This window comes from Flavobacterium piscis, from assembly GCF_031457575.1.
Classification (GTDB): domain Bacteria; phylum Bacteroidota; class Bacteroidia; order Flavobacteriales; family Flavobacteriaceae; genus Flavobacterium; species Flavobacterium piscis_A.
The window spans coordinates 1-115343 of the sequence record NZ_JAVDWQ010000011.1; the positions used below are offsets into that span (position 1 = coordinate 1).

The window sequence follows — 115343 nt, forward strand, 5'->3', positions numbered from 1 at the left end:
TGTTTCCAGCCTGTACCAGAATATGACATGTACTTATCAGACAAAGTATTGGGTGATAAATTCAATAAAGTCTGACCTGACACCGGAGAGGACCAGTAGCTAAAATCGAAATTCTTCATGGGGGAAGAAATACGTTCCATTATAAACGAATTTGCTGCACCACTATAGGTCCCATTACTATCCTGTAAAAGCGAGCCATTATTTTTTATAACTAATTTGCCCTCTGCATTAACAACAATGTTTTCATTTACAGTCAATATAACATCTGCTGGTACTGTTAAAGTTTTTCCAGCATCAATATAACAAGAGCAAACCTCCAGATTGTTAGTTAAACTTGTATCCTGGTTCACTGTTATTGAACTTCCGGCCGGAGGGGCAGCAGAACCATCATAAACAAACGGAATTTCTATAAAATCAAAAGCAACATTAGCATCTCCTCCATCTTCTCTAAGTCGTATCTCAATTTCTGAATCTTTATTTAATGTATAATAAGTCCCATTATTAATTATGCCTCCTGCAAAAGTATAGGACTGGGTAAAAATTAAACTTCCATTTATATAAACCTGAACAACATCATCACAATCTACTAATTGAATTTGGTACCGACCGCAAGGAAATCCTTTACGCTTATAGGTAAGTGTGAAATTATCTGCCTGAATTGGGGCACCATTCCAGGCACCATTATTTACAGATGGTGATTGGCCTTTATTCCAAAAAGTTTGTGAATTGATATTTATATTTGGATCAATATAATAGCCTGCATAACTGTCTCTTAATTCGGTGTTATCAAAATCCAGATTTGATTTTGCAAACCCGTAAACATTCCAGACATTATCTCCAAAAGGCAAATTAGCATCTCCTTTTGGTAATCCGTAAGAAAAACTGACTCTGGCAGAGCCTCCGTTTTCATAATACTCTAATTTAAATTGATGACTTCCTGCGCTTAATGTTTGCTTAACAAAGGCAGAAGAGTAACCATGATCTCCCCAATCATTTAATCCATTAACTAAAACATTATCAATATACAGACGATACCCATCATCAGCACCAACAGTTATGTTATAATCTCCTGCTTCTGCAAGTGTAACATCCATTAAATATCTAACAAAAAAATAATCATCAGGGGCTGTACCACAAAAATCATTAGCCTCAACAGATGTGTCTCCTGTTATTGCTCCAGCATCTATATTTCTGTCAAAATTCGGCTTCTCTGCTACAGAACCTGCATACGTTGTAGCGGCTGGCGTTTCCGTATAAGTGTACACATAACCCTTCCAGTAATTATTGCCCGGTGTTTCAGTTGTCGTGCATGCAGCAACTTCATCAGCGCCCATGTACGGTTTTTCGCGATTTTCTCCGTCAATGTCAGTAGTAATTCCTGAAATTGAAACGCCTGATAAACTATTATTAGCTGTCACATTTTGTAAATGAAAATCGGTTGTTGAAACAAATGCTGGTAAAATAATTTGTGAATTAGAATCAGAAACAGCTATGTTCCAACCAGAAAATCCTGTTGTCCCTATGTATTCATCTGAACCATTTCTATTTGAAAATGTGTTAGTAGAGTTGGTAGCATAATAATTGTTATTACTTATTGATGCTATTGTTCCTCCATTATTAAATAAAGCATAATGTCTGTCAGGCTGCGAATTAATAAAAATATTGTTTTTAATATTTATGTTAGATCCGCCTGTCGTATATAAACAAGAAGAGTATGCAGTACCACTTGGAGAATCTTGCATGACAATAGTATTATAATAAATATTTATTGCACTGCCAGATGTAACAAATATACCATGTCCTTTATTCTGGTAATTGTAATTGTTTGGGTCAGCTGTTGTATTATAAACATTACTTATGATATTATTATTTATATTGGCAACACCCGTAGATTTAATTAAAATCCCTGCTGTAGATGTTCCATTATTGTAAATTGTATTAGCAATATTGTTAATAGTATTACCGGATATTGCACCAGAACTATTGCCCAGAAGAATAATCCCGGCTGCATCATTACCTTGATTTTCGGTATTTTTTATCCCAGATATTGTGTTGCCGGAAATTTCATAATTTAAAGCATTAGAAATATACATTCCTCTTATTGGCTTTTCAGCCTCAACATCGCTCCCAATTTTATTGCCTTCTATTTTCCAGTCTGCAGGCGATAAAGAGGAAGTGTTGCTACCATTGATATAAATTCCATCTTTAACATTAATCATCTCATTATTTGCAATGACTATATTAGAATTAGATGCCGTAGACTGCTGTACATTAATTGAATTATTACCTCCAATTTCGTTGGTGCCAGAGTAAACCCCTGAAAGCAAAGTTATTTGCTGATTACGATTTGAAAATTTCAAAATACTGTTTTTTACTGTAATATTTGTGGAAGCCGTTGTTCCATTACTTGCAACCCAAATTACAGATCTTGGAGTGTAACTAAGATTATCCGTATTTACCAATGTTAGGTTTTTTGTATTTGCTATAGAATTACTTCCGTCGATTATTACATTTCTAGCTCCGTTAAATAAAAAAACAGCCGGTAAACCAGTAGATGCATTTTGCATATTACTGTTTATAATAATGTTTTTGCCTGCATTAGGCTTTATAGTAACGGTGTTATTGTTAGCATTACTAAAAGCATTAATTGTAATTTGTGTAGTAGTAGTTTGATCATTATCTAATAAAAATCTAACATCTCCACCAATTCCATGTAAGTTTAAATAAGTGACAGCTGTTGTTAAATTCTTAAAATTCGGATAAGCATCTGTTGCATATGCACTAGAAATAACATAATCTCCTGCCGGCATAACCTGTGCTAATCCCAAAAAAGGCAATAAAAACAAAACAAGTAAAATTCTTTTCATAAAAATATTTGTTAATTGGGTGAATAGTTCAATTTGTTCATTTCAGTATTTTTAATAGTATTCCAATATCCTTAAAATCACCAAATCTGTTTTTTAGATTTTGTGTTTTTCTACCCTACGTAAAAACACCTGTTTAAGGTTTGAATTTTCATCAATTTTTCACTTGAAAGGTTTAGCAAAATTAGTTTGTAAACTCAGGTTTAATATGAAATTTCACAGGTTTTAGATGAAAAGCATTATTAGTCGATAAGTGGCATATTTCGAAATCAAAAATGTAAGAAAGAGAAACATTCTCCTACAATAAAAGAGGATTTTAAACCAATAAATGAATACAAATCAGAAGTTAAAACGATCAATTTTAATTACTCTGCCTTTTTATAAAAGAATTCAGAAGAGTTAATTTTTTTTAAGACTATTTTCAAAATTTCAGAAAAAGCTTTAGCTTTTTTTAACTTCCAAACCTTTTCCATTTGAAAAAGACCTTTGTATCTTTGGTTTTTATAATAGTCAAAGCTGAAAACTCAGAATCCTGGCTCTTCAGCATCTTAGAAACTTAAAAATGAAATACACTACTTTACCCAATACCGACATAAAAGTGAGTAAAATTTGTCTGGGCACTATGACTTTTGGAGAACAAAACTCAGAAGCAGAAGGTCACCAACAAATGGATTATGCACTTGAAAAAGGCGTCAACTTTTTTGATACTGCCGAAATGTATTCGGTTCCTGCGCGGGAAGAAACTTATGGAAGCACAGAGAAAATTATTGGAACCTGGTTCAAAAAATCGGGTAATCGGGACAAAGTAGTTCTGGCTTCAAAAATTGCAGGATCAAATCCAAATTTCACTTACATGCGTGAAAAAGGCGACTTCTCACCAGCCAGTGTAAAATATGCTTTAGAAAACAGCCTAAAACGCCTTCAGACAGACTATATCGATTTGTATCAGCTGCATTGGCCGGAACGCAAAACGAATAATTTCGGACAAAGGGCTTTTAATGGTTATGATGATGCCTGGGAAGATAATTTCAGAGAAGTTTTGGAAACTTTTGATGGGCTAATCAAGGAAGGAAAAATAAAACATCTTGGGGTTTCCAACGAAAATGCCTGGGGAATGATGCGTTTCCTTGAAGAAAGCAAATACCAGAATTTACCAAAAATTAAAACGGTTCAAAATCCGTATAATTTATTGAATCGCCTTTTTGAAGTAGGTTCTTCCGAGGTTTCGATTCATGAAAACGTGGGATTACTGGCGTATTCTCCTTTAGCCTTTGGCGTTTTAACCGGCAAGTTTTTAACCGGAGAGCCTCTTCCTAACGCCAGAATCAATCTTTTTCCGCAATACAAACGCTACAACAGCGATGAAAGCACAAAAGCGACTCGCTTATATCAGGAAATCGCTCATAAACATGGCTTAACTTTAACCGAATTGGCTTTAGGTTTTGTGTTGCAGCAGCCATTTGTAACAAGTGCTATTATTGGCGCAACATCAATGGAACAATTAAAAGAAAACATAGCCACAATAGACATCACACTTTCAAAAGAAATTTTAACCGAAATTGACGCCGTTCAGACTATTATTCCGGATCCTGCTCCGTAAATTAGAATTTGATTAAAACATAAAATCCCGATAACTAATGGTTATCGGGATTTTATGTTTTGTTTAATAGTAAATAACGAGAATTATTTTCTTTTTGGAGTTGTCCACTATTTTTTCAACTACGCCAAAAAATTTTTCATTGACCATTGGGCATCCATAGCTGTTACAAATTGGATTTTCCTGCTCTTCAAATGGAACATCTGTATATTTATGCAAAACTACATTTCTGTCAAAGGCATTACTGTTTGTTTTATCTAATCCATACAATTTATAAGCTTTTCCAAACATACCCACATAAGAGTTGCCAATAGCATATTTGCCTAATGAAGTAGAATGAGAATCCTTTACATTACTAAATTTTAGCTCTCCGGGAATTCCAGTTTCAGATCCGGTTCCGTGGCCCACCAAACCTTTGTTGATTAATTTATTGTGTTTTAAATCGTAAATAAAAAACCGGTTTTTTCCTGATTCTATCTTCATATCTAAAAAGAAGGCAACCTCTGAATTGTATTTCGGAAATTTCCCCAAAAATCTCCGAATCTCAGTTATCTCACTCTTTAATTTCTCGTCATAGGAATAAACCGGTTTTGAATTTATAACTGTTGATGGCTTTTCGTTTTTGTTTCTGCATGCAAAACTCACGCCAAAAATTCCAATCAAAAGCAGAATGAAAATATTCTTTTTCATGTTTTACAGATTTCAGGACACAATTTATTTTTCAACCGTATAGCCTTTCACCTTTGCAAAACTTACTATCGATGTATTGATAGCATTACCCAAATCATCCTGCTGTTTGCTCTTTTTTGTTTCATTATCAATAAATTCCTGACGCTTTTTGGCCAGTTCGCCAATTTCTTTTTGAATCTTTTCTCTCTCCTTTGATTTCTGAGCGACAATTGTTTTTAACTCTTCAGTTGATTTGTTCTGAAGTTCTGCAGGCAATTCTTCCTTTTTAATTTTCGAAATAGCTGTAGCGTCATCTTTTACTTTATCGATTAAATCCCAACTTTCATTTTTATAAACAGCTTTTGATTTACTCACGGCACGTTCAGCATAATTCGCAGCAGAAACACCCTGAGCATTTTTATCCTGCATTTCCTGATTCATTTTTTTAGCAGAACCTTTAGTGCCATAACCAATATAAGTCGTGTTTATTTTTTCGTTGCATTTTGTAATTTGATCATCATAAGGAGTTGCAACATATCTTACGGATTCATTAGAATCAATGTTAAAATATTTTCCTTTTCCGTAATCGGCTCCCTCTTTCCAATGCGTGTTGATCCCTTCGGTTTTATCTCCGCAAAAAATAGTATTTACATAAATATCATTCTTTAGTGCATCGCTGATTGCTTCTTTATAATTTATTCCGCCCTGATTAAAATCTTCATTTCCTGCAATGTAAATAAGTTTCATGTTACGGCTTTCTTTCGCCCATTTTAATTGTTTCGTGGCATCCTGAATTACAGCTCCGCAATATTCTTTACCACCGTTCGTACTTAAAGCAAATAGTTTTTCTGATATTAAATCCAAATCTGTAGAAAGCGGCGTTATTTGTCGAATGTAATTGGATTGTTTCGATAGTCCGTCATTTCCATATTCATACAAAGCAATTTCAATATCCGGAGTTTTTCCCTCATATTTTAATGTCGTTAATGTGTTGACAATGTTCCAAAGCCTTGATTTTGCCTGATCGATTAGTCCGTCCATACTGCTGGAAGTGTCCAATAAAAGAGCGACTTGTATTTTTGTATTTTCTGTTGCAAGTGGCTTTTCAATTTTAGTCTTCTTTTTTGGATTTGCATTGGATGAATTGCAGCTTGCAAAACTGATTGCAGTTGCCAAAAGTGCCGAGATAAATAAGTTTGATTTCATAACTATAAGTTTTAATTGGGTGATTACAGATCAAACTTATAAACTTAAAATCCTCGTTTTTTGAACAAATGGTGAAACGGTATTTTGACTTGGTAAAACATTCCTGTAAGATTAATAGGTTTGCCTGGCTGCATTCATATTCAGGGGTTTTAAGTCACCATTTGGAGTAACCAGAATAAATTCCTTATCTGCTTTTGAAACCTGTTTCTTTTCTCTGTTAATGGCTATTTTAACTTCATATTGTATTTGAATAACAGGTTCTGATACAGTCGGATTAATTACAAAATCAAACTCTTTTTTAAATACAGGCTGATAATAAAGTGTAGTAGATTTATTAAGCTGATTAATGTTTGCTGCTTTTTTTAAGTTTAAAGAAGAAGTATTATAAGCTTCATAAGATTTATACATTTCTACTGGTAAGTTTATGATATAATCATCCACAATTTTTTTTTCAGCATTCGTAAATGTCTCTCCAAGCAGAGCCTCATAGTTTTTTATTTTTTCCTGAATCAGAAGCTTTGCTTTGTTCATCATTTCTTTCTTAATTATTTCTAATGCATTCGAGAAATAATCAACCCTTACCAGATCGTATATTTCATTATTAGCTAAAATCGAAATAAATTCATTCAGCTGATTGGGATCAGAGTATTTTATATGAATGTTTTTCTTTACTTCAAATCCTGCTGGCACTTCATTATAAGTTTTACGATTAAAAACCTTTTTTTCTGCCTCATACTCATAAACAGGAACAAATGAAATCATGTCAACAAAAATCTCGACCCCTTTTTTAAGTTTGATTTCATTCAGTGACCGTGCAATTCTTTGGTCAGTTAATTCATTTACTTCCTTAGCAGTTTTACCTGTTTGAGTTGTGCTGAAAATTGCTGTGTAAGCATCTGCTTTTACATTTGCCAGCCCTTTTACATTTACAAGAATATCAGTATTTACAGGAAAGTTTATGTTGATAGTATTACTGATATAAGGCTGCTGATTCTGATAATTGACATTTCCTGAAACCTGTCCAATTATAAATTGACAAAATAGTAATATTAAAAATGTGAAGAATAGTTTTTTCATGATTATCATTTTAAGATTAGGCAGCAAATATATTGATCGAAAAAAAAGTATTTTTGACAGAATGGGTCAACAGGTCTTTTGACTTGGTGAAAAATATAGGATAGGAATTTGAAATTAGGTTACTTTACACTTTCAAAATAACTTATTTGTGAAGCGTCATTTGTCAATTAGTTTTAGTCTGCTTTTTTTAGTGCTATTGTTTCCACAGCGAATAATAGCCCAGGCAACTCCTGTACAGAAAATCGAAAAAAGTAATAAGGCCAAAATAAGCAAAGCAGCTGAAGATTTATCCAATTCATTTGATGAAAATGATGAATCAAAAATTGCTCTGAATTATGAAAAATTAGCCAATGAGTTCCTGAACAAAGGTGATAATGCAAAAGCAGAAGAATATTATAAAAAAGCACTGACCAGTTATACGAAACTTAAACTTACAGACGATAAAACCCGGGTTACGAGAAGCATTGCCAAAGTACAGGAAAATCAGAAAAACTTCGGCTCGGCGATTAAAAATTATGAAGCTGCAGGTTCAATAGCAGAAACGGCAGCCGATGAAAAAATTAATTTAAATGATGCCAATCGTTTACGTAATAACGCGAATCCTGCGAGTCAGTCTAATTATGTAGATTCGAATATTGAATTGCTTAAAAAAGAAAAAAAATCCGAAGAAGTTTCCGAGGCGTATGTTCAGAAAGCGCAAAATTCCTTACAACTAAAGGATAAAGATGTTGCAATTGAAAGCTATAAAAATGCCATTGCTTATGCAAAAGATAAACCGGAAGCCATCATCAAAATAAAGAATGAAATAGCCAACGTTTATGCATCAGACAATCAGTTTGAAAAAGCAATTAACATTAACGAAAAGCTTTTGGCGGAAGCTGTAACCAAACAGGATTTTAATACCCAGATAAAACAATTACAATCACTGGCCTCTCTTTATTTTAAAAAAGAAGAGCCTAATAAAGCACTTTTATCATTAAAAGAGGCGTACGGTTTGGCTTCCCGAAAAGGAAATTCAGCGGAAGCGAAAAAAACGTTATCAGAATTGGTAAAATATTATAAAGCCGAAGGTAATGACAAGGAAAGCATGGCGCTTTATGAAGAATTTCTACAAAATTTTGATCAGTTAATTCAATCTGACACGACCTTGATTAATACTAAGAAGTTCCAGATTACAGAAGGTAAAATTCGTCAGCTCGAAAAAGAAAAATCACTTAAAGACGAATTGATTACAAAGAAAAACACATTCAATTATTTTCTTATCGGATCGGTTATATTGCTTTTGCTTTTGTTTATTTTTATTGTAAAATCACTTTTTTCCATCAAAACAAAGAACAAGGAAATTGCTTTGCAGTCTTTGCGCCGTGAAATGAATCCGCATTTTATTTTTAATAGTTTAAATAGCGTCAATCAGTTTATTTCTGAGAACAAAGAACTCGAAGCCAATAAATATCTGACCTCCTATTCGACCCTGATGCGCGATATGATGGAAAATTCCAACAAGGATTTCATTATATTGGACAAGGAAGTGGAGCAATTAAAAAAATATCTGGACTTAGAACATTTGCGTTTTCAGGATAAATTTGATTTTGAAATTACGGTTGACAAAGATCTTGACACTGAAAGTGTTTTTGTACCCAATATGATTATTCAGCCACATCTGGAAAATGCGATTTGGCACGGCTTGCGTTATCTCGACAAAAAAGGATTATTACATCTTCAATTTCAGTTAAATAACGGAAAAGTAATTGTAATTATTGAAGATAACGGAATTGGTTTAACCAAAAGCCAGGAACTTAAAACAAGTAATCAGAAAGTACATGAATCCAGAGGAATGAATAATACAAAGGAACGAATTGGTTTGCTGAATGAATTGTATAAAAAGAATATTTCTTTTGCTATCACGGAGAAAGAATTGCCGGAATCAGGAACAATAGTTGAAATTATATTCCCTTTAATTGATACAATATGATGACTTTTCAAAAGATAAAAAGTGTAATTGTCGAAGATGAGCTGGCAGCGCGGGAAGTACTCAAAAATTATTTGAGTAAATATTGTCCGCAGGTTGAAGTTGTTGGGGAAGCACAAAATATAAAAGAAGCCGTCCCTTTGTTGCATGAATTACAGCCGCAATTGGTTTTTCTGGATGTGGAAATGCCTTTCGGAAATGCTTTTGATGTTTTGGAAGCCTGTAAAAATTTGCAATTCGAAACCATATTTGTAACTGCTTTTTCTGAATATTCCTTAAAAGCTTTAAATCAAAGTGCTGCCTATTATTTGCTGAAACCCATTTCTATCGAAGAGTTAATTGTTGCTGTAAACAAGGTTCATCATCAAATTATGAATCATGAAATCTTTAACAGAAATAAAATCATTGTCGAGAATTTCCATGAATCCAAACCTGAAAAACAACAGGTTATATTGCCAACGCTTGAAGGCTTTGAAGTCGTAAAGATGGAAGAAATCGTGCGCCTTCGCGGAAACGGAAATTTTACCGATTTATATTTAAGCAACGGGAAAAAGAAAATGGTTTGTCGATTTTTAAAACACTTTTCAGAAATTTTGCCATTACCTTTTATTCGTGTCCATAAATCGCATATCATCAATATGAATTGTGTAAAATCGTATAATAAAGGCGGAATTGTCACTTTAAACGACGGAGCCGAAATCGAAGTTTCTCCAACTTACAAAGAAGAATTTCTTAAGAATTTTAAATGATGTTGCTCCTTCAAGCAAAAACATCATTTTAAACGCAATATTGTCATTATGTTCGCTAAATTCTACAAATCAAATTCATCTTCCATCGATAATGAATCTAACGGAATCGCTGTTGAATCAGAAGCTTTAATTCGCAGTAACGAACGCGCATTTCCGGAAACATACACCGGAAACCTTCCAATAGTATCTTCAGAAACCAAAACGCCACGTCGTAACATTAAGTTGCTAAGGAATTTTTGGTTTTGTATAGCGTAATCCCTCAAATTACCCTGATCATTAAACTGATACATGAATTTTCTTGGCTTCGGAATAATCGTTGCCAGAAACAAACATTCATCCAAGCTCAGGTCTGATGGGCTTTTCTGGAAATAAAAACGACTCGCCTCACCTATTCCGTATACATTTGGTCCCCATTCAATGATGTTAAAATAAACCTCCAGCATTCTCTCTTTACTTGCCACACGGTTGTTTTCTAATATATAAACTAATAAAATTTCTTCCAGTTTACGTGAAAGTGTTTTTTCGCGTGTCAAAAAAACGTTTTTAATCAATTGCATGCTAATCGTACTGGCACCACGAGAGAATTTTTTGGTTTTGATATTCTTTAAAATAGATTGTTTAAAAGCTTCATTGATAAATCCGCGATGTGAGAAGAAAGACGGATCTTCAGTCGTTAAAACGGATTTTCGTAAATAAGGTGAAATCTGTTCTAAAGGTGCGTAATTTGGATTGGCATTTCCGACCAAAACCGGGCGCTGCAATACATTCTGAATAATGGCCCGATACACGAACTCACCATTTAGTTTATTTAAATTCGCTTCTCCGTATTTGGTGATTTTTAGGTTCTCTTTGTTCAGTTTACTATCAAAAACTAATGTATTTGGTCTGTTTTTATTGAATTTGAAATCCAGTTTATAATCGAAACTTCCTGTGGCTTCCATTCCCTGAAAATTCGTAAACAACCCATCAGGCAATGAAACGATAAAATCCTGTGCCTGCATTTTTGGAATATTAACTTTCAAAGTATAAACCGTATCCTTTTCCGCATTATACGAAACGTAAGGTTTCACTTTTATTTTGTTCAATTGCATAGTTGAAGTACTGTCAATTGAAATAAAATCGTTACCCAATAAAAATCGATAATCAAAACGGGCATTTTTAATCACAACATCTTTACTGGCTATCTTTGGATGGTTGATTTTTAAATTGGCAATAGAAGTGTAACCATCGATATGTAATTCGCTTCCGTCTTTGTCAATGTTTGCAACATTTAAACGAATTGAATCGAAACTTGCTTTTAAGTTATAGCGTTCGTCAAGATATGGAACACGAATAGCTCCGGTATCAAGATTAAAAAATCGAATATCGGCTTTTTTATTTCTTGGGTCAGCAAATCCTTTAATGTTCCACTTCTGGTCAAAATTCTTGCTTTGAACGTGAAGATTGGTTTCGAGTTGTTTGTTGTTCAAAACCAGTTTATTGATCGCAATTGTAGCTTTTTTGCCGTTATCGTCAATTTTGAATTTCAACTTTTCCAAATTCATATCAGTCGGAACCAAATTCAATAATTTTGAAATAATTCGATAGGCAAAAGTGGCGTATTTGCGCTTTTCATTTTTATCAGTATCAGCTTTGTCTTTTTTCAGGAAAGCATCAAAATTACGAACCTTTCCTTTTTTGACCAATTGAATATAGCCATTATCGATTTTTAATGTCCCAACCTGAACATCGCCAACTAATAAATTAGATAAACTAATACTGGTTTCTATTTGTTGAATGTGACAAAGGGTATCAGCGTTTTTAGGAACAAGTATAACATCAGTTAATTTAATACCTGACAATCCAACAAAAGAAGCTGATTTTACAGAAAATTTACTATTATATTCGGTATTCATTTTCAGGGTTACTTTTGCAATAGCCTGTTTTAAAAGCGAATCGCGAAAAAAGTAAAAACCTAAAAAAAGCACCATTAATACCAGGGCAAGTATTGTTAGTGCTTTGATTATTTTTTGTTTTGGAAATTTCATAAAGTAGGTTATAAAAATTAACCAAAAAGAATACTGGCTACATCTTCGATTTTTGCCACGAGTTCTATTTTGATTCCTGTATTTTTTAAAGCAATTTTGTTGTATTTAGACACAAAAATAGTATTGAATCCTAATTTTTCGGCTTCCTGAATACGCTGGTCTACACGATTTACAGGACGAATTTCGCCGGAAAGCCCGACTTCGCCCGCAAAACAAAATCCTTTAGTAACCGGAATATCTTCGTTGGATGATAAAATCGCAGCCACAACTGCCAAGTCAATCGCAGGATCATCGACAGAAATTCCGCCGGTAACATTTAGAAAAACATCTTTTGCACCCAAACGAAACCCCGCTCTTTTTTCTAAAACAGCTAAAATCATATTCAGTCTTTTAGCGTTGTAGCCAGTAGTGCTTCGTTGAGGCGTTCCGTAAACTGCAGTACTTACAAGCGACTGTATTTCGATCATCAGCGGACGCATACCTTCCATTGTTGTGGCAATCGCAGTACCTGACATTTCTTCGTCTTTGTGTGAAATCAAAATTTCTGACGGATTGCTAACTTCTCGTAAACCGCTTCCAAGCATTTCATAAATTCCTAATTCTGCTGTCGAGCCAAAACGGTTTTTTAGCGAACGTAAAATTCGGTATACATGATTTCGGTCGCCTTCAAATTGTAAAACGGTATCCACCATATGTTCCAGAATCTTTGGTCCGGCGATATTTCCATCTTTGGTAATATGCCCAATTAAAATAACGGGGATATTGGTTTCCTTGGCAAATTTTATCAGTTCTGCAGTCGTTTCCCTAATTTGAGAAATACTTCCTGCTGTTGATTCAATATAATCAGTATGTAAAGTCTGAATCGAGTCTATAATAACAATTTCAGGCTGAATAGCTTCAATCTGTTTAAAGATGTTCTGCGTTTTGGTTTCCGTCAGAATATAACAATTATCGCTGTTGGGCGTAATTCTTTCGGCACGCATTTTTATCTGTTTCTGGCTTTCTTCGCCGGAAACATATAGCGTTTTATAAGGTAGCTTTAATGAAATTTGAAGTAAAAGTGTGCTTTTTCCTATTCCGGGCTCTCCACCCAAAAGTGTTAAAGATCCCGGAACAATTCCTCCACCCAAAACACGATTTAATTCACCATCGGTCGTATCCATCCGAATTTCCTGAGCCGAATCAATTTCGTTTATTTTTAATGGGCGTGGTGCTTTGCTTGTTGAGGTTGGTTCACTTTTCCATGCCACTTTTTCCTGCTTCTGAATAATTTCTTCCGCAATAGTATTCCATTCTTTGCACGCATTGCATTGTCCCTGCCATTTGGCATATTGGGTTCCGCAATTCTGGCAAAAAAAAGAAGTTTTAACTTTTGACATTATTTACTTTGTTTGGCCAGCGTATTCATCTCATCTATTTTTTCATACATCATGTCCTTATCCAAATCACCTATTGGTTCCATTTGTGAAGCATTTTGATATTTTTTGGAAGCTCGTTTAGGATCTCCCATTTTTTCATACATTAATCCCAATTCATATTCGCCCAACATGGCTTTTGGATATTGTACATTGGCAATTTCAGCCATTTTGCCCAATTCATCGTAAGCTTTGTTTTTTAGTATCAGATTTTCTACAACCTTAAAATCACTCATTCGTACCGGAATCTGAACACCTAAAACCGTTGACATCATAGCATATTTATTTTCTAAATAATCAGCATAACCAGATTGAAGCACAGCAATTTTGTCTTTATATTCAACAGAATTAATGGGTCTGTAAGCTTCAAAAATATGGTATAATGCGCTTGGAACCGAATGTAAAACTTCTGTATAATGTGTAGTCCCTTTAAACAAATCATATTTATAATTCACTAGCGGGTTATTGGCGATTTTTATATTACTATCCAGCTTTTCAACAGGTTCCTTGATTTTTTTGATATCACCATCCGCAACCGACAGATAATAAAAAAAAGGTTCTTTTATTTTAGCGATCTGCTCTGGAATACGCACTTCCATTTTTGGGGCCAGTTCAGGACTTAAACAGATATATGCCTTAAAAAGAGGCTTTTCTTTATACAAATAAAAATTGATAAAGCTCGCTGTCGTATCGTGCCCGCCAATAATTCTAAAAGGAGTTGTACGGTATTTTTTTTCAATATACGGAATAAGTTCTGCCCCGATAAACTCAAAAAATTCTGCCCCTTTTTCAAATGGCAGCCCGGTGTTTTGATCAATTGTAGTATCCTCATAGCGTTCTCCGTCTTTGTTTTGATGAATGCCTATAATTATCATTTCAGGCAAATCATCCCAGTATGAACCATACTTCGCAGCTCCGGAAAAAGGATCAAAAAGATAATCCCCATCCAATAAATACAAAACAGGGTATTTTTTATTAGGATTCGCATCATAGGAATCAGGAAGCCCAATGGTTATTCTTCTTTCTTCACCCATTTTTTCTGACTGAATATTGTCGAATTTTTTTTGTGAAAAAGCAGAAAAAGAAATTAGAACAAATAAAAGGAAAACTTTTTTCATGGTTTTAGCGTTACAATAAATTAAAATAGTGTAGCAATATAATACTTTATTTGCTTTTTTGTGGAAATGAATTTGTAAAAAAGCAGTACAATTTAGATGTAAAAAGCGAGTTTAATTTTAGGCAAAAAAAACTGATTTGCTCAAAAAAATTGACCAATTGTAGATAAACTAAATGTAATATTGATTTTCTAAGTCAACGAATTATCGTTCTCATTTGGGAAAACTATCCATGGCTTGAAAGATTTTGCTTCTTCAAAATCAAGGGTAGCATAGGATATAATAATAATAATATCGTCTTTTTGAACTTTTCTGGCAGCGGGTCCATTCAGTGTAATTTCGCCCGAATTTTTCTCGCCTTTGATAGCATAAGTTTCAAAACGTTCTCCATTATTTATGTTAACAATAGATACTTTTTCACCTTCAATAATATTGGAGGCTTCCAGTAAAGTTTCGTCAATAGTAATACTGCCAATATAATTTAAATCGGCTCCGGTTACTTTAACACGGTGTATTTTTGATTTTATAACTTGAATTTGCATTTTGCAAAGGTAAATTAATTTAATGAAATCGTATCAATCAACCTTATAGAATTAACAAATACCGCTATAAACGCACGGTATTTTTTGTCTATACTTTTAAAATCGACAGGTAATAATGTGGATTCGTCAGCAATTACAAAATATTCCAGTTCAAATCTGTCGTTCCCCTTAAAAGAGTTCTCTACAAATTCAATTGTTTCTTCCGGGCTTTTTGTCTGAAATATTTCTTTTGCTTCGGTTAAGGTTTTATAAATAATAGCAGCTTCTTTTCGTTCTTCGATAGTTAAACGCTCATTTCTGGAGCTCATTGCCAATTGGTTATCTTCTCTAAAAATAGGACAACCCACAACATTTACAGGTAAATGATTTTTTTCGACCATTTTTTTAACAATCTGCAGCTGCTGAAAATCTTTTTCACCAAAATAAGCATTCGTTGGGCATACAATTTCAAATAAGCGTTTTACAATTGTACCAACACCATTAAAATGTCCAGGTCTGAACTTCCCTTCCATCTGATTTTCAAGTCCGTCAAAATCAAAGGACTGAGAAACAGTATTCCCTTCATAAATATCGTCAACACTTGGCGCATATAAAATAATCTTATCGCTTAGACCACGCATTTTTTTTACATCTTCTTCAAGGGTTCTTGGATATTTATCTAAATCTTCCGGATTGTTAAATTGGGTTGGATTGACAAAAATACTCACAACAGTATCGTCATTTTCTTTAATCGAACGTTGCATTAAAGCCAAATGACCTTTATGTAAAGCCCCCATAGTTGGCACAAACCCAATAGTTGAATTTGCAGTTTTGATAGTTTTTAAATATCCTATCAGAGCCACTTTACCGTAAAAAATATGCATGGTGGTATTATTAAAATTTAGTGCAAACATAATATATTAGTTAATAACTGCATAAATTTTTGTAATTTTGCAACGTTTTTATTACCAAAATTTAAGTAAATTACTATTATGAAAGATAAGAGGATATTATATGTATCATCTGAAGTCGTGCCTTATTTGGCTGAAAATGAGGTTTCTTTAATGTCTTATGATGTGCCTAAAATGATAAATGATCAGGGTGGACAGATAAGAATTTTCATGCCAAGGTATGGAAATATCAACGAAAGAAGACATCAATTACACGAGGTAATCAGACTTTCAGGGATGAATTTGGTAGTGAATGACTTAGATATGCCATTGATTATCAAGGTAGCATCTATTCCAAAAGAAAGAATTCAGGTATATTTTATCGATAACGACGAATACTTTAAAAGAAAAGCAACTTTTGCCGATGAAGAAGGAATTTTATATCCAGATAATGATGAAAGGGCTATTTTTTTTGCAAAAGGTGTTGTTGAAACAGTAAAAAAACTGAATTGGGTACCCGACATTATACATGTTCATGGCTGGTTGGCTTCTATGCTGCCAATTTACATGAAACATTATTATAAAAACGAAGCTTTATTTTCTGAAACTAAAATTGTAACTTCTGTTTACGGACAGTCTTTTGACGAAAATTTAGATTTAGAAATGATAAACAAAGTAAAATTTGATGGTGTTCCTCATGAAGCAATTACAGATTTAGAAACACCTAATTATGAAAACATACTTAAAGCCAGCATCTTACATTCTGATGCAGTAATCATTGCTTCAGAAAATGTATCTCCAAGTTTAACAAAATTTATAGAATCTTCAGGAAAACCTTTTTTACCTTTCGCCACGAAAGATGCATTCGCAGAAGCGTATACAAATTTCTACAAAAGTATGGGGCTTTAAATTAACTTTATTATTAAACATGTACAATACTTCTTTCATTAAGAAAACTCTATTAGTAGCAACGCTTGTTCTTTTATACTCTTGCGATAAAGATTTTAACACCATTGGCGATGATATAATTGGTGATAATCATTTTGGTTTAGAGCCGGAACTGTATGACGTAAAAGCATATAATCAGAAGGTTACCCCGGTAATTGCAAACAATTTGAGCATAAATGCACTAGGAATATATGATAATCCAGCCTTTGGTGTTACAACAGCAAATTTTAATACACAGGTTTCAATGACAACTTACAGTCCAGTATTTGGAGAAGGTGTCATTATCGACAGTATTACTTTACATATACCCTATTTCAGCACTATTAAAACTATAAATGGATTGACAACTTATGAATTAGATTCTATCTACGGCCCTCCTAATGGAAAAATCAAATTGAGTGTTTACGAATCGGGTATTTTCATGAACAACTATAAAGTTAATGATGTAAATGCAAGTAATTTTTATTATACGGATAAAAATGGTGAATTTCAGACACAATCTGAGTCTTTAGGAACAAGGCTAAACAATAGAACACTAAAAAAAAGAAAAAAACCAGATGGGACTTTTGAAGAATTTGCTGATGATTCTGAAAATGATGGTTTCTATTTCAATTCCAATGAAATAATAGAAACGACTAAAGAAACAGAAACTGCAGCTGAAGTCATTAAAAAAATAAAACCAGAAATGCGTTTGCATTTGGATACTATATTTTTTAGAGATAAAATCTTCAACGCTCCGGCATCAAAATTAGCTGCTGATGACGTTTTTAAGAATTATTTTAAGGGGCTGTATTTTAAAGTAGAAAATTCAGGAACCACACCAGGTACAATGGCTATGCTTAATTTTAGTGAAGGAAAAATAAATATTTTTTACAGGGCAAAAACCGCCATTACTACAGATGCCGAAACTGAAAGAGAATCAAAAACACTTGTAATTAACCTTCAGGGGAACACAACAAGCCTGCTTCAGGAAAGCAATCCTGTTGAAAAATATGCAACTGCAAGTTCAAATGCAACGGATCAAATTGAAGATGAAAAATTGTATATAAAAGGAGGTCAGGGCTCAATGGCAATTATTGAACTTTCTGATTTTGAAAACCAATTGACAGAAATCCGAAAAAATGTTGCTGATAAAAAATGGATCGTTAATGAAGCCAATTTGATTTTTTATGTAGATGAAAGTGAAATGAACAAGGAAGGAGTTGTCGCCCCAGAAAGAGTTTATTTGTACAATGCCACAAACAATACCCCTTTGCGGGACTATTTAACCGATGCAAGTACCTTTAGTGGTGTGCCTAAAAAAAACAGGTATATTTTTGATGGAATGATTCAAAAAATAACTGAAAACAATACTACTTCAAAAATATATAAAATCAGAATAACTGACCACATCCGTAATATTTTGAAAAACGATAGTGCAGAAAATGTAAAACTGGGGTTAGTGGTAACAGAAAGCATTGCTATTAGCACTTCTAATAAATTAGATCCTAAAAGTGTAAACAGCAATAGTTTTAAAGAAATCCCTACAGCATCTGTAATGAGCCCATTAGGAACAGTTTTATTTGGAGGAACAGCTGCATCAGGAGATAAAAGAGTTAAACTTCAAGTATATTACACGAAAATAAATTAATATAATATGTGTGGAATTGTTGGATATATTGGCTATAGAGAAGCTTATCCTATAGTAATAAAAGGATTAAAACGACTCGAATACAGAGGATACGATAGTGCTGGTGTAATGTTATACGACAGCAAATCAGGCATTAAACTTTGCAAAACAAAAGGCAAGGTTTCAGATCTGGAAGAAAAAGCAAAAACAAATTTTACCTCAAACGGTACTATAGGAATTGGGCATACCCGTTGGGCAACACATGGTGTCCCTAACGATGTAAACTCACATCCTCATCTTTCAAATTCAGGAGATTTGGCTATAATCCATAATGGTATTATAGAAAATTACGCTCCTTTGAAAGAAGAATTAAAAAAAAGAGGATATATTTTCCATTCAGATACTGATACAGAAGTTTTGGTAAACTTAATTGAAGAAATCCAGAAAAAAGAAAAAATAAAATTAGGAAAAGCAGTTCAAATTGCCCTTAATCAAGTGGTAGGAGCTTATGCTATTGCTGTTTTTGATAAAAAAAACCCTAATGAAATAGTAGCAGCAAGATTAGGCAGTCCATTGGCAATTGGTGTAGGAGAAGGAGAATATTTTATCGCTTCTGATGCATCCCCATTTATTGAATATACTTCAAATGCAATATATTTAGAAGATGGCGAAATGGCTAATATCCGATTACACAAGCCTCTTAAAATCAGAAAAATAAAAGATGATTCTTCGGTAGATCCCTACATACAAGAACTTCAAATGAATTTGGAGCAAATTGAAAAAGGGGGGTATGATCATTTCATGCTTAAAGAGATCTACGAGCAGCCAAACGTTATCAAAGATACTTACCGAGGCAGGCTTCATGCAAATCAAGGAATTGTTCAGATGGCCGGGATTGAAGATAATCTTGCGAAATTCCTAAATGCCAACAGAATTATTATTGTTGCCTGTGGAACCTCATGGCATGCAGGTTTAGTGGCTGAATACATTTTTGAAGAATTCACCCGTATTCCCGTAGAAGTTGAATATGCTTCTGAATTTAGATACAGAAATCCTATTATTAACAAAAATGATATCGTAATTGCAATTTCCCAGTCTGGCGAAACTGCTGATACTATGGCTGCTATAAAGTTGGCAAAAGAAAATGGCGCATTTGTTTTTGGCGTTTGCAATGTTGTTGGATCTTCTATTTCAAGAGAAAGTCACGCAGGAGCTTATACCCATGCAGGCCCGGAAATTGGAGTAGCATCAACTAAGGCCTTTACAACTCAGATTACTGTTTTGGCCATGATTGCGCTACGTTTAGGCAAAGCCAAAGGAACTTTATCCAATACTGACTTTCATACTTATTTACAAGAATTAGAAATAATTCCTGAAAAAGTCGCAGAAGCTTTAGAAACAAATGATAAAGCAAAAGAAATTGCTGCCGCTTTTAAAGATGCACCCAACTGCCTTTATTTAGGACGTGGTTATAACTTTCCTGTAGCATTGGAAGGAGCATTAAAGCTGAAAGAAATATCTTATATTCACGCTGAAGGCTATCCTGCCGCTGAAATGAAACATGGCCCTATTGCTCTAATTGATGAGCACATGCCTGTTATTGTGATTGCACCTAAGCAGGGGCATTATGATAAAATTGTAAGTAATATTCAGGAAATAAAATCCAGAAGTGGTAAAATTATTGCCGTTGTTACCAAAGGAGATACACAAGTACGTGATTTAGCAGATTATGTTATTGAAATTCCGGAAACTTCAGATGCATTATCACCTCTTATTACTACTATACCTTTACAGCTTTTATCCTACCATATTGCCGTAATGAGAGGATGTAATGTTGACCAGCCTCGTAACTTGGCCAAATCTGTTACAGTAGAATAAATACATAATTTTTATATTTCAAAGCGGGATTTTAGTCCCGCTTTTTCTATTTACAATAAATTTTAATTTTAGTAGTATTTTTATATTATCCTTAAAATTTTTCTTAAAATTTATATGTATGCATAGTATTTGTGTTTTTTAAACACCGTTTCTTGATGTTAATCCAATAAACTAACCTATTAAATAGTTAAAATAATCTATATATTTATATGAAATATTAAATTTATTTAACGTTTTTTTAATAATAACAAAAATATTTGTAATTTGGCTACATAAACTAACAAAACCAATTCCAATGAGAGTGTATTTGCTAATTATGTTGTTTTCCTGCGGAATTTCCTTTTCGCAAAATACAATTAGTGGTTCAGTTACTGACAGTAACAAAGAATCTATTCCTGGCGCTAACGTTACTATAGTAGGCGATCAATCCGGAACGTCAACTGATTTTGACGGTTCATTTAAATTAAATACTTCAGCCAAACTACCCTTTACAATAAAGGTTACTGCTGTAGGGTATGAATCTAAAACCATCAACATTACATCTGCAAATCAAAAAGTCGATGTAATATTAAAAGATGAAGAAAACAAACTGGAGGAAATAGTAGTCTCAGCTTCAAGGACACCAGAACGTGTTATAGAATCCCCTGTTACTATTGAGAGAATGGGAATTCAGGAAATTAAAAACACAACAGCTCCAACATTTTATGATGGTTTGGAGAACCTAAAAGAAGTAAACTTTAACACAAGCAGTATTTCATTTAAATCTATCAATACGCGTGGTTTTGCTACCGTAGCTAATACACGTTTTATGCAATTGGTTGACGGGATGGATAATTCATCGCCTGCTCTAAACTTTGTTTTAGGAAATTTAATTGGGATTTCTGATTTGGACGTTGCCAACGTAGAACTTTTACCGGGAGCTTCTTCTGCCCTTTATGGGGCAAATGCATTTAATGGTATTTTATTCATGAATAGCAAAAGTCCTTTCACAAATGAAGGAATCAGCGTTTATTACAAATACGGGCAAACAAGCCAGAATGCAGCAGGAACAAATGATTATAATGATTTTGGAATTAGAGCAGCCAAAGCGTTTACAAAACATTTTGCTTTTAAAGCAAACTTTACTTACATGGAAGCAACAGAATGGATTGCTGCCGACACCAGAAGCATGACAGGTGGCGCTATCGGACATGCAACAAACCAAAATTACGATGGACTAAATCTTTATGGAGACGAGGTTACTACATTTATTCCAAATGTTGGACAGGTAAGCAGAACAGGTTATCGTGAGCAGGATTTGACAGATAACAAAGTTAAAAATATCAAAACAGATTTTTCTGCACATATTAAACCCTGGGCAGATGAAACAGAAATCATTTTACAATATAAAATTGGCTTAGGAAGTACTATTTACCAGGGAGCAAACAGATATGCCTTAAAGGATTTCATGATGCAACAAGGAAAAATTGAGGTAAAAGGCAAGAACTTTTTTGCAAGATTTTATGCAACAGATGAAGATGCAGGAAATTCATACGATATGAGGTTTGCAGCCTGGAACATAAACAGAGCAGCCAAATCAGATACTGAATGGTTTACAAATTACGCAACAGCTTATCAGTTATCAGGAGCAGTTATGGGAACAAATGCAAATGAATCGGCTCTAATTGCCAGAAATTATGCTGACTATAACCAATTACCAGCTGCTTTGGCGCCGCTTCCTCAATTTACAACGGCACCAACTGGACAACCAAGATTCGAACCGGGCTCCGCGCAATTCAATCAAGCTCTTAAGACTGTAACTGCAAATCCTGATTTAACCCAGGGAGCCAAGTTTATTGATCAGTCAAAATTATATCATTCGGATGTTAATTATAACTTCAAAGACATTATAAAATTTGCTGAAATCCAGGTAGGCGGATCATGGAGAAAATATATAATGGATTCACAGGGAACTATTTTTACAGATTATGACGGACCAATTGACTACAAGGAATATGGAGCTTATGGTCAATTAACTAAAAAATTCATGGACGACAGATTGAAATTTACAGGATCTATGCGCTATGATAAAAGTCAAAATTTTGATGGCAATATTTCTCCTAGAGTTTCTTTTGTATACTCTGCCGGAGAGTCTAAAAGACATAACTTCAGATTGTCTTATCAAACAGGTTTCCGTAATCCAACAACTCAGGATCAATATATTGGCTTAGATTTAGGACCATTTGCATTAATTGGTTCTGCTCCTGAAAATTTAGACCGCTTTCAAGAGGTTGTAAATGTAAGTGCGGCAGGTCAAACTGTAGCAGGTCAGCCCGCTACTATAAATATGTCTGGCCAAAACGCATATGGCAATGCTTATACTCTAACCTCTGTTCAGGCATTCGCTGCTTCATCAAATCCGGGAGACCTTCAGGTAGCTAATATAGGACTGGTAAAACCAGAACAAGTTCAGGCTTTTGAAGCAGGATATCGTTCAGTAGTTCAAAATGACTTGTCAATTGATTTGAATGCTTATTATAATATTTATAACGATTTCATGAATACTGCCAGAGTAATATCTCCTTATTACGGAACAGTAGGAACAGATTCTTCTAATCCTGCAGTACAGCAAACCTATCAGGCACTAGCATTTGGAGACAGAAGAGTGTATCAGGTATACACAAACACTACAGCTCAGATTACCTCTCTAGGATTTGGAGCTGGCCTGAGTAAAAAAGTATATAAAAATTTTGAATTGGGAGTCAACTACAACTATGCTCAATTTGACTTTGATCAATCTGACGACCCAAGTTTTGTTGCAGGATTTAACACTCCAAAACACAGAATTAAAGGATCACTAGGAAATTCTAAACTAACAAAAAATTTAGGCTTTAATGTGAATGTAAGATGGAACACAGAATACATATGGCAATCTTCTTTTGGAGATGGTATGATTCCTGAAAACACCGTTTTGGATGCCCAGATAAATTATGCATTCCCAAAATTAAAATCAGTTCTTAAAATTGGTGCTACGAATCTTTTTGGAGATGATTACCTTCAGGTTATTGGAGCAGGAGCTATTGGTCAACAATGGTTTGCATCATTAACTATCAATCCATAATTTGTAGTTATCTCTATTGAACTATTAATTTCAAACTAAAAAATCATGAAAAAAAATATAAAATGGCTGTTATTGGTTTCCTTAACCTTTATGGCATGTAATAATGATGATAATGACAGTCCGGCTGAAGTTCCTGTTACCCCAGGATCGGCAGTGTTTACAAAGTATGTAGCACTTGGAGATTCTTTTGCTGCCGGATATAGTGATAATGCCCTTTTTAAAAGAGGTCAGGAAGGAGCCTATACAAATATTTTAGCACAGCAATTTGTTGCTGCAGGAGGAGGAACTTTTACAACTCCCCTTATGAATGATAATATTGGCGGTTTGCTTTTAGGAGGAAATGTCGTTGCTGGAACACGTTTATATTTCAATGGGGCAGGTCCCGTTAATGTGACCGGTACACCAACCACCGAAGTAACAACTCATCTTACAGGTTCATTTAACAACCTGGGTGTCCCTGGAGCCAAAAGTTTTCACTTGCTAGCTGCTGGTTATGGTAATGTTGCCGGAGTTGCATCAGGAGCTGCAAATCCTTATTTTGCCAGATTTGCAAGTACACCTTCAACGACAATTTTGGCTGATGCGGTTTCGCAGTCCCCTACTTTTTTCTCTTTATTCATTGGGGGAAATGATGTTTTAAGTTACGCAACTTCTGGTGGAATTGGAAAAGACCAAACCGGGAATATGAATCCTGCAACATACGGCAGTAATGACATTACAGATCCAACCGTTTTTGCAAGTGTATATTCAAACTTAGTAACAGCTTTAACGACTAATGGAGCAAAAGGAGTTGTCGCTAATTTGCCATACATTACCGCTTTGCCTTATTTCACAACTGTTCCTTACAATCCTGTTCCTCTTTCAGAGGCTTTGGCAACACAGTTAAATGCCGGTTATGCTGTTTATAATGGAGGTCTCGACCAATTAGTTGCAGCCCAAATGCTTTCAGCAGAGGAGGCGGCAAGAAGAAAAATCATATTTAAAGCTGGTAACAATGCAGTAGTAATTGTAGATAGCTATTTAACAAATCTTTCTGCTGTGGGACTTCCGTCTTACAGACAAGCTACCAAAGATGATTTAGTGATTTTATCTGCAAGAACATTTATTGGTACAACTGTAGGAGGAGACCCTACTAAAGTAAATGGGCTTTCAGTACCATTGGCAGATAATTGGGTGTTAACTAAAGACGAAGCTGCAGAAGTTAAAAAAGCAACAGATGCTTATAATGAAACAATTGCAGCCGTTGCAAAAGAAAAAGGTTTAGCTTTTGTTGATACAAGAGCAATAATGACTCAATTGTCAAGTGGAGGATATAGATTTGGGAATTATACAATGTCTTCTACTTATGTAACAGGTGGTGCGTTTTCATTAGATGGTGTTCATCCAAGCTCAAGGGGATATGGCTTAATTGCCAATATATTTATTGATGCAATTAATGAAAAATACGATTCAACCCTACGTCATGTGGATTTAGGTTCGTATCCAATTCAATATCCTGCATCATTATAAAAAAAACCATTTTTTCTAAGAAAGTCACTCGTTTCCAAAATGTAGTGGCTTTTTTATTTACACAAAAAAATACCACTTTGGATATTTATAGGCCAGGCTTTTATGAATCAAACAAAAACATAGTATTTTTTATAAAAAAAATATTGATTTTATATATTAAAAAATTATCTTTGCGCTCTGAAAAAAGAGGTATTTTCGTTAAACCTAAATAGCTATTTAATAAACACATAAGTAATGTCAAAAGTAATAGGAAAAGTTGCCCAAATCATTGGACCAGTAGTTGATGTCGTTTTTAACGGTAAAGATGTTGAACTTCCAAAAATTTATGATTCACTAGAAATCACTAAAAAAGACGGAACATTATTAGTTCTTGAAGTACAATCTCACATTGGTGAAAACACTGTTCGTACCATTTCTATGGACTCAACAGACGGATTATCGAGAGGATATGAAGTAGTTGGAACTGGTAATCCAATCCAAATGCCAATCGGTCCGGATGTATACGGAAGATTATTCAATGTAATTGGAGATGCAATTGACGGTTTAGGAAACTTGCCAAAAACAGGAGAAAACGGTTTATCTATTCACAGACAAGCACCCAGGTTTGAAGATTTATCAACTTCATCTGAAGTTTTATTCACAGGAATCAAAGTAATAGATTTAATTGAGCCTTATGCAAAAGGAGGTAAAATTGGATTGTTTGGTGGTGCCGGTGTTGGTAAAACAGTTTTGATTCAGGAGTTGATCAACAATATCGCAAAAGGTCACGGTGGACTTTCTGTATTCGCAGGAGTTGGAGAAAGAACACGTGAAGGAAATGACTTGCTTCGTGAGATGTTAGAGTCAGGAATTATTAAATATGGTGATGATTTCATGCACTCTATGGAAAATGGAGGATGGGATTTATCTAAAGTAGATATGCCAGGAATGAGAGAGTCTAAAGCTACTTTCGTTTTCGGACAAATGAATGAGCCTCCTGGAGCTCGTGCTCGTGTGGCACTTTCAGGATTATCTATTGCAGAGTATTTCCGTGATGGAGCAGGAACGGATCAGGGTAAAGACGTATTGTTCTTCGTTGATAACATCTTCCGTTTTACACAAGCAGGTTCTGAAGTATCAGCACTTTTAGGACGTATGCCTTCTGCTGTAGGGTACCAACCAACTTTGGCAACAGAGATGGGAGCTATGCAAGAGCGTATTACATCTACAAACAAAGGATCTATTACATCTGTACAAGCGGTTTACGTTCCTGCGGATGACTTAACTGACCCGGCACCGGCAACAACGTTTGCTCACTTAGATGCCACAACTGTATTGTCTCGTAAAATTGCTGAGCTGGGTATTTATCCAGCGGTTGACCCGTTAGATTCTACTTCAAGAATTTTAACTCCTCAAATTTTAGGAGATGAGCATTATGACTGTGCACAAAGAGTAAAAGAAATTCTTCAAAAATACAAACAATTGCAGGATATTATTGCGATCTTAGGTATGGAAGAATTATCTGAAGAAGATAAACTATCAGTATCAAGAGCACGTCGTGTTCAACGTTTCTTATCCCAACCTTTCCACGTAGCGGAACAATTTACGGGTATTCCAGGAGTATTGGTTGACATTAAAGATACTATCAAAGGATTCAACATGATTATTGACGGTGAATTAGATCACCTTCCGGAATCAGCTTTCAACTTGAAAGGTTCTATTCAGGATGCTATCGAAGCTGGAGAAAAAATGTTGGCTGAAGCATAATATATAAGTTAAAAGTTAGAGGTTAGAAGTTAAACGTTTGTTCGCAACTTCTAACCTTTAACAAATAACTTCTAACCCAAAAAAAGATGATTTTAGAAATAGTATCACCAGAAGCAAAATTATTTTCAGGAGAAGTAACTTCAGTTACATTACCAGGAGTTGATGGAAGCTTTCAAATATTGAACCACCACGCTCCTATTGTTTCTATTTTAGAAAAAGGAACCATAAAAATTACAGCCACAAGCTTTAATTTCTCAAAAGAAGTAGCGGGAAAATTCACAAAAGTAAATGACCAGACCTACACATTAGAAATTGAGTCAGGTACTATCGAAATGAAAGACAATAAAATAATTGTTTTAGCCGACTAAGGCAATTCAATAAATAATTATAAGCCAAGCAGCAATGTTTGGCTTTTTTTTTATTTTTGAAATATGAAAAACAGCAATAAATCTGAAATTTCAATATTAGAAAAAAAAAGAAGTTGGTATGAATTAGTATTAGCTGCTGTTTTTTTTAGTGTTTTTATCTATTTGTTTGGTATAATGATTTATGTGATTTATTTAGGCATATCTCTTGTACCTTGCATTAAGCTTATTGCTTCATTTATTTCTGTTGGAGGTTTCTGTTTTGTCTATGGATTAAACTTTTCTGCGACAAAAGATATCATTATAAATGTTAGTGAGTGTATTATCATAACAAGATTTGTTGTCGGACCATTTTCATATGATGTAAAATCAAAAGTAACAGAGTTTGAATATGTTTCTTTTTTTCAAAACAAATGGGGTGAATATGGAACTAATCTTTGGTATGTAAAAAACAGGCATTATAAAATGTGTGATTTTAAAAATAAAGAATCGGCTTATCAATTTTGTTTAAATCTTTCCAATAAACTAAATATTGACCTACTCGATGCAACTGAAAAAGGAAATTTTAAATGGATTGAGAAAGAAGACTTACAGATCAGTTAATGCCAACTTTAAAATTTGGCTTTTTGTTTTCAGAGCTAACTGCTTCGTCGATTCGCTTCACTCGTGTCAGTCAGTATCTATTTACCTGTCTAAAGAAGGTAACAAGGACCCTGTTTCCATTTGGGTTAAGGATCAGAATTAAAAGAAGTTTAATCTGAAATTCATAACTTTGTTTTATGCAATTACCGAAAAACCTTCTTCAGAAACTCGAAAACCGAAAGCAAAACAATTCTTTAAGAAGATTGCCAAGTTTTAATAATCTTGTCGATTTCTCTTCCAACGATTACATAGGATTTTCGAAATCTGAATCTATATTTAAACTCGCACACCATTATCTGATCGAAAATGATATTATTCAGAATGGGGCAACTGGTTCAAGATTAATTTCCGGCAACCATTTTATTTATCAAATTGCAGAGCATTTTATTTCTCAATTTCATGGTGCTGAATCGGCTTTAATTTTTAATTCGGGCTATGATGCCAATGTTGGCTTTTTCAGCGCTGTACCACAACGAAATGATGTTATTCTGTATGATGAATTAAGCCATGCTTCTATTCGGGACGGAATTACAATGTCAAACGCTAAATCATATAAATTCAACCATAATGATTTTGAAGATTTAGAACACCTCATTCAGAAATTCCGGGATACGAACATCTATATTGTTACGGAAACCGTTTTTTCGATGGATGGTGACAGCCCAAATCTTGAAGAATTAGTACAGCTTTCTGAAAAACACAATTGCTATTTAGTTGTTGATGAAGCGCATACTTTAGGTGTTTTTGGAGAAAAAGGCGAAGGATTAACACAATATCTGCAACTTCAGGACAGAATTTTTGCACGAATCATGACTTTCGGAAAAGGTTTAGGCTGTCACGGAGCGGTTGTATTAGGAAGTGCTGAACTTATGGAGTACTTAGTTAACTTTGCCCGCAGCTTTATTTATACAACAGGATTATCTCCACATTCTATTGCTACAATCTTAACTTCCTATCAACAATTAGAAACAGACACGGCAACCATTGAAAAGTTGCGCCAAAATATCGTGTATTTCAATCAGCAAAAAAACTTATTAGGCCTAAAACCTATGTTTGTCCGAAGCAAATCAGCCATTCAGTCTGCTATTATTCCAGGGAATGAAAATACTAAGCGAATAGCCCAACAACTCCAGGACAAAGGGTTTGATGTAAAACCTATCCTTTCCCCTACCGTTCCGGAAGGACAGGAGCGTCTGCGTTTTTGTATCCATAGTTACAATTCAGAAGAAGAAATCAATCATGTTCTGGAACTATTAAGGGATTTTATATTTTAACATTATTCCACAGGGATTCTTGAAATTTTCGCAAAGAGTCACAAGTTAGTTTTGTGGCTCTTTGCGTTTTTCCTTTTGTGAATCGCTGCAAAATTTAGAATTTTATAAAAAAATATATTCGCCTAAAGCCTGTATTTACTCAACTTTCATAAAAAGTTTAAAATTTTTTGTAACGTTTTGATTGTTTAATTACTTACGAGTCGTAATCAAATCGGAAATTTATATAGCGTTTCAATCATCAACCTTAATCAATCAGCAAAAATGAAAAATTTATTCAAATCAGCAGTAGTAGCAATCGCAATTATTTTTAGTACCGTAATTCAAGCCCAAACGAAATCTCCAAAACTAGAAAATTCCCTTTTATGGGAAGTTTCAGGGAACGGATTATCAAAACCTTCTTATTTGTATGGAACCATCCACATGATTTGCTCAGCAGATTATTTTCTGACGGAAAAAGCAAAAAAAGCATTCGATTCCTCAACTAAATTAGTATTGGAAATTGATTTGTCTGATCCAAAAGAAATAACAGATATGCAACAAATGGCAATGGGAAAAGAGCCTCTTAGCAAAACACTAAGTGCTCAGGATTTACAAAAATTAGACAACATCCTCCAAAAAAAGACAGGAATGACCATTCAGCAAGTAGACAGTTTTAGTTTATTTACGGTTATGAGCTTAATTTCAATGAAAACTTTTGGTTGTAATGACTTGAAATTTTATGAAATGAATTTTATAGAAACAGCCAAACAAAGAAATATTCCAATTAGTGGACTTGAAACGGTGAAAGATCAAATGGAAGCATTTAGAAAAGGGTATTCAGATACAGAAATGATCGCTATGCTGGAAGAATCCAGTAAAGAGGAAACAGCAAAATTAACAGCCCAATACAAAGTGGAAAACATAACCGCATTATACGACATTACTACTGATATAAAATTCACAAGCGAGATAACAAGAAAAAGCATACTGGATAACAGAAATGAAAATTGGGTTAAACAAATGCCTGAACTAATGAAAAACGAAAGCCTCTTTTTTGCAGTAGGATCAGCGCATTTAGCGGGCGAATCAGGAGTCATCAATTTGTTAAGAAAAGTGGGATACACGGTTAAACCAGTAATGAAATAGTGCTGTTTTGAAAGAGAAAGAACAAGAATTTTTAAACCGGATAGAAAGCCATAAAGGAATTTTGTACAAAGTTTCGAAGATGTACATGGACAATTATGATGATCAACAGGATTTGTTTCAGGAGATTGTCTGTCAGCTTTGGAAATCGTATGATACATTTAGAAATGAAAGTCAGTTTTCGACCTGGATGTACCGTGTGGCAGTTAATACGGCTATCGTTTTTTTGAAAAAAGAAAAACGAAAAGTAGACAAGTATGAAATTGCTTCAGAAAACATTAAAGACGATGAAGGCGATTCTCACGTAAAAGAAAGTCAGCTAGAGCATTTTTACAAAGCAGTTCAGAAACTGCAAAAAATTGACAAAGCGATTATTTTCTATCAGCTTGAAGGCTTCTCACATAAGGAAATTGGAGAAAATCTTGGAATCTCTGAAGGAAATGCCCGAGTAAAATTAAACAGGGCAAAAGAAAAATTAAAAGAAATAATTAAAAATCAAGGATATGGATTTTAACGACATACAAAACGCATGGAATAACGAAAAGACAGATAATGTTGTTGTTCCTGATAATTTAAAAAAAATACAATCGGCCAACACACCTTTGGATAAAATTAGAAAAAACCTTAAAAATGAGTTTTTCTACCAAATCATTTCAATGATATTAATCGGATTTTCACCAATTATATTTCAGTTTCCGGAGAAATCCATAACACCTTTTTATTTGCTTTTTAGCATATTTGTGGCAGTTAGTATCTATTATTTAGTAAAGCTCTATTTGTTTTACAAAAGACTAAACAATATCACTTTAAAAACAAAAGACAGTTTGTACGAAACCTATTTTGATGTGCGTTTGAATATGGAATTATACAAAACATTCGGATTTGCCTTAACACCTTTTGTGATTTTGTTTTTGATTGGACATGCATATTACCAGTTTCCTCAAACGCAAAACATGACAATTGATACTTTAAATAATATTCAACTGGCCGGGATTTTTTCTGCTGTAACCTTTTCAATTTTGTTTATGGGATTAGCTTTAGAATGGTGGGTACATCATTTTTACGGTAAATATGCCAAAGAAATAAGAAAAGTAATCGACGAATTAAAAGAAGAATAATAAACATAGCCCATCGTAATGATGGGTTTGTTGTTTTTATTGGTATTTTTGAAGAAAGAAATTATTACACAGAGATTCACTGGGAGAGTCACAAAGTTGCACTAAGATTTTGTGAATCTTTTTTTTCTTTGCAAATCTCTGTGAAACAAACGCCTATGAAAATATTTATAACCGGGATTTCTACAGACGTGGGCAAAACAATTGCCTCTTCTATAATTGTTGAAGCTTTACAAGCCGATTATTGGAAACCAATTCAGGCAGGAGATCTGAAAAATTCCGATAGTCATAAAGTAAAGTCAAAAATCAAAAATCAAAAATCAAAAGTCTTCCCTAATTCCTATCAATTAAACACCCCAGCGAGTCCTCATCTGGCGGCAGAAATTGATGGAATTGTTATTAATTTATCTGAAATTAAAGAACCGAAAACTGATAATCACTTGGTTATTGAAGGAGCTGGCGGGATCTTTGTCCCGTTAAACGAAAAAGATACTATTATCGATTTAATACAACCAGATTATAAAGTAATTGTAGTTTCAAGACATTATTTGGGAAGTATTAATCATACCTTGTTGACTATCGAAGTCATCCAAAATAGAGGTTTGAAAGTCTCCGGAATTATCTTCAGCGGAAGCGAAAACAAATCAACAGAAAGCATAATTTTGAACAAAACAGGAATAAAATGCATTGGAAGAATTGACGAAGAGCCCTATTTTGACCAAAATGTAGTTCGTGAATACGCTGATTTATTTCGGGAGAATCTTTTAAATTTATAGGGAATAGAAAAAAGAACAAAGAGAATAGACTTTCTTATCTTTGTCGAAAATTATAGCGTGTAGTCTTTATTCTATACTCTATTTTCTATATTCTTAAAAAATGACTTTAACAGAAAAAGACAGCCAATACCTTTGGCATCCTTATACTCAACATAAAACATCACAGATCCCAATTGTCATTTCAAGAGGTGAAGGAGCTTTACTTTGGGACGAAAACAATAAAGAATATATTGATGCCATTGCCTCCTGGTGGGTAAATCCGTTTGGGCACAGCAACAAATACATTGCTGATGCCATTTATAAACAACTGACTACTCTGGAACATGTTTTATTTGGAGGTTTTACTCATGAACCGGCAATAAAAGTGGCAGAAAAACTGATGGAAATTTTACCTAAAAACCAACAAAAAATATTCTTTTCGGATAATGGATCAACCGCTGTTGAAGTAGCTATTAAAGTGGCGTTACAGTATTTTTTTAATAAAAATGAGAAACGAACCACTATAATTGCTTTTGAAAATGCTTTTCACGGCGATACTTTTGCCGCAATGGCAGCAAGCGGAATTTCATTTTATACTCAGGCATTTCAGGGAATGTTTATTGATGTCGTTCGGATTCCGGTTCCTGTAAAAGGACACGAACAAGCTAGTTTTGATGCTTTGAAAAATGTAATTCAAAGTCATAATTGCGCGGGGTTTATTTTTGAACCTTTGGTTCAGGGTGCAGCCGGAATGGTAATGTATGAGTCGGAAGCTTTGGCAAAATTAATTAAAGTCTGCAAAGAAAATGATATTTTAACCATTGCAGATGAAGTCATGACCGGTTTTGGTAAAACAGGAAGAAATTTTGCCATGGATTATGTTTCTGAAGAACCAGATATGATTTGTTTATCAAAAGCGTTAACGGGAGGAACAATCCCAATGTCGATTACGACTTTTACCCAAGACGTTTTTGATGCTTTTTATGATGACGATATTAACAAAGCCTTATTTCATGGTCACACGTTTACGGCAAATCCAACGGGTTGTGCAGCTGCTTTAGCCAGTATTGATTTATTGCTAACTGATGAAATGCAAGCTAATATTGAAAGAATCAATAAGAAACATTTGGAATTTCAGAAGAAAATTGAAAATCATCCAAAAGTAATTACAGCCAGAACGCTGGGTGTTATTTTTGCCTTAGAAATAAAATCCTCTTCTAAAGAAAGTTATTACGGCTCCATGCGTAACAAATTATACAATTTCTTTATTGACAAAGGAGTTATTTTGAGACCTGTGGGCAATATCGTGTATATTCTTCCTCCCTATATCATGACCGATGAGCAACTTTTAAAAGTATACTCTACAATTGAAGAAGCGATTGAAATGGTTTAATTTTTTTAAACTATATAAGTTCAAATAAGTAGCGTGACTTGTATTCTATAATATGAACTTATATCACTTATATGGTTAATATTGCATAAACTTTTGCGAACTTTGCGGTTAAATTAATTACTTTGAATTCACCAAAAATCTCCATAACTGCTTTTTCTTCGATTTCTCCTTTAGGAAACAATCCTGAGAAAATTTGGAAAAAGTATCTTAACAACCAACATTGTTTTACAACACAATTTCTTGATCAGCAGGAAACTTCAATTGCAGTTTTAGAAGCTGACTCCAAGAAAATTATTGCCAAAGTTCGGGAATCTGATATCAAATATAAGTTTCTGGACGATTCGGTTTTGTTTGCTTTGGCTGCTTCACGAAAGGCTATTAATCAGGCAGGCTGGAATAAAAATGATATTTTCGGAATCAATATAGGGTCTTCCCGGGGTGCAACTGATTTATTCGAAAAACACTATAAGGAATATCTTGATACAGGAAAAGCGCAAACCTTAGCCTCTCCAACCACTACTTTAGGAAATATTTCCTCCTGGATTGCACACGATTTACAAAGTGTGGGTCCAGAAATTTCACATTCTATTACGTGCTCTACCGCACTTCATGCTCTTTTAAATGGAGTTGCCTGGCTAAAATCTGGAATGGCTGACAAATTTTTGGTTGGAGGTAGTGAAGCTCCGCTGACCGATTTTACAATAGCCCAGATGCGTGCCCTGAAAATATATTCCCGCATTAACCAAAAAGAAGAATTGTGGCCCAATCTCGCTTTTGACTTTGAAAAAACACAAAACACCATGATTTTGGGAGAAGGTTCCGGTGTTTGTTGTCTGGAAACGGGTGAAAAAGAAAACGCAATAGCTTATGTAACAGGAGTAGGTTATGCAACTGAAATTTTAGAACATAACATTTCCATTTCAGCCGAAGCGGACTGTTTTCAGAAGTCGATGAAAATGGCCTTAAAAAATGAAAATCCGGAAGATGTAGATGTTATTGTCATGCATGCACCCGGAACCATAAAAGGTGATTTGACGGAATTGCGGGCTATTGAAAAAGTATTTGGAGAAAATATCCCGCTCTTAACAACAAATAAATGGAAAATAGGCCACACTTTCGGTGCATCTGGAATGTTAAGTCTGGAATTAGCTCTTTTAATGATGCAGTATGATACGTTTATCAATGTTCCATTTGCTAAAACACAAAATCAAACAAAAAGCATACAAAAAGTCTTGATTAATGCTGTTGGTTTTGGAGGCAATGCCGTAAGTATTTTAATCGAAAAAGCATAAATATGAATCGTTCCTGCGAAAATCCTTTTGTCATGCTTTGTTATCAACGGATTAAATCCGTTGATAATATGCAATGATAAATTTAAAAAAGTTCCAGAGGAACGATTCATATAATACCATTTAGAAATATAAAACAGTCTTTTGTTTTCCTTACTCCAGCCCTCTTCAAAGGAGAAGGAGTAAAAAAAATCGGATTATTTTATATTTCTAAATGGTATAAAATTGATTTTAGGACGAACTAAGAATATCAATAAAAAAGGCTCAAAGTTTTAAAACTCTGAGCCTTTGTACCTTTGTACCTATGAACCTTAATTAATACTATTAAGCATTTCTGCTATTTCATCTAAATTTGGTGTCAGGATAATTTCAATTCTACGGTTTTTAGCTTTTCCCTCTGCAGTTGTGTTACTTGCCAAAGGCGAAAACTCACTGCGTCCTGCTGCAGTTAATTTTTGTTTGTTGATTCTGGTGTTTTCACTTAAAATAGCCACAATTGCTGTCGCTCTTTTAGTAGATAAATCCCAGTTATTGGCTATTGGACCAGAACCTCCGTACGGATCGTCATCTGTATGACCTTCTATTAAAACGGAAAGATCCGGATTGTCACCTAAAACTTTTCCTAATTCTACAACTGCTCTTTTACCTTCAGTTCCTACTGCCCAGCTTCCTGAATTGAAAAGCAGTTTGTTTTCCATGGAAACATATACTTTTCCATTTTTTTGTTCTACAGTCAACCCTTTTCCTTCAAAACCATTTAAGGCTTTAGACAATGTTTCCTTAAGTGTTCTCATAGCTGCTTCTTTGGCAGCAATCATGGCTTCCAGTTCATTCAGACGATTTGCTGTTTTATCAAGACGTGCTTGTTCTTCGGCCAGAGCTTTTGATTTTGCTTCTAATTGCGCCAACAATTCACGATTTTTGTTCATGTTTTTTTCCAGGGCATCATTACTGTTCTTCTCTAATGCATTGTATGAATCCTGCAATACTTTGTATTTTTTTTGCTCAGCAGCTAAATCGGCTTTTTGTTTTTCAAGTTCTGCTTTTGTACTGTTCAGATCCTTGGTTAAAGCGTCACGATTCAATTCTAACTGATTTTTTGCTTTTTGCAGTTCGGCATTTTCATCAGCAATTGAGCGGTTTTCTTTTTTTAAATCTGAATATTTTGATTCCAGATCGTTGTAAATTTTCTTGGACACACATGATGAAGCGGATAAGGCTAATACTAATAGTCCGATTGAGGCTTTTTTAATCATTTTTGCTTATGGTATTTAATAATTTAGGTTATCAATTCTTATAAAATTCCTTTTTATCGTAAAGCCCCAGCCCTGATGGAAGCGGTATCCTTTTTATATGCTTTTTTTGCGTATAAAAAGATTTAGCGTACAGCAGGAATAAGCTCCTGAAAAAATTACTGTTTACTTCACAATAACAATACCAGTTTTACCCGATTTCGACTAAAACCGGACAATGGTCTGAATGTATCGCATCTGGCAAAATAACGGCACGTTTTAACCTGTGCTGCAAAGTATTGCTGACCAGATTATAATCGATACGCCAGCCTTTATTATTTCCTCTCGCTCCGGCACGATAACTCCACCACGAATAATGATGGGGATCTTTGTTGAAATGACGAAAGCTATCAACGAAACCGGTTTTCATAAAACCATCAAGCCACGCCCGCTCAGCAGGGAGGAATCCTGAAACTGTTTTGTTGCGAACAGGATCATGAATATCTATTGCTTCATGGCAAATATTGTAATCACCACAAATAATAAGGTTTGGAATCGTAATTTTCAGTTCGTTGATATACGTTTGAAAATCATCCATAAACATAAATTTATGGTCTAAACGATCGATGTTAGTACCCGAAGGTAAATAAAGGCTCATTACGGAGCAATCATCAAAATCGGCACGAAGATTACGGCCTTCGAAATCCATGTGATGAATTCCGGTTCCGAAAACGACATTATTGGGTTTTATTTTAGATAAGATAGCCACACCACTGTAGCCTTTTTTGGTTGCAGGATAATAGTATTGATACGGATAACCTGCTTTTGTTATATCTTCTGTCGGAATTTGCTCTTGTGTAGCCTTGATTTCCTGAAGACAAATTACGTCCGGATTAGCTTGTTCCAGCCAATTGATAAAGCCTTTAGCAATGGCGGCACGTATTCCGTTTACATTATAAGAAATAATTTTCATTCACCTTTTTTTTTGATTTTCAAATGTAATAAAAAAGAGGAAAGTTTGTATTTGAAAGAACGAAAAGTAGAGTTTTTTGTTATCTTTGTTCGCTGCTCTAATAAATTAAAAATTGTACATGGGTTTAGTTACCGCGAAAGAAGTTGCAAAAGCAATAAATGTGGAGAAGTACGGAGTTTTTGGTACTTTTTCCGGCTGGATTCTTATGAAGGTTCTTAAGATATCAACCCTCAATAAAATTTATGACCATAATAAACATTTAGAGGACGTTACGTTTTTAAACGGCGTGTTGGACGAATTACAAATTAAATTCGAAATTCCGGAAGAAGACTTAAAACGTTTGCCTAAAGAAGGTGCCTATATTACGATTTCCAATCATCCTCTTGGAGGAATTGACGGTATATTATTATTGAAATTAATGTTAGAAAGAGAACCTAATTTCAAGATTATCGCCAATTTTTTATTACACCGAATTGTTCCGCTTAAAAAATACATCATGCCCGTGAATCCTTTTGAAAATCATAAGGATGCTAAATCGAGCGTAGTGGGAATCAAAGAAACCTTGCGTCATTTAAGTGACGGAAAGCCTTTAGGGATTTTTCCTGCAGGTGAAGTTTCAACTTACAGAGACGGAAAATTAGTCGTGGATAAACCTTGGGAAGAAGGTGCTTTGAAATTAATCAGAAAAGCTAAAGTTCCGGTTGTTCCCATTTATTTTCATGCCAAAAACAGCAGATTATTCTACTGGCTTTCTAAAATTGATGATACTTTGCGTACAGCAAAATTGCCTTCTGAATTACTGACACAAAAGGATCGGGTGATTAAAGTTCGTATCGGAAAACCTATTTCCGTAAACGAACAAAACGAAATCAAATCATTTGAAGAGTATTCAGAATTTTTAAGAAAGAAAACCTATATGCTGGCAAATCCTTTTGAAAAGGATCATAAATTGCTGGATCCGTCTAATTTAAAAATTCCGAAAGCCCCTAAAAAAATAGTGACACCAGCCAATGAATTCAATATGATTGCTGAGGTTGATGCTTTAAGAAACAGTGATTGCCGCTTATTGCAAAGTAAAAATTACGAAGTGTTTTTTGCAAGAGCCAAAACAATTCCGAATATTTTGCACGAGATTGGACGTTTGCGTGAGATTACTTTTCGTGAAGTAGGCGAAGGAACTAACGAATCTATCGATTTAGACAAATTTGACCAATATTACCATCACATGTTTTTATGGGATGAAGAAACCAAAAAAATTGCAGGTGCATATCGCATGGGATTGGGTTCAGAAATTTATACTAAATATGGCCTCGAAGGTTTTTATCTGAATGATCTTTTTCGATTTGAACCTGAGTTACATGATATGATGCACAAATCGATCGAAATGGGCCGTGCCTTTATCATTAAGGAATACCAACAAAAACCAATGCCTTTGTTCTTGTTATGGAAAGGAATTATTCATACCACCCTTCGTTATCCGGAACATAAATATTTATTGGGCGGCGTGAGTATCAGCAATCAATTTTCTGACTTCTCAAAATCACTGATGATTGAGTTTATGAAGTCAAATTATTACGATCCTTATATTGCGCAATATATTCACCCTAAAAAAGCGTATAAAGTAAAACTGAAAGATGCTGATAAAGACTTTATTTTTGATGAAGCCGAATCAGACCTGAATAAATTTGATAAGATTATTGACGAACTGGAACCTGGAAATTTACGTTTGCCTGTTTTAATTAAAAAGTATATCAAGCAAAATGCACGTGTAGTAGCTTTTAACGTTGATCCTTTGTTTAATAATGCGATAGATGGCTTAATGTACATTAGGATTGCGGATATCCCTGAAAGCACCATGAAACCGGTTATAGAAGAGTTTCAAATAGAATTGGAGCGCAAATTATCCGAGAAAGAAGATATTGGTTAAAAAGAAAAAATTATAAAAAAAAAATCCCAATCGCTGTAGCAATTGGGATTTTTTATGTTTAGAACCAGGGTTTTCTACCCACTTGGTATGTTTGATAGAAATCTTCGTCCGTTTTTGTTAAATAGATGATTCCTTCTATTAATCCAATTAAACCCCCTAACCCACATAAAAGATTAAGCAATATCTGAATTATTCCTTCCTTGGTATAGCCTAAAATAAACTTATGAATTCCTAGATAACCAAAAAGAATTCCTAAAACTCCAGCTAAAACTTTTTTGTTTTCTTCTCTACGAACTGGAGGATTATTCCAGTGTTCAGTTGGTCTTGTAGTCTCCATTTTATAAACTTTTAATTATGCTTCAATACTTCCTATTTCATTGATTTCATCAAAATCATTTTTAGGATCCGGGCCATATTCATTTGCCCCTTTTTCTCCTTCTGTAGCCAACAATATTATATTGTATATTGGGATAAGGATATACCATCCACTTTTTCCAATATCGTGCATCCTTCTAATTGCTACTGCAATTGATGGTACAAAAACAGCTAAACTGTAAATATTTGCTAAAGGTGCCAAGCTAGGTGATATAAATGCAAAAATTAACCCCATAATGAAACCTAAAACAAAACTGATAATAATATTTGCTAAGAAGAACATCCAATATTCTTTTCTTCTTGCACGTCCACTAAAATTTGCATAGTTCTCAAAAACTACTTTTTTGTACCATTCAATCATAATTAATAAAATTTAGTTAGTTAATTCCTACTCTTTTCGGATTTTCGGTTACTCCTCAATTTAAAATTTTGTTAAATTTCAGAACAATATTAAAAAAAAATAACTTTAAAAACTAATTTTTGGATATTCCTTTTACAGAAAAAACCTGTTATAAAAAACCAAAGGACATGTTTAAGAATCAAGAATCTGCGAAAGCCTGCCTAAATTGGGCTAATTATGAATATACTGCCTTAATTTTATCTGCAATTACCTGAGCCAGACGCTCATGGCTTTCAAATGTCCATCCTGCTATATGAGGTGTAAGTATGACTTTTTTACCGTCTAATAAATACTGAAAAGCTTCAGGTGTGTTTTTATCCTGAAAAAGGGTTTCAAAAGATAGTTTTTCATATTCCAGTACATCCAGACCTGCCCCTAATATTTTACCTGACTGCATAGCAGCAACCAAATCAGCCGTTACAATATTTTTACCGCGTGATGTATTGATAATCCAAAACGGTTTTGCAAATGCATTAATAAAATTCAGGTCTATCATCTTATCTGTTTCCGGTGTCCACGGAATATGCAGGCTCAAAACATCTGTTTTTTGCTGTAATTCCTGTAATGAAACTTGTTTTGCGTTTTCATCTCCCATATTATCCAAAATATCATAACACAAAACTTCGACATCAAAACCGCGTAATTTTTTAGCAAAAGCTTTTCCCATATTGCCATATCCAATAATCCCAACTGTTTTTCCATCGAGTTCGTAACCGCGATTGCTTTCCCTGTTCCATTCTCCTGAACGGATTTCGCTATCGGCCTGATTTAGTTTGTTAAAAAGAGACAAAATCATTCCTAATGTATGTTCTGCAACAGCGTTGCAATTACCTTCCGGTGCAGCAATTAAATGAATATCCTTAGACAATGCGTACTCACAGTCAATGCTTTCAAGACCAGCTCCTACCCTTGCAATAAACTGCAAACTGGTAGCTTTATCTATAAATTGCTTGTCGATTTTGAAACGGCTCCGAATTACAATTCCGTTATAATCCTGAATTCTGGCTTCAATTTCTTCTTTTGAAGATGTAAAGTCGGCATGATTTTCAAAGCCTGCCTGTTCTAACTGTTCCCAAAGAACAGGGTGATTGCCGTCGATATGAAGAATTTTAATACTCATAAATATTTATTTAATGACACAAAAATACAGTTTATTATTCTTTTTCTAATTTTTGGATATTCGGCATTTGTTCATTTCCAAAAAAGACAAATTGTATACCTAATATTGTCCGCAGAAATGTTAGGCGGAATTGGTTTTACAATCTCTGTTTTTATCGTTATTTTAGCTTTAATGATATCGAAACTATTTTTTCCAAATTGCATCAACATAATTTTATGAAGATATTGACTCTAATTACTGTAATCCTCTTTTTCTCTGCCTGCAACAGTAAAAAGAAAGAAACCATTATTTTAAAAGAAGAACCTAAAACTTCCATTAAACTACCAATAAATAAAGATGAGGATTCTATTGAAGGTTTTTATACCGCTTTAATGGACTCGAATAATCCTGATGACTGCAAACTTACACTTCAAATAAATAAGAACGTAGATGGCTATAGCTATTCACTAAAAACAACCTCAAGAAACGTAAAAGGTAAAGCTAACTTTCTTACCAGTCAATCAGGTGAACAATATATTGTTTTAAAAGATATAGCGTGGGATGAATATGAAGGAGGCACTAGCAATGAAGAAGACATTATAACTAAAGAAATAGAAATTCCAACTGGAATTGATTTTCTTTACAATAAGGATACGCTAACAATTCAAAACTATGGAAATAGCATGAATTATTACACAAAACTTGGCGAATGTGGTGCTAAATACATCCAATTGATTAAAAACTAAACCCTGGACTGAAAGTCTGCAAGATTGTAACACTTTGTCTTTTTTAGAAGCTAAAGCAAAATCTACTAAACTACCTCGTTTTTAAACTATAGCTGAAACCAATAAAATTCCAAACTCCAGTTTCTTAAAGCTGCAATTTGGAATTTAAATTATTGTTATTTATTTAAAACTATCCTTTAATTTGTTTCAAAGAAGTCTTAATTCCTTTAATTAATGATGAACTGAAACCATTGTGTTCCATTTCGTTCAAACCTACAATTGTACAGCCCTGAGGCGTTGTTACACGGTCTATTAATTGTTCAGGGTGCACTTTTTCTTCCAATAACATTTTTGCAGCTCCTTTTACAGTTTGTGCAGCAATTGCCAATGCGGTTTGCGAATCAAATCCAATTTCGATTCCGGCCTGCATAGAAGCACGAATATACCGCAGGGCATAAGCTGTGCCGCAAGCACCCAAAACTGTTGCTGCATCCATTAATTTTTCATCAATAACGGGAGCAGTTCCCAAATCCTGAAATAAATCAACAATTGGCAATGCTTTTTCTTTATACTTTTCAGGGAAAGAAATACAAGTCGCCGATTCTCCAAATTGTGCTGCAATATTTGGCATGATCCGAATTACCGGATATTCATTATTTGTTTTTGCCTGTAGCGTTTCAAGAGATAATCCGCTTACTGCTGATGCGATTGTTTTTCCCTGGATAGCCGGTAAGATTTCTGCCAAAACGGTATCAACCTGATACGGCTTTATGGTTAAGATTATTACATCAGCTTCCTGGATATTATGCTTGTTATCTGAAGAAACCGCAATTCCCAATTCGGTTAAATATTGAATACTGGCGGTATTTCTTCTGGTTACGGTAACCTGATGACTTTGCGAGAACTTTGCGATTCCCAGAGCAATAGAAACGCCAAGGTTTCCTCCTCCTATGATATGTACTTTCATTGTGATTAGTTTATTCTTTATAATAGTAAGTTGAATCCTGAAAAAATGGAACCTCAAAGTACACGAATTATCCCGAATTTAGTATTTTAAAATCTAAAGAAATTGGGGTAATTTGTTATTTTCTAATTATGAGTTTGAGTTAAAATCCAAGGATTAGTTTGGCAATAGAAAAATAGATAAGTATTCCGCAGATATCATTACTTGTTGTAATAAACGGGCCTGTTGCCAATGCGGGATCTATACCAAATTTATTGAGCAATAAAGGAACAAAAGTACCTATAAGCGAAGCTATAATAATTACAGAAACCAGCGCAATGGTTACAATAACCCCTATAATTATCTCAACATTGAGCAGAAAATGACTGCCCAGAAATAAAATCAAAGCTAATATGAGTCCGTTTAATAAACTTAATGAAACTTCCTTTATCAATCGGTTAAAAAGGGATCCGCTCAAGGTATCGTTAGCCAAACCCTGAACAATAATTGCCGATGACTGCACTCCTACATTCCCTGCCATTGCAGCAATAAGCGGGGTAAAGAAAAACAGCTTCCCGTGTTCAAGCATGGCTCCTTCGAATAACCCGAGAACTTTTACGGTAATAAAGCCACCCAAAAGCGCTAATACCAGCCAAGGCAAACGTGCCTTTGTCAATTGCAAGATGCTGTCATCTGCTTCAACATCTTGAGAAATACCCGCCGCTAATTGGTAATCCTTATCAGCTTCGTCCTTGATTACGTCAATAATATCATCAATGGTGATCCTGCCCACCAAACGTCCCAATTCATCCACAACAGGAATGGCTTCTAAATCGTATTTCTGCATGATTCTGGCAACCTCCACATCTTCGGTATCCACGGCAACAGAATTCAGCTTTCTAATATATACATCACTAATGTTTGTTCTGGTTGATGTGGTCAGTAAATCTTTCAAAGACAGTCTTCCTTTCAATCGGTCTTCATCATCAACGACATATATAGAATGTACTCTGGAGATATTTTCGGCCTGAATACGCATCTCTTTAACACAAGTAAGAACATTCCAGTTTTCGTTGACTTTTACCAGCTCCTTGTGCATGATTCCACCCGCAGTATCTTCATCATAACGCAACAAATCGACAATGTCCTTGGCGTGTTCAACATCTTGTAACTCTGATATAACTTCGGCTTTTTTCTCTTTCGAAAGTTCTCCGATGATATCTGCCGCATCATTCGTTTCAAGCTCATCAAGCTCTTCAGCAATTTCTTTTGGTGAAAGTCGGCTTAAGATATTTTCACGCAAATCATCCTCTAATTCAAGAAGAATCTCTGCCGTTTTATCACTATCTAAAACCTTAAAAATATAGGTTGCTTCGTCAAAATCCAGTTCATCCAGGATTTCGGCTATATCAGCATGGTGCAGGTCATTAAGTAACGCTTCAAGTTCCCTATCGTTTTTATTAACGATATGCTCCTCTAACTGATGTATTAAATCTTTACTTACTTTGAACTCCATCGGCTTCTATTTTTTGAGTCAAAACAATAAATTCATCAACGCTAAGTTGTTCAGGACGAAGGTTAAAGATAGTATCTTCTCTCAAACTATCTGATAAATTTAATGTTTTCAAACTGTTACGTAATGTTTTTCGTCTCTGCTGAAAAGCGGTTTTCACGACCGTAAAAAACAACTTTTCACCACATGGAAGACTATAATCTTCCTTTCGGGTCATTTTCATCACACCCGATTTGACCTTGGGCGGAGGAATAAAAACATTTTCGTCAACAGTAAACAGATACTCGGTATCATAGAAAGCCTGAGCTAAAACAGATAGAATTCCGTAAGCTTTAGAACCTTTTTTCTCGCAAATTCGTTCAGCCACTTCTTTTTGAAACATCCCCGAAAACTCAGGAATCTGATGTTTCAATTCTAAAGTCCTGAAAACGATCTGAGTTGAAATATTATAAGGAAAGTTTCCAATAATGGCGAATTGCTTGTTTTCGTAAACCTCGTTAATATTGTATTTCAGAAAATCCCGAGAGATAATCTTATCTTTAAGTTTTGGATAATTTTCACCCAGATACACCACAGATTCGTTATCAATTTCAATCACGTGAGTATTTATAGGCTTGTCAAGCAAATACTTAGTCAACACACCCATCCCCGGTCCTATTTCTAAAACCTCATCGTATCCTTTTAAGCTCAAAGTATCTGCAATTGCTTTTGCGATGCTTTCATCTTTAAGGAAATGTTGTCCTAAATGTTTTTTTGCTTTTACTTTTTCCATTTTATTTTTTAGATCTCAGATCGTTAGATTTTCGAAATATCGAACCATCCAAAAACCTATTTTTTATTTATTTCCCGTAACTGCTGAATATCTAACAAATCTTTTGCACGGTTAGCTTTAACTTTACTTGTAATCAAATCTTCTAAAGACAGAACATTCCATTTTAAAAAAGTCTTATCATTAACAGTTACTTCTTCACTATCTTTATAAGCTTCATCAAAAGTTTTATTTACTGAAAATTTAGTAATTAACTCTAAATCTAAATCTGCCGGCGAGAACTTTATCGATATATTCTGTTCTTGTTTTTTAACATTCTCAGGAAAATCACTAATCTCATAACCCATTTCATTAAAAGCCAAAGCCAATTTTCTAAAATTATCTTCTGTGGTTTCTATCCAAAAATCAACATCGGCAGAATGTCTTTGATAACCATGAAAATTAACAGCTCCTCCACCAACCATAAGCATTCTAACCTGATATTTATTGGCTAAAGCAATGAACTCATCAATGTTTTGATCCCACATTTTTGACATATCATTTTGATTTTATAACAATCAGAAAATTGTCTTTATTTTTATTCACTTTATTCTTGACAGGAAATTGACTCACGCGCTCCATTAAACGAAGAAAACTATAAATTCTCTCTACTTTAGACAACTTCAAAAAATCTTCTTGTTGTTGCCTGTTACTTTCTTCTTTGGTTTGAAATCGAATTTCCATAATCACTTATTTATTGAATATCCTATCCTATTTTAAACTAAACACTAAAAAATTAATGTTCTGAAATCACTTCTAATTCTGTTCTGAAAGAAAGCATCTTATCTGCGAATAACTCTAAAGCTTCCTGACGAAATTTTGGCGCATCTTCCAGATAATATTGCTCTAAAGTTGCTTTACTATCCGTAAAATATTGTACTGAATACGTAATTCCGCCCATTTCTTCTTCAATCAGAACTTTTACAATTCGTGCCGAAGAAAACTTATTGGTAGCCAGAATTTCCGGTATGTGCTTTTCCTGCATCCATTTTAACCATTGGTCATGAACGCTCTCGTGTATATTGGTGGTAACGTTGTATATTATCATCTTTTTGTTTAATCGTTTATTCGGTTAAACGGTTAATCGAACAAACGATTAAACCTAACTATAAATTTCTATCTCCTCTTAACTCCCGGTATTTTTTTCTCGCATCTACAAAGTAAATACTATCCTGATGGTTAAAAATTACCTTCTCATATAAAGATTTTGCCTTTTCTGTCTCTTTCAATTCGTCATTGTAAATTTCTGCTGAAAAAAACAGCGCTTCATCCATATAAATTCCATCGCTATGATTATCAATGATCTGCTGGTATTGGCTTAAAGCCGAATTATAATCTTTCAGACTTTCATAGATTTTACCTAAACGCAACATTGTTACAGCTTCAATTTCCTGCCCTTTGAAACTCTTCAAAACACTCTGAAACTGAGCAATAGCTTCTGTTTTTCTATTTTGATAAATCAGAAAATCGCCTTTTGCAAACTGTTTCAATGCTGTTTGTGTCGAATCGGCAACGGTATTGTCATTAATCAGTAAAAAATATTCAAGGGCATCGTTGGCAATTAATTGTGTATTAGCCGACTTTAATTCTTTAAATTGTTTTAAGGCCCATTCAAAATCGGTTTTAAAATAGCTTGTTTTGGCCGCTTTTAAACTTGCTTCATGCGACATGACATCATTCTTTAAATCCAATTGAATCTGCGAATAATAAATCAATGCCTGATTGAATTTTTCTTCTAAAAGCAGAATATCCGCCAATTCCATTTTGGCATCTGCTTTTTGGTATTCATTCAAATTAAGTTCTAATGCTTTTTTTACAATCGTTTTGGCTTCTTCTGTCTTTTTTAAATTAAAAGCCAGGAAATGCGCCTGAATTATTTGCAAAGATAAGGTAAAAGGAGTTATTTCATAGGTGGCAAGCAAATGTTCTAACTCTGTATTGATTGCCTGATAGTCTTTTTCGTTTGCTTTATCTATTTTAATTTGCATTAATTGCGCATTCGTCTGAATCAGCAAATCCAAATCTTTGGTATTCAATAAAATAAAATTCAAAATTTCAGAAGCCGTATCGGTATCATCTTCATTCAAAGCAAACTGACTAAGGTTGACAATACTGATAAGTGATTCCGGTTCCCGCTTGTAAATAGCTTTTTCCTGGATAAAAGCTTTTCCAAATTCTTTTTGCTGTACATAAAACCAACTCAGATAATGATTCCAGAACACATCCTGGTCTTTTTGCGTTTTAAGGATTAATGCTTTTCGCATGGCATCTTTAAAAGCGGTATTATCAGTTTCTCCGTTCATGAAACGTGATAACTGTGTCTGAATCAAGTTTGCATTTTGCGGGTTTTGGAATGATTCTGTCAACAAAAGATCGATCATCATATCGGTTTTTCCCAATTGCCCGTACAACATTCCAATCTGGAAATTAAAATTGTAATTTGGCTGAACCTGCATGGCTGTTTGGTATGCTTTCAAAGCATATTCCAGCAATACTTTTTTCTCGAAGGAATTCCCGACTCCGTAAACATCATTGGGATTCGTTTTGATTTTTTCGATAGCCTGGTCGTAGTAGATTTTGGTCTTAGCTCCATTTTTCTGCAACTGAAAATTATAGCCTAATTCCACTAAAAAAACACCTTGCTTGTATCGGTTATATCGCTCCTGAATCAACTTTTGAGCCATATCAAATTGCTGTAATTGCTGATAGCTTTCGACTGTTCTTAAAAAATACTGGGTATTGGAGGGAGAACTATTTAAAAGCTGTTCGTAACTGATTTTTGCTTTCTCAAAATCGCCTTTATCATAGTAATACTGAGCAAGCTGCTCGTTTTGAGAGAATCCAAGACAGGACCACAACAAAACGATATAGATAAGGATGTTTTTCATATTTCAGTTTTTTTTTTAGTCCTTTTTTTAGTATACAGTCTTAATTTTCGGTCTCCGTTGCAATTTTCAGTTTTCAGTGCAATCCAAATTGAGACTGGGACTGCAAACTAAATTCCAGCGATCTTCTTCGATTTCCGGATTATCAAAGTTAACCCAATTAAAATAAAGGGAATACTTAAAATCTGTCCCATATTAATAATCATATTGTTTTCAAAACTTTCCTGGTTTTCCTTAAAGAATTCAATTATAAATCTCGCCAGAAACAATAATGTCAGGAAACAGCCAAAAATGAGTCCGTTTCTTTGTTTTATTTTTTCAGATTTAAACATGATAAACAAAATTCCGAAAATCAGCAAATAGGAAAACGCTTCGTATAATTGGGTAGGATGTCTCGGAATCAAATCATCTCTTTCAAACACAACACCCCAGTTTCCGTTGGTTGGTTTTCCATAAATTTCTGAATTCATAAAATTACCTAACCTGATGAAAGCAGCAGTAATTGGAACCGCAACAGCCAATCTGTCTAAAATCCAGAGCAGCTTAACTTTATATTTTCTGCAATATAAAAGTATCGCAATCAAAACACCAATAGTACCTCCGTGACTTGCCAAACCCTGAAATCCAACAAATTGATATGCACCATTAATCTTTTGAATAGGTAAAAGAATTTCTATTGGATGCTGAAAAAAATAACCCGGTTCATAAAAAAAACAATGCCCTAATCTTGCCCCAAAAACAGTTCCAACAATTACATAGATAAGCAAATTATCCAGACTTTCCAGAGAGGCATTTTCTTTTTTATAAATATTTCTAACCAGATAAAATCCAAGCAGGAGTCCGGTAGCAAAAAATGCTCCGTAATATTTTAAAGGAAAAGTATCTGTAATCCGGAAAATAACAGGATCAACATTCCAGTTTACTATTCCACTCATTTTTTTTGGTTTTCAGTCTTGGTTTTCAGTCGCAGCTCTCAGTCTCGGCACAAACTGTAAACTGCGACTATAAACTTTCTCTTAATTTATAATATCAAATCCACAATAAGGGCGTAACACTTCCGGGATAACGATTCCTTCAGGAGTTTGGTAATTTTCCAATATTCCGGCCAAAACCCTTGGTAATGCCAATGAACTTCCGTTAAGTGTATGTGCCAATTGGTTTTTCCCCTCTTTGTCTTTGAAACGCAATTTCAAGCGATTCGCCTGAAATGTTTCAAAGTTAGAAACTGAACTAATTTCCAGCCAACGATCCTGAGCAGTAGAAAACACTTCAAAATCATACGTCAAAGCGGCTGTAAAACCCATATCGCCACCACACAAACGTAAAATTCTGTATGGTAATTTTAATTCCTGCAAAATATTTTTTACGTGCTCTACCATTCCGTCCAATGCTTCATAAGATTTGTCAGGATGCTCTACACGCACAATTTCTACTTTATCAAACTGATGTAAGCGGTTTAATCCACGAACGTGTGCTCCGTAAGAACCTGCTTCACGACGGAAACAAGGCGTGTAAGCTGTATGTAAAACCGGTAATTCGTTTTCGTTTAAAATGACATCGCGGAACAAATTCGTAACCGGAACCTCAGCGGTTGGAATCAAATACAAATCATCAATCGTTGAGTGATACATTTGTCCTTCCTTATCCGGCAATTGTCCTGTCCCATAACCAGAAGCTTCGTTTACCAAATGTGGCACCTGAACTTCATTGTATCCTGCAGCTGTATTTTTATCTAAAAAATAATTGATCAGTGCACGTTGCAAACGGGCTCCTTTTCCTTTGTAAACCGGAAATCCTGCACCTGCAATTTTTACACCCAATTCAAAATCGATGATGTCGTATTTTTTTACCAGTTCCCAGTGTGGTTGTGCTCCTTCATGTAAAACAGGAATATCCCCTTCTTCAAAAACGTTTAGGTTTTCTTCCGGCGTTTTTCCTTCAGGAACAATATCAGCCGGAAGATTAGGCAAAGTGTATAGTTTTTGCAATAATTCTTCAGCCAAAACTTCTGCTTTTACCCCTAATTCCTTGCTTTTTTCCTTTAATGAAACAGTTTTTTCTTTTAGGATTGCGGCTTTCGATTTCTCTCCTGCTTTCATCAATTCGCCAATATCTTTGGACAATTTATTAGATTCAGATAAAATATTGTCCAACTCTAACTGAGTTGCACGACGGTTTTCATCTAATTGCACCACTTCTTCAACAACACTTTTAGCATCGATATTTCGTTTTGCTAAAGCCTTGATTACTTTCTCCTGATTCTCTCTAATAAATGCGATCTGTAACATAGCTTGATTTTTATAACTATTGTGTTTTTATAACGGAAGCAAATTTAAGGAAATGTTTCCTAAGATTATGACAAAGTTTTACAGGAAAAGGCATTTTACTAAGAAGCCAAAGAGTTTGTAGAAAACTTTTAAAAGAATTCCGGATTGTTACAGCTTGCTTACCTGAGAATCTTTCAAAATGGATGTCCAAAAAACTAGAACATTCAGTAAATTGCAGATGAATTTATTTCTCTGTAATGCAAGAAAAACTAAGAACTCATATTGAAAAAATAATATCCCTGACCGATGACGAGTTCTCCATTATACATGGTTTTTTTACAACCGCAAAATTTAAAAAGAAAGAATTCCTAATCCGGGAAGGGAAATCAGTAACACAGGCTTATTTTGTATTATCAGGACTTTTGAAACTAACCTTTATGGATAATTCAGGCAAACACCATATTGTTTCTTTTGCAATGGAAGACTGGTGGGAGAGTGATTTTCCGGCTTATTTCAATCAGACAAAAGCGACTATGTCTTTGCAATGTCTGGAAGATACCGAGGTATATTGTTTGTCATTTGAAAATTACCAAAAACTGTGTACTGATTTTCAGAAGATGCAAAGTTTCTTACTTAAAAAATCAAATTTGGGGTTTATTGCCGCACAACAACGTATTCTGTCTTTGATTACTACCAATGCCAAAGAACGTTATGAACAGTTACTTCAATTACACCCTACACTTTTTCAAAGAGTATCTAAAACCCAACTGGCAGCTTATCTTGGTGTTTCGAGAGAAACGCTGAGCCGGTTATCTTCTTAACGCAATACTATTGCCCTGTAATTGTGATAAATATCACAGCTCTTTTTGCTTTTTTAGCTACAATTTTGCAGTGTCAGTTTTAAACAAAGACATAAAAAAATTAGTAACCCTTTTGACTGTAACATTTATAAGTATCCTAAATGTTTCCGCACAAAGTAAAAAAGAAAAACAAATGGAAAAACGAGTAATCAATCCATGGCAATGGCAGGACGAACGTAATTACGTACAGGCAGTAGAAGTAAAAAATACCGAAGGCACACTTTATGTTTCAGGACAAACAGCGATAGATTCAGACGGAAAATCGAGTACTGCCAATATGGAATCGCAACTAACGGAAACCATAAAAAATTTAGAAAAAGTAATTACCGAAGCTGGCTACGAGAACAAAAACATCGTCCGATTAAACATCTATACCACTTCTTCGGCAGAGTTATTTGCGAATTTTGGTATTCTTCAAAACTGGATAACTAAACATGGAATTAAACAAGCCAGCACTGTCCTGGAAGTTAGTACACTTTTTGAAACCTTAAAAATAGAATTAGAAGCTACAGTTGTAAAATAAGGACTTGAAAATAAACCGATTGTAAAATTTTTAATTGCCTTTTATAACTTTGAAGTCGCAAGCGTTTAAACTCATTAGCGACTTCAAAGTTTTTTGGGAAATAAAACAAAGAATTATATACTTTGTATTTATATAAAATTTAAACAGGCTCTAAGCGCGTTTAATCTCATGTCCCACAAATTCCTCCAAAACCGCAAACATATCGTCAACTGAAAGCACTTCGAAATCGGGGTGGTTTTTTAAGAAATCAACATTCAGCGTAATCAGGTTTTCTTCCAGTTCATAGAAAGCATCGTTGTTCAACGAATCCCGAATTGGGTTTACGCCTTCTAATTTTCCCTTTAAAAATTTGGCCAGCTTAACACTGCTCATCAGTTTCACTTTTTTGGCTTGCTGCTGAAATAATTCCAAATGTTGTTCTGCACCAATTAAGGCAAGACCTTCTTCGATTAATTCATTCAATTCTTTATTCCATCCTGATTTATAAACAAACTGCGAAAAATTTCCTTCAGCATATTGTGACCAGTAATAATCGAGATAATAACTCATTAATGCATCTTCGTGGATAAATTCATCATCAACGCCTTCCTCACGCATTAAATTGATTACCGAAATATTGGAGTGAATCACATCCTGAGGATTTTCACTGTTCATTGCTGTTTCTGAAACTAGTATTCTGCCGAATTCCTCCATTCTGATTTGTTTTGAGATTGATTTGCAAATTTCAGTTAAATTAAAACAGAAAAGAAATACAATCTGATTTATATGACATCAAATCCGTCATTACTCTTTTTTTTATTCATTTTTGCAACTAAAGCTTTCAAGCGTAAGGCTTTTGCTTTTTTCTCCTCCTGAACTTTGGCCTTTTTTTGATTGAGCAATTTGGTATGTAAAGCTTTGTTTTTGGTGTTTTTTTCAGGTCCTTTTGCCATGATTCACTCTCTTCTTAATTTGTTTTGCAAATTTCGTGGAAATAATAATATAATCGATAATATTTTTTTTGCGTTTCCCTCCGGGCCGGGCTTTCGGCTTTATCTTTTGCCTTGCTTCGCTCGCAAAAGGATACCGTCTCTATCCCTAACGCATTCGTTTTCATTACAGATATAAGTTTCGTGGGATTATTTTTGAAATAAAAAAAGGTTAATTTAGTACAAAAGCAAATGAAAGTATTAAGCGATTTATTTTTAGAAAAAGTTTTTTATCTTTCAATTTTAAGCTTTGAAAAAGCTAGAGATTTCCCAATAAAGTAAAAATCACATACTGAATACCAATCTGGAAGATAAAAAAATTTAATTGTTAAGAAAATCTTGTTTTTGTGTAAACTAAATCATCGATAAATTATGAAAATAGAAGATCCTTTTGAAGGAATTGATAAAAACAAAGCACATCCAAATGCTCTGAAATTATTAAAACAAGATTTTTTTTGGGACAGAGTAGATGAGTTATCGCCTTTTGGATCTGATGAAGGAGATATGGCTTTACGTGAATTCAGGCAATGGCGAAAAGAAAATCCTGAAATTGAGGTGGGATATTGCATTGCATGGATCATCAATTCCGTAGGACAAATTAAGGATTATGATGATTACAACGAAGAAAATCTTGTAAATAAAAAACTTATCAAAGAGCAAATAGACAATCCGGATTTTGATGATCAACATTATATTTACACCCTCGACACCTCAATTATAGCAACTGCTTTAGGGCAATTAGTTGATGAAGGATTTATTGAAGAAGATTATAAATATTTTGTTCAGGTCGCTATAAACAGACAAAAAATATGGACAAAACTTAATGATTGCTGGGAACATAAAGACGAGTATATCAAACGTCTTTTGATTATTGAGAAAGTCCTGCAAAAAGCATAAATAATGCAAACAAAAAAAGCTGCATTTCACGAATGCAACTTTTTTATCATAACCAGAAAACGGATTTAGTTTTTTATCTCTTGTTCCAAAATGATTTTCTTTTCCGGCGGGATTCGTTTTTTCAAAAACAAAATTTGTCCTAAATGACTTGACTGATGTTCCATAACATGAAACCAGCAATATTGATTACTCATATTATATTTTTTTTGAACTTCAGCAAACCAGGCATCATCCCTTTTCTTTAATTCTGAAATGGTTTTGGCCCGCACTTCATTATAAATATCCAAATAATATTGTATCTCATGACCTTTAAAATTATCTCGTCCTCCCTGATCTAAATTGAGTGCTGTTTCCCATTTTTTCTTTTCCTCTTCATTAAACTCCCTGCCCTCAAAAGTAAAAACCTGATAATATTTTTCAGCGGCAGCCAAATGCATAATTAATGACCCAATTCGGTTAGCCTGTTCATCATGCAGATAATCAATTTCATACTTGCTCATGTTTTTCACCGTTCTTTCAACACGGTCTTTAAGGTCTTCCAACATCGAAATCATGGCTGCTATCTGGGGAGTTGCCCCTTCAACATTTCCAATTCTTCCGGTTTCTTTTGCTTTTATACCACTGCCTTCTATCAATAATCCGTAGTTTCCATCTGCATTAGATTTATCCGAAGTAATTTTATATTCTTTTACCTTAACATTTGAATTTTTTTTAATTCCTAAACTCCATTTCGGAATTTCTCCATTCTTTACAACTGTTTCAAAACTTGAATTTAAAATAGTTAAAGGCTCAAAAACTCCTTTTTCATTTTCAATCAGCAATTCAAATTTATCAAAGTAAAATTTTCCATTGTACAGGCACAACCCTCCAAAACTTAAAGATTTGGTGTTGGCATCAATTGTACCTTCAACCGTATACGATTGCCAGTTTTTAGCTTTTATAGGTCTGTCACCCATATTGTCAAAAAAACCTTCCTCCTCGTTTTTGGTATCTACTCGTGCCCAAACTCCAGCCCAGGCAAGCGGTTCTTCAGTTTCTACTTTTACAGAAGCAATTACTTTAAATTTTTTCTTTACAGCAGTCTGAATATCTATCGTTTGATTGAAAGCGGTCCAATCACTCGAAATGGTCTTTTGTGTTTGTGCCTGAGCGAAAACAAGATTTAAAAGCAGAAATAAAATGGTTACCTTTTTCATTCTCTATATTTTTAAAAATTTTTCCAAATATAATACTGTTTTTTTAAGGAATTACCTTATTATTCTTAAATTTTATTTCGTACATAAACTTACCCCATAAAAAAAGCTGCATTCCTGAAAATGCAGCTTTTATATTCTAAAAAACAGAATCTTAATTCGTTTTCATTGGCGGTAAATCGAACGCTACAGAATCGTGTTCGAAATTATTACGGTGTCCTCCATCGCAAAATGGTTTGTTTGCAGATAATCCGCAACGGCAAAGACCTAGTGCTGCTCTTCCCTGAAGTCCGTAAACAGTTCCTTCTGAATCCATTATTTCGAAATCGCCTTCAATTTTTATAGACCCGTTTTTATTGATGATAAGTTTTGTCTTGCTCATAATGTTTTTGTCTTAGTTTTTTGGGCAAAGGTTGCAAAATATATTGCATATTTTAATAGTTTTTATGTGTGAATCGCTAGTTTAAACTGGTTCTATTTTGTTGTGGTTATTTCACACAGATCCGCAAAGAAAAGCGCTACGATTATTTGGACGGATTAAAATCCGTCCCTACAATATATTTCGAGCCTAAGGCTCTTTTCAAAGTTCCGGAGGAACAATTTATTTTGTAGCAACGGATTTTAATCCGTTGAAAAAAGCATAAACAAGACAAAAATATTCTTTTGAAAACGACTGCCCTAGCCCCGATAGCAGTGAAAATCCTTTTGCTTTTTCCTTTAAAAAGCAAAAGATTGCAATGGATAGCGGGAAATAGCTTCAAATAATAATTCTATTGCTTATTTTTGCACTCAATAAAATAGAATCATGATACAGAATCCTAAAAGATATACTATTACGGCGGCTTTGCCTTACACCAACGGACCTATTCATATTGGGCATTTGGCGGGGGTTTACGTGCCTGCAGATATTTATTCGAGATACTTGCGCTTGCAGGGAAAAGACGTTGCGTTTATTTGCGGAAGCGATGAGCATGGCGTTGCTATTTCGATGAAAGCCAAAAAAGAAGGAATTACACCACAGGAAGTTATTGACAAATATGACGGAATTATTCGAAAATCATTCGCTGATTTCGGAATTTCGTTTGATAATTATTCCCGTACTTCGGCTAAGATTCATCATGATACGGCTCAGGAATTCTTTAGGACTTTGTATGATAAAGGCGATTTTATTGAAGAAGTGACGGAACAATTGTACGATGCCAAAGCGAACCAGTTTTTAGCGGATCGTTTTGTGGTGGGAACCTGCCCGAAATGTGGCAATGAAGAAGCTTATGGTGATCAGTGTGAAAAATGCGGATCGACTCTAAATGCGACGGATTTGATTAACCCAAAATCGACAATTACCGGAGAAACACCAATTTTAAAATCAACAAAACACTGGTTTTTACCTTTGGACAGATATACTGATTTCCTTACTGAATGGATTTTAATCGGACATAAAAACGACTGGAAACCGAATGTTTACGGACAGGTAAAATCATGGGTTGATGGCGGATTGGAACCTCGCGCTGTAACACGTGACCTGGATTGGGGAATAGATGTTCCGGTTGAAGGTGCCGAAGGAAAAAAATTATACGTTTGGTTTGATGCGCCTATCGGCTATATTTCGTCTACGAAAGAATGGGCTGCCCGCGAAGGAAAAGACTGGGAACCATACTGGAAAGATGAAGATACAAAACTGGTTCATTTTATCGGGAAAGACAATATTGTTTTTCACTGTATCATTTTCCCTGCTATGCTAAAAGCCGAAGGAAGCTATATTTTGCCGGATAACGTTCCCGCAAATGAGTTTTTGAATCTGGAAGGAAATAAACTTTCGACTTCTAAAAACTGGGCGGTTTGGTTACATGAATATTTAGAAGAATTTCCGGAGAAACAAGATGTTTTACGTTATGCATTGACATCCAACGCTCCTGAAACAAAGGATAATGATTTTACATGGAAAGATTTTCAGGCGAGAAATAACAATGAACTGGTTGCCATTTTTGGAAATTTCATTAATCGTGTGGTGGTTTTAACCAATAAATATTACGATGGTTTTGTCCCAGCTCCAAGCCCCCTAACCCCCGAAGGGGGAATTCCAAATTTTTCGGATTATGATAATCAAGTTTTAACGGAATTAAAAGCGTATCCGGCTGTGATTTCAAGTTCGGTTGAGCGTTACAGATTCCGTGAGGCTTTAGGCGAATTGATGAATGTGGCGCGTTTAGGAAATAAATATCTGGCAGACGAAGAGCCCTGGAAAGTGATGAAAGACAATCCTGAGCGTGTAAAAACCCAAATGTATGTGGCCTTGCAAATTGCTGCTGCTTTGAGCGTTTTAGCAGAGCCGTTTTTGCCTTTTACTGCTGCGAAATTGTCAATAATATTGAAAAATGAAGGAAAACTGAAATGGAATGACGTTACTGAAAATTCAGAATTGATTCCGGACGGACACCAAATTGGAGAAGCTGAATTATTATTCGCTAAAATCGAAGATGAAGAAATTCAAAAACAAATAGATAAATTGGAAGCTACAAAAACGGCTAATATTGCCGAAAACAAAAAAGCAGAACCTCAAAAAGAGTTAATTCAGTTTGAAGATTTTGCCAAAATGGACATTCGCGTTGGGACAATTCTTGAAGCAGAAAAAATGCCAAAGGCAAACAAGCTTTTAGTTCTTAAAGTAGATACGGGAATTGACGTTCGTACCATTGTTTCGGGAATTGCCGAAAGCTTTTCTCCTGAAGAAATAATCGGAAAACGTGTTTCTGTTTTAGCAAACTTAGCACCAAGAGCATTACGTGGCGTTGAAAGTCAGGGAATGATTCTGATGACTACAAACGCTGAAGGGAAATTAGTCTTTATAAATCCGGATGCTGATGCGCCTAATGGTGAGACGGTAAGCTAAAGTTTTATAAATTTATAGAATTGCGTGAATCGATTAAAATGTTAATTGATTCACGCTTTTTGATTTTAATTTTCAATTTAAATATATTTTTATTTCTAAAAAAATAAGACATTCGCCAAAAATTAATAAACTGTAATAATGCTAAAAAAAATACTCCTTGCCTCTTTATTTTTGAATAGTTTGATCTCTTTTTCACAGGAAATTGTAAGTTCTACAGCAATCGAATTAAAAAAGGATGTACAGATTTTTCAGGTTGTTAACGATTCTGCTAAACAAACCACTATGTTTATAGCGGATGAAAACCGAATTAAAACAATTCGTCTTGATGATAAAATGAAATTTATAGATTCTTTATCTTCCCAAAGACCAGAAAAAAGTTATTCTAAAATGATCGGTAATATTACTTCCGGTAATATAACCACATTATTTTGGACAACATCAAACCAAAAAAAAATTCTTTCACAGTCTTTTAATTCCAAAAACAAGAAAATTTCTGACAAAGCTTTTGATTTGGAATTTAAAAATGAAGTTTATTTACAAGAGTTTTCGGCTCCTAATAAATTCGTGATCTTAACTTTATTGAAAAAAAGTAATATTTTTAAACTATACATTATTGATAATCAAGGAAATTTAAAAATTAAAGATCTTGACTTGAGTGGTATCAGATTCTATCACCGTACTAATTTATACGACACATTCGAGGAAGATTTTATGCCTTTTGAAAGATCTTTTTCATTAGTAAAGATCGATTCAGAATATCCAAATTCACTATTAAAAACAGCTGCAAAAAGAAAATGTTATTTGATAGACAATCAAATTGTAATTACCATTGATTCAAACCAGAATTATACGCAAATAATCCATATCGATTTAGAAAATTATAACGTAAGTTCAAAAAATGTACTTCAAACTCCTTTCAAGAATTTTGGCACAAGCAATTTAACCTATAATTCCTTTTTTATGAATGGTAATTTGTATCAAATTAAATCATCATCGGATAAATTTTACTTAACCATAAAAGATTCGAATGGTAATTTGGTAAAAGAATATGTAGCAAATGGCAACAATCCAATTGAGTTTAAAAATTCAGCGATTAGCCAACAAGGTGGTAATTTTGCAGGTGGTGAACGAACATTAGAAACCTCATCTCAGTTTATCAGGAAATTAAATGGGCAAAATTCCGGTATTTCTTGTTATCAAACAGGAGAAAATATTATACTTACAACAGGAAGTGTTTCTAGTGAGAATTCTGGAGGAACGCAAGCCGTTTTAAATCAATTTGGGCTTATTGGTGCTATAATTTCTGTTGCTGTTTACAGTCCGTTCATGGAAAGTTTCAATTCGTATTCTGGTCGTAAAGCCGTAACAATCTTTAGCTTGTTTGATAAAGATGGTAATCACGTTAAAGGAGATTTACAACCTTTGGCTTATGATAAAATCAGTACCTTTCTTCAAGAAAACAAAAAAACTAATGTGCAAAACTTATTTAAAGTAGATGGACTTTATTATTTAGGCTATTACGATAAAGAAGCAAAACAATTTACAATTAGAAAATTCGCAGATTAAAAAAAATTGCAATTTCCAGCTAAAATAAAACTCACCAAACCAAGATTAGCCTTAATTGGCGCAATATTCAGTAGATAAACCGGCTTTAACTTTAGTTATACACTACCTTTCCTAATTATAATTTTATTGAAATTAGTTTTCTTATATAAAAAGTAAGATATTAGCGCTTAAAATTTATTCTGAAAAAACCTAAAATTATGGAGTTACTGGATAGTTTACCCACCTTACTTAAATCTTTTTGGTATATCGCTATCCCAACAAGTATAATTTTTATTATTCAAACCATTGTTACCTTTTCAGGTCTGGATACAGCTGAAGGTTTTGACAGCGATATACATGGCGGTGATGCAGACTTTCAACTTTTTTCATTAAGAAACCTAATCAATTTTTTATTAGGGTTTAGCTGGACGGGAATTTCTTTTTATACAACAATTGGTGACAAGCCAATATTTCTTATCATCACTTCATTTGTTGTTGGGGTTTTATTTGTTGTTTTGTTTTTCTTAGTTATCAAACAGGTACAAAAATTAGCAGAAGACAATTCTTTTAAAATTGCTAATACTTTAAATAAAACTGCTGAAGTTTATTTGACCATTCCGGAAAACAAAAAAGGAAAAGGAAAAATTATGATTAGCGTAAACGGTGCTTTTCATGAATTAGAAGCCATGACTGAGAATGAAAAGATTCAATCAGGAGCAATCGTTAAAGTAATAAAAATAGAGAACAATAATATTTTAATAGTAGAATCCATTTAACATAATCAAGCATGAACCCAATTATTTTAATTGCAGTTGCGGCAATCGTTTTATTCGTAACAATTTCGGCATTAATATCAAGGTACAAACGTTGTCCGTCTGATAAAATTTTAGTCATCTATGGACGAACTGGTGGTACATCTGCAAAATGTGTTCACGGTGGTGGCGCTTTTATCTGGCCAGTAATTCAGGATTATGCTTTTTTAGATTTAAAACCACTCTCTATCGAGGCGAATTTAACAAATGCCCTGAGCAGACAAAACATTCGAGTTGATGTTCCGTGTAGATTTACAATTGCTATTTCTACAGAATCTGACAGCATGAATACAGCGGCAGAAAGACTTTTAGGATTGTCATCAGAACAAATTCAGGAATTGGCAAAAGACATTTTGTTTGGTCAGTTACGTTTAGTAATTGCAACCATGACTATTGAAGAAATCAATTCTGACCGTGATAAATTTCTTGACAACATCTCGAAAAACGTTGACAGCGAATTAAAGAAAATAGGGTTAAAACTAATCAACGTAAACGTTACCGATATCAAAGATGAATCCGGCTATATTGAAGCTTTAGGAAAAGAAGCTGCTGCAAAAGCAATCAATGAAGCTAAAATTAGCGTTGCAGAACAAGAAAAAATTGGAGAAACCGGTAAAGCTCTTGCGGATAGAGAAAAAGACACTCAGATAGCCGAAACACACAGAGACCGGGATGTTAAAATCGCCATTACGCAAAAAGACAGAGAAATCAGCATTGCAACAGCGTCTAAAGATGAAACTATTGGAAAAGCAGAAGCTGCAAGAGATACAAGGGTAAAAACTTCTGAGGCAAATGCGATTGCTATTCAGGGAGAAAACGAGGCTAAAATTGCAATTGCAAATTCTGAAGCACTTCGTAGAGAAAAAGAAGCAGAATCTTTGCGTATTGCAATAACAGCAGAGAAAGTGCAACAAGCAAAAGCATTAGAAGAATCGTATGTTGCGGAACAAAAAGCCGAGTTAGCCCGTTCTGAAAGAGAGCGTTCTACACAAATTGCCAATATTGTAATTCCTGCCGAAATAGCCAAACAAAGAGCTATTATTGAAGCACAGGCTGCCGCAGAAACCATAAGAGAAAATGCAAAAGGAGAAGCAGATGCAATTTTTGCAAAAATGGAAGCTGAAGCAAAAGGTCTTTTTGAAATATTGACAAAACAAGCTGAAGGTTATAAAGAGGTTGTTGCGGCTGCAGGCGGAGATCCAAGCAAAGCTTTCCAATTATTGTTATTAGAGAAACTTCCTGAATTGGTTAGAACTCAGGTTGAGGCTGTCAAAAACATCAAAATTGATAAAATTACTGTTTGGGATTCTGGTAATGGGCAAGGTGAAGGCGGTAACTCATCAACTGCAAACTTTGTGTCCGGAATGATGAAAACTGTTCCTCCATTGAATGATTTATTTAATATGGCAGGGCTTAATTTGCCATCTTACTTAAAGGGCGAAGACACTCCGGAAGTTCCTACAACAATTGAAACACCACAAAAAGAAGAATAACAATCAACTGATTATATATTTTATAAATTGCGTGAACTTTGTTTCACGCAATTTTGCTTTAAAAAGGATTTATACACCCTTACAATATTTCAAAGTAAGCACGAAACACTTAAAATGAAACTCACTAAACCAAGATTAGCCTTAATCTGCGGGATACTTTGTATTTCTATTTTCCCGATATTGATTAAATTGAAATTAGCTCCGGGATTAATTTCGGCTTTTTACCGAATGACATTTGCAGTGATTTTACTTTTGCCTTATGTGCTTTTGAGCAAAAATTTTAGACTTCCAAAACCAAAAATGATATTTTTGGCAGGACTTTGCGGTGTTTTGTTTTCATCAGATGTTGCCGTTTGGAATATCGCGATTCAGGATTCAAGTGCCACTCAGGCTTCATTATTGACAAATTTATCACCGCTTTGGGTCGGAATTGGGTCTTTTTTGTTTTTGAAATCAAAACCAGCAACCAATTTCTGGATCGGCACCGTGGTTTCATTATTCGGAATGGTGACTTTGGTAGGATTCGGTTTTTTTATGGAATTGAATTTTGATCAGGCATTTCTGTTTGCCGTTTTATCCGGAATACTATATTCGATTTATCTTTTGGTCAGTAAAAATGTACTTTCAGAAATAGATGTTTTATCTTTTATGACCATCAGTTTAATTGCTTCCAGCATTTATCTAGGAATACTTTGTTATTGTTTGAACGAACCTTTTACCGGATTTTCTGACACGGGCTGGTTTGTTTTGGTTCTGCAAGCTGTTATTTGCCAATTATGCGCCTGGCTTTCGATCAGTTATGCCACACAACACATGCGTGCCACAAGAGTTTCCTTAAGTTTATTGAGTCAGGCTGTAATTACTTCCATATTAGCTTGGTTGTTTTTAGAAGAACAAATAACTTTACAAATGGTTTTTGGCGGCATCATTTTGCTTTTCGGAATAAGAATTACTTTTTACGATAAAACAATATCGCTTAAAAGATTTTTTTCTTAGAGTAAGGATTGAGAAATTAGCCCACAGATATGACGGGTTTAAACAGGATTATGCGGATTGTTTTTTTAAACATTTTAATCTGTGGCAAAAAAGTTTTCACGCAGATTTTGCAGATTTTTTGGAAACTCTTTTATCCCGATAGCTATCGGGAATGGCTAAAAAAAATTCGGTAAAATCGTGTAATTGCTTTGCCTGTCCGCTATCGCTCGGGTCGTGGCGAAGGAACCTAAAACCTGAAACAAACAAAACTTGAAACAAAACATTTTATGTTGCATAAAAACAAAATACCAAATTTAAAAGTTATTGCATTTGATGCTGATGATACCCTATTCGTTAATGAACCTTATTTTCAGGAAACCGAGCATAAGTTTTGCGCTTTGATGGAAGATTATCTTTCGCATCAGGGCATTTCGCAGGAATTATTCAAAGTCGAAATTGAGAATCTGCCTTTATACGGATACGGAATCAAAGGTTATATTTTGTCGATGATTGAAGCGGCGATGAACATTTCGAACAATACAATTCCGATTGAGGTTATCGGAAAAATTATCCAATACGGAAAAGAATTACTTGAAAAACCAATTGAGTTATTAGACGGAATTGAAGAAACGTTGCAGGCTTTGCACGGAAAATACAGATTAGTGGTAGCTACAAAAGGAGATTTAAAAGACCAACACAGCAAATTACATCGTTCCGGTTTAGGTCATTATTTTCACCATATTGAAGTGATGTCAGACAAACAGGAAATCGATTACCAGAAATTATTAGGTCGTTTGGATATTCAGGCGCATGAATTTTTGATGATCGGCAATTCTTTAAAATCAGATGTACTGCCCGTTTTAGGAATTGGCGGTTATGCCGTTCATATTCCGTTTCACACAACCTGGGAGCACGAAAAAATCAACCATAAAGTAGAACATAAACATTTTAGTTCATTTGAAAAAATTACTGAAGTCGTTCATAACTTATTATAATGAAAACACTTTTAGATTTAGAAAACTGGAACAGGAAAGAGCATTTTGCACATTTCAGTCAAATGGACGAACCTTTTTTTGGTGCGACAGTTGAAATTGATTGTACCAAAGCCTATCAAAAGGCAAAAAGCCTGAATACTTCCTTTTTTATTTACTATTTACATAAAACACTGATTGCCGTAAATGCCATTAAAAATTTTAAATATCGAATTTCCGGAGAGAAAATTTATATCAATGATCGCATCGATGCTTCGGCAACAATTGGCCGTGAAGATGGCACTTTTGGGTTTTCATTAATTGAATACCATCCTGATTTAAGCATTTTCGAAAAAACAGTTTTGGCAGAAACTGAACGTATCCAAAACACAACGGGTCTTTTTACAAGATCATTTGATGATGATAACCTGATTCATTTCTCGGCAATTCCATGGCTGAATTTTACTTCGCTTTCGCATGCGCGCAGTTATTCTTTTCCAGACAGTTGCCCTAAAATTTCTTTTGGAAAAATGATTATCTTAGAAAACGGAAGAAAAACTATGGCAATGTCTGTACATGTTCATCATGGCTTAATGGACGGATTGCATGTAGGTCAATTTGCAGATCTTTTTCAGGAAATAATGAATCAATAAAAAAGATAAACGGAACAATATTTGAGAGTAAAAACACATGAAAAAATTATTTCTTCTTTTCTGCGTCTTTTATAATTCTGTCTCACTAAGTCAGACGGTATTAAATTCTTTTTCATTAAACCTAAACAGACCTCTAGAAAACGGTCAAATCCTAAATATCGAAGATGTAAAAACCAATGATATCTATGTTTTTGCAGCTGATAATAAATATATCAATATCTTAAAATACAATAAATCTCTTTTCCTTACAAATCAATATACTGATTTTATAAAAAGTGCAGAAAACAGATTCCTGATTGGGCATAGTATTAGCGATGACGGAAATCCCATCCTTTATTGGGCAACAGAAAATTTAAAAAACATAAGAATTATTAAATATTATCTGGAAACAAAGGCTACAAAGGTATTAAATTTCGATTTACCTCCAAACAATGAATACATCATAACTTCTTTCCAAAAAAACAATGTTTTTTATATTTTATCGAAAGAAACAAACCAAAAGCATTTATTACTTTATGAATTTAACAATGGAAAATGCGAGATAAAAATGTTTGATTTATCAACAATACTATTTCAAAATGAAAAAGGACAAAATCTGGCTTTTAACACCATTATTCAATATTATCCAATTGAAAAAATGGATACTGACAATTTTAATGCGTTAGACAAAACGACAAACAAAAGCAAGATGTATGTACTCGACAATCAGATTCTTTTGACATTCGATCACAGTTTAAAAAAGACACAGGTTTTAAGTCTTAACCTGGAAACGCCAGGTGTTACCGAGAAAATCTTTAATCAGCCGATCTCTAAAACACCATCAAAAACTTCAAATTCTTTTTTTTACGAAAATAAATTATTACAAATCAAGGCAAGTAACGAAGAACTTTTGTTTGACATCAAAGATTTTGATTCAGGTAAACCCCTTAAAAGTGTTGCTGTTTCAAAAAATGACACAATTCAGTTTAAAAACTCTCCTTTGTTTTTACAGATAAACGAAAAAAAACCTCAGAAAATAAAAACTACAAGCAAATTCTTAAAACAGTTATCGGCTTTAAACGCCGGAATATCTGCTTTTAAAAACATGAAGGACACTTTTATATCAGTGGGTGGATTTGCACAATATGAGGCTTCAAATTACAGCTACGGGCTGAACAGTTTTTTTGGGGATTTTAATAATGACTTTGCTACGTATTCAGAATATGGGAACAAAATGGTTTTCTTTGATTCTATGCTCAATTCAGATTTTGAATTTGTAAACAACAAACAATCAGAACCTTTGGCTTTTGACAATATTTTTTATTATCTAAGCATCAATAAAAATGTTTCGCTGCAAAATATTCTTAAACTAAAAGATTATTACATTTTAAGTTATTATGACCCGAATTTAAAACAATTCATCATGCGTAAATTTACGGATGGTTTTATGATTGAAGATAATGGAAATCCAATTATGAATAAGGCGCAATTTTCAAAACCCTTCTCATTTGGTAAAATTAAATTTATTGAGAATTAATCCAAATGTACTATGTTTTGAAGGTTTCAAAAAAACGGTTGAATTATTTTTTTTAACTTTACAAAAAAGACACAAATTATGTTATCAAAAAATATTGAAGCCGCTTTAAATAAGCAAATCCGCATAGAGGCGGAATCTTCACAAACTTACCTTTCAATGGCTTGTTGGGCTGAAGTACACGGATTAGAGGGAATTGCCCAGTTTATGTACACCCAATCAGATGAAGAGCGTGCACACATGCTTAAACTGGTTAAATATATTAATGAGCGTGGCGGACATGCACAGGTTACCGACCTTAAAGCACCAAAAACAAGTTATTCAACTTTTAAAGAAATGTTTGAAGCGCTTTATAACCACGAAATTTTTGTTTCAGAATCTATTAACGAATTAGTACACATTACTTTTGAGGAAAAAGATTATGCAACACATAATTTCCTACAATGGTATGTTGCAGAACAAATTGAAGAAGAAGCTACAGCCAAATCCATTCTTGACAAAATCAACTTAATTGGTGATGATAAAGGCGGACTTTACTTGTTTGATCGTGATATTCAGCAATTAACGGTTACAAGTTCAATCGCTATCAACCCAAAATAAAAAAGTTAAAGTTTATTTAGAATACATAAAAATAACATTTTTCTTTTATATTTGTCTCAGTTTTATAATTCAGACACAAATTGAGCAAGAAAGATAAAGTTAAGGACAAGAAAAAGGATAAAAAGAAAAAAAAGAATAAGGATATCCTTGAAAACATTAAGAAGCTTGAAAACTGCAAGTCTTCTTGCTGTGAAAAATTCAAAAAAAGCGAGAAGAAACGTTGTTCCCGTTGTCCTATGTTTGACTTATTCAAAAAAACTGCTTAACAAATTATACAAAACCCACCAAGAAATTTGGTGGGTTTTTAGTTAAAATACAATCTTCTTCTGATTTATAATGACTAACATTTTATGAAAAACCAAATTCTTATACCCCAATCCAGTCTCGATTTTTTGCTTCAGCTTAAAGAAAATAATAATAAACCCTGGTTCGAGTCAAATAAACCAAACTACTTAAAAGAATTAAATCATATTGAAAATTTTGCAGATGCTTTGCTTCAGGAACTCTCTAAAACTGATGTTTTAGAAACATCTTCAGGTAAAAAAAGCGTTTACCGAATTTATCGTGATATTCGTTTCTCTAAAGATAAAACTCCTTTTAAAACTTTTTGGGGAGGCAGCTATACCCGAGCAACAAAGGAAAGGCGTGGCGGTTATTATTTTCATTTAGAAAAAGGAAATAGTTTTTTTGCCGGTGGATTTTGGGGACCTAATGCTGCAGATTTAAAACGGATAAGAACCGAATTTGCCCATGATGCCAAACCAATGCAAAAAATATTGCAGTCAGAATCTTTTGTGAGCACTTTTGGGACTTTACAGGGCGAGCAGCTTAAAACAGCACCAAAAGGTTTTGATGTCAATCATCCTGCGATTGATTTGCTCCGCTACAAACAGTTTTTGATCATTAAACGTTTTACTGATGAGGAAGTATTAAGTTCACATTTTTTAGAACAGGCTTTAGACACCTGCAAAAACATGAGGCCTTTTTTTGATTATATGAGCGAAGTACTTACAACAGATCTAAATGGCGCTTCTGTTTTATAATTTAAAACGCAAAAAACCCGACAGATTTTTGAACCTGTCGGGTTTGAATATCAAATTTATTTTGCGATTATTTACTTAACAGCAAAATCTCATTGACAATAACTTCGGTAACATATCTTTTTTCTCCATTTTTATCATCGTAGCTTCTGTGTGTCAGTTTTCCCTCAACGGCTACTTCTTTTCCTTTTGTCACATATTTTTCGATAATTTCAGCCGTTTTCCCCCAGGCTGCAACACGATGCCATTCGGTGTGTTCAATTTTTTCTCCTTTATCATTGGTATATTTGTCATTAGTAGCGATACTTAAATAGGCTAATTTTTTTCCGTTTTCTAATGTTTTGATTTCTGGATCATTCCCAGCGTTTCCAATTAATTGTACTCTGTTTTTCATTGCGTTCATGGCGTATATTATTTAAAGGTTTATATAAAATTGAATTCGTTCGTCAAATTCAACAAGGCAAAGATGCGATGGTTCAAAAAATTTATTCGGTTGCAAACTATTTACTTTCGGTTGTAACTATTTGTAACCGTTTGTAAATGGGAAATATTTTACTATATTTGAGAGAAATCGCACTATATGCAAACACAGATCAACAAGGTTGAATTACGGAATTTAGAATTCGAAGACTACAAACAGCTAAAAAATTCGATGGTAGAATCCTATCCGGAGATGGCTAATTCCTATTGGAGAGCTGATGATATTGAGAGATTGCTTTCTATATTTCCCGAAGGCCAATTGGTAATTTTAGTTGATGGCAAAGTGGTTGGTTCTGCATTATCCCTGATTGTTGATGAAAAATTAGTGGATAAAAGACACAATTACAGACAAGTTGTTGGTGATTATAGTTTTTCTACCCATAACGCAAATGGAGAAATTTTATACGGAATCGATGTTTTCATCCATCCCAATTATCGCGGCTTACGTTTAGGCCGTCGTTTGTATGATGCACGAAAAGAGTTGTGCGAGCAACTAAATTTGAAAGCAATTGTTTTTGCAGGCCGAATTCCGAATTATGCGCAACATTCTAAAAAAATGACGCCAAAAAACTATATTGACAAGGTAAAACATAAGGAATTACATGATCCTGTACTTTCGTTTCAGCTCAGCAACGACTTTCACGTTTTGCGAATTATCAAGAATTACCTCGAAGGAGATGAAGAGTCTAAAGAGTTTGCGGTTCTTTTAGAATGGAATAACGTTTATTATGATGAAAGCCCAAAACTGATTAATCTTGAAAAAAGCGTGATCCGTTTAGGATTGATCCAATGGCAAATGCGTCAATTGAACAATCTTGAAGAATTTTTCGAGCAATCGGAATTTTTTATTGATGTCGTTTCCGGTTATGGAGCTGATTTTGCTTTATTTCCGGAACTTTTTATCGCGCCACTAATGGCCGATTATAATCATTTATCAGAAGCTGAGGCAATTCGGGAACTGGCAAGATATTCTGATCCCATCAGAAAACGCTTTCAGGAGTTTGCCATTTCTTACAACATCAATATTATTACCGGAAGTATGCCGTATTTAGAGAATGGTAATTTGTTTAATGTTGGTTTTTTATGCAAACGGGACGGAACCTCTGAAATGTATACTAAAATTCACGTAACGCCAAACGAAGTACAGCATTGGGGAATGAAGGGAGGATCACATTTTCAGACCTTTGATACCGATTGTGGAAAAATTGGAATTCTGATTTGTTATGATGTGGAATTCCCGGAACTTTCAAGAATTATGGCCAATGAAGGCATGAATATTTTATTTGTTCCATTTTTAACCGATACTCAAAATGCCTATACACGTGTAAAACACTGTTCACAGGCACGTGCTATTGAAAATGAATGTTATGTGGCGATTGCAGGATGTGTTGGAAATTTACCAAAAGTAAATAATATGGATATCCAATATGCGCAGGCTTCTGTATTTACGCCTTCAGATTTTGCTTTTCCAAGTAACGGTATCAAAGCCGAAGCGACTCCCAATACTGAAATGACTTTGATTGTTGATGTAGATCTGAATTTACTGAAACAACTTCATGAACACGGAAGTGTTCGGATTTTAAAAGACAGACGTGATGATTTATATGAGATTAGGAAAATAAATCCTTGATGAAAATAAATTAATTCGAGAACTTCAGGCAAAAAAACACGAATAAACGTCACTTCGAGTGTTTTTGGCTCCTGGAGTTATTTTGAAAACAAAGGTTGAATGGCCAAAATTGTATTGAGAAGTTTTAGCTTACATAATGGCTCTCGATACGATTTATAAAAATGCTATCGCTATTTCATAAAATCACTCGAACTGACGATGAAATTAAAAGAACGATGCCTAATAAATAGCCCTGTTTAAGCCGATATCCTCGTAACACAATGAAGAGATAAAGGCGAAAGCAGGAATGGATGTCACAATACAAAACATTCATTCGCTCAGGAATAAAACAAATAAAGTTGCCGTATTTTCAACTTAAATGATAAATAAATGAAGACATGCCTGGAATGCTCCGAAAAAATTGTAGGTCGGGAAGACAAGAAGTTCTGCTCAGACAGTTGTCGAAATGCCTACAATAACAAAATAAATAAAGACAGTACCAATTTTATGCGGAATGTAAACAACAAACTCCGCAAAAATTATCGCATATTAGCGGAGCTGAATACTGAAGGAAAATCAAAAGCAACACGTGATAAAATGATCAATAAAGGTTTCGATTTTGATTTTTTTACCAATATTCTGCAAACAAAAACAGGAAACACTTACTATTTCCTGTACGATCAGGGATATCGGTCTCTGGACAATGATTATTTTATGCTCGTAAAAAAAGAAATTTAGCTCCCCAAACCTACTATGAAAAAAAAATACAATTCCGTTTTAGCCACATTAGGCATCCTACTAATCCTCGGCTTTATTTATGCGACAATGATGCCGCAACGAATTACCCAGGATGAAGAAGCCCTGGCTGAATTTTCTACTGAAAGAGCGCTGGATCAGGTTCGGATTATAGCGAAAAAACCGCATTACGTTGGCTCAGAAAATCATGAGCTGGTGGCTAATTATCTTATACTGGAACTGAATAAAATTGGTCTGGAAACCAGTATTCAGGAAGGGTTTACCCTAAATGATAAAGGGCTTTTGGTAAAATCAAAGAATATTTTAGCCCGAATAAAAGGAACTAATAATTCTAAAGCCTTGCTTTTGCTGTCACATTACGATAGTGCCCCACACTCATCCTCAAAAGGTGCCAGTGACGATGCGTCCGGAGTAGCAACCATTTTAGAAGGAATACGTGCTTTTTTATATGCCAAACAGCCTCATAAAAACGATATTATTATTCTTTTTTCAGATGCTGAGGAATTGGGCTTAAACGGAGCTGCACTTTTTGTCAATCAACATCCGTGGGCAAAGGATGTAGGACTGGTTTTAAATTTTGAAGCAAGAGGTTCTTCAGGTCCAAGCTATATGCTGATGGAAACTAACAAAGGGAATCAGGCGCTTATAAAAGAATTTGCTAATGCCAAACCCAAATATCCAGTTTCCAACTCCTTGATGTACAGCATCTATAAAATGCTTCCTAATGATACCGATTTAACTGTTTTCAGGGAACAAGGTAATATTCAGGGATTTAATTTTGCTTTTATTGATGGTCATTACAATTATCACACCCAACAGGATGATGTTGAGCATTTAAACAAAACTACCTTAAAACATCAGGGAAGGTATCTAATGCCTTTATTAAAATATTTTTCGAATATTGATCTGAACCAGACTCAGTCTTCAGAAGACAATGTTTATTTCAATATTCCGTTTTCATTCATCACCTATCCGTTTTCATGGGTTTTTCCAATGACACTTATAGCTTTAGGATTCTTAGTCCTTTTTATTTTTATTGGAAAAGTCAAACGTATTATTACTTTCAGGGAAATTGCGAAAGGCTTTGTACCTCTTTTAGGTTCTGTGATTATTTCAGGATTGGTTACCTTTTTGGGATGGAAAATCTTTTTGGGCGTCTATCCGCAATACGATGATTTATTAAACGGATTCACTTACAACGGTCACGCCTACATTGGCGGATTTGTAGCATTAAGCATCGCAATTTGTTTTGCATTTTACCATCATTTTTCTGATACGAAATTGACCATGAATCATTATGTCGCTCCATTATTACTTTGGATCGTCATTAATGCCTTTTTAGCCAATAGTTTAACCGGTGCAGGATTTTTGATTATCCCGGTTTATTTCGGAATCATATTGTTTGGCATTTTTGTACTGACACAAGGTTTTAGTTTAGGGCTCAATTTAATTTTCAGCATTCCTGCCCTAATTATTGTTGCTCCGTTTATACAAATGTTCCCTGTTGGATTAGGATTAAAAATTCTTTACGGAAGTGCCATTCTTACCGTACTCACTTTTGGACTATTATTGCCGGTTTTTGGATCGTTTTACCGAAAAGGAGTCTGGACAATGCTATTCTTTTTTATTGCTATCGGATGTTTTGTATATGCCGGTGTAAATTCCGGATACGAGCATGGGAAGGCAAAATCAAACAGTTTGTTGTATGTTTATAATGCTGATACTGATGCAGCAGTCTGGGCAACTTATGATGTTAACTTAGATTATTGGACCAAAAATTATCTGGGCAATACGCCACAAAAAGAGTTTGAACTGAATAAACTACCAATGTTCAGTAAATACAATTCGGCTTTTACTTACAGCGCTTCAGCACGAAAAATAGATTTACCGAAACCTACTGTAAATTTCTTAAAAGACAGTGTAATTGGTGATAACAGGTATCTTAAAATCAAAATTACACCAAATCGAAAAGTTAACCGCTACGACATCTTTGCAGACCCTAAAATGGAATTTTACAATTTCAAAGCCAACGGCGTTTCAACTTCAGGAGAGAAAGGAAATAAGTTGAAAGTAAAAGGAATGAAAATACTTTGCTACTATGTTGTAGACAACGAACCTCTTATTATGGAATTCTATTTAAAAAAATCATCCGTTTTTGATATGGATTTGATTGAAAGTTCTTTCGATTTAATGACGAATTCATTATTCAAAATAACACCAAGAAGTGACTGGATGATGCCGACTCCTTTTGTATTGAATGATGCTATTTTGATTCAGCAAAAAATAAAAAGAAATGCTGAAGTTTTAAAACCAATTGTACCTGTGGTCGAAGACAATTTGAATATTGCAAAGGACAGATTAGAGCCTACTATGAAAATTAAAAAAGAAGTTTTAATTAGATAATCATTTCTAAAACCAATTTAATGAAAAAAATATTTCTGGTTACATTAACTACTTTAGTATTTAGCGTTGGATTTTCCCAAAACGTTGAAGAAAACATTGCAAAACAAGCTTGTGAATGCTTACATAAAAATGATATAATAACAGAAGAAATTTATACTTCTTGTTTAAGCAATGCATTGGCTGATGTAGTTTTAAAAGATAACGATATAAAAGTAAGAGAATCTATAAATACAGTGGAAGGGATTCAAAGTCTTCTTGAAAAATCAAATGCTGTTTTGAGCAAAACCTGCGATAAAGTTTCTAAAAATGATGCTAAAGCTGAAAGTAAAAGTAGCCCCTTTTATTCGGAATCAAAAAATGAACAAGCTCAAAATTTGTATATAATTGCTAAAGACCTTATGCATGCCCAGAATTATAAACCAGCGATTGAAAGTCTTCAGATGGCTCTAAAAAAAGATCCAAAGTTTGTTTTGGCTTTGGATGACATTGCAATGTGTTACAAACAGCTAAATGAATATGAAAATGCCATAAAATATTATAAAAAATCACTCGAAATTTATCCCGAAGGTGATTTTGCTTTAGTAAATATTGGCGTCGTTTACACTTTAAAAACAGATTATAAAACCGCTCTTACTTATTATGAAAAACTGATAAAATATGACCCTAACAATGCCGAAGGTTATTTTGGAGCAGGAAAAAGCTATTTAGCCTTAAATAATGACGAAAAAGCATTAGATCAAATTTTTAAAGCTCATAGAATATATACTACTGATGAATCCGACTATATAAAAGATACTGAAAATTTAATGGGAGCTATTTATCAAAAAATGACGAAAGAAAATAAAGAAGACGTTTTCAAAAAAATTGCAGCAGAAAACAATATTACAATTGAATAATTCTTTTTTAAAGCATAACAAAAGGGCAAGTTTCAAATAGAAATTTGCCCTTTTCTTTAACAAGCACATTCAATCTTTAACCCGGATTGTTTCCCTTTTGTACCTTCGGTAGCGTAACCATCAATTTTCCACCACTCGATTCCGCCAATTAATTCTTTTACTTTAAAACCTAGTTTTGCCATATTCAAGGCGCCTTTAGTCGAAGCGTTACATCCAATTCCATCACAATAGGTAACATACAAAGCGTCTTTGTCTAAATGTTTGGTACTTTCAACGGTCATTTCACGATGCGGAATATTAATCGCTGTCGGAATATGTTCTGCTTCAAATCCAAAAGTTTTCCTTGTATCCAAAGCAATCACTTTTTCTCCTTTATTCAAAGCGTCAAACAAATCTGATGGATCCATTTCGTATGCTAATTTGTTTTCATAATGTTTAATTTGTTCTTCCATCTTATTCCATTTTAGTGATTTACTTTTTCAAAAGTATTTTAAGTTTACTTCCCATAAAAACGAAAAGAATTCATCAATTTCATTACTTTTTTTCATACAAAACCAAACTAAAATTTTGTTCCTTTGTATGCTAACTTTCAAAAAATGGAAATACGTCATTTACGCTTAATTAAGGCGATTGTTGAAGAAGGAAGTATCACCAAAGCAATTGACAAGCTTCATTTGACACAATCGGCTTTGAGCCACCAACTTAAAGAAGCCGAATATCAGTTAGGTACACCCATTTTTTTGAGAATGAATAAAAAACTGGTTTTAACCAAAGCCGGTGAAAAAATGTATGACCTTGCCAATGACATACTGGACAAGCTTTCGCAAACACAATCACAAATCAAACAAATGGTTTATGGAGAATATGGCGAAATCAGGATTAGTACAGAATGTTTTTCGAGTTATCATTGGCTGCCTTCGGTTTTAAAACAATTTCATCTTTTGTATCCCAATGTAGAATTGAAAATTGTAACCGAAGCAACTCATATTCCATTGCAAAAATTATTAGAAAACATAATTGACATTGCTATTGTAAGCGATCAGATAAAAGATAACAACATCAAATATACTGAGCTTTTTCAGGATGAAGTTGTGATGGTTGTTTCTGAAAACCATTCCTGGACGAATAAAAAATATGTCGTTGCCGAAGATTTCGTAAACGAACACTTACTAATTCATTCTCTTCCGATGGAAACCGTTACAATTCATCAGTTTGTTTTGGCTCCAGCCAAAGTAACCCCCAGAAAAATAACGCCTTTACCTCTAACAGAAGCTTCTCTGGAAATGGTAAAAGCTGATATGGGCGTTATGTCCATGGCAAAATGGGCGTTGCAGCCACATTTAAAAAACAATCCCATAAAAGCCATTAAAATTGGAAAGAATGGTTTAAAAAGAAAGCATTTTATCGCAATTCGGGAGAACCAAATTTATCCGGATTATTTTCATCATTTCATTACTTATTTACAAAACGAAATCAATCTTCAATGGAATATTCAATAAGGAATTGCGAAATATCAGATTTGCCTAAACTTGTAGTTCTGTGTCAGAAACATGCAGAATTTGAGAAAGCTCACTTTTCTTCGGAAGGAAAACAAGAAGGTTTAAAAAAAGCCTTATTTGATGAACAACCAAAATTATATTGTTTGGTCGTCGCTACTGATAAAGACATTGTTGGTTATGTTTCGTATACATTTGATTATTCGACATGGGATGCCACAACATTTATGTATATGGATTGTTTGTTTTTGGAAGAAAAAGCAAGAAGTTTTGGAATTGGTGAAGTTTTAATTGACAGGCTAAGGGAAATCGGAACTGAAAAGAATTGCATCAACATACAATGGCAGACACCTCAATTTAACGAAAGAGCTATAAAATTCTATCACAGAATTGGTGGAAAAGGAAAAGATAAAGTTCGTTTTACTTTAAAGTTGTAATATTTATTACTTACGCCAATCCCCCCATATAATTTAATCTCGCGAAGGCACAAAGAAAAAGTCTTTCATAAGTTTTAACTTTGCGCCTTTGAAACTTTGTACCTAATAAAAAATGACACAAATTAGCATTTTAGGATGTGGCTGGCTGGGGTTGCCTTTAGCGAAAAGGTTAATCGAAAAAGGATATTCTCTGAACGGATCTACAACTTCTGAAGCCAAACTTCCGACATTGAAAGAAGCGCGAATACACCCTTTTTTGGTTGTGCTTGAAGGCGAAAGTGATTCAGAATCAATAAATACTTTTTTAGCGAAAAGTGAAATTCTAATTATTGATATTCCACCAAAATTACGTGGAAACAACGCCGTTATTGCAGATTCATCCCGAAAGGTTTTTGTAGAAAAAATAGAAATCCTGATTCCGTTTATAGAGAGATCATCTGTAAAAAAAGTACTTTTTGTAAGTTCAACATCTGTTTATGGAGATATAAATGAACTAATTACCGAAGAAACTATTCCGAATCCGGAAACGGAAAGCGGTAAACAATTGCTTGTAGCCGAAGCTGTTTTACAAAAGAATAAAAACTTTGAAACTACAATCCTTCGCTTTGGCGGATTGATTGGCGAAGATCGTCATCCGGTCACTTCGTTATCAGGAAAAGAAAATCTCGCCAATGCAGATGCTCCGGTAAATTTAATTCATCAAAATGACTGCATTAGTATCATTGAAGCAATCATTCGCCAATCAAAATGGAATGAGGTTTTCAATGCCGTTGCCCCTTTTCATCCTTCCAGGGAAGAATATTACACACAAAAAGCCAGGGAGCAAAACCTGCTATTACCGAAATTCAATTCTGAAAAATCGAATATCAAAAAGATTGTTTCAAGCGAGAAAACTGAAAAAATTCTAAACTACAAGTTTAAGTTAGACGATTATTAAACCATATAAGTGATTTAAGTTCATTTAAATCACTTATATAAAATTACGTAGAGCACTCAAAATCTTTACATTACAAAAAAAACGCTTAAATTACTTATATCGCTTATATGGTTTTAAAAAAAAACTTTGCGAACTTTACGGTTAAACCAAAATTTATGGAAACAGCTTATATAAATTCGCCTTTGGGAATTACCAAAATCATTGGTGATGAAGGAGGTATTTCGGTAATTTCTGTTTCAGATGTTGGCACAAATGAAGTTTCGCAGACAATTCCAGAAGTTTTAAAAGAAACCGTTACACAGCTTCAGGAATATTTTGAAGGAAAAAGAACTGTCTTCGATTTAAAACTAAATCCACAAGGCACAGATTTTCAACAAAGAGTCTGGAAATCCTTATTGAAAATTCCATACGGAAAAACGGTAAGTTACATGGATCAAACTAAAAAACTGGGCGATATAAAAGCAATTCGTGCCGTTGCATCGGCCAATGGAAAAAATCCGTTATGGATTGTCGTTCCGTGTCATCGGGTTATAGGCACAAATGGGTCTTTAACTGGTTACGCCGGAGGTTTATCCCGTAAGAAATGGCTTTTAGAACACGAAAACCCGAATACACAGCAGAGTCTTTTTTAAAAATTAAACGCCAATTACACTGATTTACATAAATTAAAATTATAGTTTTATATTTACAAAAGTGAATTCCGTGAATTGTTTTTGCCCAAAACAATTTGTGTTAATTCACGCAATTCGTGTTTAAACTAAAATTATGATTGAAAAAATAAACCTCAACAATATCCTTTTCCTTGATATAGAAACCGTTCCCGAAGAAGAGAATTTCAATTCCCTTGACGCAGAAATGCAATCGCTTTGGGACTTAAAAACGCAATACCAGCGAAAAGATGATTTTACACCTGAAGAATTTTATGACCGCGCCGGAATCTGGGCTGAGTTCGGGAAGATTATCTGTATTTCGGTTGGATATTTTACCATCAAAGGTGATATTCGAAATTTCAGGGTTACTTCGTTTTTTGGGGAAGAGAAAAAAATTCTTCGTGACTTTAATAATCTGTTGAGTAATCATTTTAATCAGCCACAGCATCTTTTATGCGGACATAATGCCAAAGAATTTGACATTCCGTTTCTCGCACGCCGAATGATTATCAACCAAATTGCAATTCCGGACAAACTAAATTTATTTGGTAAAAAACCTTGGGAGATTCCGCATTTGGATACTTTAGAGTTATGGAAGTTTGGCGATTACAAGCACTTTACTTCTTTAAAATTATTGACCAAAATCCTCGGAGTTCCATCTCCAAAAGGTGATATCGACGGCAGTCAGGTCGCACATGTTTTTTATGTGGAGAAAGATATTGACCGAATTGTAACGTATTGCGAAAAAGACACCATTGCCGTTGCTCAGATTTTCCTAAGGTTACGAAGAGAAGATTTGTTAATTGATGAGGAGATTATTCATGTTTAGTTTTTTTTTAAAGGTACAAAGTTGCAAAGGCTAAGGTTCAAAGTTTAAACTTATCGGATTTAAATGTTTTAAAAAATGACATTTCAGGAAATTTCACATCATCGTCTTGTTTCTCAAAAGCTATATAAAACAAGCCCAAATTCGCCACAAGAAATTGTGCATCATTTAGGCGCCATGCAGGCTCAGGATTATGCAATGGCAAAATGGGCTGTTGGTTCCCGTTGTGATTCTACAGAAAAAGAAATTGAAGAAGCTATAAATTCGGCACAAATCATACGCACTCATATTCTACGCCCAACCTGGCATTTTGTTGCTGCCGATGATATCCATTGGATGCTGGATGTTTCTGGACCACAAGTCAAACGTATTATTCTTTCCGAAACCAAAAAACAGGGTTATGATGAAAAGGAGCTCGAGAAGATTAATTTGAATATTGAAAAAATACTAGCCGGAAACAATCACTTAACACGGGATGAAATTATTCAGGAACTTGATATTAAAAAGGTTGCCGGTGACTATTATTTAAGCCCTGTTCTTATTATGATGTATGCAGAATTAGATGGTTTAGTCTGCAACGGAAAAATGAAAGGCAAACAAACAACTTACGCCTTACTGGAAGAACGGGTTAAAAAACCTGCAACCAGGTTAACCCGGGAAGAAGGTCTGGCAAAATTAGCCAAACGCTATTTTGAAAGTCATGGTCCGGCAACATTGCTGGATTTTTCGTGGTGGCCCGGTTTTTCTCCCACAATTTGTAAAACTGTTATTCATTCAATTGAATCTGTACTGAATTCGGTAGAAATTAACAATCAGACATATTGGTTTGGAACTGATTATTCTACTGAAAACAACTTCCGCGAAAGCGTCCACTTTCTTCCGGCATTTGATGAAATCCTAATTTCGTACAAAACACGTGAAACTTCCATTTCACTGGAACATCAGCCGAAAGCTTTTACCAATAACGGAATCTTTAAACCAATAATTCTGGAAAACGGAAAAGTCATCGGAATCTGGAAAAGAACCCTCAAAAAAGATCACGCCAAAATAGAAACACAGTTTTTTAATGAAACAGAAAATCATAAAAAAACCATTCTGTTCAAAGGTCTTAAATCATTCGAAAACTATCTGGAAACTAAAATTGTCATAGAATAAATCGAATTTTTACTAAAACAGTGCCATTTCTAATAAACTCTTCTGTTTTCAGTACTAAATTCTTTGTGCATTTTATCGCTAAATAATTACATTTACAAAAAAAACATCGTTATGGTATTAAGTAGATTTTGGTTAGTCATTTTTATTTCTTCGATTGTCTTTATTGTAGTCAGTTTATTTACTGCCAACACTTATACTATTGATTCTGTTTTGAATGGAAAGAAAGACGATCCCATTTTAGTCTCTGAAAAATACATTGAAGAACTTCCTGTTTTCATAAAGGACAGTATTAAAAATGCTCCAAATCAAAGTATGATTATCAATCGTGATACTCTTAATTCTGATACTACTTATGTTTACAAAAATAAAACTGTAAAAATTTATAGCGGTTTTCAAAAGTCTGATGGTTTACTGCCAACTTGTAAAAGTACTTTAGTCGATTTAATTCTTCCTCTTATTGCTTATCTAGCCTTTTTCTGTGGATTAATGGAACTTTTAATTGTTTCAGGGGCATCCGGAAAATTAGCTAAAGTATTAAGTCCGGTATTTGTAAAGGTTTTCCCAAGTATTCCTAAAAATCATCCTTCTATATCCTACATGACTTTAAACTTTGCCGCTAATTTCCTTGGATTAGATTCGGCCGCTACTCCTTTTGGACTTAAAGCCATGGAAAGTTTACAGGAAATAAATCCCGATAAAGACAAGGCCAGCGATGCCCAAATCATGTTTATGTGTCTTCATGCCTCAGGATTAACCTTAATTGCAACTTCAATTATTGGATATCGCGCTGCTGCCAATGCAACTAATCCGGCAGATGTTATGCTGCCTTGTATTATTACCTCTTTCATTGGTACTATTGCCGCTTTTTTAATAGTGGGAGTCAAACAAAAAATCAATTTTAAAAGCGCTTCTCTCCTTCTTGCCTTAATGGGACTAATTGCTGGTATTGTTGGTCTGCTGATGTACGTAAATCATTTGGATATAATTGGAAAAAATTACTTCACTTCTAACCTGTCTGGCTTAATATTGATTGCCATTATTGCTTTTACCTTAATTTTTGCATTTAAAAACGAACAGAAATTCATTGATGCCGATACTACCCCTTTTGACACATTTGTAGTAGGCGCAAATAACGGCGTTAAAACCGGTGTTACTATTTTTCCTTATGTATTAGGAATGTTAGTCGCTATTTCTTTATTCAGGAACAGTGGTTTATTCGAAATTATCAGTGACGGAATCGCGTTTGTCTTTTCAAACATGGGAGTAAGTAAAGAAATCACCAACGCATTACCTGTAGCTATGCTTCGTCCTTTTAGTTCTGCAGGATCCCGTGGATTTTTGATTGATTCTATGAATACGTTTGGTGCAGATTCCCTAACTGCCAGATTGAGCAGTATTTTCCAATGCAGCGCTGAAAGTACTTTTTATGTAATTGCCGTTTATTTTGGTTCTGTTAACATCAAAAATACGCGTTATGCTTTAGGCACAATGCTTTTGGTGGATCTTATTTGTGTGATTACGGCAATTTTTGTGGCAACCTGGTTTTTTTAATATTTTAATTAAACTGGATTAAAATCCAGCCCTACAATATAGGTCGAGCCGATGGCTCTTTTTATATAAACGGATTCAAAATTTGAATGGCAAGAAAGCTATGGAGCTTTTTCCTACGGTCAATCGCAAATTGAAGCTGTTTATAAATACATTGCAAATCAAGAAGAACATCATAAAAAATAAACTTTTTATGATGAATACATATCTTTTTTAAACAAATTCAATGTTCAATATGATGAAAGATATATATTTGAAACCTTACTATAATTCCATGAAAATAAAACATCTCCTTATTTTATTAATCCTTGCGGGTTGTCAGAAAGAGCAAAAAATAGCTCAGACTACCAGTTTTAATAATATTGAAGTTCCAAAAGCCGTTGCTGCAAACAAAAATGAAACAGAAGAAATTTCATTAAAAACAGATACCATTCTACTTTCTGAAGATAAAAAAGCTGCCGTTACTCATATTTTGGCTCATCTCACAGAACAAAAAGCGGATAAAGACAGCATTATCATATCAAAATTCAGGCTTGATTTTTACCAGAATAAAAATAAAATAGCGACTTCAAAAGTATCTATCAAAGGATACGAAAAAGGTTCAGAATGGTCCGGATCGTATGGTTTAAATTATGATTCTGAAAAGAACAGTCCTTTCATAAAAATTGATTTCGGATATCCTGCCTGTGGCTATGCATTTGATAATTATTTATATTATTTAAAAAACAATGACTTACAACTTGTTCATCAATGGCAATCCATGTCAGACAGCGGTTGGGGAACTTGGACAGAATTTATAAGTAATGATTCTAAAACAGATTCTAAAATTTTCTATTGTAAAACTGTTTCGTTTGAGCCCGGAGATGATAATTCTGAAGATTCGGGCATTTTAAAATATTCAGATTCCACTTCGTTTTCATTAAAAGGAAATCAATGGAAAAAGAAATTACTTTCGGCAAAAGAGAAACCATATTTCGAGAAAAAGATGAGTTTTAATGAGTTTCATAACCAACAATAAACTTCCCAAGACTTATAATTCAAATTCTTTCTTAGGTAAATAATTTTTAACTTTGCCAAAAACCTAAGAAATGATTGATTTTATATACCAGGATCCTTATCCTATTTTAAAGGATGATACACAATACCGCAAAATTACTTCTGATTTTGTAAAAGTAGAACAATTTGGAGAACGCGAAGTTTTAACCGTTGACCCAAAAGGTTTAGAATTATTGGCTGAAGAAGCCTTAACAGATGTTTCGTTCATGTTGAGAACATCGCATTTGCAAAAACTAAGAAAAATTCTTGACGATCCGGAAGCCACGGATAATGATCGTTTTGTAGCTTACAATTTACTTCAGAATGCTTCGGTTGCTGCCGAAGGACAGTTACCAAGCTGTCAGGATACCGGAACGGCTATTGTTATGGCGAAAAAAGGCGAAAGCATTTTTACAGGAGTTGATGATGCTGAATGGTTAAGCAGAGGAATTTTCAATACCTACCAAAAACGTAATTTACGTTATTCGCAGATTGTTCCGATTTCGATGTTTGAAGAAAAAAATTCAGGATCGAATCTTCCGGCGCAAATTGATATTTATGCTAAAAAAGGAACTTCGTATGAATTTTTATTCATGGCAAAAGGCGGAGGATCTGCAAACAAAACTTACTTATACCAACAAACAAAATCATTACTGAACGAAAAATCAATGGATGCTTTTGTTCGCGCGAAAATAAAAGATCTGGGAACTTCCGCTTGTCCGCCTTACCATTTGGCTTTGGTAATTGGAGGAACTTCTGCTGAAGCAAATTTAAGTGCTGTTAAAAAGGCTTCTGCCGGATATTACGATCATTTACCAACTACCGGGAACATGTCGGGTCAGGCATTTCGTGATATCGAATGGGAACAAAAAGTACAGCAAATTTGCCAGGAAAGTGCCATTGGAGCTCAGTTTGGTGGGAAATATTTTACGCATGACGTACGGGTAATCCGTTTGCCTCGTCACGCTGCTTCCTGTCCGGTTGGATTGGGAGTTTCGTGTTCTGCTGATAGAAATATAAAAGGAAAAATCACGAAAGACGGAATCTTCGTGGAACAATTAGAAGTTAATCCGAAACAATTTTTACCAGAAACAGCTCCACATTTAGAAGCTCCGGTTGAAATCGATTTGAATATGCCAATGGTAGATATGCTGGCAAAACTGACTCAATATCCAATCAAAACCCGCTTAAAATTGAACGGAACCGTAATTGTAGCCCGTGATATCGCACATGCTAAAATCATGGAAATGCTGGAGGCAGGTCAGCCAATGCCGGAATATTTTAAAAATCATCCTGTTTATTATGCAGGACCAGCAAAAACTCCGGAAGGAATGGCTTCTGGAAGTTTTGGACCAACAACAGCAGGACGTATGGACGTGTATGTAGATGAATTCCAAAAACATGGCGGAAGCATGATTATGCTGGCAAAAGGAAACCGGACCAAACAAGTTACAGACGCCTGCAACAAATATGGTGGATTCTATTTAGGTTCTATCGGAGGTCCTGCGGCTATTTTAGCACAGGACAATATCCTGAAAGTGGAAGTTGTCGATTTTGAAGAATTAGGAATGGAGGCGGTTCGTAAAATTACCGTTAAAGATTTCCCGGCTTTTATTATTACTGATGATAAAGGGAATGATTTCTTTGAGAATTTATAAAACTTATTTGAAAAAATACCCCAAGATTGTATATTTCTATAGAAGTTTAAAACTCATAAACAAAAAACCGCCTTCTGGCGGTTTTCTTTTTTTAGAATAAAATATTTTACTTTTTATTAATCATATTTTCACTCCATTACTTTTTAATAAATTTTTTAACAACTCTTTTTTCACCGTTATTTAATTCTATAAAATAAATTCCTGTAGTTAATTTACTTACATCTATAGGACTTCCGGATAGTTCTCCTGAACTAATTTGCTGTCCTAAAGTATTTGTAATTTTGAAAACAGATCCATTATTTTTTGATAGCGAAATATTTAATTCATTGTCTACAGGGATTGGATATAATACAAAATCGGAAGTTTCAGTAGTTTCTGCCAATCCGTTAATAGTTTCCTGAACAACAACTGCTCCCGAAGCCGTAATATTTATAGAATAGTCTTCAACTTGCCCATATGAAAAAGCTTCGCACGAAGTTGGAATTCCATTGTATTTCATTGAAACTCTCATTCTTGTAGTTCCAAGAGTTGCAGTAGCCGGAATTGTAATTGTTCCTGTTACCGGAGTAGTTTTTGATGCTGCTTTTGTCCAGACAGTTTCACCTGAATCGGCAAAATCACCGTCTTGGTTGTAATCAATGAATACTGCATACCCTTCATTATAAATTGTTGATGTCCAGGATGGTGTTATGGTAATAGTATAGGAAGTTCCTCTCGCAGCATTTGTAGAAACAGCGGTATAATTTTCATAACCTGTTGTAGCTGTTGAGGTATTGTTAATCGTTCCAAAAACAACTTTGCCAATTCTTTCATCTGCAGAACTGTTTCCGGATGATGTGCAATAAGTAATAGCAGCTGCAAGGGTGGTAACATTTACTGCGCTGCTTGCCGCTGATACATTTCCTGCAGCGTCTTTAGCTTTTACAGTAAAACTATACGCTGTTGAAGCGGTTAATCCAGTAACAGCATAAGTCGTAGTGGCAGACGAGCCTTTTAAAACTGTTCCCTGGTAAATATCATATCCCGTTACTGCTACATTATCTGTTGAAGCTGTCCATGATAAATTGGTTGTTGTACTTGTTGTACCTGAAGCCGCAAGAGCAGTTGGTGCAGTTGGTACAGTTGTATCTGCAGAGCCTGTGTAGGCAGCTCCAACACCAACAGCATAAAATGCATTTGTTGTTGCAATAACCTCTGCTGATCCTGCACCGTATAAATCAATTGCCGATTGTATTCCAGAGGTTCTAGCATTAGCAAAAGTTGAATTAGCAGTTAAATAAACACTTTCTAAACGAAAAGCTATTTTTGCAGCCTTATCAATTGTAATTCCGGAAACATTATATGCATTTCCAATGTCGTTTGTTCCTGTCTTACCTACTGCCAGAATATAAAACCAATGATTTAATACCCCGGAGTTAGTATGTACTCCACAATAATCATTATTGCTTGTTGGTGTACAGTTTACATTTACCCAATAAGTTCCCCCATAAGTATCTGGTTGTCCCTCAGAATTTGGATCACTCATTGATCGTAAAGCTGCATGCCCTGATCTTCTTTCTATATCCTCTCCAATTAACCAGATAGATTTTGTTGGAGCAGCGAAATATTCAATACACGCCCCCCAAATATCAGAAAAGCCCTCGTTCATTGCTCCTGATTCTTTTTGATACGCTAAGTTTGCTGTATAGGTACAAATAGCATGACCAATTTCATGACCGGCAACATCAAGAGATGTTAAAATGTCAAAATATGTTCCACTTCCGTCTCCGTAAGTCATTACACTTCCGTTCCAGTAAGCATTATCGTATGCATTACTGTAGTGTACATAACTTTTTATGATAGTGCCTGCATTATCAAAGCTGTTTCTGCCATGTACAGTAGACCAGTAATCATAAGTTTTTTCGGCTCCCCAATGCGCATCCAATGCACCATTGTCTTTGTTTGCATTTGCATACTCAGCTGCGGTCCAGTTATTATCTGCATCTGTAAAATTTACTGCTGCTGTATAACTGGTTCCTTTTTGCATATTAAAGGTATTTATACCTAAACCTCTGGTTGCATCTGCTAATCTATATGATGATCCGCTTAAAGTAGTTTGTATTACCTGTGTTCCGCTATAACGTGTAGCTGCATTGGCTGCTACGATAGCAATATTAGAATTGGAAGATTCTTTTGATCCGGTTACACCAGCAGTTTTTGACCTTCCGTGGCTATATTCTCCGAGGTGTTTTATAGTTGCATTGTAAAATAAAACTTGTCCGTTAATAGCATCTATGTATAAATCGCCACGACTTACGGGATTTGTTGCGTAGATATCAAATTTATAAGCTAAACGAACATTATCACTGGTTCTTTTTTGCCCCTGATCTTCCATGGCGGGCAATAAGACCAATTCTCCTTTGGGTTTTTCATAACTCATTTCTTTCGCATCAAGTGGGGTTTCCCATAGATATTGCTTTGCACCGATGTGACTTGTTGCTTTGTTAAAAGCTTCTTCCTCTGAAAGTTTTGGTATTATTTTTACATTCTCAAGATTGTAATATTCACCATTCATAGAAACTAATTTTCCGTTTTTATAATGCAGGCTGTAGTTGGCAAACTCTACTTTAATTCCCTGATCATACAATTGGAATTTTTCATGCGTATATCCATCTTTATCTGTTTCGGTTCTGATTTTGGCAAAAGACTGGTTTTCTTTTAGCCCTAATTGATCCTGAAAGACCTTTCTTGAATCTGAATCTTTGTAGGTAGCACTTTCGCTAAAGATAATTGAACTTGGTAATCCGTTTTCGGATACATTTTTCTGACTTACGCGTTTGTCTGTTACTTGCGAAAATGCAGTTAAAGAAAATGTGAGCATAACAACTGTCGTAGTGACAATTTTTGGTAATTTTTTTTCCATAATAAAAGGGGTTTAAAATTGGTAATGGATTAAAAACCAAAATATCTAATGTAAGTAAATACTTTAATTTAAGGCAAAAGTATTTTAATTTTGTTATTTAATCGATTAAATTTGCTTTTAATCGATTAAATACAACAACTTTTGTCTTAAATACACTTTTATTTAACAAATTATAAGGATTTTACAAAAATACATACGAAAATTAACATATTATTGAATCACAATGCACTGAAAACAGACCTTCGTAACTCTTTAAAAACTAAAAACAGAATATCTGTTAAATTTACCCTACAAAAAAGGCCAGCTTTTTAAAGCCGGCCCTTGATAGGTTTTATAAAAAATAATTATCTTATATCCATTTCCGGAATTTCGCCTTCAACAATCAAATCAGCTTCAGTTGAAGCAATAATATGCTCAACAGAAATGCCTGGCGCGCGTTCTAAGAGCTTAAAGCCTTTTGGAGTTACTTCGAGAACTGCCAATTCAGTTACGATCTTTTTAACGCATCCTACACCGGTTAATGGCAAACTGCATTTTTTGAGGATTTTTGATTCACCTGCTTTGTTGACATGCATCATGGCAACGATGATATTTTCTGCAGAAGCTACCAAATCCATTGCACCGCCCATACCTTTTACCATTTTACCCGGAATTTTCCAGTTGGCAATATCTCCGTTTTCAGAAACTTCCATCGCACCCAGGATTGTCAAATCTACTTTCTGGCTGCGGATCATTCCGAAACTAAAAGCCGAATCAAAAAAGCTCGCTCCCGGAAGCGTTGTAATCGTTTGCTTTCCTGCGTTGATAATATCTGCATCTTCTTCTCCCTCAAAAGGAAATGGCCCCATGCCCAAAACACCGTTTTCGCTTTGAAATTCAACAGAAATATCTTCCCGAACATAATTCGCAACCAAAGTCGGAATCCCGATTCCAAGATTGACAAAATAGCGATCTTTTACTTCTTTGGCAATTCGTTTTGCAATATCTTCTTTTGTTAACATATTTTCTAATGTGTCAATTTGGAAATTAGATAATTAGATAATGCCTTACTTTCGCAATCTAATTCATTATCTAATTATCGCATTATCTAATTATCTAATTCTTAGCTCGAACTGTACGTTGTTCAATACGTTTCTCAAACTTTTCTCCCTGAAAAATACGCTGTACCATAATTCCCGGAATATGAATTTGATTGGGATCTAAAGTTCCAACCGGAACCAATTCTTCGACTTCGGCAATGGTGATTTTTGCAGCGCCAGCCATACAGGCATTGAAGTTTCTGGCAGTTCCTTTAAAGATCAGGTTTCCGGCTTCATCACCTTTCCAGGCTTTTACAATGGCAAAATCGGCTTTGAAAGCGTGTTCCATGATGTGCATTTTCCCGCTGAATTCACGGACTTCTTTTCCTTCTGCTACTTCGGTTCCGTAACCAGCCGGCGTAAAAAAAGCAGGAATTCCGGCTTGTGCGGCACGACAGCGTTCGGCTAAAGTACCTTGTGGAGTGAGTTCAACTTCCAATTCTCCTGAAAGCATCTGGCGTTCGAATTCAACATTTTCACCAACGTACGAAGAAATCATTTTTTTGATTTGCCTTTTTTGAAGGAGTAGTCCTAATCCAAAATTATCCACACCTGCGTTATTTGAGATACAGGTTAAATCTGATATCGGTGTGTTGACTAAGGCTGCAATGGTGTTTTCAGGAATTCCGCATAAACCAAATCCGCCAAACATAATCGTCATGCTGCTTTCTATTCCTTCAATAGCATCGTGAACATTATTTACTTTTTTTGTTATCATAACAAAGTGTCTTTATTACTGTATTCTTTTGATAAAAATACCATTTTTAGATTAATTTATAACGATTTCGTAAAAAATAAACTAAATCTATTCTAAAAAAAATATCCTTTTGTATACTTCCGAATTTCAGAAGCCACAAAAGGATGTTTTTTATACAAAAAAGAGAACAACTTAAATTACAGTTCGAATTCGTCTGTATTCTGTTCTGTTTGTGTAGTGTCTTTTACAACAGCTGGTCGGGTGTAGCAATCTACTTTTATAGAAAGATTGGCAGGTCGTTCGAACTCTGCTTTGGAAACCTGAAGTCCCGGATCAGCATAACAAAGTTTCATAAAATAACCCCAAACTGGCAAAGCTGCTGTTGCTCCCTGTCCGTAAGTCAGGCTTTTGAAACGTGCTGAACGATCCTCGCAGCCTACCCAGACTCCGGTTACTAAGTTGGGCACCATGCCCATAAACCAACCATCAGACTGGTTTTGTGTTGTTCCGGTTTTACCCGCAATAGGATTTTTGAACATGTACGGATAACCTGTCCAACGATTATCTCCGCTTCCGCCGCCCTGTGTGCGTAAACGTGCACCTGATCCGGTTTCTGTAACACCCTGAAGTAATTTGATTACTGCAAAAGCAATATCTTTATTTAAAACATCATGAGATTCCGGGATTGGCTCGTAAATTACCTCTCCGCTTTTGTTTTCTATTCGGCTTAAAAATTGTGGTTTTACATACACACCCTGATTGGCAAATGTGCTGTAAGCAGCGACCATATCTTCAACAGTAATATCAACGGCACCTAATGCGATTGAAGGCTGCACCGGAATCTCCGTTTTAACCCCTAATTTTTGTGTTAGCTCTACAACGGCTTCCGGACCGGTTCTGTCTATTAATTTTGCTGAAACTGTATTGATGGAACTTGCCAGACCTTGTTTTAAAGTTACCATTCCGCGGTATCTATTATCAGAGTTTCTTGGCTCCCAATCTGCAGTTACATGATGGCGGCCTTTGCGAATTACAAATGGCCCGTCAAGAATTGAATCACACGGTGACATATTTAATTGTTCGATTGCTGTTGCATAAACAAACGGTTTAAAAGTAGACCCCACCTGTCTTGCCCCCTGCCCTACGTGATCGTATTGAAAATATTTATAATTGATTCCGCCAACCCATGCTTTGATATTTCCAGTTTGAGGCTCCATCGCCATCAAACCTGACTGCAAAAAGTGTTTATAATAACGAATAGAATCCAAAGGAGTCATTATCGTATCACGTTCTCCTTTCCAGGTAAAAATGCGCATTTGTGTTTTTACCTTGAATGAATTGATGATTTCGTCCTCACTTTTATCCATATTTTTCATAACCGCCCAGCGCGTAGAATTTTTCATGGCCTGCATTATGATTCTATCTGTTTCTGCTTTGGTAATATTTACGAAAGGTGCATTTTTATTGGTTTTCATTTCAATAAAAAACTGCTTCTGAAGATTTTTCATGTGTTCAGAAACGGCTTCTTCTGCATACGCCTGCATTCTTGAATCGATAGTGGTGTAAATTTTTAAACCATCTTTATAAATGTCATAATCAGATCCGTCCGGTTTTTTATTCTCCGCAACCCATTTTTTCATGTAATCACGCAGATATTCCCTGAAATAAGTTGCTGTTCCTTCACGATGGCTTTCTAATTTAAATTTTAAAGAGATGGGTAAATCCTGGTATTTTTCTTTTTCAGCATCCGTAATCATTTTGGCTTTTGCCATTTGTGAAAGCACAACGTTACGACGGTTTTTTACACCTTCGGGATTACGAATCGGATTATATAATCCTGAATTCTTGAACATTCCGACCAAAATAGCCGATTCATCTACAGTTAAATCTTTTGGCTCCTTAGAAAAATAGGTTTGTGCCGCAGAACTTACTCCAACAGAATAATTTCCGAAGTCATACACGTTGCAATACATGGCCAAAATTTCGTTTTTGGTGTATTGTCGTTCCAGACGAATGGCGATAATCCATTCTTTTATTTTTTGTACAATTCTAAAAGGTAAAAATCTTGATCCTTCACCGTGGAATAATTGTTTCGCTAATTGTTGTGTTAAGGTACTCGCACCACCATTAGTTCCTAAAGTAAAAACAGCTCTTAAAGTTCCGCGTCCGTCAATTCCTGAATGTTCATAAAAACGGGCATCTTCGGTAGCCACCAAAGCTTCAACCAAATTTTTTGGTAAATCAGAATATTTAAGCTGTGATCTGTTGGTTTTGAAATACTTACCAATCACAACTCCGTCTGAAGAAATAATTTCGGTAGCCAGATTAGAATCCGGATTTTCTAAATCTTCAAAAGAAGGCATTGAGCCAAAAAGCCCCCATGAAGCAAATAAAAAGAACGCTAAAATACTGAGTAAAGCGTATGCAAAAATCCTCCAAAACTTATTTTGATAGTATTTAACATCTTTTGTGCTATTTGATTGATTGTTTTTTTTGGTAGCCATAACTATTTTAAATCTTTTTGTTCTATTCTAAAACCTACATCTGTAATACCTTCTAATTCCTGGACACCTGGAATTTTACCTGATTCCCTAACGGCTTGCTTAATGTGTACTTTGTATTTTCCTCTAAATTTTACACCTTCTTTTAAGTACAGTTTACTTTCTTTAATATCTGAAAAACCATTTCCTAACAGCGTCCCATCAGGATTTGCCATTTGGTATTCGAGCGTATCCACCTTCGTAAATCCGTTTGGCATTTCTATTGCTACAATTAAGAACAGATTATTAAAAGGATAATTGTTGTTGTTCCTTAAATTTACAAATAGATCGTAACGTTTTGTGGAATCTAAAACGGGTATATCGAAGGTTACGATACTGTCTTTGTGCCAGGCACTACCAACAGATTTGTACTCATCAAACACCCTTTTTTTATCACATGAAAAAAGAAGGATCGCTACTATAAGCAGGATTCCGCTATTTTTTATTCTCATTTTTAGTAATAATTATAGGTTTTCTGGGTTCAGCAGGCTTTTTATCATTCGAATTGTTTGGTTTGTTCGTTTGATTTTGCTTATTGGGCCTGTTTTGATTTCCGGCCGGTTTATTATTGTTTGGTTCCTGCGGTTTATTGGTTTGTATTTTGTTTGCATTAGGAACAATGGCATTAGAAACAACCGCACTTTCTCCTGGTTTACGTTTGCGATTTGGCTTTTTCTTCTTTTTTGGCTGGTCAAAACGGGTTAAACTTTCCTGGCCCATTGCATTATTGAAGTCTTTTTCAGGCTCAACAGTAATTTCTATTGCAAAATCCTCTAATGAAGAAACTTTGTTTTTTGATTTGTTTTCGGCAATAATTTCTTTTACCTGATCGATTTTTAAAACATGCCAGTTTGCGAAATTATTAGTGTAAGCAAACCACATTAATCCTTTAAAAATATCTTGTTTCTGACAGATTGCATCACCTTTTTCGGTCACTAATTTAGTGTCGTAATCCGGAAAATCTTTTAATGCGTCCATGTAGGTATCCAACTCATAGTTTAGACAGCATTTCAGTTTTCCACATTGTCCGGCTAATTTTTGTGGATTTAACGAAAGTTGCTGGTAACGCGCCGCTGATGTATTGACACTCCTGAAATCGGTTAGCCAGGTTGAACAGCAAAGTTCACGCCCGCAAGAACCAATTCCGCCCAAACGAGCTGCTTCCTGACGGAAACCAACTTGCTTCATTTCGACTCTGGTGCTGAATTCTTTCGCAAAATCTTTAATTAAAAGCCGGAAATCGACCCTGTCATTTGCGGTGTAGTAAAATGTAGCTTTTGATCCGTCTCCCTGAAATTCGATGTCTGAAATTTTCATTTCAAGTTTGTGCGAAATAGCCAATTCACGGGCTCGAACTTTCATAGGTTCCTCGCGATCACGAGCTACAGACCAAATATCAATATCTTTTTGGGATGCTTTTCGGTAAATTTTTGGCACTTCATTACTTTCGTGATTGACTCCTTTTTTCTTCATTTGAATTTTAACCAATTCTCCTGTCAAAGTAACAATCCCAATATCATGTCCCGGTGAAGCAACAGTTGCTACAATATCACCAATACTTAACGTTAATTTCTCTGTATTTCTAAAAAATTCCTTGCGCCCGTTTTTAAAACGAACCTCAACACAGTCAAAAATCGCCTCTCCATTGGATGGACTCATGTTCGAAAGCCAGTCAAAAACCGTTAATTTATTGCAGCTGTCGGTGCCGCAAGTCCCATTATTTTTACAACCCTTTGGTGCGCCGCCATCTGAGGTTGAACAACTTGTACATGCCATAATTATATATGTAGTGTTGCAAAAGTGCAACTTAAGTTCATAAACGTTTGAACGGTAAAGATAGTATTTTTTTTAGTTTGCGTTTTATCGATTAAAACTAAAGCCTTGTTAAATAAAAAAACCTATTTTGATTGATGCAAAATAGGTTTTTAGTTATTTAAAACCTGAATTGATTATTAATTTTTTGAAGCAGAAAAATTAAGTATTTCCAGCACGCATGTTCCCGCTTTACGTTGCAATCTTTTGTGCCGAACCCCGGCACAAAAGGATTCACTGCAATCGGGGCTAAAAGGAAATTTTGCTTTTTTACGAACATTCCAAAATAATAACTTACGATTTAACAATAACCAACGGTTCAATAATTGGTTTTGGATTTAAAATCTTTTATTTTAGTTTTTTTATTTCCTTATCAAAGTCAGAAATTATTTTTTGGGTTTTATTGAAGTCTTCATAAGCTGCAATTGCTTTTTTGTCTGCACGTAGTTTTGTCATTTTTCCTTTTCCTTCCATTATTTTATAATCATTAAAAGACAAAAATTTATTCACGCTTGCTGCCAATTGTGCCATCGTAAAAGTATTCTGCCGCTCTATTAACCCTTCGATGTAATCAAAATATCCTGTTACGGTACGCTCCAATTGTTTAATTTCCTTTTCCTGTAAATAATTTTTGGCAACAATCACATCCGATTTCAGGACTCTCCCGTTTGGACCGTTTTTCCAGGTAGTCAATCCCATATTTTCTTTTTTGGCATCAGCCGTTTTGAAAATGATTTCGGCAGCCGTTTTTCCAGTAATCGCAAAATGAAATTTATTCTGAACTATGGCATAGAAATTTTTAGTGATATCGGCATTGCTGTCATAATCAATACTGCATTCTGCAAAAATATCAGTTACTTGCTGGTAAATTCTTCTTTCACTCGCCCGGATTGAACGAACTCTTTGCAGTAATTCTTTGAAATAATCCTTACCAAAAATAGCCTGACCTTGTTTTAAGCGATTGTCATCTAAAACAAAACCCTTTATGATATATTCTCTCAAAGTTTGTGTAGCCCAAATGCGAAATTGTGTGGCTTTAGTGGAGTTTACCCTATAGCCAACCGAAATTATAGCGTCGAGACTATAATGTTTTACTTTATAATTTTTACCGTCTGATGCAGTTGTCGAGAAAACCTCGGTAACTGAATTTTCTTCTAATTCATTACTTTCAAAAATATTTTTTAAGTGTAATGAAACATTGTCAGTAGTGCAGTTGAACAATAATGCCATTGCTTTTTGTGAAAGCCATACTGATTCATTTTGCAACAAGACATCAACGCGTATTTCTCCGCTTGGTGCTGTGTATAATACAAATTTTTTTAAATCTCCATCCATAACTTCTACGTGGGTATTTTAACAAATGTAGCTATTGTATACTAAAAAAACCTATTCTGTTGGGAACAAAATAGGTTTTTTAAACTGACTTTTTAGAATAAATTTACCCAAAAACTTTATATATTTTATCTGATAATCTGATTCTGAAAGGAACCTCAAAAGTAACTTTATCACCAATTTTAGCTTTTTCGGTTTCAACTCCGTTGACAATCAGTTTTTCTAAAGTCAATTCCTGATTACCAGTTGTTGGTCCTGAGATTAGGATTTTATCGCCACTGTTTAATTCCTGGTTTTCCATAGTAAATTGTCCAACCTGTGCTTTTACATAATAATGCTCTGCTTTTCCAAGCAATACTTTTTTTACTTTTACTTTTTGACGGATATCGGCTGGTTTAGCTCCGCTCCTTTCGGCTCCGACTTGTGTATTTGCTGTAGCCAAAGCTGTATCTGCTAGTTCTCCTGAGTGTTTGAATTTTAAATTTTCCGATTTTCCTTTTCTGAATACTTTATTTCCCACTTGTTTTCCGGTTCTCAATCTTACCTGATCTACTAAAGGCAAATGTATAATGTCGAGACATTCAACAGAACAGCAGTTTTCCATTGCAGCTTTACATTCATCACATTGAATAAACAACAAATGGCAGCCATCATTTTCACAATTAGTATGATTGTCGCAAGGTTTTCCGCATTGGTGGCATTGCGAAATAATATCATCTGTGATTCTTTCGCCAAGACGATTATCGAACACAAAGTTTTTTCCGATGAACTTGCTTTCTAAACCTTCTTCTTCAATTTGTTTGGCGTAATTGATGATTCCGCCCTCTAATTGAAAAACATTTTTAAAACCCTTATGTTTGAAATAAGCACTGGCTTTTTCGCAACGAATTCCGCCCGTGCAATACATCACCAGGTTTTTATCTTCTTTATGATTTTGAAGCTGCTCGTTGATGATTGGCAAACTCTCTCTGAATGTCTCAACATCCGGAGTAATGGCGTTTTTAAAATGTCCCACTTCACTTTCGTAATGATTTCTAAAATCTACTACTATTGTATTTGGATCATCCAGAATTTCGTTGAATTCCCTGGCTTTCAGGTGTACACCGATATCGGTTACATCAAAAGTTTCGTCGTTTAAACCGTCGGCAACAATTTTGTCACGCACTTTGATGGTTAATTTTAAAAAGGAATGGTCATCATGCTCCACCGCTTCATTCAAACGGATGCCTTTCATGAAATCGTAAACCTCAAGAGTTGCTCTAAAACCTTCGAGATTTTCTTCCGGAATACTCATTTGAGCGTTTATTCCTTCGTTGGCTACGTAAATTCGGCCTAAAGCATCGAGCTTATTCCAGGCTACAAATAAATCATCGCGAAATTTTTTGGGATCTTGAATTTTGGCATACGCATAGAAAGACAACGTTAGTCGTTGTTTACCGGCATCATCGATCATGATGGCTCTTTCTTCTGCGCTCAAAGTGTTGTACAGTTGCATGCTATAAACAGTTTTAAGTTTAGAAAATATTGTTTTGAAAGTGCGAAGTTAAGGAAAAAGGTGCAAAGTTGCAAAGGCTTTGATGAGGTTCAAAGGTACAGAGTCACAAAGGTTCAAAGGTTTTAAAAGGTGTTTACTAAAAAGCAAAAAGCACTATGTAAAATAGTGCTTTAAATCTTTGTTCCTCTGTACCTTTTTGAGTCTTTGTCCCTCAAAAATTAACAAAATTCGTTGAACGCGTCCTGCAAATTCTCAGCGATTAATTCAGCCGGGCGGCCTTCGATGTGGTGACGCTCTAACATGTGAACCAATTCTCCGTTTTTGAACAAAGCCATAGATGGCGATGATGGAGGAAAAGGAAACATGTGTTGTCTTGCAGCATCAACCGCTTCTTTATCAACACCTGCAAAAACTGTAATTAGGTGATCTGGTTTTTTAGCACCTTCTAAACTCATCTTTGCTCCCGGGCGTGCATTTCTAGCAGCACAACCGCAAACAGAATTTACAACTACTAAAGTGGTGCCTTCGGACTTAATAGCGTTATCTACGGCGTCAGCACTATGTAAATCTTGAAAACCTGCAGATGTTAATTCAGCCTGCATTGGTTTTACCATTTCTTCTGGATACATATTTTTATTTTTTAAATTTACTTTTGATTCTGCAAAGTTACAAAGTTTAGTTGCAACTAGTTAATTTGAAGTATAAAGTTTTGTTATAGTTGGATTGAGAAAGTCGAAAGTTTGAAAACCATAATGTCGAAAGCCAAAACCAAGAGGTAAAATCGATCCTTAATTATTATTTGCTAAACTTGATTTGATACGGATACGTCTCGTAAACGGTATTATCTTCATTAATTGTATATCCCTTGGCAGCATCTTCTCTTGCAATACCCACCAAAGCGACAACTTCTTCCCGTGATTTTCCTTGTTTGAGCCAACAAATTGCTTTATAATACTTTACATCTGAAAATTCAGGATAGACTCTCAACGCTTTATCAAAAATGGCAATTGCTTCATCCCATTTTTTCAATTCATACTTGGCAATTCCCTGATAAAAATAGGCTGTAGCATGTTCTAATTGTTGTCTGTTTTTATAAATATCATTAACATAATCATCAAAAAGCTTTTCTGCTTTTTCATATTCATTTAGCTGCAGATAACAAATTCCTTTGTAGAAATTGAAGGAATGATCCATAACGTAACTATCTCCATATAATTTTATGGCTTCGTCAAAGTCTACAATAGCCTCTTTGTAGGCACGGGTAAAAATGCATTTTATAAATGCGCGATATGACAACCAACGCTCTTTTTTGTAGTAGACAGCTTTATCCAAATACTGCATTCCCACTTCATATTTTTTGCATTTGAAATATGGCATTGATTTTTGCTGCCATAAATAAGCAACGGTGCTGTCTTTTTTCAGTCCCGTGTCAAGACAATCTTGCCATTCGGTCATTTCAAAAGTATAATTATATTTTTCAGCACAGTTTATCAGAAATTCTTCTATTATTGCATCGTGTACTTTATTTGTTGAGACTTGTCCAAATGATAAAAGGGTAAAAAAGATAGTAATTCCTAAAGTAATATTTTTCAAAGGTTACTTTTTTTGGTTAAATTTATTTTAAAGAAAGATTACTCTAAATAAAGACTTTATAAACGGAATTTTTGGGCACTTTAAAATAACTTTAACATCTTCAATCAAATTCGTTTCCTCATCCAAAAATTTAAAAATTAATGCAGAATCTCCTTTTTTGAATAAGGAAGAAAAAATAGCACTTCCCAATTCATTATGGCGATGCAGAATATCCAAAAGCAATAAATCGTAAAACCAAAATTTACTTTTTTTATGAAAGGAAGACATTTTTGTGTTTTCATTTTGAAGAAAGGCAACCAATTTCGATGATTTTTTATCTGAATTTTTAAAAGTATATCCCGTACTTGCTTTCGTCCAGCCGCCTGCAGTGCCAATATTGAGAACTCTTTTTGTGTTTTTTTTCCAAAATGGATAACAGGTCATTGGGATACTTCCCTGTTCCTTTTCTGTAATTTCAAATTGATCCGCTCCTAAATTCTTAAGATAAATTTGAATCTCATTTTCATATTCTTCTTTCAGAAGAAGGTTTTCTGAAAACAACGTATATTCTACTAAAGCTTTGGTTTTGGAAGTCGGTAAAACATACATAAACCTTGTATTTCCTCTTTGTTCTATCGAAAAATCCATGAATGTGGCTTGTTCAGGATTGAAGATTTCATTATTACTTTTTACAAACCAGCCCACAAAATGCTGCTGCAAAACCGGATATTTAGTTTGGCTTAAAACCAAAGCCTTAGTATAAATGCTGTTGAATAAATAAGTACACGTATATCTTCCAGCTTCCGTACCAACAAAAACATGAGTTTCGAGTTCGTTGATATCGGTTACTTTTTCGTTTAGAAAAGTAATGTTTGACTGTTTTGAAAGTGTCTCAAAAACAAAATTGTAGAAATCTATTCCCCGAATTTGATTGTAGCGATACGGTTTCAAATATAAATCTCTTCGGAAATTTTCATTGGCAAATAATGCCGAATCCCATTTTTTTGAGATAACCGAATCCCATATTGTTTGATTTTTATCCCAAAAACACCAGGTTCTGTCATTAGTTTTCTTCGCATCTTCATCTAATAACAAAATGGTTTTGTCTGTGAACTTTCCAGACAAAACCATTTTGTAAACGGTCATCAAGGCAGACAAACCTGTCCCTGTAAAAATGTAATCGAAGTGTTGGATTTGCGAAGAATTCATTCTCAAAAATAAGAAATTTTATTCTTTCAATTTTTCTAAAAGCAGTTTAAAATCTTTTGCATTAAGAGAATTGTTATGTTGAAGAATAATTTCGTTTCTGTCATTCAAAACGCATAAAACCGGATAAACAATTTGATTATTGATTGTTCCGAGCTGTAAAGCCAATTCATGAACGCCAACATTATTTCCCGATGGTTTGTATTTAAATGTCTGATTATTAAAGGTGATATCTCGTCTCTCCTCGGCATTCAATTCAATAAAATAGAAATCGGAATTCAGTTTTTCGATAATTTCCTGATTTTTGAAGGTCGTGCTTTTCATTCTCTGGCAAAACTGACACCAATCGGTATGGATGAAAACGATTATTTTTCGCTTTTGAATTTGCTGTAAACTATCAATTGCTTCAAAGGTTCTGTTTTTAAGCTGGCAGAATCCAGTTGAGGTAATTCCAAAAAAGAAGATAATTATGGCTAGCTTTTTCATTTGTTAGTTTTTTTATCCGATTGTCACCCTGAGCGGAGTTGAAGGCTAGTGAATTAAAGCGGCTTCGACTCTGCTCAGCCTGACAAATATCAACCAGGTATCTAAACATTTATCTAAAATTATATCGCAATCCAAAAAATCCTCGAATGGTCTGATTTTGCCCGTAAACATAAGTCGTATCAAAAGTTAAACCATACGGATTATCCGGTGTCGCCAATACTTTTCCAGCCGAATCATATTGCACATTTTTATCAAAAGGATCATTGGCCCTTGAAATCAAAAACGGATTATTTTGCTTTGGCGTAAAGTTCAACAAATTTTTAACGCCTCCGTATATTTCAAAATCTTTCCAGCCCGAATACGTAAACTGAATATTCTGAATACTGTACCAGGGCGACTTCGGACTTCTTGGGTCTAAATCGCTCAGTAAAGGTAAGTTCATCGGACTATAAAGATTCCCCGTATAATCCAGTAATAAATTTAGAGGTTCTACTTTATACGAAATGCTCCAGGTCCCGGTAAAATTCTCGGTTAAAAATGGTCTTTCCGAAATTCCGTTTTCTACATTTTTATTATCTAAAACTGTAGCGCCCAAAATGAATTTTAATCCGTTTGTAAAGTTCAGATCAACATTCGTGCTGATTCCCTGGCTAATGGCATAACCATTGATGTTATCATAAATAATTTTATTGGGATCTGTTTCATAATCTGAAATGATTTTATTACTGAATCGGGTATAAAAAGCCGTAGTTTCAATCCCGATAAAAGTTCCGTTTGTAAAGTTTATTTTCTGAATATAATTCAGATTCACGTTGACTGATTGTTCCGGTTTCAAATCATTCTCAATCACAACATCCCGCGAGCCTGTAAGTGCCGCGTGATCTTCGGTAAATAAATTCACTACCCTAAATCCAGTTCCGGCGTTTAATCTAAAAATTGCATTATCATTCGCCTTGAAGCGATACGCCAGTCTCGGAGTAAAAATAGACCCATGAATCGAGTTGTAATCATATCGTGCTCCTAATAAAACCTGACTTTTTGGTGAGAATGTAATTTCATCCTGAACAAAAATTCCCGGCAGCCAGGTACTTTCGGCCTGGTTTGTTGCGGGCGTATTGTCATCATAATACGTATATCGATTGGCGATTCCGGCAAGTAAATCATTTCTGCCGGTCTTTTTATCCCAGGTCAATTGCAAAAAACCAATTTTTTGGTTCGCGATATAGGATGTCGTTCCGTAACGGCTGTCCTGATAGTGTACATTTCCAGAGAAGGAAAGCATCAGTTTTTCTTCAAAAGGTAATTGATAACTCCCAATTAACTCTCCTCTTTTAGTATAAATACTTTCACCGTAAATTTCGTCACCTCCACGATATTTTTTCTCCCAACGCACATCTCCACCCCAGCGATCTTCATACATTCCGCGTGCTGCAATGGTAAACAAACGATTATTATTTCGCTGAAAACTCCATTTATTGAAAACCGAAACCCTTTCAGAAAGCGTGACATCGGTAAAATTATCCTTGTCTTTGTCTATTGTCTGATCGTAATTGAAGTAATTAACGCCTAAAATCGAAGTCGCTTTTTTCCCGGCATTAAACTTCATTCCCAAATCGAGATTGCTTTCAAAATAAGTAGTTGTAAAATAATCCGCAGAAAAAACCGGAGCATTAGTTGGGTTTTTGGTAATAATATTGATTAAACCACCAACGGCTTCACTTCCATAAAGAGACGAAGCCGGTCCTTTTACAATTTCGATTCGTTCGACCAAAGAATTCGGAATTCCGGACAAACCGTAAACTGTTGAAAGACTGCTAACAATTGGCATTCCGTCAATTAATACCAAAGTATACGGCCCTTCTAAACCGTTTATATGAATATCTCCTGTATTGCACACACCGCAATTGAGCTGTGGCCGAACGCCGTTTATGTTTTGTAACGCTTCATATATGCTTGGAGTTGGATTCTTTTTGAAGAAAACCGGAGAATAAACCTCAACCGGAACAGCACTCTCTAAACGTTTCACGGCTTTTAAAGTTCCTGAAACCACGACTTCATTAAGCTGATTTTTGTTATCCTCTAACTCAAAATCAAGGTTTACAACCTGACCTTTTACAATTGAAAACCTTTGGGTCACTGGTTTGAATCCAGTCGAAGTCACTTGGATTCTGCCACTTTCAATTTCAACATTTTCAAAAACAAAATAACCTAAACTATCTGTAACTGTTTTTTGGCTTGTCCCTAGTAATTGCACATTTACGGCTCGCAATTTTCTTCCTTCACCAGATACAAAACCAGATATTTTATTGATTTCCTGAGCAAAAGAACATTGTAAATTAAATAATATCAATATCCAAATTGAGTTTTTCATTATTATAAAATTAAATTTAGACAAAACTAAAAATTAAATTTGATAAATAACGATTCTAAAGCAAAAATCTTTAAAATTGATTTATTCACTGTAATTTAAAAGATTAATTATTAAAAAAATATTCCTCAATAAGCCCTCTGTTCATTGATGCACCAGCGAAAGAACCTGTAGAAACTGCAATTGCCACAGATCGCATTTGGGTTGTACAATCGCCGCTGGCATAAACTCCGGCAATATTGGTCTTTTGCATGAAATCAACAGTTATCAGGCCTTGTTCATTTACCTCGCATCCCAAATTTTCAGGTAAAGGGCAATGCTGTTCAAACGGCGGTCTTGTATAAATGGCTTTCACCTCAATTTTTTTCTGATTTTTAAAGATTATCTGTTCAATGTCCCCGTTTTTATGTTCAAAAGATTCTATTTCTGCTTCTAAAATTTCAACATCGTGTTTCTTTAATGTTTCGGTTTGTTCCAAAGTCAAGGTCGATTCTCCGTTGGTGCATAATCTCAAATCTTTTGTCCAGTTCGAAATCAATTTGGCATATTCAAAACCCATTTCACCATTGGCAATAATTGCAGTCTTTTTATTTTTGACTTCATATCCATGACAATACGGACAATGTAGGATAGAAATTCCCCAACAATCCGCAAAACCTTTAATTTCCGGAAGTAAATCTTTTACGCCTGTTGCGAACAGGAGTTTCCCTGAGGTGAAAACCTCCCCGGATTTTGTTGTTATTTCAAATCCTTCCTCATTTCTTATAGCTTTTGTGGCAAGTCCATTATAAAAATGAACTGTTTTATAAAGTTCTACCTGTAATTTGGCTTTCGCCGAAATAACACCGGGCCTCTCACCATCTTGTGTTATAAAATTATGTGAATGCGGTGTTTGCCTGTTGCAAGGCAAGCCACTGTCAATGATCAAAACCTGACGCAACGAACGGCCTAAACTCATTGCAGCTGATAATCCGCTATAACTTCCACCGATTATTATTACTTCAAAATTCTTTTGTTTCATAATTATATGTTTAATGATTTTGTTTTTTATGTACTAAATAATTCAATAAATGCCCTATTATCATTCCAATTCCACCTAAATAAATCAGATTCAGATGAAATTCTAAAATGAGTTCACTCAATATACTAATCCAAATCAATCCAATTGAAACAACCAGAATAACAGACACTAAAAGTGAAGATTTTTTCATAATTTTGACAATTGCAAATAAACCAATTGTAGCAAAAAGTAAATCGATAACCGGATTGTGACTTAATCCTAAAGGCAGGATCGTTAAGAGTGGAAAAATCAAACAATGCACCAGACAAATCGTTGCACTTGAAATGCCTAAAATATCGTAAAAGGATGTGGATGTTTTCTTCATTTATTGTAAATTTACTTAATGCAATTATGTTGCAAATATACGTTTTTTATTCAATTGCAACAATGTTGCAATAATTTTTTTAATATTATAAATAATGAAAACAACACGCAATACTACAGCAAAAACAGCCGTTTTAGAGGTTTTTGAGAAATCAAAAACGGCGCTTTCGCATACCGAAATTCAAAAAAAGCTGAACGACGTATGCGATCGCGTTACGATTTACAGAATCTTAGATCGTCTGGTTAATGATGATATAATACATAAAATTTCGAATCTTGACGGAACAGTAAAATATGCAAAATGCAATCATTCCCATCAACGTGTACACATACATAACCATGCTCATTTCAGTTGTGAAAACTGCAATGAAATTACGTGTCTCGAAAATGTTAAGCCTAGTTATATTATGCCACACAACTATAAAGTGAAGGAGATAAACTTTACATTGTCAGGATTGTGTCCCAATTGTTTAAATACCAATATTTAATATTTAGACTTGCCTAAAAAAATTGTTATACAAATACTATTTTTATATATATTTGTTCAAACAACATTTTTATAATGACGAGATCTTTAGATGAGGTAAACCAATCGGTTGCTACAGAACATAAAAAAACAGGATTCAGAAAAATATTAGCCTTTTTGGGTCCGGCTTATCTTGTAAGTGTCGGCTATATGGATCCTGGCAACTGGGCAACAGATATCGCTGGTGGAAGTCAGTTTGGATATTCATTGCTTTGGGTTTTGCTAATGAGTAACTTAATGGCTTTGTTGCTTCAAAGTTTAAGCGCCCGGCTCGGAATCGTCACCCAACGTGATTTGGCTCAGGCATCAAGAGAAACCTATTCAAAATTTATTAATTACATTTTATACTTTTTAGCCGAAATTGCGATAGCAGCATGTGATCTCGCTGAAGTTTTGGGAATGGCAATCGGTATTAATCTGCTTTTTGATATTCCACTGATCGAAGGTGTTTTAATCACCGTTTTAGATACTTTTTTACTTTTGTTCCTAATCAATAAAGGAATCCGAAAAATGGAAGCTTTTATTATTGTTTTGGTTGCGATTATTGGTTTCTCTTTTATTTTTGAAATGATCTTTGCAGAACCGGAGCTTGATAAGGTACTTTACGGGCTAATTCCTTCAATGCCAAATTCTGCAGCTTTATATATTGCTATCGGAATTATTGGCGCAACAGTGATGCCACACAACTTATATTTACATTCTTCATTGGTACAAACCCGTAAATTCGACAGAACTCCAACTGGTATTAAACAAGCCTTGAAATATAATTTTATAGATTCTACAATAGCATTAAACCTTGCCTTTTTTGTAAATGCGGCCATTTTAATTCTGGCTGCAGCCACGTTTTATAAAAACGGGATGTTTGAAGTCGCCGAGATTCAGGATGCACATCAGTTTTTAGAGCCTCTATTGGGAACCAAATGGGCCCCTATTTTATTTGCCGTAGCCTTAATTGCAGCAGGACAAAGTTCTACTATAACAGGAACATTAGCGGGTCAGATTGTAATGGAAGGATATCTTAATTTACGTATTCAGCCTTGGGTCCGACGCATTATAACACGCCTGATTGCTATTGTTCCGGCGGTTATTGTAATTTTAATTTATGGCGAAAGCGTAACCGGAAAGCTTTTGATCCTAAGTCAGGTTATTTTGAGTTTACAATTGGGGTTTGCGATTATTCCACTAATTCATTTTGTGAGTGATAAAACCAAAATGAAAGGTTTTCATATTTCAAAAACAACTCAAATTGCCGCCTGGATTATTGCTTTAATCATTGTTTCATTAAATGCGAAGCTGGTTTATGATGAAATCACATCATGGCTGGAAAATTCCAATAACCCAATGCTTCTATGGTTTACAGTTGTTCCGCTAGCTTTTGGATTTTTGGGTTTGTTGCTTTACATTGTAATAAAACCTTTTATCGCAAGAGCAAAATCGATCGAAAATCATTCACCTCATCATTTAAAATTAGAGTATACTCCAAAGCAAAGTTACAGTAAGAAAAACATAGCGATTTCTGTCGATTTTTCAAAAGCCGATGAAGCTGCACTTAATAATGCCTTCGAATTAGGCGGAATCGATGCGCAATACACCTTAATTCATGTAGTTGAAACCGTTGGTGCCTTAATATACGGAGGCCATGTTGACGATCATGAAACCACTATAGACGAAAAATTATTATTGGATTATAAAGAGATGCTTTCGCAGAAAGGCTTCAGAATAGAAACAGAACTTGGTTTTGGAAAACCCAACAGCGTGATTCCAAAGATTATTAACAAGGGAAATTTTGACATTCTGGTAATGGGAACCCATGGCCATACAGGTTTAAAAGATATTTTATTTGGTACAACCGTTGATAAATTGAGACATAAAATTTCGATACCTTTGTTGATTGTTAAAAAACAGGTGTAAAGGACCAGAGGCACAAAGGTGCAGAGGTTTAAAAATTATGAACCTCTGTACCTTTGCAACTTTGAACCTCAAAAATAAAAAAAATGACTTTTTCAGAAGAAAACTACCTTAAAGCAATATACCACCTTACGGCTTCATTAGAAACTGAAGTGAGCACGAATGCCATTGCCGAAATGATGGAAACCAAAGCTTCATCTGTTACGGATATGCTTAAAAAGCTATCGGAAAAAGATTTGGTGCATTATAAAAAATACCAGGGAGTTTCATTGACAGAAAACGGAAAGCTATCCGCAAAAATGATTGTTAGAAAACACCGCTTATGGGAAGTTTTTTTAGTGGAAAAACTAAATTTCAGCTGGGATGAGGTTCACGATATTGCGGAACAGCTTGAACACATCAAATCTGAGCAACTGATCAATCGTCTGGATGATTTTCTTGGAAATCCGACGGAAGATCCGCATGGAGATCCCATTCCGGATGAGAATGGGCGCATTATCAAGATCGAAAAGCATTTGCTTTCTGAATTATCAGAAAATCAAATCGGTATTTGTGTGGGCGTTAAAGATACTTCTTCTGAGTTTCTGAAATATCTGGACAAACAGGAAATTGCATTAGGATCACGAATCGAATTTTCATCAAAGGAAACTTTCGATTTATCGGTACGAATAAAGATTGATGGCAGAGAATTGTCTATTTCAAATAAAATCGCCTCAAATTTGTTTGTGAAGCTGACTAACTAATATTTTTTACTTGTTTGAGAAAACCATTTTCCTGCAAGATCTGCATTTTGTCTTAATAATAAATTTAACTGTCCAATATGATGCTGAACGTGCCTCATATTGTATATAATCATCTCGATCCTGTTGTAATCTTTCTTTTTGGTGACAAACCTTTCCTGAGCAGTTTTTTCGTTTAAGCCATCAATTAATAAAAAGATTTTTTTACGTGAAAATTCCAGATATTCAAGTAATTCTTTTTTATTGTAAATCCTTTCAGGCAAAATTCCTTCAGGGTCAAATTCTGACAAAGTAAAAGGTTGAGGAGGTGAAAACGTATCAGGATTCTGAGAAGAGTAATAGTCCAACCAGAATATTGTATGATAAGCAGAATACCAAATTTTATCCCAACAGGTTTCAGGACAAACTACTATAGAATCTTCCAGCATATCAATTGTTGCTCCAAATTGCTTCCATAATAACTCTTTAAAAACTCCATCCATATTTTCTTAAATTAAACAACCCCCTTCTCTATCATTTCGAGCATGACCGGCGAAGCATTTTTAAAGGTTGCGGGTTGTTCTATAATACTTCCTGCGTTTTTCTTGTTGACTTTAAAAGTCACATCATTATCTGTTGTAAATAACAAAGCCGTCAAAAACGGATTTTTGATGTAAGTTCCCAAAACCAACAAAGCTTCGTCTAAAGTGTGAATACTTTCGATTTCTTCGGTTTTGTACCGGGTTGTTAACGAGATTGAAAACGTGTTGTCCTCATTCAGAACCAATCTGAAATAGATGTTTTTGATTTCGGTGTCGCCAATGGTTTTGGCTAAAGTAAGTTTGGCAAATGTGCCGCTTTGAATGCTTTCTTTCACGCGTTCGCAAAAAAGGGCAAATATAGGTTGGTACATACTAATTATGTTGAATGATTTTACCGCAAAGTTGCACAAAGATTTCGCAAAGTTACACAAAGCTGTAAAAATCTTTCTTTGTGAATCTCCGTGAAATCTTGTTGTCACTTTGTGGAATAACTTATTTTCCTGTAAATTCAGCTTTTCTTTTCTCTAAGAATGCAGTTGTACCTTCTTTAAAATCCTGAGTTCCGAAGCATTTTCCGAAAGATTTTATTTCGGTTTCAAAACCATCTTTTCCATCTTTATAGTTTGCATTGACAGCTTTGATCGCTTTATTGATCGCAAACGGAGCATTTTTTATGATTTTATGAGCAATTCCATTCGTAAATGATAAAAGTTCCGCCTGAGGAACTACATAATTAACTAAACCATATTGTTTGGCCTCCTCCGCAGAAATCATCCCGGCGGTCATGATCATTTCCATGGCCCGGCCTTTACCCACTAATTGTGGTAAGCGCTGTGTTCCTCCATACCCAGGAATCAATCCTAAGCTTACTTCCGGCAATCCCATTTTGGCATTATCCGAAGCAATTCTAAAATGACACGCCATTGCTAATTCTAATCCGCCGCCTAATGCAAAACCATTAATAGCTGCTATGACTGGTTTCTTTAAATTTTCAATAAAATCAAATAACGATTCCTGGCCTTCGGCTGCCAATTGGGCACCTTCAACAATGGTATAATTGGCAAATTCTGAAATATCGGCTCCGGCCACAAAAGCTTTTTCGCCACTTCCTGTTAAAATAATAACGCGAACATCATCATTTTTGCCTAGTAATTTGATTGCTTTACTCAAATCGCTGATTGTTGCTTTGTTTAAAGCGTTTAATTTCGCAGGTCGATTAATGGTTACTGTTGCCATTTTTTCTTCAATAGAAATTAAAAGATTTTTGTAGTTCATAACGCTTATTTTAAGAGTTGGTGATAGGTAGGGAAACCCTGAATGTAGTTCCTTTTCCGTAAGTTGAATCAAAGGTAATTGTTCCTTTGTAATTTTCGATGATGTTTTTTATAATTCCGAGCCCCAATCCCATTCCGCTGGTTTTAGTGGTAAATTTTGGCTCAAAAACACGTCCGCTGTCTTGCTTCTGGATTCCAATTCCGTTGTCTTTTACATCAATTTCGACATGATTATTGATGCGTTTTACAGTCACTAAAATTGATTTGTGAAACTGGCTTTCCGGAATCGCCTGTGTTGCATTTTTAACCAGATTGGTAATAACACGGATTAGTTGGGTACGGTCCATTTTTGAGATGATTTCCTTTTCCTGACTTTCAAAAACAATATAATCTTCATTAAAAATATCCAAAGCCAACTCCACAACCTCAACAACATTTAAGGTTTCATTTTGTTGAGCCGGCATCGAAGCAAAATTAGAAAATGCCGAAGCCACTGCTGTCATCGTATCAATCTGCTGAATTAATGTTTCCGAGTAATCATTCATTTTCTGCTTCACATCAGGATCATTAGGATTAAATTTTCGCTGGAAACTCTGAACGGTCAATCTCATCGGCGTAAGCGGATTTTTTATCTCGTGTGCTACTTGTTTTGCCATTTCCCGCCACGCTTCTTCACGTTCGCTTTGGGCTAATTTTATAGCACTGCTTTCGAGTTTGTCTACCATTCCGTTATACGCTTTTATCAGGAAGTTGACTTCTTTACTGTTCGCTTCTAATACAATTTTCTCGTTTTTCTGATCTAAATTGGTTTCTTCCAGTTTATCCGAAATTGTTTTTAATGATTTTGTAATGTAAGTCGAAAGGAAATAGGCTAGTGCAAAAGCCACAATCAGCATAAAAGAATATACCTGGCTCAGTCGAATTAAAAAAGTATTAAGCTCATTATCATAATAACCATCGTCTTCCAGATAGGGAAGGTTTAATATGCCCAATGGTTTAAATTTTTCGTCTTTAATTAAACTATATGAGGATCTGTTTTTTACACCATCGATAGTTTTAATGTCTACAAAACGTTTTTCGATAGAAGAACGCACTAATTTCAGAATATATTCGGGAATCGGCGGAGCAACTTTATCAACAGCAAAAGATTCTTTGGATGATTTTAACAATTTTCCGTTAAGGCTGAAAATATTAATTTCTATTTTGTGAATTTGGGCTAATTCGTGGATTTTATCTTTAAAAATCAAATCCAAATTAGCCGTTTTTAAAGGATAAGTAGTCGTTGCCAGAACATAGTTGATATGTTCTTTTACAGCATTTTCTTTTCGTTCCAGACGTTCCTGATGATATTCTTTGGCTTCGTTTTTAAACTGAATAATAGAAATAGAAGCTAATAAAAAAGATGCCACAACAATCAATACAATCATCGACAGGAAAATCCTGATACGGAGTGAAAGCATTGACATTTTGAAGTTTAGCATAATTTTAGTTTTCAGTCGCAGTCACAGTTTTCAGTGTCAGAGCGGAAACTGTGACTGAAAACTGTGACTGAATTCTATTTCTTCTCTCGAATTCTCTTATAAAATCGGAATCCCAGCATAATCAAAACTGAAAATAAAATAATTCCGATTACACCGAAAATCCAGTTAACGGCACTTTTTAAAACCACCAAAAAGACTATAGCAAAAAGTATAATGGTGGCTCCTTCATTCCATAAACGCATATAATTGCTGGAATATTTTACCTCATCGTTTTGCAGTTGCCTGAAAATTTGATGACATCTTAAATGATATAAATATAATAAAAACACAAAACACAATTTTACGTGCATCCATGGCATTTTAAGCCATGCATTTCCTAAATCGGTAAAAAACAGCATCCAAAAAGCAAAAATACTGGCCAAAATTGCTGATGGCCATGTAATAATATACCATAAACGGTAGCTCATTATTTTGAATTGCTCCTGCAGGATTTCCTTTTCCGGAGATGGTTTGTCATTGGCTTCAATTTGATAGACAAATAAACGCACAATGTAAAACAAACCTGCGAACCAAGTGATTACAAAGATAAGATGCAGCGATTTTAGGTAATTATAATATTCCATTATTTATCATCTCTGTTTTTTTGGTCACAGCTTGTGTCCATTTTTATAAAAATTGTTTCTCTTTTATTGGTCTCAGCTATAGTTTAACACTATGTCCTTTGAATTTTGCTTTAGCTTCTAAAAAATATTAACCACAAATTACTCGAATTAATTTGTGCTAATTTGTGTCTAATAAATAGTGTTATAACCTTGTAGCATTTCTGTCTGCCAACCAAATCTATGGACTTTATGTTCATAGGAGTGGTTTAGTTTTTACCACGAATTACACAAATTTCCGCAAATTTTAGATGAATCTTTAAATTTGAATTTTGTGTTAATTTGTGCTTATTATTTAGAATCCTCTTTCTTCACTATTTTGCCCAATCATTAATCCAATTTCCAACCGTCCTGCACCACTCATCATCATCGTTCAAACACGGAATTGCTAAGAAATTCTCTCCTCCATTTTTCTCAAAATCTTCTTTGGCACGCATGGCGATTTCTTCGAGAGTTTCTAAACAATCAGACACAAAAGCGGGTGTTACTACTGCTAAATTCCTGATTCCTTTTCCCGGCATTTTATCAATTTCAACATCGGTGTAAGGTTCCAGCCATTTGTCACCTGCCAAACGGGATTGGAAAGTCAGACTGTATTTATCTTCAGGAAGTCCTAATAATTTTACGACTTGTCTTGTAGTTTCGTAACATTGATGACGGTAACAGAAATCATGTGTCGGAGACGGTGTGCTGCAACAGGAACCATCAATTTTACAATGCGATTTGGTTATATCAGTTTTGCGGATATGACGCTCCGGAATTCCATGATATGAAAACAACAAATGATCGTATTCAAATCCCGTTAAATGTTTCTGAATTGAATCTGCCAGATTTTTGATGTAATCCGGTTTGTTGTAAAATGCCGGAACATCGGTAAAGGTCATATTTGGGAATTTCTTTTTACGGATTTCTTCTGCTTTTACTAAGATAGTCAAAGTAGAGGCCATGGCATATTGTGGATATAGTGGAAAAAGTAATACTTCAGTCACTCCTTTATCGTGCAATTCCTGAAGTCCTTTTTCAATTGTCATGCTTCCGTAGCGCATTGCTAATACAACCGGAACACTTACTAAAGGCTGTACTTTTTTCTGCATTCTTTCAGACAAAACAACTAATGGAGAACCTTCTTCCCACCAAATTTTCGCATAAGCGTGCGCAGATTCTTCTGGTCTTTTTCGTAAAATAATACCACGAACCAATAATGCCCTCAATAAATACGGAACGTCGATTACGTATTTATCCATTAAAAATTCGTCTAAATATGGTTTTACATCTTTTGGTGTTGGACTTTCGGGTGATCCCAGATTTACTAATAATACGCCTTTCATTATGATTTTTTGCTTTAGGCTTTAAGCTTTAGGCTTTAAGCTTTTTGTTGTTTAAATTTTCGTCAAAAGTAGAATACTCTACTTTCTGGAAATATGATAAATGTTATTCTTTATTTATTGTAGAATATATAAAATTGATTCTGATATATAATTTAAAAGTTGCACGCAGATCTTGCAGATTTTTAATTGTCGCTACTTCGTAGTAAAAACTTAAACATTCGTATTAATCGACATCAAATACTTTTTAGGAGTTGTGGCAAATTTCTTTTTAAACGCCGCTATAAAGTGACTTCCGGTGCTGTAGCCTATTTTCAACCCTACTTCGTTTACGTTATACGATCCACTGTCCAATAGCTTTCTGGCGAAATCCATTTTATAATCAAACAGAAAACCATAAACCGTATCACCGTAAATTTGTTTGAAACCCATTTTTAACTTTTTCAAAGTCAAACCAATTTCGTCTGCTAACTCCTGCAATCCTGGAGGTTCAGCCATATTTGCAATGATGATTTCTTTGGCCTTTCTGATTTTTAGAACGTTGTCTTCATCAATCAAAAACGGACATTGTTCTGCATTAGGGTCTTCGGTTCTGTTAAAGTACAAACTCAGTAATTCGTATCCTTTTCCTTTATAATACAGGTTTTTTATTGATGGATGAAGGCTGTAATGAAACAACTGACTCAACACAATTGCCATCGACGGACTGATATTTCCTTCGTTATAATATTTTTTGTCCTTATTATCAGGACTTAGAAAAGTAATATAATCGGCTTCGGCAGAAAACAACGCGTGAAATTTTTTAATCGATACAATAACAGAGATGACCCAGGAATTTGGGGCGAGTTCTAAATTCAGTGGTAACTCTTTTTGCGGATTATATAAAAGCAACGATTTTTCTTCCTTCAACTCTAAAGCATAATTACCCTGATTGAATAAAAATTTAGCATTGCCTTTTATTCCAAAGTGAAACTGTATCAAGCCACTACCTATTTCACGTTGTGCAGAAAACGGTTCTGAACTGTCGTTTTGAAAACGAATCAGCGTAAAGTCGTCTTCAATTTTTATAATTTCCTGAGAACCCATAGCGATATTTTTTTAAAACGAAAATCATAGATTATCAGGAATGCTATTTAGAATCACTCTAAACAAATCATTTCAAACAACTTGATTTTGCTACAAAAATAATGCTTTTTGCATAAAAACAGACGATTAGAAACAAAAAAACACATAGCGATACAAAAAGTACTTTGAGCGTTACTTTTATAAACTCTATAATGATAATTTTGTTGCACTTTTATTAAAGTGCCTTATGGAAAACAATAACATACCGAAACATCTCTATTTTTACTCAGTTGGTCTGAGTTATAAAAAAGCGGATGCTGAGGTAAGAGGTAAATTTAGTCTGGATGCAGTTGCGAAAACGCGTTTGCTGGAACAGGCTAAAGAAGAAGGAATAGAAAGTTTAATAGTAACTTCTACCTGCAACAGGACCGAGATTTACGGTTTTGCTGAACACCCTTTTCAATTAATCAAACTTATTTGCGATAACAGCAACGGATCTGTTGACTCTTTTCAAAAAGTGGGGTTCGTTTATAAAAATCAAGAAGCTATTAATCATATGTTTCGCGTAGGAACTGGTTTAGACAGTCAGATCTTAGGTGATTTTGAGATAATTTCTCAAATCAAAACGAGTTTTGCCCATTCAAAATCAATGGGTTTAGCCAATACTTTTCTAGAGAGACTGGTGAATGCCGTGATTCAGGCCAGCAAAAAAATCAAAACAGATACCGAAATCAGTTCAGGAGCTACTTCGGTTTCTTTTGCATCCGTACAATACATTCTTAAAAATGTAGAAGATATCAGTAATAAAAACATTTTGCTTTTCGGAACAGGAAAAATAGGAAGAAACACTTGCGAAAATCTTGTAAAACATACTAAAAATGAGCATATTACTTTAATCAACCGAACTAAAGACAAGGCCGAGAAATTAGCCGGAAAGCTAAATTTGATTGTTAAAGATTATTCGGAGCTGCATTTGGAACTTCAAAAAGCTGATGTTGTGGTTGTAGCAACAGGCGCTCAAAACCCAACGGTTGATAAAGCAATTTTAAATCTTAAAAAGCCTCTTTTAATTTTAGATTTATCGATTCCGAAAAACGTGAATGAAAATGTTGAGGAATTAGAAGGCGTGACTTTGATTCACATGGATTATTTGTCGCAATTGACAGATGAAACATTAGAAAACAGAAAGTTGCACATTCCGGCGGCTGAAGCTATTATCGAAGAAATCAAAGAAGAATTTGTAGTTTGGATGAAAGGCCGAAAGTTTGCGCCAACTATTAATGCTTTAAAAGATAAACTGAATGCGATTAAAAAATCAGAATTAAATTTTCAAAGCAAAAAAATTACTGGTTTTAATGAAGAACAGGCTGAAATCATCAGCAACAGAATCATTCAAAAAATCACTACTCATTTTGCCAATCACTTAAAAGACGATGATACCATGGTCGATGAAAGTATCGAATGGATTGAGAAAGTCTTCAAAATAAAAGCATCTTAAAAACATAAAATTTTAAACCATATAAGTCATTTAAGTTCATTTAATAACTGTTTTTAAACTCAAACTGCTTAAATTTCCTTAAATGACTTATCTGGTGAAATTAAAAAAAATGGCAGAAAAAAAAATCAGAATAGGTACCCGCGATAGCGAATTGGCACTTTGGCAGGCACATACTGTCGAAAAAAAACTAAACGATTTAGGGTATAAAACCGAGATTGTTGCCGTAAAATCTACAGGTGATATTATTCTCGACAAACCTCTTTATGAACTCGGAATTACGGGAATCTTCACCAAAACCTTAGACATTGCCATGATTAATGGTGACATTGATATTGCGGTTCATTCGATGAAAGATGTTCCAACGGCTTTACCAAAAGGGATTGTTCAGGCAGCAGTTTTAGAAAGAGCAAATGTTTTGGATATATTAGTCCATAAAGAAAATCCTGATTTTGACAATCAACCAAGTACAATTGCAACCGGAAGTTTACGTCGTCAGGCAATGTGGCTCAATAAATACCCAAATCATAACGTGGTTGATTTACGTGGAAACGTAAATACACGTATGCAAAAACTACAGGATAATAATTGGGATGGAGCTGTTTTTGCCGCTGCAGGTTTAGAGCGCATTAACTTAAAACCGGAAAATTTCATCAATTTAGACTGGATGATTCCTGCGCCGGCACAAGGGGCAATGCTTGTTGTGGCGATGGAAAATGACAATTATACTTTGGACGCCCTTTCGCAATTAAACCATATTGAAACTGAAATTTGTACGTATATCGAACGCCAGTTTTTAAGAACTCTTGAGGGTGGCTGTACGGCACCAATTGGTGCTTTGGTAAAGTATAATGAAGAAGAGGACACTTTGCATTTTCAAGGCATTTTACTTTCTGTTGACGGAAAACAAAAACTCGAAATAGACAAAACTGTGGAAATTGGAGAATGGAAAAAGTTAGGTTTCTTCTCTGCCCAGGAAATTTTAAACAATGGTGGAGCCGAATTGATGAAATCTATTAAAGAAAGTTTGAAAAAATAATGAGTAAATCAATTCAAATAGTATCCACAAAAACGCTTTCAAACATTCAGAAACAAGAATTGCAGAAGGCAAATATTGATGTAATCGAATCTGATTTCATTCAAACCCAAAATAAACCTTTCGAAATAAAAGACCTCAACGAAAATTTGATTTTTACGAGTCAGAATGCCGTTCTCAGCGTTTTATCAAATCCAAAGTCGGAAGAATTAAAAAGCAAAAATGTTTTTTGTGTGGGTTTAAAAACAAAAATCCTATTATCTGAAAAGGGATTCAACGTTGTCGCTTACACAGGTTATGCTGCAGATTTAGCCGAAATCATCACTTTAATTTACCGCAATGAAAGTTTTACTTTTTTTAGCGGAAACTTAAGAAGAGAAACATTGCCTAAAGCATTGAAAGAAGCCAGTGTAAAATTCAATGAAATTCAGGTTTATGACACATCATTAACTCCTCAGAAAATAAAAACAACTGCCGATGCCCTCTTATTTTTCAGTCCGTCCGGCGTTGAAAGTTATTTAAAAGAGAACACAATTAAGAAGGAAACCTGCTTTTGCATTGGGGAAACTACCGCCGAAGCTTTACATAAAATCACAAAAAACATCATCATTGCAGATCAGCCAACAGTTGAAGATGTAATTGAGGATGTAATCACTGAATACAGCAATAAGCTTTAAGCCTTAGGCTATAAGCAAGAAATATAGACAAACACCGCTTAAAGCCTAAAGCTTAAAGCCTAAAGCAATAAAAAAATGTTAAAAAACGACCTATTTTTAAAAGCACTAAAAGGAGAAACTGTTCAACGTCCACCAGTCTGGATGATGCGTCAAGCCGGAAGATATTTGCCTGAATTCAGAGCTTTACGTGATAAATATGATTTTTTCACAAGATGTGAAACTCCTGAATTAGCTGCTGAAATCACCGTTCAGCCTATTCGCAGAATTGCTCCGGATGCTGCCATTTTATTCTCAGACATTTTGGTTGTTCCTCGTGCAATGGGAATTCATGTGGAATTGAAAGACAATTTGGGACCAATTATTCCGGATCCAATTCGCACAATGGAACAGGTTAACCAGGTTTTTGTTCCGGATGTAAATGAAACTTTAGGTTACGTTTTTGACGCCATCAAATTGACTAAAGAAATGCTGAACGACGAAGTGCCCTTAATTGGTTTTGCTGGTTCGCCCTGGACCATTTTCTGTTATGCTGTTGAAGGAAAAGGTTCAAAAAGTTTTGATACTGCAAAGGGATTTTGTTTTTCAAACCCGGTTGCAGCGCATACCTTATTGCAAAAAATCACCGATACTACTATTTTATATTTAAAAGAAAAAGTAAAATCGGGGGTTGACGCCGTTCAGATTTTTGATTCCTGGGGTGGAATGCTTTCTCCGGTTGATTATCAGGAATTTTCATGGAAATACATCAACCAAATTATTGATGCTTTAGCTGAGGTTACTCCGGTTATTGTTTTCGGAAAAGGATGTTGGTTTGCTCTTGGCGAAATGGGTAAAAGCAAAGCTTCGGCTTTAGGTGTAGACTGGACATGTTCGGCCAGAAATGCTCGTTATTTGTCTGGTGGGAACATTACTTTACAAGGAAACTTTGATCCATCAAGATTATTATCTCCAAT

At 34.7% G+C, this 115343-nt stretch carries 104 protein-coding genes and 1 pseudogene (1 of these 105 running past the window's edge); 54 read left to right on the top strand and 51 right to left on the bottom strand.

The features are described 5' to 3' along the window. On the bottom strand, positions 1 to 2867 hold a 2867-nt coding region (locus J2W48_RS15355), incomplete at its 3' end, for a PA14 domain-containing protein (RefSeq protein ID WP_310282522.1). Positions 2868 to 3426: 559 nt separating this feature from the next. Here J2W48_RS15355 and J2W48_RS15360 point away from each other — a divergent pair. After that, positions 3427 to 4464: an aldo/keto reductase gene (locus tag J2W48_RS15360; RefSeq protein WP_310282523.1), complete on the top strand. Its 1038-nt coding sequence runs from the start codon at positions 3427 to 3429 to the stop codon at positions 4462 to 4464. A 63-nt stretch (positions 4465 to 4527) separates the two neighbouring features. Here J2W48_RS15360 and J2W48_RS15365 read toward each other — a convergent pair whose 3' ends face one another. The 3 genes from J2W48_RS15365 to J2W48_RS15375 all read right to left on the bottom strand — a co-directional run bounded on the left by J2W48_RS15365 (position 4528) and on the right by J2W48_RS15375 (position 7413). Beyond that, entirely contained in the window at positions 4528 to 5151 is a 624-nt protein-coding gene (locus J2W48_RS15365) for a murein L,D-transpeptidase catalytic domain-containing protein (protein ID WP_310282524.1), read from the bottom strand. Positions 5152 to 5175: 24 nt separating this feature from the next. Further along, entirely contained in the window at positions 5176 to 6336 is a 1161-nt protein-coding gene (locus tag J2W48_RS15370) for a vWA domain-containing protein (RefSeq protein ID WP_310282525.1), read from the bottom strand. 111 nt (positions 6337 to 6447) lie between these two features. Beyond that, positions 6448 to 7413, bottom strand: coding sequence for an SIMPL domain-containing protein (locus J2W48_RS15375; RefSeq protein ID WP_310282526.1), 966 nt, complete (start codon positions 7411 to 7413; stop codon positions 6448 to 6450). A 148-nt stretch (positions 7414 to 7561) separates the two neighbouring features. Between J2W48_RS15375 and J2W48_RS15380 the strand changes: the two genes are divergently transcribed. Both J2W48_RS15380 and J2W48_RS15385 read left to right on the top strand, forming a co-directional pair. After that, positions 7562 to 9385 (top strand): tetratricopeptide repeat-containing sensor histidine kinase, encoded by a 1824-nt coding sequence (locus J2W48_RS15380; protein WP_310282527.1) that lies wholly within the window; start codon positions 7562 to 7564, stop codon positions 9383 to 9385. After that, positions 9382 to 10131 carry a LytR/AlgR family response regulator transcription factor gene (locus tag J2W48_RS15385; RefSeq protein WP_310282528.1) on the top strand — a complete coding sequence of 250 codons (750 nt, stop codon included), beginning with the start codon at positions 9382 to 9384 and terminating at the stop codon, positions 10129 to 10131. The genes J2W48_RS15380 and J2W48_RS15385 overlap by 4 nt, the downstream gene beginning before the upstream one ends. Before the next feature lie 62 nt (positions 10132 to 10193). Here J2W48_RS15385 and J2W48_RS15390 read toward each other — a convergent pair whose 3' ends face one another. The 5 genes from J2W48_RS15390 to panC form a co-directional block, all read right to left on the bottom strand. Further along, positions 10194 to 12158 carry a transglycosylase domain-containing protein gene (locus J2W48_RS15390; protein WP_310282529.1) on the bottom strand — a complete coding sequence of 655 codons (1965 nt, stop codon included), beginning with the start codon at positions 12156 to 12158 and terminating at the stop codon, positions 10194 to 10196. Between the two features lie 17 nt (positions 12159 to 12175). Continuing rightward, positions 12176 to 13537, bottom strand: coding sequence for a DNA repair protein RadA (gene radA, locus J2W48_RS15395; protein WP_310282530.1), 1362 nt, complete (start codon positions 13535 to 13537; stop codon positions 12176 to 12178). Then, positions 13537 to 14691, bottom strand: coding sequence for an alpha/beta hydrolase (locus J2W48_RS15400; protein WP_310282531.1), 1155 nt, complete (start codon positions 14689 to 14691; stop codon positions 13537 to 13539). Before J2W48_RS15400 ends, radA begins: the two co-directional genes overlap by 1 nt. A gap of 188 nt (positions 14692 to 14879) precedes the next feature. Then, the gene (gene panD, locus J2W48_RS15405; protein ID WP_310282532.1) at positions 14880 to 15230 is read right to left on the bottom strand and encodes an aspartate 1-decarboxylase; all 351 of its coding nucleotides are present in this window, start codon (positions 15228 to 15230) and stop codon (positions 14880 to 14882) included. A gap of 14 nt (positions 15231 to 15244) precedes the next feature. After that, entirely contained in the window at positions 15245 to 16123 is an 879-nt protein-coding gene (panC, locus tag J2W48_RS15410) for a pantoate--beta-alanine ligase (RefSeq protein ID WP_310282533.1), read from the bottom strand. A 78-nt stretch (positions 16124 to 16201) separates the two neighbouring features. Between panC and J2W48_RS15415 the strand changes: the two genes are divergently transcribed. The 15 genes from J2W48_RS15415 to J2W48_RS15485 all read left to right on the top strand — a co-directional run bounded on the left by J2W48_RS15415 (position 16202) and on the right by J2W48_RS15485 (position 34847). Continuing rightward, on the top strand, positions 16202 to 17008 hold the full coding sequence (locus J2W48_RS15415; RefSeq protein ID WP_310282534.1) for a glycogen/starch synthase: 807 nt from the start codon (positions 16202 to 16204) through the stop codon (positions 17006 to 17008). Between the two features lie 19 nt (positions 17009 to 17027). Then, entirely contained in the window at positions 17028 to 18677 is a 1650-nt protein-coding gene (locus J2W48_RS15420; RefSeq protein ID WP_310282535.1) for a BamH family beta-barrel-assembly machinery protein, read from the top strand. A 6-nt stretch (positions 18678 to 18683) separates the two neighbouring features. Beyond that, on the top strand, positions 18684 to 20534 hold the full coding sequence (gene glmS / locus J2W48_RS15425) for a glutamine--fructose-6-phosphate transaminase (isomerizing) (protein ID WP_310282536.1): 1851 nt from the start codon (positions 18684 to 18686) through the stop codon (positions 20532 to 20534). A 295-nt stretch (positions 20535 to 20829) separates the two neighbouring features. After that, complete coding sequence (locus tag J2W48_RS15430) at positions 20830 to 23634, top strand: carboxypeptidase-like regulatory domain-containing protein (protein WP_310282537.1); 2805 nt, start codon at positions 20830 to 20832, stop codon at positions 23632 to 23634. A gap of 45 nt (positions 23635 to 23679) precedes the next feature. Beyond that, entirely contained in the window at positions 23680 to 25143 is a 1464-nt protein-coding gene (locus J2W48_RS15435; RefSeq protein WP_310282538.1) for an SGNH/GDSL hydrolase family protein, read from the top strand. Positions 25144 to 25377: 234 nt separating this feature from the next. Beyond that, positions 25378 to 26889, top strand: a complete 1512-nt coding sequence (atpD, locus tag J2W48_RS15440) for a F0F1 ATP synthase subunit beta (protein WP_310282539.1) — start codon at positions 25378 to 25380, stop codon at positions 26887 to 26889. A gap of 86 nt (positions 26890 to 26975) precedes the next feature. Next, entirely contained in the window at positions 26976 to 27257 is a 282-nt protein-coding gene (locus tag J2W48_RS15445; RefSeq protein ID WP_310282540.1) for a F0F1 ATP synthase subunit delta/epsilon, read from the top strand. A 63-nt stretch (positions 27258 to 27320) separates the two neighbouring features. Then, positions 27321 to 27857, top strand: coding sequence for a hypothetical protein (locus J2W48_RS15450; RefSeq protein WP_310282541.1), 537 nt, complete (start codon positions 27321 to 27323; stop codon positions 27855 to 27857). A gap of 176 nt (positions 27858 to 28033) precedes the next feature. Beyond that, positions 28034 to 29170, top strand: a complete 1137-nt coding sequence (locus J2W48_RS15455; protein WP_310282542.1) for an aminotransferase class I/II-fold pyridoxal phosphate-dependent enzyme — start codon at positions 28034 to 28036, stop codon at positions 29168 to 29170. 261 nt (positions 29171 to 29431) lie between these two features. Continuing rightward, entirely contained in the window at positions 29432 to 30295 is an 864-nt protein-coding gene (locus tag J2W48_RS15460; protein ID WP_310282543.1) for a TraB/GumN family protein, read from the top strand. Between the two features lie 7 nt (positions 30296 to 30302). Continuing rightward, a complete protein-coding gene (locus J2W48_RS15465; RefSeq protein WP_310282544.1) occupies positions 30303 to 30806 on the top strand; it encodes an RNA polymerase sigma factor in 504 nt (167 codons plus the stop codon). Further along, the gene (locus J2W48_RS15470) at positions 30796 to 31410 is read left to right on the top strand and encodes a hypothetical protein (RefSeq protein WP_310282545.1); all 615 of its coding nucleotides are present in this window, start codon (positions 30796 to 30798) and stop codon (positions 31408 to 31410) included. The genes J2W48_RS15465 and J2W48_RS15470 overlap by 11 nt, the downstream gene beginning before the upstream one ends. A gap of 155 nt (positions 31411 to 31565) precedes the next feature. Further along, positions 31566 to 32183, top strand: a complete 618-nt coding sequence (bioD, locus tag J2W48_RS15475; protein ID WP_310282546.1) for a dethiobiotin synthase — start codon at positions 31566 to 31568, stop codon at positions 32181 to 32183. Between the two features lie 100 nt (positions 32184 to 32283). Then, positions 32284 to 33555, top strand: a complete 1272-nt coding sequence (gene bioA / locus J2W48_RS15480) for an adenosylmethionine--8-amino-7-oxononanoate transaminase (protein ID WP_310282547.1) — start codon at positions 32284 to 32286, stop codon at positions 33553 to 33555. Positions 33556 to 33677: 122 nt separating this feature from the next. Then, positions 33678 to 34847 carry a beta-ketoacyl synthase N-terminal-like domain-containing protein gene (locus J2W48_RS15485; protein WP_310282548.1) on the top strand — a complete coding sequence of 390 codons (1170 nt, stop codon included), beginning with the start codon at positions 33678 to 33680 and terminating at the stop codon, positions 34845 to 34847. A gap of 308 nt (positions 34848 to 35155) precedes the next feature. Here the strand turns inward: J2W48_RS15485 and J2W48_RS15490 are convergent, their stop codons facing one another. After that, entirely contained in the window at positions 35156 to 36100 is a 945-nt protein-coding gene (locus J2W48_RS15490; protein WP_310282549.1) for an OmpA family protein, read from the bottom strand. 187 nt (positions 36101 to 36287) lie between these two features. Further along, entirely contained in the window at positions 36288 to 37049 is a 762-nt protein-coding gene (locus tag J2W48_RS15495; protein WP_310282550.1) for an exodeoxyribonuclease III, read from the bottom strand. A 118-nt stretch (positions 37050 to 37167) separates the two neighbouring features. Here J2W48_RS15495 and J2W48_RS15500 point away from each other — a divergent pair, with 118 nt between their 5' ends. Beyond that, positions 37168 to 38976 carry a GNAT family N-acyltransferase gene (locus J2W48_RS15500; protein WP_310282551.1) on the top strand — a complete coding sequence of 603 codons (1809 nt, stop codon included), beginning with the start codon at positions 37168 to 37170 and terminating at the stop codon, positions 38974 to 38976. Positions 38977 to 39034: 58 nt separating this feature from the next. On the opposite strand, the gene J2W48_RS15505 is transcribed toward J2W48_RS15500, so the two are convergent. The 3 genes from J2W48_RS15505 to J2W48_RS15515 form a co-directional block, all read right to left on the bottom strand. Beyond that, a complete protein-coding gene (locus J2W48_RS15505) occupies positions 39035 to 39313 on the bottom strand; it encodes a TM2 domain-containing protein (protein ID WP_294927272.1) in 279 nt (92 codons plus the stop codon). 15 nt (positions 39314 to 39328) lie between these two features. Beyond that, positions 39329 to 39712, bottom strand: coding sequence for a DUF805 domain-containing protein (locus tag J2W48_RS15510; protein ID WP_310282552.1), 384 nt, complete (start codon positions 39710 to 39712; stop codon positions 39329 to 39331). A 214-nt stretch (positions 39713 to 39926) separates the two neighbouring features. Then, complete coding sequence (locus tag J2W48_RS15515) at positions 39927 to 40871, bottom strand: 2-hydroxyacid dehydrogenase (protein ID WP_310282553.1); 945 nt, start codon at positions 40869 to 40871, stop codon at positions 39927 to 39929. Between the two features lie 215 nt (positions 40872 to 41086). Here J2W48_RS15515 and J2W48_RS15520 point away from each other — a divergent pair, with 215 nt between their 5' ends. Beyond that, positions 41087 to 41596: a hypothetical protein gene (locus J2W48_RS15520; RefSeq protein ID WP_310282554.1), complete on the top strand. Its 510-nt coding sequence runs from the start codon at positions 41087 to 41089 to the stop codon at positions 41594 to 41596. Between the two features lie 169 nt (positions 41597 to 41765). Here the strand turns inward: J2W48_RS15520 and proC are convergent, their stop codons facing one another. The 9 genes from proC to serS form a co-directional block, all read right to left on the bottom strand. Further along, positions 41766 to 42542, bottom strand: a complete 777-nt coding sequence (proC, locus tag J2W48_RS15525; protein WP_310282555.1) for a pyrroline-5-carboxylate reductase — start codon at positions 42540 to 42542, stop codon at positions 41766 to 41768. A gap of 139 nt (positions 42543 to 42681) precedes the next feature. Next, on the bottom strand, positions 42682 to 44034 hold the full coding sequence (mgtE, locus tag J2W48_RS15530; RefSeq protein ID WP_310282556.1) for a magnesium transporter: 1353 nt from the start codon (positions 44032 to 44034) through the stop codon (positions 42682 to 42684). Continuing rightward, complete coding sequence (gene rsmA, locus J2W48_RS15535; protein WP_310282557.1) at positions 44015 to 44803, bottom strand: 16S rRNA (adenine(1518)-N(6)/adenine(1519)-N(6))-dimethyltransferase RsmA; 789 nt, start codon at positions 44801 to 44803, stop codon at positions 44015 to 44017. Before rsmA ends, mgtE begins: the two co-directional genes overlap by 20 nt. A 56-nt stretch (positions 44804 to 44859) precedes the next feature. Beyond that, positions 44860 to 45336 carry a nucleotidyl transferase AbiEii/AbiGii toxin family protein gene (locus tag J2W48_RS15540; RefSeq protein WP_310282558.1) on the bottom strand — a complete coding sequence of 159 codons (477 nt, stop codon included), beginning with the start codon at positions 45334 to 45336 and terminating at the stop codon, positions 44860 to 44862. Between the two features lies 1 nt (position 45337). Further along, positions 45338 to 45523 (bottom strand): hypothetical protein, encoded by a 186-nt coding sequence (locus J2W48_RS15545; RefSeq protein WP_310282559.1) that lies wholly within the window; start codon positions 45521 to 45523, stop codon positions 45338 to 45340. Positions 45524 to 45575: 52 nt separating this feature from the next. Continuing rightward, positions 45576 to 45887 carry a DUF4286 family protein gene (locus J2W48_RS15550; RefSeq protein ID WP_310282560.1) on the bottom strand — a complete coding sequence of 104 codons (312 nt, stop codon included), beginning with the start codon at positions 45885 to 45887 and terminating at the stop codon, positions 45576 to 45578. A gap of 58 nt (positions 45888 to 45945) precedes the next feature. Then, on the bottom strand, positions 45946 to 47727 hold the full coding sequence (locus tag J2W48_RS15555; protein ID WP_310282561.1) for a tetratricopeptide repeat protein: 1782 nt from the start codon (positions 47725 to 47727) through the stop codon (positions 45946 to 45948). A gap of 107 nt (positions 47728 to 47834) precedes the next feature. Next, entirely contained in the window at positions 47835 to 48659 is an 825-nt protein-coding gene (gene lgt / locus J2W48_RS15560) for a prolipoprotein diacylglyceryl transferase (protein WP_310282562.1), read from the bottom strand. 81 nt (positions 48660 to 48740) lie between these two features. After that, entirely contained in the window at positions 48741 to 50012 is a 1272-nt protein-coding gene (gene serS / locus J2W48_RS15565) for a serine--tRNA ligase (protein ID WP_310282563.1), read from the bottom strand. A 236-nt stretch (positions 50013 to 50248) separates the two neighbouring features. Here serS and J2W48_RS15570 point away from each other — a divergent pair, with 236 nt between their 5' ends. Together J2W48_RS15570 and J2W48_RS15575 are read left to right on the top strand one after the other, a co-directional pair. Then, complete coding sequence (locus J2W48_RS15570; RefSeq protein WP_310282564.1) at positions 50249 to 50812, top strand: Crp/Fnr family transcriptional regulator; 564 nt, start codon at positions 50249 to 50251, stop codon at positions 50810 to 50812. 172 nt (positions 50813 to 50984) lie between these two features. Beyond that, positions 50985 to 51374, top strand: a complete 390-nt coding sequence (locus J2W48_RS15575; RefSeq protein WP_310282565.1) for a RidA family protein — start codon at positions 50985 to 50987, stop codon at positions 51372 to 51374. Between the two features lie 150 nt (positions 51375 to 51524). Here the strand turns inward: J2W48_RS15575 and J2W48_RS15580 are convergent, their stop codons facing one another. Beyond that, the gene (locus tag J2W48_RS15580; RefSeq protein WP_310282566.1) at positions 51525 to 52067 is read right to left on the bottom strand and encodes a DMP19 family protein; all 543 of its coding nucleotides are present in this window, start codon (positions 52065 to 52067) and stop codon (positions 51525 to 51527) included. 68 nt (positions 52068 to 52135) lie between these two features. Beyond that, a complete protein-coding gene (locus J2W48_RS15585) occupies positions 52136 to 52306 on the bottom strand; it encodes a hypothetical protein (protein ID WP_310282567.1) in 171 nt (56 codons plus the stop codon). A gap of 408 nt (positions 52307 to 52714) precedes the next feature. Here J2W48_RS15585 and J2W48_RS15590 point away from each other — a divergent pair, with 408 nt between their 5' ends. Further along, positions 52715 to 53239 carry a hypothetical protein gene (locus tag J2W48_RS15590; RefSeq protein ID WP_310282568.1) on the top strand — a complete coding sequence of 175 codons (525 nt, stop codon included), beginning with the start codon at positions 52715 to 52717 and terminating at the stop codon, positions 53237 to 53239. Between the two features lie 65 nt (positions 53240 to 53304). Here J2W48_RS15590 and J2W48_RS15595 read toward each other — a convergent pair whose 3' ends face one another. Together J2W48_RS15595 and J2W48_RS15600 are read right to left on the bottom strand one after the other, a co-directional pair. Then, a complete protein-coding gene (locus tag J2W48_RS15595; protein ID WP_310282569.1) occupies positions 53305 to 54435 on the bottom strand; it encodes a DinB family protein in 1131 nt (376 codons plus the stop codon). A gap of 151 nt (positions 54436 to 54586) precedes the next feature. After that, the gene (locus J2W48_RS15600; protein WP_310282570.1) at positions 54587 to 54814 is read right to left on the bottom strand and encodes a CDGSH iron-sulfur domain-containing protein; all 228 of its coding nucleotides are present in this window, start codon (positions 54812 to 54814) and stop codon (positions 54587 to 54589) included. A 423-nt stretch (positions 54815 to 55237) separates the two neighbouring features. Here J2W48_RS15600 and metG point away from each other — a divergent pair, with 423 nt between their 5' ends. The 10 genes from metG (at position 55238) to J2W48_RS15650 (ending at position 66927) form a co-directional block, all read left to right on the top strand. Then, complete coding sequence (metG, locus tag J2W48_RS15605; RefSeq protein WP_310282571.1) at positions 55238 to 57322, top strand: methionine--tRNA ligase; 2085 nt, start codon at positions 55238 to 55240, stop codon at positions 57320 to 57322. Between the two features lie 138 nt (positions 57323 to 57460). Then, positions 57461 to 58888, top strand: coding sequence for a hypothetical protein (locus J2W48_RS15610; RefSeq protein WP_310282572.1), 1428 nt, complete (start codon positions 57461 to 57463; stop codon positions 58886 to 58888). Positions 58889 to 59085: 197 nt separating this feature from the next. Further along, a complete protein-coding gene (locus J2W48_RS15615) occupies positions 59086 to 59643 on the top strand; it encodes a serine protease (RefSeq protein ID WP_310282573.1) in 558 nt (185 codons plus the stop codon). An 11-nt stretch (positions 59644 to 59654) separates the two neighbouring features. Continuing rightward, positions 59655 to 61172 carry a flotillin family protein gene (locus J2W48_RS15620; RefSeq protein WP_310282574.1) on the top strand — a complete coding sequence of 506 codons (1518 nt, stop codon included), beginning with the start codon at positions 59655 to 59657 and terminating at the stop codon, positions 61170 to 61172. A gap of 114 nt (positions 61173 to 61286) precedes the next feature. Further along, positions 61287 to 62168: a DMT family transporter gene (locus J2W48_RS15625; protein ID WP_310282575.1), complete on the top strand. Its 882-nt coding sequence runs from the start codon at positions 61287 to 61289 to the stop codon at positions 62166 to 62168. Between the two features lie 266 nt (positions 62169 to 62434). After that, on the top strand, positions 62435 to 63142 hold the full coding sequence (locus tag J2W48_RS15630; protein ID WP_310282576.1) for an HAD family hydrolase: 708 nt from the start codon (positions 62435 to 62437) through the stop codon (positions 63140 to 63142). Beyond that, positions 63142 to 63771, top strand: coding sequence for a CatA-like O-acetyltransferase (locus J2W48_RS15635; RefSeq protein ID WP_310282577.1), 630 nt, complete (start codon positions 63142 to 63144; stop codon positions 63769 to 63771). Before J2W48_RS15630 ends, J2W48_RS15635 begins: the two co-directional genes overlap by 1 nt. Positions 63772 to 63808: 37 nt before the next feature. Then, positions 63809 to 65287, top strand: a complete 1479-nt coding sequence (locus tag J2W48_RS15640; RefSeq protein WP_310282578.1) for a hypothetical protein — start codon at positions 63809 to 63811, stop codon at positions 65285 to 65287. A 78-nt stretch (positions 65288 to 65365) separates the two neighbouring features. Beyond that, positions 65366 to 65884, top strand: a complete 519-nt coding sequence (locus tag J2W48_RS15645; protein ID WP_310282579.1) for a ferritin — start codon at positions 65366 to 65368, stop codon at positions 65882 to 65884. 350 nt (positions 65885 to 66234) lie between these two features. Beyond that, positions 66235 to 66927, top strand: coding sequence for a DUF2461 domain-containing protein (locus J2W48_RS15650; RefSeq protein WP_310282580.1), 693 nt, complete (start codon positions 66235 to 66237; stop codon positions 66925 to 66927). Positions 66928 to 66994: 67 nt separating this feature from the next. On the opposite strand, the gene J2W48_RS15655 is transcribed toward J2W48_RS15650, so the two are convergent. Next, entirely contained in the window at positions 66995 to 67327 is a 333-nt protein-coding gene (locus tag J2W48_RS15655; protein WP_310282581.1) for a single-stranded DNA-binding protein, read from the bottom strand. A 177-nt stretch (positions 67328 to 67504) separates the two neighbouring features. Between J2W48_RS15655 and J2W48_RS15660 the strand changes: the two genes are divergently transcribed. From J2W48_RS15660 to J2W48_RS15675, 4 genes are all read left to right on the top strand, one after another. Further along, positions 67505 to 69034, top strand: a complete 1530-nt coding sequence (locus J2W48_RS15660) for a GNAT family N-acetyltransferase (RefSeq protein ID WP_310282582.1) — start codon at positions 67505 to 67507, stop codon at positions 69032 to 69034. A 369-nt stretch (positions 69035 to 69403) separates the two neighbouring features. Continuing rightward, a complete protein-coding gene (locus J2W48_RS15665) occupies positions 69404 to 69751 on the top strand; it encodes a hypothetical protein (RefSeq protein WP_310282583.1) in 348 nt (115 codons plus the stop codon). An 87-nt stretch (positions 69752 to 69838) separates the two neighbouring features. Continuing rightward, positions 69839 to 72172 (top strand): M28 family peptidase, encoded by a 2334-nt coding sequence (locus J2W48_RS15670; protein ID WP_409025182.1) that lies wholly within the window; start codon positions 69839 to 69841, stop codon positions 72170 to 72172. Positions 72173 to 72192: 20 nt separating this feature from the next. After that, on the top strand, positions 72193 to 73068 hold the full coding sequence (locus J2W48_RS15675; protein ID WP_310282585.1) for a tetratricopeptide repeat protein: 876 nt from the start codon (positions 72193 to 72195) through the stop codon (positions 73066 to 73068). A gap of 56 nt (positions 73069 to 73124) precedes the next feature. On the opposite strand, the gene J2W48_RS15680 is transcribed toward J2W48_RS15675, so the two are convergent. Beyond that, positions 73125 to 73520: a rhodanese-like domain-containing protein gene (locus J2W48_RS15680; RefSeq protein ID WP_310282586.1), complete on the bottom strand. Its 396-nt coding sequence runs from the start codon at positions 73518 to 73520 to the stop codon at positions 73125 to 73127. A gap of 144 nt (positions 73521 to 73664) precedes the next feature. Here J2W48_RS15680 and J2W48_RS15685 point away from each other — a divergent pair, with 144 nt between their 5' ends. The 10 genes and pseudogenes from J2W48_RS15685 to J2W48_RS15725 all read left to right on the top strand — a co-directional run bounded on the left by J2W48_RS15685 (position 73665) and on the right by J2W48_RS15725 (position 82810). Next, positions 73665 to 74567 carry a LysR family transcriptional regulator gene (locus tag J2W48_RS15685; RefSeq protein WP_310282587.1) on the top strand — a complete coding sequence of 301 codons (903 nt, stop codon included), beginning with the start codon at positions 73665 to 73667 and terminating at the stop codon, positions 74565 to 74567. Further along, complete coding sequence (locus J2W48_RS15690) at positions 74552 to 75001, top strand: GNAT family N-acetyltransferase (protein WP_310282588.1); 450 nt, start codon at positions 74552 to 74554, stop codon at positions 74999 to 75001. Before J2W48_RS15685 ends, J2W48_RS15690 begins: the two co-directional genes overlap by 16 nt. A 112-nt stretch (positions 75002 to 75113) precedes the next feature. Continuing rightward, on the top strand, positions 75114 to 75938 hold the full coding sequence (locus tag J2W48_RS15695) for an SDR family oxidoreductase (RefSeq protein WP_310282589.1): 825 nt from the start codon (positions 75114 to 75116) through the stop codon (positions 75936 to 75938). A gap of 155 nt (positions 75939 to 76093) precedes the next feature. Beyond that, complete coding sequence (locus J2W48_RS15700) at positions 76094 to 76570, top strand: methylated-DNA--[protein]-cysteine S-methyltransferase (RefSeq protein ID WP_310282590.1); 477 nt, start codon at positions 76094 to 76096, stop codon at positions 76568 to 76570. Positions 76571 to 76703: 133 nt separating this feature from the next. After that, positions 76704 to 77417 (top strand): 3'-5' exonuclease, encoded by a 714-nt coding sequence (locus tag J2W48_RS15705; protein WP_310282591.1) that lies wholly within the window; start codon positions 76704 to 76706, stop codon positions 77415 to 77417. Between the two features lie 75 nt (positions 77418 to 77492). Then, a complete protein-coding gene (locus tag J2W48_RS15710) occupies positions 77493 to 78569 on the top strand; it encodes a winged helix DNA-binding domain-containing protein (RefSeq protein WP_310282592.1) in 1077 nt (358 codons plus the stop codon). A 111-nt stretch (positions 78570 to 78680) separates the two neighbouring features. Beyond that, positions 78681 to 80120, top strand: a complete 1440-nt coding sequence (locus J2W48_RS15715) for a nucleoside recognition domain-containing protein (protein WP_310282593.1) — start codon at positions 78681 to 78683, stop codon at positions 80118 to 80120. A gap of 69 nt (positions 80121 to 80189) precedes the next feature. Next, positions 80190 to 80387, top strand: a pseudogene (locus tag J2W48_RS23210) (IS200/IS605 family transposase); the annotation flags it as partial. A 4-nt stretch (positions 80388 to 80391) separates the two neighbouring features. Next, complete coding sequence (locus J2W48_RS15720; protein ID WP_310282594.1) at positions 80392 to 81135, top strand: hypothetical protein; 744 nt, start codon at positions 80392 to 80394, stop codon at positions 81133 to 81135. A gap of 70 nt (positions 81136 to 81205) precedes the next feature. After that, complete coding sequence (locus tag J2W48_RS15725; RefSeq protein WP_310282595.1) at positions 81206 to 82810, top strand: fumarate hydratase; 1605 nt, start codon at positions 81206 to 81208, stop codon at positions 82808 to 82810. 136 nt (positions 82811 to 82946) lie between these two features. Here J2W48_RS15725 and J2W48_RS15730 read toward each other — a convergent pair whose 3' ends face one another. From J2W48_RS15730 to J2W48_RS15800, 15 genes are all read right to left on the bottom strand, one after another. Continuing rightward, positions 82947 to 85712 carry a M4 family metallopeptidase gene (locus J2W48_RS15730; protein WP_310282596.1) on the bottom strand — a complete coding sequence of 922 codons (2766 nt, stop codon included), beginning with the start codon at positions 85710 to 85712 and terminating at the stop codon, positions 82947 to 82949. Between the two features lie 344 nt (positions 85713 to 86056). Beyond that, complete coding sequence (locus J2W48_RS15735) at positions 86057 to 86713, bottom strand: CoA transferase subunit B (protein WP_310282597.1); 657 nt, start codon at positions 86711 to 86713, stop codon at positions 86057 to 86059. 94 nt (positions 86714 to 86807) lie between these two features. Next, positions 86808 to 87509, bottom strand: coding sequence for a CoA transferase subunit A (locus J2W48_RS15740; RefSeq protein ID WP_310282598.1), 702 nt, complete (start codon positions 87507 to 87509; stop codon positions 86808 to 86810). 176 nt (positions 87510 to 87685) lie between these two features. Further along, positions 87686 to 89992, bottom strand: coding sequence for a penicillin-binding protein 1A (locus J2W48_RS15745; protein ID WP_310282600.1), 2307 nt, complete (start codon positions 89990 to 89992; stop codon positions 87686 to 87688). A gap of 2 nt (positions 89993 to 89994) precedes the next feature. Then, on the bottom strand, positions 89995 to 90480 hold the full coding sequence (locus J2W48_RS15750) for a gliding motility lipoprotein GldH (protein ID WP_310282601.1): 486 nt from the start codon (positions 90478 to 90480) through the stop codon (positions 89995 to 89997). Further along, complete coding sequence (locus tag J2W48_RS15755) at positions 90464 to 91804, bottom strand: PSP1 domain-containing protein (protein WP_310282602.1); 1341 nt, start codon at positions 91802 to 91804, stop codon at positions 90464 to 90466. Before J2W48_RS15755 ends, J2W48_RS15750 begins: the two co-directional genes overlap by 17 nt. A gap of 384 nt (positions 91805 to 92188) precedes the next feature. Next, on the bottom strand, positions 92189 to 93175 hold the full coding sequence (locus tag J2W48_RS15760; RefSeq protein WP_310282603.1) for a virulence RhuM family protein: 987 nt from the start codon (positions 93173 to 93175) through the stop codon (positions 92189 to 92191). Positions 93176 to 93278: 103 nt separating this feature from the next. Then, complete coding sequence (trhO, locus tag J2W48_RS15765) at positions 93279 to 94667, bottom strand: oxygen-dependent tRNA uridine(34) hydroxylase TrhO (protein WP_310282604.1); 1389 nt, start codon at positions 94665 to 94667, stop codon at positions 93279 to 93281. 218 nt (positions 94668 to 94885) lie between these two features. Next, the gene (locus tag J2W48_RS15770) at positions 94886 to 95296 is read right to left on the bottom strand and encodes a BrxA/BrxB family bacilliredoxin (protein WP_310282605.1); all 411 of its coding nucleotides are present in this window, start codon (positions 95294 to 95296) and stop codon (positions 94886 to 94888) included. Between the two features lie 166 nt (positions 95297 to 95462). Beyond that, on the bottom strand, positions 95463 to 96260 hold the full coding sequence (locus J2W48_RS15775) for a tetratricopeptide repeat protein (protein ID WP_310282606.1): 798 nt from the start codon (positions 96258 to 96260) through the stop codon (positions 95463 to 95465). A 27-nt stretch (positions 96261 to 96287) separates the two neighbouring features. Next, positions 96288 to 97448, bottom strand: coding sequence for a lycopene cyclase family protein (locus J2W48_RS15780; RefSeq protein ID WP_310282674.1), 1161 nt, complete (start codon positions 97446 to 97448; stop codon positions 96288 to 96290). A gap of 18 nt (positions 97449 to 97466) precedes the next feature. Beyond that, positions 97467 to 97931, bottom strand: a complete 465-nt coding sequence (locus tag J2W48_RS15785; protein ID WP_310282607.1) for a thioredoxin family protein — start codon at positions 97929 to 97931, stop codon at positions 97467 to 97469. 109 nt (positions 97932 to 98040) lie between these two features. Further along, the gene (locus J2W48_RS15790; protein ID WP_310282608.1) at positions 98041 to 100302 is read right to left on the bottom strand and encodes a TonB-dependent receptor; all 2262 of its coding nucleotides are present in this window, start codon (positions 100300 to 100302) and stop codon (positions 98041 to 98043) included. Positions 100303 to 100405: 103 nt separating this feature from the next. Next, a complete protein-coding gene (locus tag J2W48_RS15795; protein ID WP_310282609.1) occupies positions 100406 to 101320 on the bottom strand; it encodes an NAD(P)/FAD-dependent oxidoreductase in 915 nt (304 codons plus the stop codon). A gap of 10 nt (positions 101321 to 101330) precedes the next feature. Beyond that, a complete protein-coding gene (locus J2W48_RS15800) occupies positions 101331 to 101684 on the bottom strand; it encodes a MerC domain-containing protein (RefSeq protein ID WP_310282610.1) in 354 nt (117 codons plus the stop codon). A gap of 94 nt (positions 101685 to 101778) precedes the next feature. Between J2W48_RS15800 and J2W48_RS15805 the strand changes: the two genes are divergently transcribed. The 3 genes from J2W48_RS15805 to J2W48_RS15815 all read left to right on the top strand — a co-directional run bounded on the left by J2W48_RS15805 (position 101779) and on the right by J2W48_RS15815 (position 104860). Then, positions 101779 to 102171, top strand: coding sequence for a Fur family transcriptional regulator (locus J2W48_RS15805; protein WP_310282611.1), 393 nt, complete (start codon positions 101779 to 101781; stop codon positions 102169 to 102171). 74 nt (positions 102172 to 102245) lie between these two features. Then, positions 102246 to 104120 (top strand): Nramp family divalent metal transporter, encoded by a 1875-nt coding sequence (locus J2W48_RS15810; protein WP_310282612.1) that lies wholly within the window; start codon positions 102246 to 102248, stop codon positions 104118 to 104120. 83 nt (positions 104121 to 104203) lie between these two features. After that, positions 104204 to 104860 carry a metal-dependent transcriptional regulator gene (locus J2W48_RS15815; RefSeq protein WP_310282613.1) on the top strand — a complete coding sequence of 219 codons (657 nt, stop codon included), beginning with the start codon at positions 104204 to 104206 and terminating at the stop codon, positions 104858 to 104860. Here J2W48_RS15815 and J2W48_RS15820 read toward each other — a convergent pair. The 7 genes from J2W48_RS15820 to J2W48_RS15850 form a co-directional block, all read right to left on the bottom strand. Continuing rightward, the gene (locus tag J2W48_RS15820; protein ID WP_310282614.1) at positions 104857 to 105339 is read right to left on the bottom strand and encodes a DinB family protein; all 483 of its coding nucleotides are present in this window, start codon (positions 105337 to 105339) and stop codon (positions 104857 to 104859) included. The two genes, J2W48_RS15815 and J2W48_RS15820, sit on opposite strands and share 4 nt — an antisense overlap. An 11-nt stretch (positions 105340 to 105350) precedes the next feature. After that, a complete protein-coding gene (locus J2W48_RS15825; RefSeq protein ID WP_310282615.1) occupies positions 105351 to 105749 on the bottom strand; it encodes a hypothetical protein in 399 nt (132 codons plus the stop codon). Positions 105750 to 105870: 121 nt separating this feature from the next. Next, the gene (locus J2W48_RS15830) at positions 105871 to 106653 is read right to left on the bottom strand and encodes an enoyl-CoA hydratase/isomerase family protein (RefSeq protein ID WP_310282616.1); all 783 of its coding nucleotides are present in this window, start codon (positions 106651 to 106653) and stop codon (positions 105871 to 105873) included. Between the two features lie 10 nt (positions 106654 to 106663). Beyond that, complete coding sequence (locus J2W48_RS15835) at positions 106664 to 108079, bottom strand: ATP-binding protein (protein ID WP_310282675.1); 1416 nt, start codon at positions 108077 to 108079, stop codon at positions 106664 to 106666. Positions 108080 to 108207: 128 nt separating this feature from the next. Beyond that, a complete protein-coding gene (locus J2W48_RS15840; RefSeq protein WP_310282617.1) occupies positions 108208 to 108756 on the bottom strand; it encodes a CopD family protein in 549 nt (182 codons plus the stop codon). Between the two features lie 350 nt (positions 108757 to 109106). Then, positions 109107 to 110120, bottom strand: a complete 1014-nt coding sequence (gene hemH, locus J2W48_RS15845) for a ferrochelatase (protein ID WP_310282618.1) — start codon at positions 110118 to 110120, stop codon at positions 109107 to 109109. A gap of 210 nt (positions 110121 to 110330) precedes the next feature. Then, complete coding sequence (locus J2W48_RS15850) at positions 110331 to 111203, bottom strand: helix-turn-helix domain-containing protein (RefSeq protein WP_310282619.1); 873 nt, start codon at positions 111201 to 111203, stop codon at positions 110331 to 110333. 226 nt (positions 111204 to 111429) lie between these two features. On the opposite strand from J2W48_RS15850, the gene hemA reads away from it, so the two are divergent. The 4 genes from hemA to hemE form a co-directional block, all read left to right on the top strand. Continuing rightward, positions 111430 to 112680, top strand: coding sequence for a glutamyl-tRNA reductase (gene hemA / locus J2W48_RS15855; RefSeq protein WP_310282620.1), 1251 nt, complete (start codon positions 111430 to 111432; stop codon positions 112678 to 112680). 109 nt (positions 112681 to 112789) lie between these two features. Then, positions 112790 to 113716 (top strand): hydroxymethylbilane synthase, encoded by a 927-nt coding sequence (gene hemC / locus J2W48_RS15860; protein WP_310282621.1) that lies wholly within the window; start codon positions 112790 to 112792, stop codon positions 113714 to 113716. Beyond that, complete coding sequence (locus J2W48_RS15865) at positions 113716 to 114390, top strand: uroporphyrinogen-III synthase (protein WP_310282622.1); 675 nt, start codon at positions 113716 to 113718, stop codon at positions 114388 to 114390. The genes hemC and J2W48_RS15865 overlap by 1 nt, the downstream gene beginning before the upstream one ends. Before the next feature lie 75 nt (positions 114391 to 114465). Continuing rightward, a protein-coding gene (hemE, locus tag J2W48_RS15870) for a uroporphyrinogen decarboxylase (RefSeq protein WP_310282623.1) crosses the window boundary here: on the top strand, positions 114466 to 115343 show its 5' portion. The gene runs 148 nt beyond the window's last position; the window shows 878 of its 1026 coding nt (coding positions 1-878); its start codon is at positions 114466 to 114468; its stop codon lies off the right edge, out of view.

Coding starts and splice junctions, on each gene's coding strand:
- metG (WP_310282571.1), top strand. CDS start 55,238: ATGATACAGAATCCTAAAAGATATACTATTACGGCGGCTTTGCCTTAC.
- J2W48_RS15630 (WP_310282576.1), top strand. CDS start 62,435: ATGTTGCATAAAAACAAAATACCAAATTTAAAAGTTATTGCATTTGAT.
- J2W48_RS15455 (WP_310282542.1), top strand. CDS start 28,034: ATGCAATTACCGAAAAACCTTCTTCAGAAACTCGAAAACCGAAAGCAA.
- J2W48_RS15655 (WP_310282581.1), bottom strand. CDS start 67,327: ATGAACGCAATGAAAAACAGAGTACAATTAATTGGAAACGCTGGGAAT.
- J2W48_RS15740 (WP_310282598.1), bottom strand. CDS start 87,509: ATGATAACAAAAAAAGTAAATAATGTTCACGATGCTATTGAAGGAATA.
- J2W48_RS15680 (WP_310282586.1), bottom strand. CDS start 73,520: ATGGAAGAACAAATTAAACATTATGAAAACAAATTAGCATACGAAATG.
- radA (WP_310282530.1), bottom strand. CDS start 13,537: ATGTCAAAAGTTAAAACTTCTTTTTTTTGCCAGAATTGCGGAACCCAA.
- J2W48_RS15670 (WP_409025182.1), top strand. CDS start 69,839: ATGATGCCGCAACGAATTACCCAGGATGAAGAAGCCCTGGCTGAATTT.
- J2W48_RS15500 (WP_310282551.1), top strand. CDS start 37,168: ATGGGTTTAGTTACCGCGAAAGAAGTTGCAAAAGCAATAAATGTGGAG.
- J2W48_RS15555 (WP_310282561.1), bottom strand. CDS start 47,727: ATGAAAAACATCCTTATCTATATCGTTTTGTTGTGGTCCTGTCTTGGA.
- atpD (WP_310282539.1), top strand. CDS start 25,378: ATGTCAAAAGTAATAGGAAAAGTTGCCCAAATCATTGGACCAGTAGTT.
- serS (WP_310282563.1), bottom strand. CDS start 50,012: ATGTTACAGATCGCATTTATTAGAGAGAATCAGGAGAAAGTAATCAAG.
- J2W48_RS15585 (WP_310282567.1), bottom strand. CDS start 52,306: ATGGCAAAAGGACCTGAAAAAAACACCAAAAACAAAGCTTTACATACC.
- J2W48_RS15575 (WP_310282565.1), top strand. CDS start 50,985: ATGGAAAAACGAGTAATCAATCCATGGCAATGGCAGGACGAACGTAAT.
- J2W48_RS15725 (WP_310282595.1), top strand. CDS start 81,206: ATGATTGATTTTATATACCAGGATCCTTATCCTATTTTAAAGGATGAT.
- J2W48_RS15495 (WP_310282550.1), bottom strand. CDS start 37,049: ATGAAAATTATTTCTTATAATGTAAACGGAATACGTGCCGCCATTGCT.
- J2W48_RS15695 (WP_310282589.1), top strand. CDS start 75,114: ATGACACAAATTAGCATTTTAGGATGTGGCTGGCTGGGGTTGCCTTTA.
- rsmA (WP_310282557.1), bottom strand. CDS start 44,803: ATGGAAAAAGTAAAAGCAAAAAAACATTTAGGACAACATTTCCTTAAA.
- J2W48_RS15370 (WP_310282525.1), bottom strand. CDS start 6,336: ATGAAATCAAACTTATTTATCTCGGCACTTTTGGCAACTGCAATCAGT.
- J2W48_RS15780 (WP_310282674.1), bottom strand. CDS start 97,448: ATGAATTCTTCGCAAATCCAACACTTCGATTACATTTTTACAGGGACA.
- J2W48_RS15505 (WP_294927272.1), bottom strand. CDS start 39,313: ATGGAGACTACAAGACCAACTGAACACTGGAATAATCCTCCAGTTCGT.
- J2W48_RS15820 (WP_310282614.1), bottom strand. CDS start 105,339: ATGGATGGAGTTTTTAAAGAGTTATTATGGAAGCAATTTGGAGCAACA.
- J2W48_RS15770 (WP_310282605.1), bottom strand. CDS start 95,296: ATGTATCCAGAAGAAATGGTAAAACCAATGCAGGCTGAATTAACATCT.
- J2W48_RS15385 (WP_310282528.1), top strand. CDS start 9,382: ATGATGACTTTTCAAAAGATAAAAAGTGTAATTGTCGAAGATGAGCTG.
- J2W48_RS15865 (WP_310282622.1), top strand. CDS start 113,716: ATGAGTAAATCAATTCAAATAGTATCCACAAAAACGCTTTCAAACATT.
- J2W48_RS15625 (WP_310282575.1), top strand. CDS start 61,287: ATGAAACTCACTAAACCAAGATTAGCCTTAATCTGCGGGATACTTTGT.
- J2W48_RS15755 (WP_310282602.1), bottom strand. CDS start 91,804: ATGGCATGTACAAGTTGTTCAACCTCAGATGGCGGCGCACCAAAGGGT.
- panD (WP_310282532.1), bottom strand. CDS start 15,230: ATGCAAATTCAAGTTATAAAATCAAAAATACACCGTGTTAAAGTAACC.
- mgtE (WP_310282556.1), bottom strand. CDS start 44,034: ATGGAGTTCAAAGTAAGTAAAGATTTAATACATCAGTTAGAGGAGCAT.
- J2W48_RS15825 (WP_310282615.1), bottom strand. CDS start 105,749: ATGTACCAACCTATATTTGCCCTTTTTTGCGAACGCGTGAAAGAAAGC.
- hemA (WP_310282620.1), top strand. CDS start 111,430: ATGGAAAACAATAACATACCGAAACATCTCTATTTTTACTCAGTTGGT.
- panC (WP_310282533.1), bottom strand. CDS start 16,123: ATGTTTGCACTAAATTTTAATAATACCACCATGCATATTTTTTACGGT.
- J2W48_RS15830 (WP_310282616.1), bottom strand. CDS start 106,653: ATGAACTACAAAAATCTTTTAATTTCTATTGAAGAAAAAATGGCAACA.
- J2W48_RS15620 (WP_310282574.1), top strand. CDS start 59,655: ATGAACCCAATTATTTTAATTGCAGTTGCGGCAATCGTTTTATTCGTA.
- J2W48_RS15460 (WP_310282543.1), top strand. CDS start 29,432: ATGAAAAATTTATTCAAATCAGCAGTAGTAGCAATCGCAATTATTTTT.
- J2W48_RS15420 (WP_310282535.1), top strand. CDS start 17,028: ATGTACAATACTTCTTTCATTAAGAAAACTCTATTAGTAGCAACGCTT.
- J2W48_RS15445 (WP_310282540.1), top strand. CDS start 26,976: ATGATTTTAGAAATAGTATCACCAGAAGCAAAATTATTTTCAGGAGAA.
- J2W48_RS15785 (WP_310282607.1), bottom strand. CDS start 97,931: ATGAAAAAGCTAGCCATAATTATCTTCTTTTTTGGAATTACCTCAACT.
- J2W48_RS15580 (WP_310282566.1), bottom strand. CDS start 52,067: ATGGAGGAATTCGGCAGAATACTAGTTTCAGAAACAGCAATGAACAGT.
- J2W48_RS15750 (WP_310282601.1), bottom strand. CDS start 90,480: ATGAGAATAAAAAATAGCGGAATCCTGCTTATAGTAGCGATCCTTCTT.
- J2W48_RS15685 (WP_310282587.1), top strand. CDS start 73,665: ATGGAAATACGTCATTTACGCTTAATTAAGGCGATTGTTGAAGAAGGA.
- J2W48_RS15615 (WP_310282573.1), top strand. CDS start 59,086: ATGGAGTTACTGGATAGTTTACCCACCTTACTTAAATCTTTTTGGTAT.
- J2W48_RS15745 (WP_310282600.1), bottom strand. CDS start 89,992: ATGGCTACCAAAAAAAACAATCAATCAAATAGCACAAAAGATGTTAAA.
- hemH (WP_310282618.1), bottom strand. CDS start 110,120: ATGAAAGGCGTATTATTAGTAAATCTGGGATCACCCGAAAGTCCAACA.
- J2W48_RS15550 (WP_310282560.1), bottom strand. CDS start 45,887: ATGATAATATACAACGTTACCACCAATATACACGAGAGCGTTCATGAC.
- J2W48_RS15850 (WP_310282619.1), bottom strand. CDS start 111,203: ATGGGTTCTCAGGAAATTATAAAAATTGAAGACGACTTTACGCTGATT.
- J2W48_RS15675 (WP_310282585.1), top strand. CDS start 72,193: ATGAAAAAAATATTTCTGGTTACATTAACTACTTTAGTATTTAGCGTT.
- J2W48_RS15835 (WP_310282675.1), bottom strand. CDS start 108,079: ATGATTGTATTGATTGTTGTGGCATCTTTTTTATTAGCTTCTATTTCT.
- bioD (WP_310282546.1), top strand. CDS start 31,566: ATGAAAATATTTATAACCGGGATTTCTACAGACGTGGGCAAAACAATT.
- J2W48_RS15470 (WP_310282545.1), top strand. CDS start 30,796: ATGGATTTTAACGACATACAAAACGCATGGAATAACGAAAAGACAGAT.
- bioA (WP_310282547.1), top strand. CDS start 32,284: ATGACTTTAACAGAAAAAGACAGCCAATACCTTTGGCATCCTTATACT.
- J2W48_RS15520 (WP_310282554.1), top strand. CDS start 41,087: ATGAAGATATTGACTCTAATTACTGTAATCCTCTTTTTCTCTGCCTGC.
- J2W48_RS15375 (WP_310282526.1), bottom strand. CDS start 7,413: ATGAAAAAACTATTCTTCACATTTTTAATATTACTATTTTGTCAATTT.
- J2W48_RS15735 (WP_310282597.1), bottom strand. CDS start 86,713: ATGTTAACAAAAGAAGATATTGCAAAACGAATTGCCAAAGAAGTAAAA.
- J2W48_RS15840 (WP_310282617.1), bottom strand. CDS start 108,756: ATGGAATATTATAATTACCTAAAATCGCTGCATCTTATCTTTGTAATC.
- J2W48_RS15435 (WP_310282538.1), top strand. CDS start 23,680: ATGAAAAAAAATATAAAATGGCTGTTATTGGTTTCCTTAACCTTTATG.
- hemC (WP_310282621.1), top strand. CDS start 112,790: ATGGCAGAAAAAAAAATCAGAATAGGTACCCGCGATAGCGAATTGGCA.
- proC (WP_310282555.1), bottom strand. CDS start 42,542: ATGAAAGTACATATCATAGGAGGAGGAAACCTTGGCGTTTCTATTGCT.
- J2W48_RS15660 (WP_310282582.1), top strand. CDS start 67,505: ATGCAAACACAGATCAACAAGGTTGAATTACGGAATTTAGAATTCGAA.
- J2W48_RS15720 (WP_310282594.1), top strand. CDS start 80,392: ATGAAAATAAAACATCTCCTTATTTTATTAATCCTTGCGGGTTGTCAG.
- J2W48_RS15650 (WP_310282580.1), top strand. CDS start 66,235: ATGAAAAACCAAATTCTTATACCCCAATCCAGTCTCGATTTTTTGCTT.
- glmS (WP_310282536.1), top strand. CDS start 18,684: ATGTGTGGAATTGTTGGATATATTGGCTATAGAGAAGCTTATCCTATA.
- J2W48_RS15700 (WP_310282590.1), top strand. CDS start 76,094: ATGGAAACAGCTTATATAAATTCGCCTTTGGGAATTACCAAAATCATT.
- J2W48_RS15760 (WP_310282603.1), bottom strand. CDS start 93,175: ATGGATGGAGATTTAAAAAAATTTGTATTATACACAGCACCAAGCGGA.
- J2W48_RS15540 (WP_310282558.1), bottom strand. CDS start 45,336: ATGTCAAAAATGTGGGATCAAAACATTGATGAGTTCATTGCTTTAGCC.
- J2W48_RS15715 (WP_310282593.1), top strand. CDS start 78,681: ATGGTATTAAGTAGATTTTGGTTAGTCATTTTTATTTCTTCGATTGTC.
- trhO (WP_310282604.1), bottom strand. CDS start 94,667: ATGCAACTGTACAACACTTTGAGCGCAGAAGAAAGAGCCATCATGATC.
- J2W48_RS15635 (WP_310282577.1), top strand. CDS start 63,142: ATGAAAACACTTTTAGATTTAGAAAACTGGAACAGGAAAGAGCATTTT.
- lgt (WP_310282562.1), bottom strand. CDS start 48,659: ATGAGTGGAATAGTAAACTGGAATGTTGATCCTGTTATTTTCCGGATT.
- J2W48_RS15800 (WP_310282610.1), bottom strand. CDS start 101,684: ATGAAGAAAACATCCACATCCTTTTACGATATTTTAGGCATTTCAAGT.
- J2W48_RS15450 (WP_310282541.1), top strand. CDS start 27,321: ATGAAAAACAGCAATAAATCTGAAATTTCAATATTAGAAAAAAAAAGA.
- J2W48_RS15730 (WP_310282596.1), bottom strand. CDS start 85,712: ATGGAAAAAAAATTACCAAAAATTGTCACTACGACAGTTGTTATGCTC.
- J2W48_RS15665 (WP_310282583.1), top strand. CDS start 69,404: ATGAAGACATGCCTGGAATGCTCCGAAAAAATTGTAGGTCGGGAAGAC.
- J2W48_RS15360 (WP_310282523.1), top strand. CDS start 3,427: ATGAAATACACTACTTTACCCAATACCGACATAAAAGTGAGTAAAATT.
- J2W48_RS15365 (WP_310282524.1), bottom strand. CDS start 5,151: ATGAAAAAGAATATTTTCATTCTGCTTTTGATTGGAATTTTTGGCGTG.
- J2W48_RS15705 (WP_310282591.1), top strand. CDS start 76,704: ATGATTGAAAAAATAAACCTCAACAATATCCTTTTCCTTGATATAGAA.
- J2W48_RS15790 (WP_310282608.1), bottom strand. CDS start 100,302: ATGAAAAACTCAATTTGGATATTGATATTATTTAATTTACAATGTTCT.
- J2W48_RS15595 (WP_310282569.1), bottom strand. CDS start 54,435: ATGAAAAAGGTAACCATTTTATTTCTGCTTTTAAATCTTGTTTTCGCT.
- J2W48_RS15515 (WP_310282553.1), bottom strand. CDS start 40,871: ATGAGTATTAAAATTCTTCATATCGACGGCAATCACCCTGTTCTTTGG.
- J2W48_RS15400 (WP_310282531.1), bottom strand. CDS start 14,691: ATGAAAAAAGTTTTCCTTTTATTTGTTCTAATTTCTTTTTCTGCTTTT.
- J2W48_RS15415 (WP_310282534.1), top strand. CDS start 16,202: ATGAAAGATAAGAGGATATTATATGTATCATCTGAAGTCGTGCCTTAT.
- J2W48_RS15590 (WP_310282568.1), top strand. CDS start 52,715: ATGAAAATAGAAGATCCTTTTGAAGGAATTGATAAAAACAAAGCACAT.
- J2W48_RS15810 (WP_310282612.1), top strand. CDS start 102,246: ATGACGAGATCTTTAGATGAGGTAAACCAATCGGTTGCTACAGAACAT.
- J2W48_RS15610 (WP_310282572.1), top strand. CDS start 57,461: ATGCTAAAAAAAATACTCCTTGCCTCTTTATTTTTGAATAGTTTGATC.
- J2W48_RS15690 (WP_310282588.1), top strand. CDS start 74,552: ATGGAATATTCAATAAGGAATTGCGAAATATCAGATTTGCCTAAACTT.
- J2W48_RS15430 (WP_310282537.1), top strand. CDS start 20,830: ATGAGAGTGTATTTGCTAATTATGTTGTTTTCCTGCGGAATTTCCTTT.
- J2W48_RS15490 (WP_310282549.1), bottom strand. CDS start 36,100: ATGATTAAAAAAGCCTCAATCGGACTATTAGTATTAGCCTTATCCGCT.
- J2W48_RS15600 (WP_310282570.1), bottom strand. CDS start 54,814: ATGAGCAAGACAAAACTTATCATCAATAAAAACGGGTCTATAAAAATT.
- J2W48_RS15795 (WP_310282609.1), bottom strand. CDS start 101,320: ATGAAACAAAAGAATTTTGAAGTAATAATAATCGGTGGAAGTTATAGC.
- J2W48_RS15710 (WP_310282592.1), top strand. CDS start 77,493: ATGACATTTCAGGAAATTTCACATCATCGTCTTGTTTCTCAAAAGCTA.
- J2W48_RS15570 (WP_310282564.1), top strand. CDS start 50,249: ATGCAAGAAAAACTAAGAACTCATATTGAAAAAATAATATCCCTGACC.
- J2W48_RS15640 (WP_310282578.1), top strand. CDS start 63,809: ATGAAAAAATTATTTCTTCTTTTCTGCGTCTTTTATAATTCTGTCTCA.
- J2W48_RS15805 (WP_310282611.1), top strand. CDS start 101,779: ATGAAAACAACACGCAATACTACAGCAAAAACAGCCGTTTTAGAGGTT.
- J2W48_RS15815 (WP_310282613.1), top strand. CDS start 104,204: ATGACTTTTTCAGAAGAAAACTACCTTAAAGCAATATACCACCTTACG.
- J2W48_RS15545 (WP_310282559.1), bottom strand. CDS start 45,523: ATGGAAATTCGATTTCAAACCAAAGAAGAAAGTAACAGGCAACAACAA.
- J2W48_RS15390 (WP_310282529.1), bottom strand. CDS start 12,158: ATGAAATTTCCAAAACAAAAAATAATCAAAGCACTAACAATACTTGCC.
- J2W48_RS15510 (WP_310282552.1), bottom strand. CDS start 39,712: ATGATTGAATGGTACAAAAAAGTAGTTTTTGAGAACTATGCAAATTTT.
- J2W48_RS15645 (WP_310282579.1), top strand. CDS start 65,366: ATGTTATCAAAAAATATTGAAGCCGCTTTAAATAAGCAAATCCGCATA.